General features: G+C 47.0%; 55 protein-coding genes (1 of these 55 only partly in view). 35 read left to right on the forward strand and 20 right to left on the reverse strand.

Features of this window, described 5'->3' with window-relative positions; all coding sequences use genetic code 11:
• Positions 1–65: 65 nt before the first annotated feature.
• Positions 66–437, reverse strand: a complete 372-nt coding sequence (locus DF182_RS28365; protein ID WP_113619127.1) for a hypothetical protein — start codon at positions 435–437, stop codon at positions 66–68.
• Positions 438–1,348: 911 nt separating this feature from the next.
• Between DF182_RS28365 and DF182_RS28370 the strand changes: the two genes are divergently transcribed.
• The 8 genes from DF182_RS28370 (at position 1,349) to DF182_RS28405 (ending at position 42,246) form a co-directional block, all read left to right on the forward strand.
• On the forward strand, positions 1,349–23,869 hold the full coding sequence (locus DF182_RS28370) for a non-ribosomal peptide synthetase/type I polyketide synthase (RefSeq protein WP_113619128.1): 22,521 nt from the start codon (positions 1,349–1,351) through the stop codon (positions 23,867–23,869).
• 13 nt (positions 23,870–23,882) lie between these two features.
• The gene (locus DF182_RS28375; protein ID WP_113619129.1) at positions 23,883–33,521 is read left to right on the forward strand and encodes a non-ribosomal peptide synthetase/type I polyketide synthase; all 9,639 of its coding nucleotides are present in this window, start codon (positions 23,883–23,885) and stop codon (positions 33,519–33,521) included.
• A gap of 81 nt (positions 33,522–33,602) precedes the next feature.
• Positions 33,603–34,763: an MDR/zinc-dependent alcohol dehydrogenase-like family protein gene (locus DF182_RS28380; RefSeq protein WP_113619130.1), complete on the forward strand. Its 1,161-nt coding sequence runs from the start codon at positions 33,603–33,605 to the stop codon at positions 34,761–34,763.
• A 54-nt stretch (positions 34,764–34,817) separates the two neighbouring features.
• Positions 34,818–35,546 (forward strand): thioesterase II family protein, encoded by a 729-nt coding sequence (locus DF182_RS28385; protein ID WP_113619131.1) that lies wholly within the window; start codon positions 34,818–34,820, stop codon positions 35,544–35,546.
• A 12-nt stretch (positions 35,547–35,558) separates the two neighbouring features.
• Positions 35,559–36,479: a CPBP family intramembrane glutamic endopeptidase gene (locus DF182_RS28390; protein ID WP_113619132.1), complete on the forward strand. Its 921-nt coding sequence runs from the start codon at positions 35,559–35,561 to the stop codon at positions 36,477–36,479.
• A gap of 154 nt (positions 36,480–36,633) precedes the next feature.
• Positions 36,634–37,692: a type VI immunity family protein gene (locus DF182_RS28395; RefSeq protein ID WP_113619133.1), complete on the forward strand. Its 1,059-nt coding sequence runs from the start codon at positions 36,634–36,636 to the stop codon at positions 37,690–37,692.
• 83 nt (positions 37,693–37,775) lie between these two features.
• A complete protein-coding gene (locus DF182_RS28400; RefSeq protein WP_113619134.1) occupies positions 37,776–38,879 on the forward strand; it encodes a site-2 protease family protein in 1,104 nt (367 codons plus the stop codon).
• Positions 38,880–39,195: 316 nt separating this feature from the next.
• Positions 39,196–42,246, forward strand: coding sequence for a sensor histidine kinase (locus tag DF182_RS28405; protein ID WP_113619135.1), 3,051 nt, complete (start codon positions 39,196–39,198; stop codon positions 42,244–42,246).
• Here DF182_RS28405 and DF182_RS28410 read toward each other — a convergent pair.
• Positions 42,215–42,874: a response regulator transcription factor gene (locus DF182_RS28410; RefSeq protein WP_113619136.1), complete on the reverse strand. Its 660-nt coding sequence runs from the start codon at positions 42,872–42,874 to the stop codon at positions 42,215–42,217. The genes DF182_RS28405 and DF182_RS28410 overlap by 32 nt on opposite strands.
• Positions 42,875–43,416: 542 nt before the next feature.
• Between DF182_RS28410 and DF182_RS28415 the strand changes: the two genes are divergently transcribed.
• The 3 genes from DF182_RS28415 to DF182_RS28425 are packed head-to-tail and all read left to right on the forward strand — an operon-like array spanning position 43,417 to position 71,027.
• On the forward strand, positions 43,417–68,151 hold the full coding sequence (locus DF182_RS28415) for a Calx-beta domain-containing protein (protein WP_161964301.1): 24,735 nt from the start codon (positions 43,417–43,419) through the stop codon (positions 68,149–68,151).
• 38 nt (positions 68,152–68,189) lie between these two features.
• Positions 68,190–69,191, forward strand: coding sequence for a PorP/SprF family type IX secretion system membrane protein (locus DF182_RS28420; protein WP_113619138.1), 1,002 nt, complete (start codon positions 68,190–68,192; stop codon positions 69,189–69,191).
• 18 nt (positions 69,192–69,209) lie between these two features.
• Positions 69,210–71,027: an OmpA family protein gene (locus tag DF182_RS28425; protein WP_113619139.1), complete on the forward strand. Its 1,818-nt coding sequence runs from the start codon at positions 69,210–69,212 to the stop codon at positions 71,025–71,027.
• A 79-nt stretch (positions 71,028–71,106) separates the two neighbouring features.
• Here the strand turns inward: DF182_RS28425 and DF182_RS28430 are convergent, their stop codons facing one another.
• The 6 genes from DF182_RS28430 to DF182_RS28455 form a co-directional block, all read right to left on the reverse strand.
• The gene (locus tag DF182_RS28430) at positions 71,107–72,747 is read right to left on the reverse strand and encodes a peptide MFS transporter (RefSeq protein ID WP_113619140.1); all 1,641 of its coding nucleotides are present in this window, start codon (positions 72,745–72,747) and stop codon (positions 71,107–71,109) included.
• A 254-nt stretch (positions 72,748–73,001) separates the two neighbouring features.
• The gene (locus tag DF182_RS28435) at positions 73,002–74,060 is read right to left on the reverse strand and encodes a hypothetical protein (RefSeq protein ID WP_147243572.1); all 1,059 of its coding nucleotides are present in this window, start codon (positions 74,058–74,060) and stop codon (positions 73,002–73,004) included.
• A gap of 171 nt (positions 74,061–74,231) precedes the next feature.
• Positions 74,232–74,588, reverse strand: a complete 357-nt coding sequence (locus DF182_RS28440; RefSeq protein WP_113619142.1) for a hypothetical protein — start codon at positions 74,586–74,588, stop codon at positions 74,232–74,234.
• Positions 74,589–74,660: 72 nt separating this feature from the next.
• On the reverse strand, positions 74,661–75,023 hold the full coding sequence (locus DF182_RS28445) for a hypothetical protein (RefSeq protein WP_113619143.1): 363 nt from the start codon (positions 75,021–75,023) through the stop codon (positions 74,661–74,663).
• Between the two features lie 103 nt (positions 75,024–75,126).
• Positions 75,127–76,293 (reverse strand): FAD-dependent oxidoreductase, encoded by a 1,167-nt coding sequence (locus tag DF182_RS28450; RefSeq protein WP_113619144.1) that lies wholly within the window; start codon positions 76,291–76,293, stop codon positions 75,127–75,129.
• Positions 76,294–76,367: 74 nt separating this feature from the next.
• Positions 76,368–77,228, reverse strand: a complete 861-nt coding sequence (locus DF182_RS28455) for an AraC family transcriptional regulator (protein ID WP_113619145.1) — start codon at positions 77,226–77,228, stop codon at positions 76,368–76,370.
• Between the two features lie 274 nt (positions 77,229–77,502).
• Between DF182_RS28455 and DF182_RS28460 the strand changes: the two genes are divergently transcribed.
• The gene (locus DF182_RS28460) at positions 77,503–78,459 is read left to right on the forward strand and encodes a terpene synthase family protein (protein ID WP_113619146.1); all 957 of its coding nucleotides are present in this window, start codon (positions 77,503–77,505) and stop codon (positions 78,457–78,459) included.
• A 54-nt stretch (positions 78,460–78,513) separates the two neighbouring features.
• On the opposite strand, the gene DF182_RS28465 is transcribed toward DF182_RS28460, so the two are convergent.
• A complete protein-coding gene (locus tag DF182_RS28465; protein WP_113619147.1) occupies positions 78,514–80,265 on the reverse strand; it encodes a hybrid sensor histidine kinase/response regulator in 1,752 nt (583 codons plus the stop codon).
• A gap of 367 nt (positions 80,266–80,632) precedes the next feature.
• On the opposite strand from DF182_RS28465, the gene DF182_RS28470 reads away from it, so the two are divergent.
• Positions 80,633–80,818: a hypothetical protein gene (locus tag DF182_RS28470; RefSeq protein ID WP_113619148.1), complete on the forward strand. Its 186-nt coding sequence runs from the start codon at positions 80,633–80,635 to the stop codon at positions 80,816–80,818.
• Here DF182_RS28470 and DF182_RS28475 read toward each other — a convergent pair.
• From DF182_RS28475 to DF182_RS28490, 4 genes are read right to left on the reverse strand one after another with little or no spacing between them, the layout of a single operon-like run.
• Complete coding sequence (locus DF182_RS28475) at positions 80,793–81,446, reverse strand: hypothetical protein (RefSeq protein ID WP_113619149.1); 654 nt, start codon at positions 81,444–81,446, stop codon at positions 80,793–80,795. The two genes, DF182_RS28470 and DF182_RS28475, sit on opposite strands and share 26 nt — an antisense overlap.
• Before the next feature lie 18 nt (positions 81,447–81,464).
• Positions 81,465–81,974, reverse strand: coding sequence for a GNAT family N-acetyltransferase (locus tag DF182_RS28480; protein ID WP_113619150.1), 510 nt, complete (start codon positions 81,972–81,974; stop codon positions 81,465–81,467).
• Between the two features lie 50 nt (positions 81,975–82,024).
• Complete coding sequence (locus DF182_RS28485) at positions 82,025–82,789, reverse strand: slipin family protein (protein ID WP_113619151.1); 765 nt, start codon at positions 82,787–82,789, stop codon at positions 82,025–82,027.
• 12 nt (positions 82,790–82,801) lie between these two features.
• The gene (locus DF182_RS28490) at positions 82,802–84,088 is read right to left on the reverse strand and encodes an NfeD family protein (RefSeq protein WP_113619152.1); all 1,287 of its coding nucleotides are present in this window, start codon (positions 84,086–84,088) and stop codon (positions 82,802–82,804) included.
• A 193-nt stretch (positions 84,089–84,281) separates the two neighbouring features.
• Between DF182_RS28490 and DF182_RS32400 the strand changes: the two genes are divergently transcribed.
• Together DF182_RS32400 and DF182_RS28495 are read left to right on the forward strand one after the other, a co-directional pair.
• A complete protein-coding gene (locus tag DF182_RS32400) occupies positions 84,282–84,443 on the forward strand; it encodes a hypothetical protein (protein WP_153260019.1) in 162 nt (53 codons plus the stop codon).
• 101 nt (positions 84,444–84,544) lie between these two features.
• Positions 84,545–85,441 carry a LysR substrate-binding domain-containing protein gene (locus DF182_RS28495; protein ID WP_113619153.1) on the forward strand — a complete coding sequence of 299 codons (897 nt, stop codon included), beginning with the start codon at positions 84,545–84,547 and terminating at the stop codon, positions 85,439–85,441.
• Between the two features lie 20 nt (positions 85,442–85,461).
• On the opposite strand, the gene DF182_RS28500 is transcribed toward DF182_RS28495, so the two are convergent.
• Positions 85,462–85,935, reverse strand: a complete 474-nt coding sequence (locus DF182_RS28500; protein ID WP_113619154.1) for an OsmC family protein — start codon at positions 85,933–85,935, stop codon at positions 85,462–85,464.
• 300 nt (positions 85,936–86,235) lie between these two features.
• Here DF182_RS28500 and DF182_RS28505 point away from each other — a divergent pair, with 300 nt between their 5' ends.
• Complete coding sequence (locus DF182_RS28505; protein WP_113619155.1) at positions 86,236–87,069, forward strand: M57 family metalloprotease; 834 nt, start codon at positions 86,236–86,238, stop codon at positions 87,067–87,069.
• A 393-nt stretch (positions 87,070–87,462) separates the two neighbouring features.
• Positions 87,463–88,296 (forward strand): M57 family metalloprotease, encoded by an 834-nt coding sequence (locus DF182_RS28510; RefSeq protein WP_113619156.1) that lies wholly within the window; start codon positions 87,463–87,465, stop codon positions 88,294–88,296.
• Between the two features lie 291 nt (positions 88,297–88,587).
• On the opposite strand, the gene DF182_RS28515 is transcribed toward DF182_RS28510, so the two are convergent.
• Positions 88,588–89,421: an oxidoreductase gene (locus DF182_RS28515; RefSeq protein WP_113619157.1), complete on the reverse strand. Its 834-nt coding sequence runs from the start codon at positions 89,419–89,421 to the stop codon at positions 88,588–88,590.
• A gap of 82 nt (positions 89,422–89,503) precedes the next feature.
• Complete coding sequence (locus DF182_RS28520) at positions 89,504–90,406, reverse strand: helix-turn-helix domain-containing protein (protein ID WP_113619158.1); 903 nt, start codon at positions 90,404–90,406, stop codon at positions 89,504–89,506.
• A gap of 74 nt (positions 90,407–90,480) precedes the next feature.
• On the opposite strand from DF182_RS28520, the gene DF182_RS28525 reads away from it, so the two are divergent.
• The 3 genes from DF182_RS28525 (at position 90,481) to DF182_RS28535 (ending at position 93,056) form a co-directional block, all read left to right on the forward strand.
• Complete coding sequence (locus DF182_RS28525) at positions 90,481–91,062, forward strand: Crp/Fnr family transcriptional regulator (protein WP_113619159.1); 582 nt, start codon at positions 90,481–90,483, stop codon at positions 91,060–91,062.
• A 74-nt stretch (positions 91,063–91,136) separates the two neighbouring features.
• On the forward strand, positions 91,137–91,760 hold the full coding sequence (locus DF182_RS28530) for a DsbA family protein (protein ID WP_161964302.1): 624 nt from the start codon (positions 91,137–91,139) through the stop codon (positions 91,758–91,760).
• Between the two features lie 15 nt (positions 91,761–91,775).
• Entirely contained in the window at positions 91,776–93,056 is a 1,281-nt protein-coding gene (locus DF182_RS28535) for a nuclear transport factor 2 family protein (protein ID WP_161964303.1), read from the forward strand.
• Between the two features lie 41 nt (positions 93,057–93,097).
• Here DF182_RS28535 and DF182_RS28540 read toward each other — a convergent pair whose 3' ends face one another.
• Positions 93,098–93,535: a nuclear transport factor 2 family protein gene (locus DF182_RS28540; RefSeq protein ID WP_113619161.1), complete on the reverse strand. Its 438-nt coding sequence runs from the start codon at positions 93,533–93,535 to the stop codon at positions 93,098–93,100.
• Between the two features lie 120 nt (positions 93,536–93,655).
• Here DF182_RS28540 and DF182_RS32405 point away from each other — a divergent pair, with 120 nt between their 5' ends.
• The 4 genes from DF182_RS32405 (at position 93,656) to DF182_RS28550 (ending at position 95,385) form a co-directional block, all read left to right on the forward strand.
• Positions 93,656–93,808: a Cif family virulence factor gene (locus DF182_RS32405; RefSeq protein ID WP_153260020.1), complete on the forward strand. Its 153-nt coding sequence runs from the start codon at positions 93,656–93,658 to the stop codon at positions 93,806–93,808.
• A gap of 108 nt (positions 93,809–93,916) precedes the next feature.
• Entirely contained in the window at positions 93,917–94,060 is a 144-nt protein-coding gene (locus DF182_RS32410; protein WP_153260021.1) for a hypothetical protein, read from the forward strand.
• Between the two features lie 155 nt (positions 94,061–94,215).
• Positions 94,216–94,848 (forward strand): type B chloramphenicol O-acetyltransferase, encoded by a 633-nt coding sequence (catB, locus tag DF182_RS28545; RefSeq protein WP_113619162.1) that lies wholly within the window; start codon positions 94,216–94,218, stop codon positions 94,846–94,848.
• Positions 94,849–94,878: 30 nt separating this feature from the next.
• Positions 94,879–95,385, forward strand: a complete 507-nt coding sequence (locus DF182_RS28550) for a DinB family protein (protein WP_113619163.1) — start codon at positions 94,879–94,881, stop codon at positions 95,383–95,385.
• A gap of 145 nt (positions 95,386–95,530) precedes the next feature.
• Here the strand turns inward: DF182_RS28550 and DF182_RS28555 are convergent, their stop codons facing one another.
• Positions 95,531–96,220 carry an alpha/beta hydrolase gene (locus DF182_RS28555; RefSeq protein WP_113619164.1) on the reverse strand — a complete coding sequence of 230 codons (690 nt, stop codon included), beginning with the start codon at positions 96,218–96,220 and terminating at the stop codon, positions 95,531–95,533.
• A gap of 172 nt (positions 96,221–96,392) precedes the next feature.
• Between DF182_RS28555 and DF182_RS28560 the strand changes: the two genes are divergently transcribed.
• From DF182_RS28560 to DF182_RS28580, 5 genes are all read left to right on the forward strand, one after another.
• Positions 96,393–97,694, forward strand: coding sequence for a hypothetical protein (locus DF182_RS28560; RefSeq protein ID WP_113619165.1), 1,302 nt, complete (start codon positions 96,393–96,395; stop codon positions 97,692–97,694).
• 34 nt (positions 97,695–97,728) lie between these two features.
• Positions 97,729–98,403, forward strand: coding sequence for a DUF6882 domain-containing protein (locus DF182_RS28565; protein WP_113619166.1), 675 nt, complete (start codon positions 97,729–97,731; stop codon positions 98,401–98,403).
• Between the two features lie 452 nt (positions 98,404–98,855).
• Positions 98,856–100,403: an NAD(P)/FAD-dependent oxidoreductase gene (locus DF182_RS28570; RefSeq protein WP_113619756.1), complete on the forward strand. Its 1,548-nt coding sequence runs from the start codon at positions 98,856–98,858 to the stop codon at positions 100,401–100,403.
• Positions 100,400–102,292 carry a hypothetical protein gene (locus DF182_RS28575; protein WP_113619167.1) on the forward strand — a complete coding sequence of 631 codons (1,893 nt, stop codon included), beginning with the start codon at positions 100,400–100,402 and terminating at the stop codon, positions 102,290–102,292. Before DF182_RS28570 ends, DF182_RS28575 begins: the two co-directional genes overlap by 4 nt.
• A 137-nt stretch (positions 102,293–102,429) precedes the next feature.
• Positions 102,430–103,173 (forward strand): GNAT family N-acetyltransferase, encoded by a 744-nt coding sequence (locus DF182_RS28580; protein WP_161964304.1) that lies wholly within the window; start codon positions 102,430–102,432, stop codon positions 103,171–103,173.
• A gap of 60 nt (positions 103,174–103,233) precedes the next feature.
• Here the strand turns inward: DF182_RS28580 and DF182_RS28585 are convergent, their stop codons facing one another.
• Complete coding sequence (locus DF182_RS28585; RefSeq protein ID WP_113619169.1) at positions 103,234–103,992, reverse strand: SDR family NAD(P)-dependent oxidoreductase; 759 nt, start codon at positions 103,990–103,992, stop codon at positions 103,234–103,236.
• A 225-nt stretch (positions 103,993–104,217) separates the two neighbouring features.
• Here DF182_RS28585 and DF182_RS28590 point away from each other — a divergent pair, with 225 nt between their 5' ends.
• Positions 104,218–104,697 carry a DUF4920 domain-containing protein gene (locus DF182_RS28590; protein ID WP_113619170.1) on the forward strand — a complete coding sequence of 160 codons (480 nt, stop codon included), beginning with the start codon at positions 104,218–104,220 and terminating at the stop codon, positions 104,695–104,697.
• Positions 104,698–104,706: 9 nt separating this feature from the next.
• Entirely contained in the window at positions 104,707–105,516 is an 810-nt protein-coding gene (locus tag DF182_RS28595; RefSeq protein WP_113619171.1) for a methyltransferase domain-containing protein, read from the forward strand.
• Between the two features lie 82 nt (positions 105,517–105,598).
• Here the strand turns inward: DF182_RS28595 and DF182_RS28600 are convergent, their stop codons facing one another.
• Positions 105,599–106,018, reverse strand: a complete 420-nt coding sequence (locus DF182_RS28600; protein ID WP_113619172.1) for a 3-hydroxyacyl-ACP dehydratase FabZ family protein — start codon at positions 106,016–106,018, stop codon at positions 105,599–105,601.
• A 280-nt stretch (positions 106,019–106,298) separates the two neighbouring features.
• Between DF182_RS28600 and DF182_RS28605 the strand changes: the two genes are divergently transcribed.
• The 4 genes from DF182_RS28605 to DF182_RS28620 form a co-directional block, all read left to right on the forward strand.
• Complete coding sequence (locus DF182_RS28605) at positions 106,299–108,302, forward strand: GDSL-type esterase/lipase family protein (protein WP_161964305.1); 2,004 nt, start codon at positions 106,299–106,301, stop codon at positions 108,300–108,302.
• 77 nt (positions 108,303–108,379) lie between these two features.
• Positions 108,380–109,111, forward strand: coding sequence for a DUF481 domain-containing protein (locus DF182_RS28610; protein WP_113619174.1), 732 nt, complete (start codon positions 108,380–108,382; stop codon positions 109,109–109,111).
• Between the two features lie 319 nt (positions 109,112–109,430).
• On the forward strand, positions 109,431–111,197 hold the full coding sequence (locus tag DF182_RS28615) for a hypothetical protein (RefSeq protein WP_113619175.1): 1,767 nt from the start codon (positions 109,431–109,433) through the stop codon (positions 111,195–111,197).
• A gap of 16 nt (positions 111,198–111,213) precedes the next feature.
• Positions 111,214–115,343: the 5' portion of a T9SS type A sorting domain-containing protein gene (locus DF182_RS28620; RefSeq protein ID WP_113619176.1), read on the forward strand. It continues 1,255 nt past the right edge of the window; the window shows 4,130 of its 5,385 coding nt (coding positions 1–4,130); its start codon is at positions 111,214–111,216; its stop codon lies off the right edge, out of view.

Here is a 115,343-nt window from a genome sequence, read left to right on the forward strand (position 1 = left end):
CAAAAGCAGCTCTGCAAGGGATTAAACAAAAAGTAAAGCCGCATGAATCGTATGATAAGTGATAATTATTTCACCACTTCATCTGCCACAACCCTGAAATCAACCGGAATGTCACCATTAGGCAGTGCTCCTACCAGTGCAGTACAGCCAATATATACTTCACCTCCTGCCGGAACAGTCACTGTAATAGTTTCAACATAAGGCTGAGGGTAGTTCGGGTTTTGTTCTGTACGTTCAACAGTGACTTTGTGGGCGCGGGTATCCTGGTTCTCTACATAGGCGCTTAGTGCATTCCAGCATTGACCTACTTTTTGCTGGATGAATACACCACTATTAGCGGCTGATAGCGTCTTCGCCGGACGTTTGCCTGTTGCATGGACCTGAAATAAACCTGAAAATACAAGACCAGTAGCGAAGCAAACAATGAATTTTCTCATAGTCATTTAGTTTTTCTGTTAACAAGAATTGAAGATGTTTACACTAAGCTAATCACGTAATGTGACTAAACTGTTAACTTAAAATAAATTTTTTTGAATAATTAAAAGTCACTTAGAGAGAAGGCCCTTAATATAGTAACTGATAAGCCAGGCAATTTTTTGCAGGCTGTTAAAATGCTGGTATTTTAGCCTGCAATAGGATTTCATAAAAATTATTTACGACAGTGTCTTTCTGCTGAGTCACCTGTAAGTATCGCAGTCTGTAATATAGCAGCAGTGCTGTTTTGACAGACAGTATTCCATTATAACAAGCCCGCGGAATATATCCGGAATGTTTTTGCAGTTAACTAAAAATAGTCTATTTTAGTAGTCTATGTCAATTTAGTGTAGACCAGAATCCCTACACTTTAAAAATGCGATTGACTTGTAACAACAAAATAACCTTGAACCCTTAATCCTTAACCCGGTTTAACTGCCAATGAAAATTTGTTTTACAAATTCAGTTTTGTCGTGAACCCAGTTTCAGTTTATATTAATGATATGCCCCTTCGGGTTATTCATTAATATGAAACTACATTTTTTGCTTCCGGATGAACTAAGCAATAGGCCCGGATAGCAAAAGTTTATGTTTTATATATATACCTTTTGGTTGTGAGAATAATGATTAAGCCCCTCTTAAGAACGCTTAATCCAATTGCACTATGCCAGTATATAAGATTCCCTCAAAATGTAAACCTAATAGTATGCGATTAATTACGAAAAGTCAATGGTGCCACTCCTGTCATAGGAAATTATTTTGCTGTTAGAACAGTACCGTTGTTAGTTATTGGGTATGCTGCTACGCTACCATTACGCCTTGAAAAAAGAGAATTGCATATAGTCTTTCACTTTTTATTTCAATTTAATCAGCGATGATCGGAAATATCAATATTTATAGACAATTACCAATTGCTAAATCTCAAAAAAGAATCTTCCAGGAGTGGACCAGTGCTTCTAAGAAAAATATTCATAATGTATTTCTGGTAAATAAGTTAGTCGGTAAAATTGACAGCAATGCATTAAGAAAATCCTGTGAGGTATTGGTTAATCAACATGAAGTAATGCATGCACAATATACGGAAGATGGAAGTACCTGTTATTATGTAGAATTTAGCATAGATGATTTTTATCAGGAGTTACCGCTTGATACAAAATATTCAGTTGAGTTACTTATCAATGAGAAGATAAATGTTTCATTTGACCTGACAAAAGGACCTTTGCTGAAATGTTTCCTGATAGAAAGCCATGAGCGGGAGTATTACTTTCTTTTCATAGCACATCGTATTATCTGTGATGCTGCTTCAATGCACTATTTCTTTAAAGAGATACAGAAAAGTTATAACGTTTTTTCCGATGGAGGAAACATCGAATTAAATATTGATAAAACTTTTTCGCAGGCTGTCGAAGCTGAGCGCAATAATTTAAGTGGTGATGCTGAAACAGCAGCTAAGGAATTCTGGCTGGATTTTACAGCAGATGTGCCGCTGCATCCCGCTCTTCCTTACCGTTCAGGCATGAACAACAGGTTGGATGACAGGTCTTGTGATGTTGTTGATTTTGGTTTGAGCAATACACAAACAGCCCAACTGATAGCTTATATAAAAAAGAAAGGATTCACTTCATTTGATGTTTTATTCGCATTGTATGGATTGGTATTGGCAAAATATACCAGTCAAAAGAGATTTTTGCTGGGTTATGTGATAGATACCCGTGTACAGGATTTTAGCAATGTTTTCGGGTGTTTTGAAAATACAGTGCACCTGAAATTTGAATTGGATACCATCAGCACATTTTCTGACCTGATAGCCGCCATAGGCGAACAACGTAAAAAGATTAAACAATACCAATACTATTCTTTAGCGGATGTCGCAGGTCAAACCAGTAATGGGTGCAATGCAGGATTCGGACAAATGTATTTAAATGCCTGCGCGCTGCAACTAAAAGAGCTGGAAGTTTTATCGGTTGATATTTCCCTGAACACCACGGTTGATGATGAAATCAGCTTGCTGTATGATGAAAATTGCCCGGATGGTATCAGGCTGAAATTGGTGTACAGGTCTGATCTTTTTGATAAAGATTTGATGAGGCGGTTTACAGATGCTTTCCTGGATGTAGTGGATGAACTCAATAATAAAGGCGAAATCGATATCAACAAATACACTGTTCTATCTCCGGAAACATTCCAGGAGATCGTTTATGGGTGGAACGCCACAGCGAAGACATATCTAAAGGATATGACCATTCACCAGCATTTTGAAAAGCAGGTGCTGAAGAATCCGGACAATATAGCATTGGTTTATGAAGACCAGCAGTTAAGTTATCATCAGCTCAATGAAAAAAGCAACCAGCTGGCCCGTCATATCAGAGAGCAATACCGGCAAAAAGCAGGGCAGGAGCTGAAACGGGATACCCTTATCGCCCTGTGCCTGGACAGAAGCCTGGAAATGGTGATAAGCATACTGGCTGTACTGAAGGCAGGTGGTGCTTACGTTCCCATGGACCCTTCCTATCCGCAGCAAAGGATAGACTTTATTTTGGAAGACACCGGTGCAGCGATGGTGCTCAGCCACCGGAGTATCAGCGGGGTAAGCCTTCCGGAGGAAAAGGTACTTTATACAGACCTGTCGGAAGGGTGCTATCTCAGTGAGGATACCACTAATCTGCCGGCATACAGTGCAGCGGAGGATCTGGCTTATATCATCTATACCTCCGGTACCACCGGCAAACCCAAAGGGGTAATGATAGAGCAGCATCAGGTATTATCATTCGCTGTTGACAACAATTTTATTGATTACAATAAATCGGTGACTGTGGCGGGTATATCCAATTATGCTTTTGATGGAAGCATATTTGATATATTCTTCTCCCTGTTAAACAACAAAAAGCTGGTCATCATCCCTAAACATAGTCTGCTGGATTTTCCCCAGCTGGATGATCAGTTTGTTAAACATAACATAGATACAGCCTTTGTCACCACGGCGCTGTTTAACTCCCTGACAATCCATCAGTCGCGATGCCTGGCAGTTCTGAAACAAATACTTTTCGGTGGGGAAACCTGCAGCATAGACATCGTCAATGATTTTAAAAAATATTTCCCGGAGACATCCCTGATCCATGTTTATGGGCCTACTGAAAATATCGTTTATTCCAGCTATTGCCATTTAACAGACTACAACACAGCAGAGGTAGTGCCGATCGGGTCCCATCTGTCTGATAAAAAACTGTACGTGCTGGACACCAATCTTCAGCCAGTACCAGTAGGCGTTACCGGGGAACTGTATATTGGAGGCGCAGGCGTGGCACGCGGTTATCTCAACAACGCAGAGCTGACAGCAGCACGATTTATTAATAATCCTTTTGCCACTGAAGATGATAACGCCAATGGATATACGCGGCTCTATAAAACAGGAGATCTTGTAAAATGGCTGCCAGATGGTAATATAGCCTACATCGGCAGAAACGATGAACAGGTAAAGATTCGCGGATTCAGGATAGAACTGGCGGAAATAGAACAGGCCCTCCTGCAGATTCGCGGCATAAAACAAAGCTGTGTCCTGGTGAAGGAAAGGCCGGCAGCATCCGGCGGTGCTAAATATCTGGTAGGATATTATGTACCCGATTCAGATTATATCCCGGAAAAAGATACCGTTGTATTGGATAACTGGGAGAATCTTTATAATTCTTCTGTCTACGGAAAAAATATAAAAGAGATAGAGATAAACGCTGACTTTTCCGGGTGGAAAAGTTATATCAGCGGGGAAGCGATTCCTCTATCTGAAATGCAGGCCTGGAGAAATGATCTGATAACGATTATTAAAAGCCTGCATCCGCGTAATGTGCTGGAGATAGGCGTAGGCTCCGGATTGCTGATGTACCCGCTATTGAACGATGTACAACGGTATACCGGACTTGATATATCCCAGACCGTTATCGACAGACACAAAAACCACCTTAAAGATCGGGATTATCAGGTGGATCTGTATCATTTGAAGGCACATGAGTTGGATCAGCTGCCTGATGATCTGAAGTATGACACCATTATTATCAATTCTGTTTGTCAGTATTTCCCAAGCATCCGGTATTTTGATGATATCCTGGAAAAAGCAATTGGCAGACTTTCAGCGTCAGGTTCTATTTTCCTGGGTGATATCAGAAATTATGATTTGCATAAAGAGCTGATCAAAGCGCAACTTGATTTCAGGGAAGAAGCCCGGTCCCGGCAGGATATTGACAGGATTGCTTTTAAGGAAAATGAATTACTGATTAGCCCATTCTACTTTGCTCACTTAAAACATAGATATGATAATATAAAGGTTAATGTCATTGAAAGAAATGGAAGCTATAACAATGAGCTGAGTAAATACAGATATGATGTAGTGATTACCCGCGATGCAGAAATGTCCATCCGGAACAACGCTGCTATAGAGGAGGAGATATTGAATGGATATTCGAATCATTACTATAATATTCCCTTTTTAAATCAATTGGGCAAAGAAGATATCCTTAAACAGCTGTCCCTTGTGCTGCCTGAGTATATGCTACCGGGTAGCCTGATAGCCATGGAATCTTTTCCGCTGACTATTAACGGTAAACTGGACAAAAGAGCTTTCCCTGACCCTGACTTTAGTTTGGCGGAAAACTATGTACCACCTGTTACAGACACAGAGGTTGCTGTATGTAATATCTGGGAGGAAACACTGGGACTGGAAAGAGTAGGCCTCACGGATGATTTCTTCCGAATAGGGGGCAACTCTATCCTGGCTATACACGTGTCCCACAAAATGAATAAGGTATTAGGGGGTGGGTTAGGCTTCACAGATGTGTTTAAGCACAGGACCATTGCGCAGCTCCTGCTCCATAGCCAGGGAGGAGCGCAGATCATTATCCCCCGGACCGATGAAAACCAGGTGGTGCTTTCCTTTGCACAGGAGCGTCTTTGGTTCATTGAAGAATACGAAAAAGGGACCAATGCCTATCATATACCGGCGGTGTATGAACTGGCAGCTACCACTAAGGTAGAAGGATTAAAATACGCGCTCAGGCAGATTGTTGCCAGACATGAAGTATTAAGGACCACTATACAAGGTAAAGACCAGCAGGGAGTGCAGATAGTACATCTGCGATCTTTGTCCGTTGAAGAACTGCTGCTGACAGTACATGACGATCTGGATGCGTTGCTTGCAGAAGATATCAACCGTCCCTTTGACCTGCGTAAAGAGTATCCGATACGCGCGAAGTTCTATAAGATCGAGGCAGATGATTCACCGGAGAGAATAATCCTGCTCATCAACATACATCACATTGCCAGCGATGGCTGGTCAACAGAAATATTCCAAAGAGAGCTATTTGCCTATTATCAGGCATACCTGCGGAAAGATAGTTCTTTCAGCCTGCCTGCTTTGGAAATCCAGTACAAGGATTATGCTTTATGGCAAAGGTCCTGGCTGACAGGTGAAACGCTGGACAGGCAGTTGAACTACTGGAAGAATAAACTCTCCGGTTATCAGCCTTTGGCCTTTCCTACCGATTATCCAAGGCCCGACCGGATAAATTACACTGGCTCCCATCAGATATTTACGCTCAACAAACAGATAAGTGACCGGTTAAGGTCACTGACCAGACAACACGGAGTGACATTGCACAGTGCACTGCTGGGCAGCATGAGCATTCTCCTGGGTAAATACACCGGGCAGGATGATATCCTGATAGGAAGCCCTATTGCCAACCGTCATTACAGACAGATACAGGACCTTATCGGTTTCTTCGTTAACACCCTGATCAACAGGACACAACTCAGCAATACCCAAAGTTATGAGGAGCTGGTACGGGAGGTCCATCAGCAGCAGATGGAGGCGCAGCAGCATCAGGACCTGCCTTTTGAAAAACTGGTCAGTGAACTGGGCGTAGAACGGGACCTTTCACGACATCCGCTCTTCCAGATTGCATTTGTTGTACAGCGCTTCGGCAGTAAAGTTCCTGATGAACAGCAGGACTATCTCAAACCTTTCAAGGGTATACTTTCCCACGAGGTGGAAAAATTTGATCTGACAGTGTTTATAGATGACAGCGATGAGGAGATTACAGGACAGATCAGTTATGCCACCAGTTTGTTCCGGGAAGAAACTATTGCCAGGCTGATACAGCACTATACCTACCTGCTGGATACGCTTACACAGGCGCCTGAAAAAGCGTATAGCCGTATTAGTTTGTTGTCGCCTGACGAGTATCAGGAGATTGTGTATGGGTGGAATGACACAGCAAAAGTATATCCTACAGGAAAAACCATTCATCAGTATTTCGAAGCACAGGCGGCGGCTTATCCGGACCATACAGCGCTGGTGTATGAAGACCGGCAGCTGAGCTACAAGGAACTCAATGAAAAGAGCAACCAGTTGGCCCGCCATATCAGGGAGCAGTTCCGGCAGAAAACGGGAACGGAACTACAACCGGATACACTGATTGCCTTGTGCATGGACAGAAGTCCGGAGATGATCGTGAGCATACTGGCCGTGCTGAAGGCAGGAGGGGCTTATGTTCCCCTGGACCCGGCCTACCCGCAGCAAAGGAAAGATTTTATACTGGAAGACACCAACGCCGTGCTGGTACTGGGTCTTCGCAGAGACAGCGGACTACAGTTGCCTGAAGAAAAAGTTCTTTATACAGACCTGACGGAAGACCTGTATCTCCATGAAGATACCGCCAATCTTCGGGCGTATAGCTCCGCCGGGGATCTCGCCTATATCATCTATACCTCCGGCACCACCGGTAAACCTAAAGGTGTTATGATAGCCCACGAGGGAGTGATGAACCTGGTGTTTGTACAAAAAGACAAGCTGGAGATAAGCCAGGCATCGAAGGTCCTGCAATATGCAGCGCTGGTGTTTGATGCATCGGTGTGGGAAATATTCAGCGCGTTGACTTTAGGCGCCCAACTCATCATCGTTCCTGGTAACGTAAGGCAGGACGCTCAATTGTTGAGTGAGTATATCAATAGACATAAAGCGACCACCGCGCTCTTACCACCTGTGTTATTAAGTGTAATGTCTGCTTCCGGTTTCCCTGGATTAAAAACCCTGGTAGTGGGAGGTGATGTAAGTACACCGAAACTGATGCAGGAATGGAGCCAGGGGCGGCAGCTGGTCAATGCATATGGCCCTACAGAGAATACCGTTATTGCCAGTATGCATGTGTATTCGGAAGGAGACCTGCATACGAACATAGGCCAACCCATTGAAAATGTTAAGTTGTATGTGCTGGATGCCAGCCTTCAGCCGGTGCCGGTGGGCATTACCGGAGAATTGCATATCGGTGGTGCAGGAGTAGCAAGAGGGTACCTCAACAACGCAGCGTTGACAGCAACCCGCTTTATTGAAAATCCTTTTGCCACTGAAGAAGATAACGCCAAAGGATATACGCGGTTATACAAAACAGGAGACCTTGTAAGATGGCTGGCTGATGGCCACCTGGAGTATATCGGTAGAAACGATGAGCAGATAAAGATCCGCGGTTTCAGGATAGAGCTGGCGGAGATAGAACAGGCACTCCTGCAGGTGCCCGGCATCCTGCAAAGCTGTGTGCTGGTAAAGGAGCGGGTGACCGCCACCGGCAATGCCAAATACCTCGTGGGGTATTATGTTCCGGAAGCGGCTTCCATTACGCAGAACTTTATAACAGAGCGGTTGTCTGCAGTATTACCCAGCTATATGGTGCCCGATAGCCTTGTCGCTATGGAATCATTCCCGCTGACTATTAACGGTAAGCTGGATAAACGCGCGTTGCCCGATCCGCGTTTTAATGTTTCGGAAACATATGTCGCCCCGGCCACCGATACAAAGATAGCCTTGTGCCGTATCTGGCAAGAATTGCTGGGATTGGAAATGGTAGGTATCACGGATGATTTCTTTAAGATAGGTGGTAACTCTATCCTGGCCATACAGGTTTCCCACAGGATGAATAAAGCATTGGGGGTTGAAATAAGCGTGGCAGATGTGTTTAAGCATAAGACCATTGAACAGCTCCTGCTTCATACCCTGGGCGAGGCACAGATTAATATTCCGCGGACCCATGACAATCAGGCGGTACTTTCTTTTGCCCAGGAACGTCTTTGGTTTGTCGAAGAATACGAAGAAGGAACCAATGCCTATCATATACCAGCAGTGTATGAACTGGCTGATACCACCCGGGTGGAAGGATTAAAACATGCACTCAGGCAGATTGTTGTCAGACATGAAGTACTAAGAACGACCATACAAGGCGGTGTTCAGACGGTTCATCCGAAACCGCTGGCCATTGAAGAGACAATACTCACCGTTCATGACGATCTGGATGCAGTGCTTGCGGAAGATATCAACAGCCCCTTTGAACTGCGTAGAGAGTATCCTATACGGGTGAAATTCTACAGGGTCCAGGCGGAAGATACAGCCACAGGTCCCTTCTCAGAGAGAATAGTCTTACTGATCAACATACATCACATTGCCAGTGATGGCTGGTCAACAGAAATATTTCAAAAGGAACTATTTGCCTATTATCAGGCATACATGCGGAAAGATACTTCTTTCAGCCTGCCTGCTTTGGAAATCCAGTACAAGGATTATGCCTTGTGGCAAAGGTCCTGGCTGACAGGCGAAACGCTGGACAGGCAGTTGAACTACTGGAAAAATAAACTCTCCGGTTATCGGACTTTAGCCTTGCCGACAGACTATCCAAGGCCGGACCGGATGAACTACAACGGCGCCCGCATGATGTTCACCCTCAACAAACAAATAAGTGACCGGTTAAGGTCACTGACCAGACAGCATGGGGTGACATTGCACAGTGCACTGCTGGGCAGCATGAGCATTCTCCTGGGTAAATACACCGGGCAGGATGATATTCTGATAGGAAGCCCTATTGCCAACCGCCATCACAGACAGACACAGGACCTTATCGGTTTCTTTGTCAATACGCTGATCAACAGAACACAACTAAACAATACCCAAAGCTATGAAGAGCTGGTAAGGGAGGTCCATCAGCAGCAGATGGAAGCGCAGCAGCACCAGGACCTGCCTTTTGAAAAGCTGGTCAACGAACTGGGCGTGGAACGGGACCTTTCACGGCACCCCCTTTTCCAGGTTGCATTTGCGGTACAACGGTTTGGTTCCAAAGTTCCTGATGAGCAGCAGGCTTATCTCAAACCTTTCACAGGTATAGTTTCGCATGAAATAGAAATATTTGACTTGTCTGTGTTTATGGATGATAGTGGTGAAGAGATCACAGGACAGTTCAATTATGCTACCAGTTTGTTCCGGGAAGAAACTATCGCCCGGTTGATACAGCACTATATCTACCTGCTGGATGCGCTTACACAGGCACCTGAAAAAGCGTATAGCCGTCTCAGTTTACTATCACCTGAGGAGTATCAGGAGATTGTCTACGGGTGGAATGATACAGAGAAGGTATATCCTACAGGAAAAACCATTCATCAGTATTTCGAAGCACAGGCGGCGGCTTATCCGGACCATGCGGCGTTGGTATATGAAGACTGGCAGCTGAGCTACAAGGAGCTCAATGAAAAGAGCAATCAGCTGGCCCGCCATATCAGGAAGCAGTTCCAGCAGAAAACGGGAACGGAACTACAAGCGGATACACTGATTGCCTTGTGCATGGACAGAAGTCCGGAGATGATCGTGAGCATACTGGCCGTGCTGAAGGCAGGAGGGGCTTATGTTCCCCTGGACCCGGCCTACCCGCAGCAAAGGAAAGATTTTATACTGGAAGACACCAGCGCCGTGCTGGTACTGGGTCTTCGCAGAGACAGCGAACTACAGTTGCCGGAAGAAAAAGTCCTTTATACAGACCTGACGGAAGACCTGTATCTCCATGAAGATACCGCCAATCTTCCGGCGTATAGCTCCGCCGGGGATCTCGCTTATATCATCTATACCTCCGGTACCACTGGTAAACCTAAAGGTGTTATGATAGCCCACGAGGGGGCGATGAACCTGGTGTTTGTACAAAAAGACAAGCTGGAGATAAGCCATGCATCAAAGGTCCTGCAATATGCTGCGTTGGTATTTGATGCATCGGTGTGGGAAATATTCAGTGCGTTGACTTTAGGCGCCCAACTCATCATCGTTCCTGGTAACATAAGGCAGGACGCTCAATTGTTGAGTGAGTATATCAATAAACATAATGCGACTACCGCGCTCTTACCACCTGTGTTGTTGAGTGTAATGTCTGCTTCCGGTTTCCCTGGATTAAAAACCCTGGTAGTGGGAGGTGATGTAAGTACTCCGAAACTGATGCAGGAATGGAGCCAGGGAAGGACGCTGGTCAATGCATACGGTCCTACAGAGAATACCGTTATTGCCAGCATGCATGTGTATTCGGAAGGCGACCTGCATACGAACATAGGCCAACCCATTGAAAATGTTAAGTTGTATGTGCTGGATGCCAGCCTTCAACCAGTGCCGGTGGGCATTACCGGTGAATTGCATATCGGTGGTGCAGGAGTAGCAAGGGGTTATCTCAACAATACGGAGCTGACAGCAGCCCGTTTTATTGAAAATCCTTTTGCCACTGAAGAAGATAACGCCAAAGGATATACGCGGTTATACAAAACAGGAGATCTTGTAAGATGGCTGGCTGATGGCCACCTGGAATATATCGGCAGAAACGATGAGCAGATAAAGATCCGCGGTTTCAGGATAGAGCTGGCGGAGATAGAACAGGCACTCCTGCAGGTGCCCGGCATCCTGCAAAGCTGTGTGCTGGTAAAGGAGCGGGTGACCGCCACCGGCAATGCCAAATACCTCGTGGGGTATTATGTTCCGGAAGCGGCTTCCATTACGCAGAACTTTATAACAGAGCGGTTGTCTGCAGTATTACCCAGCTATATGGTGCCCGATAGCCTTGTCGCTATGGAATCATTCCCGTTGACTATTAACGGAAAGCTGGATAAACGCGCCCTCCCGGATCCTGACTTTAATACAGCAGATGCATATGTGGCTCCTGCTACTGAGCTGGAAGATAAACTGTGCCGCATCTATGGGGAAGTATTGGGACTTTCCGGCGAACAAGTCGGCATTCATCAGAACTTTTTCAAAATAGGCGGTAACTCAATACTGAGTATTCAACTGAAGAACAAGCTTCATCAACTGGATGAATTCAAACATATCGGGGCCGCAGACCTGTTTAAATACAACACTATTCACAAGCTTATTGAGAGTGTCCGGGGCGATACCCAAACCGCCTATAAACTGCAGAACAATACGCGGGGAGAAAGCCATGAAATTGCCATTATCGCTGTTTCAGGGGCCTTTAGCGGAGTTGGCAGTGTGGATGAGCTCTGGAAAATTGTCTCCAGCCAGCAGGAAGGACTTCGGTTCTATAGTAAGGACGAATGCCGGGAGTTACAGCTGGACGACGCATTGGTAGAACATCCGGATTTTGTTCCGGTAGGAGGTCACGTGAAAGATATTGAGTTGTTTGATCCCACGTTCTGGGAGCTTTCACCCAACGAGGCCAGACAGCTCGACCCCCAAATTCGGAAGTTCATGGAACATTGCTGGTTTACACTGGAGTCTTCCGGCTATGCGTCTGAGCGCAGAAAACACAATATCGGCGTATTTGCAGGCAGCGGGGAAAGCCACTATCTGCGAGGCCGGGCACAGCACGATGATCTATCAGCGCAGGCTGCTGCATGGGAGTCTTTTGCCTCTAACAGCAAACATGCCCTGACCACTAAAACAGCTTATCTGTTGGACCTGTCAGGTCCCGCCACTTCCATCAGTACTGCCTGTTCTACGGGTCTGGTGGCAGTAGTAGAGGCCTGCCAGAAACTGCAACTAGGCGTATGTGATATGGCGCTTGCCGGCGGGGTGACACTGAATATGCCGGACCAGATAGGTTATCTGTACCAGGAAGGAATGATCGAGTCCATAGATGGTCATTGCCGGACTTTTGACCGGCACTCATCCGGTACTACCCCCGGGTCAGGCGTAGGCGTAGTGTTGCTGAAACGGCTGAAAGATGCAGTGAAGGATCAGGACCATATTCTCGGTGTCATCAAGGGATATGCCACCAATAATGATGGTGCCCGCAAAACCGGTTATACCGCTCCCTCTGTAATAGGTCAGACGGAATGTATCATCAACGCCCAACGCATGGCGGGAATAACATCTGACCAGATAGATTATGTGGAGTGCCATGGTACAGCTACACAATTAGGCGACCCTATAGAAGTGCAGGCATTAAGAGAAGCCTTTACCTATAATCAGCCCAGGAAAAAAGGCCCTGCCCGCAAAACGTTACTGGGGGCTGTTAAAGCTAATGTTGGCCATACAGACACCGCTGCTGGTACAGTAGGGTTGATTAAAGTATGCGCCATGCTTCAGCACAACATCCTACCCGGACAGGTTAATTTTAATACACCTAATCCGGACCTGAAACTGGAGGAGACCGATTTTGAGATTACTAAGGAAAACAGGCCATGGTTACCTGTTCCAGGCAGACAACGCCTCGCAGGGGTGAGCTCCTTCGGTATCGGCGGTACCAATGCGCATGTGATTATTGGAGACTATATTCCCGATACCCCCATGCAGGAAACAAATCCGGTTCCGGAAGAGACAGTTCATATTGTTCCTGTATCTGCCAAAAGCCAGCAGTCACTGGAAAATTACAAAAAGGCATTGATAAAAACCTGTGAAGACAATCCTTTATTAAAGATTAACGATATCGCCTATACGCTGCAGGAAAAACGAGAACATTTCCAGCACCGGAGTGCCTATTGTGTAAAAAACACTGCTGAACTGGCAGAAAGATTAAAGCAGGATACCGCTTATGGTCAGGCTGCATTGGCAAGTGAAAACAAATTGGTATGGATGTTTTCTGGTCAGGGTGTACAATATGTAAACATGGGCAAAGCCTTATACAGGCAGGTACCTTCTTTCAAAAATACCGTTGACTATTGTATATCCGTCGCTAATCATCATCTGGACATAGATCTTTACAAGGTTATCTATACCGAAAATGAATCTTCACCGCACGATATTAATGAAACCAGGTATACGCAGATATCCCTGTTCATTATTGAATATGCGCTGGCCTGGTATTTAGAGCAACTGGGCATCAAAGCAGATGCCTATATCGGGCATAGCATCGGAGAATATGTGGCAGCTACTTTGGCCGGGGTGTTCACACTGGAAGATGCTATCAGGCTGGTTATTGCCAGAGGCAGGTTAATGCAGGAAATGGAAGCCGGAAGTATGCTGGCCATCAGCGCCAGGGAAGAAGCCGTAAAAGCAACGATTGCACAGCATCATTGTGAGATAGCCGTTATTAATTCCAAAGAAGATATCGTTGCTTCCGGACATACAAAAGACATCGATAGCCTTCAGAAGACATTGGAGAATCAAGGGGTTTCAACGATCAGGTTAAATACCTCCCATGCTTTTCATTGTAAGCTGATGGATGGGGCGGTGACGGCATTTAAAGACGTATTCAGGGATGTAAGATTAAAGAAACCTGCCAGAACTTTCATCTCTAACCTGAGCGGAACCGTAGCTAAAGATGAAGTTACCCATCCGGAATATTGGTGCAAACAACTTAGAAATACAGTGCAGTTTGCAGGGGGCATAACGCACCTGATTGGGCTGTACAATCACCAGGTGAATTTTATTGAAATAGGCCCGGGTAAGGGGTTGTGTTATTTTGTAGGTAAGTACCAAAAAACTTATCCGGCCATCCATACCCTTTCTCTTTTACCTGCGGCAAAAGATGCCAGTGATATTTACCAGAATCCGGATTCTGGAGAGGCTATTATGGCTAAACTGTGGATGAATGGAATTATTCAGCATCCCAATGATAGTAAGCTCTTTAGACAGGCTACACTGCTGCGCAGTTTACCGGTCTATCAGTTTGGTTATCAGAAATGCTGGCTGGAGAAAATGAATGCGCAAAATGTTCAGCAGTTTAATTCGCTGGAAGAGCTTTTCTATGAACGAACATGGGAAAGAACGGATTTAAATGCAACCCCCGGCAGTGCTGCGGGAATCGCTGACAAGAATGTACTGGTGTTCATCAATGATCGTTCGATAGAAAAAAGCGGTAGCGCTGAGCTGCTTCAGCTGTTAATGAAACATAATAACGATATAAGTTATGTTGTTCATCAACAGGAAAATAATATTCATCCGGAAGTTATTTTCGATTTCAACAACAAGGCAGATGTAACAGCCATTCTTCATGAAAAAATAAAGAGCAAACCACTGGACCTGGTGATATATGTCTCTCCCGGTACAGACCTTGCTTTCCCTGCACTGGATATTATAGCTGTGCGGAATGTGTTTTCCTGGTCAATGGAATCCGGGAATAAAATTCCAATGTTTGTTTCTGTCTCCTTTGATAATTATGAAATCCTGGGAAATGAACGAAAACAGGAAAAACCATCCATTGTATATGGTGTTACAAAATCTCTTCGCGGTGAATTCCTGACATTGGAGACCCACGCTTTCCATCTGGACTTACCGGCTGCTGAAGGTAACTACGAAAGTAGTCTGCTGCTTGCCCTGGAAAAGAATGATGATAGAGATCTGGTCGTTGTAAGAGGCAAGTACTGCTGGAAGCCATTCTACAGACATGTACAGCTTTCCGGTAATCAGACGGCGTCTGAGGACAACACTGTAGAAAAAGAGCGGGTATATTTAATTACGGGAGGATTGGGTGCTGTTGGTAGTGCTTACGCTGCCCACCTTGCCCGGAACGAACAGAAAAGTACGATCATACTGATTGGCCGTAGTGCTGCATCAGATTTGAAAGAAACGTATAAGTCCAGACTGGATGATCTCAACAAAACGCATCACCGCGTTATCTATGCGTCTGTAGATATTGGTCAGACAAACGCATCTTCCCAATTGATAGCGATTTTAGAACAATATGAAATCACCACTATAGATGTGGTGCTGCATGCCGCTGGTGTTGCTGCGAAAAGCCTGCTGAAAGGGAAAACAGCGGAAGATATAGAACAGGTGGTGCATCCGAAAATTGTTGGATTTGAAAACCTGCTTCAAATCGCCGCTACTGTCCAAATAGGTAAACTGGTATGTTGTTCTTCATTGACCAGTATTCTGCCTTCTGTGGGGAATATGGAATATGCAGCAGCAAACATGTATCTGGATGAAGTCAGCTTCAGCAAACATCCAGGTGTCAATTCCATCCTGACGGTTAATCTGAATCAGATCTCTGACGCGGGCATGGCAATTGACTTCTTAAACGAAAATGCAACCACGCTGGGCAAAACGTCCAATTCAATTAAGAGCGATGAATTCCCTGGCATACTGGAAACGTTGATGCGCTTTAAGGACAAAAACAATATTCTCCTGTCGAGATATCACTTTGATGGCAACTATGTAGCTGGCCCTCAAACTGTAAATACGCCCGTTGACGTTAGCAAGGATAAAAGTGACATCAGACTGTTGGATGAAGACTATACGGATATACAATATCAGGTAGCGCAGATTTTTGGTGAAGTGCTTGGGGTGGAACAGGTTTCCATTCATGACGACTTCTTCAAAATAGGCGGTAACTCCTTACTGGTCATCCAGCTGAAGAACAGACTTAATCAGCTGAAAGAATTCAAACATATCGGGACAGCAGACCTGTTTAAGTATAACACTATTCAGAAGCTGGTAGAAAGCATCCGGCAGGATGCAACCACCAGCTATAATCTGCAAACAAATGCCAGTCAGGGTGACAGCCGGGAAATAGCTGTTATCGCAGTGTCAGGGGCCTTTAGTGGCGTGGCCAATGTGGACGAGCTATGGCAGATTATCTCCAGCCAGCAAGAGGGGATCCGGTTCTACAGCAAAGAAGAATGCCGTGAACTGCAATTGGATGAATCATTGCTGGAACATCCTGATTTTGTGCCGGTGTCGGGCCATGTGAAAGATATTGAGTTGTTTGATCCCCTGTTCTGGGACATTTCTCCCAATGAGGCCAAACAGCTGGATCCGCAGATCCGGAAGTTTATTGAACATTGCTGGTTTGCGCTGGAGTCTGCCGGCTATGCTGCTGAACGAAGAAAATGCAGTATCGGTGTATTTGCAGGAAGCGGTGAAAATACCTATTTGCAGGAACATATTCTGCCGGAACTGGCTTTAAGTGCGATCGGTTCGTGGGAGGCATTTGTGTCCAACAGCAAACATGCTTTGGCCACTAAAACCGCCTATCTGATGGATCTGTCGGGGCCTGCCAATTCCATCAATACCGCCTGCTCTACCAGTCTGGTTACTATAGCAGAGGCTTGTAAAAGCCTGCAGGTGGGCGCCTGCGATATGGCGCTGGCAGGTGGAGTAACACTCGATCTGCCAGACCAGGTGGGCTATTTATACCAGGAAGGAATGACACATTCCAGGGATGGCCACTGTCGTACCTTTGACCGCCTGGGCGGTGGTACTACCACTGGTTCCGGTGTAGGCGTGGTATTACTGAAACGACTAAACGATGCGATTAAAGACCAGGACCAGATTCTGGCGGTCATCAAAGGATATGCAACCAATAATGATGGTTCCCGGAAAACCAGCTATACTGCGCCATCTGTAATAGGCCAGACAGAGTGTATCATCAACGCTCAGAAGATGGCCGGCATCACATCAGACCAGATAGATTATGTAGAGTGTCATGGTACGGCCACCCATTTAGGCGATCCTATTGAAGTGCAGGCATTAAGAGAGGCCTTTGCGTTTAGCAGGTCCGAACATAGAGACCCGGCAAAGAAAACGGTACTGGGGGCTGTTAAAGCCAATATCGGGCATCCTGATGCCGGCGCTGGTGTTGCGGGATTGATTAAGCTATGCGCCATGTTGCAGCATAACATCATGCCCGGGCAGGTGAATTTTAGTACGCCTAACCCCGAGCTGAAGCTGGAGGAGAGCACTTTTGAAGTACTCAGCGCAAATAGGCCATGGTTAACCGTTTCGGGCAGACAACGTTTGGCCGCAGTGAGCTCCTTCGGTGTTGGTGGTACCAATGCGCATATGATTGTAGGAGAATATGTTTCCGATATATCAATACCGTGCACAGATTGCGCCACTGACAATGAATCAATATATATTGTTCCTGTTTCCGCTAAAAGCCGGCAGTCGCTGGAGAACTATAAACAGGCACTGATAAAAGCCTGTGAGGCCAATCCTTTATTAAAGGCTAACGATATCGCCTATACGCTGCAGGAGAAACGGGAGCATTTCCAGCACCGCAGTGCCTACTGTGTCAAAAATACCGCTGAACTGCTGGACCGGTTAAAACAAGATACTTCCTATGGACAGGCCGGTTCTGCAGATGAAAACAGGATAGTGCTGATGTTCCCTGGTCAGGGAGTGCAATATGTAAACATGGCCAGGGCCCTGTATCAGAATGTACCCGCTTTCAGGGGAATCATAGACCACTGTATATCCCTGGCTAACCGGCACCTGGATGTTGATCTTTATAAAATCATCTATACTGAGGATGAATCTTCCCGGTATGATATCAATGATATGCGATGGGCGCCTATATCCCTGTTTATCGTTGAATACGCACTGGCCAGGTACCTGGAGCAACTGGGTATCAGCGCAGATGCCTATATCGGGCACAGTTTGGGAGAATATATAGCCGCTACTTTAGCTGGTGTGTTCGCGCTGGAAGATGCTATCAGACTGGTGGTGGCCAGAGGCAGCCTGATGTCGGCCATGAAGGCCGGTGGAATGCTGGCCATTAATGCCAGAGAAGAGAAGGTGAAAGCCATCGTTGCACAACATCATTGTGATATAGCGGTGGTTAATACCATGGATGATGTGATTGCTTCCGGAGAAGAGAAGGATGTGGACCGTCTGCAAAAAGCCCTGGAACAGCTTGAAATTCCTGTGATAAGGATTAGCATTAATGTAGCAGGTCATTCCAGGATGATGGATGAAATGGTGGCGAAATTCAAAACATTATTCAGTGATATAAAATTAAATAAGCCTGCGAAACCCTTTATCTCCAACCTGAGTGGTGAGATCGCTACAGATGAAGTAGCTACTCCGGAATACTGGTGCAAACAACTTAGAAACACAGTACGGTTTGCAAAAGGCATTGATAGCTTAAGCAAACAGTATGGTCATAAGGTGAGTTTTATTGAAATAGGTCCGGGTAAAGGATTGAGCTACTTTGTAGGTAAATATAGGGATGCAGGTAACTACCAGTCACTGAATACCCTGCATTTGCTGCCTTCTGCCAAAGAGTCCAATGATGCTTATCTGAACATGGATTCCAGGGAAAACATTATTGCAAAACTCTGGATGAATGGCATCATTCAACAGCCCAATGAAAGCGATGTGTTCGCACAGGCAACATTGCTGCGTAGCTTACCGGTCTATCAGTTTAATCACCAGAGATGCTGGATAGAGAAAACAAAAAGAAAAGAAACGGACGGTACTTCCACAGATGTGTTGAAAATGCTTCCGAAAGAAAAATGGCTAAGTACGCCGGTATGGTCTGCGGTGTCGAATCTGAATAAAGCCGCCGTAAAGGATGGAAAAAAATTCGATAAAACGCTTGTAGTGCTGAGAGAAGATCAGCAGGGCTTATACGATTTTACGTTGCTGTCACAGGATGTGCAGCTGGTAGTGCTGAGTAAAAAGAATGCTGATGCGGATAATATCGAAGCCGGCAAACCGATAACGCTTAACCCTGAAGAGGAGCGGCATTTTGAAAAACTGGCTGCCTACATCAAATCCAAACGGATCGTATTCGACGCTATTATTCATACAGCGTCTATCGATAACGATACCGACATCGATCAGGCGCTTTATAACAGCTATTATTCACTGTTCCTGGTCCGTCATCACTTATTGAGAGTGATGGATACTGAAAATCTGATTGTCCTGACCAATGGGATGGCGCAGATCACCGGCGAAGACAGGATCTGTCCTGCTAATGGAACCATGATGGGCGCTATCAGAAATATTAACCATGAGTTTCTGAGTATGGATGCCAGGATAATCGATATCGGGGATGCCGGACATGTGACAGCTGCCGTGGCTCAGATCTGGAACAATAGTAAATACCATAAATCCGATGAGCTGCTGGCAGTCCGTTTCGGAAAGCTGTGGACCGAGGGCCTTGAAAGCATCAGTAACACTTTTGTTGAAGAAAATCTTATCGCGGATGGGGATATAATTCTCATTACGGGTGGTCTGGGAAATGTAGGGTTGGCAGTTGCTGAACATATATCCGGGCATCACCGTGTGACGTTCATTCTCGTCAGCAGAACCAATATCTATCAGCAAAACCCATCTGAAACGACTAAACGAAAGATAGCGGCCATAGAAAGGATCAGGAATAATGGTTCTGTTGTAGAAGTACAGCCTGCGGATATTTCCAGCCCTGAACAGATAAAGATCATGCAGGATGCTGTGAGTCAGCGATATGGTAATATAACAGGTATCATTCATACCGCATCAGGAACCATTGTGGACCTGGATGATTACAGCCTGGCAGCCATGAAAGGAGCCTTTAACGCAAAAGTTTATGGTATCGACAACGTGCTGAATGTCCTGGAACTGAGCCAGGTTAAGTTTGTTGCTTCTACTTCTTCTCTGGCAAGTTTGCTGGGTGATGTGAACAGAATTGAATATTGTGCCGCCAATGCTTACCTGGATTATCTGTCAGTAGATAAAAAACGATTCCCTGGTATTAAATTCATCGCAGCGAACTGGAATGCCTGGCAGGTGGATGGTTTTGAAACAGGAGTATTACAAGGTCTGGAGAAACTCATGTATTCAAACGGCGCCAGCCACGAAGAAAATGCGGCGCTGTTTTACCGGTTGATAAATCAGACCAGTTACGAACAGGTGGCGGTATCCGGATTGGACCTGCAACAATTAAAAAGAGAGTTGTTCAAACCAGTCAGTCCACAGGTTGCTATCAGTGAGATAGACATCCTCGAAAAAGAGTATTCAGAAGAGGAATATCAGGTGGCTCTGGTATTTGCTGAATTGCTCGGCATGGAACAGATCTCTTTGCATGATGACTTCTTTAAGATCGGCGGTAACTCGATTCTGGCTATACAGGCTTCCCACAAAATAAACAAGGTATTAGGAGTTGAAATAAAGGTGGCGGATGTATTTAAGCACAGGACCGTTGCATTGCTTTTGCGGAATAGCAAAGGTCAGGCGCGGATCAGTATCCCCCGGACCAATGACAGTCAGGTGGTGCTTTCTTTTGCTCAGGAACGCCTTTGGTTTATTGAGGAATATGAAGGCGGAACCAATGCTTACCATATACCAACCGTGTATGAGTTAGTGGATGTCACTGCGTTGGAAGGATTCAAATATGCACTCAGCGAGATCGTTGCCAGGCATGAAGTGTTAAGAAGTACTATAGAAGGCAGGGAACATCAGGCCGTTCAGATCGTGCATGAGGAACCATTGGTGATGGAGGAAGTAGTGCTGTCTCTTCAGGATAACCTGGACGCAATGCTGGTAGCAGATATCAATCGTCCTTTTGATCTGCGGCATGTTTACCCGATACGTGTGAAGTTTTACAGGATCCAGGCGGAAGGCATCGATGAAAGAATAGTGATGCTCATTAATATGCATCATATTGCCAGCGATGGCTGGTCAATGGATGTATTCCAGAAAGAGCTGCTGGCTTATTGCCAGGCGTATATGCAGAAAGATGCTTCTTTCAGTCTGCCTGCTTTGGAAATCCAGTATAAGGACTATGCCCAATGGCAAAGATCATGGCTGACAGGAGAAACACTGGACCGGCAGCTGGGCTACTGGAAAGACAGGCTGGCCGGTTATCAGACGTTAGTGCTGCCTACCGACAATCCAAGACCCGACCGCATAGATTACCGGGGTGGGCATCAGGTATTTACGCTCAATAAGGAGATCAGTAACAGGTTAAGGGCCCTGGTCAAACAACATGGAGTGACATTGTACAGTGCGTTGCTGGGCGGTATTAATATTCTCCTGGGCAAGTACTCCGGACAAAACGATATTCTGGTGGGAGGTCCGATCGCCAACCGCCATTACAGGCAAACACAGGACCTTATCGGTTTCTTTGTCAATACCCTGGTCAGCAGAACGCTGTTAGACAATACCCAAAGTTATGAAGCGCTGATCCGGCAGGTACATCAGCAGCAGATGGATGCACAACAGCACCAGGACCTGCCGTTTGAAAAACTCGTCAATGAATTGGGTGTGGAAAGAGATCTTACCCGACACCCACTCTTCCAGGTGGCATTCTCGGTCCAGAGCTTTGGCAGTAAAGCGTTCGAGGGGCAGCATGACTATCTCAAACCCTACGAGGGCGTGTTTTTGCACGAGGTGGAAAAATTTGACCTGTCCATTTTTATGGATGACAGCCATGAAGAGATCACAGGTCAGATCTGTTATGCCATCAGCTTGTTCAGGAAAGAAACCATATCCAGACTGATTCAGCATTATATCTACCTGCTGGATGTGCTTACGCAGGCACCTGAAAAGATATATAGCACCTGTTGTTTATTGTCGCCGGAAGAATACCAGCAAATTGTTTACGAGCGGAATGTTGCTACCAGAGCCTATGCTGGCGATACAACCATTCATCAGTATTTTGAAGAGCAGGTGCTGAAAAATCCGGACAATATAGCATTGGTTTATGAAGACCAGCAGTTAAGCTACCGCCAGCTCAATGAAAAAAGCAACCAGCTGGCCCGCCATATCAGGGAGCAATACAAACAAAAAACAGGGGAGGAGCTACAAAGGGATACACTTATCGCCCTGTACCTGGACAGAAGCCTGGAAATGGTGATAAGTATACTGGCAGTGCTGAAAGCAGGCGGGGCTTATGTTCCCATGGACCCTTCCTACCCGCAGCAAAGAACAGACTTTATACTGGAAGACACCGGCGCAGCAATAGTGCTCAGTCACCGCGGTATCAGCGGGGTACAACTTCCGGCGGAAAAGGTCCTCTATACAGATCTCACAGAAGCGTGTTATCTCAGCGGAGATACCACTAATCTGCCTGTATATAACACCGCACGGGACCTGGCTTATATCATCTATACTTCCGGTACCACCGGCAAACCCAAAGGGGTAATGATAGAACAGCATCACGTATTATCATTCGCTGTTGAAAATAATTTTATTGATTACAATAAAGCAGCCACCGTGGCGGGTTTATCCAATTATGCTTTTGATGGAAGCATATTTGATATCTTCTTCTCCCTGTTAAACAACAAAAAGCTGGTCATCATCCCCAGACATTATCTACTGGATTTGCCGCTGTTGGATGATCAGTTTGTTAAACACAATATAGATACGTCCTTTTTCACCACCTCGCTGTTTAACTCTCTGGCTACGCATCAGTCGCGCTGCCTCTCTGTTTTGAAACAAATATTTTTCGGAGGAGAGGCCTGCAGCATAGAAGTTGTCAATGATTTTAAAAAGCATTTCCCGGAGACTTCGCTGACCAATGGTTACGGCCCTACTGAAAACATTGTTTTTTCTGCCTATTGCAACTTGACAGATTACGACACAGCAACTGTAGCGCCGATTGGGTCCCATCTGTCTGATAAGAAACTGTATATACTGGACAGCGGTCTTCAGCCGGTACCGGTAAACGTTATCGGAGAATTGTATATAGGAGGCGCTGGCGTTGCACGTGGTTATCTCAACAATCCGGAATTAACAGCGGAGCGCTTTATTGACAATCCTTTTGCCACTGAAGAAGATAACGCCAAAGGACATACGCGGCTTTACAAAACGGGAGATCTGGTAAGATGGCTGCCAGATGGTAATATCGCCTACATGGGCAGAAACGATGAACAGGTAAAGATCCGCGGATTCAGGATAGAGCTGGCGGAAATAGAACAGGCGCTTCTGCAGGTGCCGGGTATCCTGCAAAGTTGTGTCCTGGTGAAAGAAAGACCCACAGTATCCGGCACTGCCAAATATATCGTGGGGTATTATGTTCCGGACAGATCAGCTTCACTTACGCAGGACTTCATATTGGATAAACTGTCGGAAACATTACCGGAATACATGCTGCCTGGTAGCCTCATGGCTATGGAATCCTTCCCGCTGACGGTGAACGGTAAACTGGATAAACGCGCCCTTCCTGATGCTGAATTTAATGTGACGGAGGAATATGTTCCACCCGTTACAGATAATGAGATAGCATCATGTGGGATCTGGCAGGAAGTACTGGGACTGGAAAAAGTAGGAACCACAGATGATTTCTTTAGGATCGGCGGCAACTCTATTCTGGCCATACAGGTTTCTCACAGGATGAGCCGTGTATTGGGGGCTGAGATAAGCGTTGCGGATGTGTTTGTGGCAAGGAGTATCGGTAGTTTGTTGAAGAACGTCATCATGTTGACAGTCGGTGAGAAAAATATTGAAAAAGAATTTTAAAATATCATAGTCGATGGAGAATATTCATTCATTTTTTTACAGGCTAAGACTGAATGCCGGTGCTATTTGGCTTGATAATGGGAAAATCAAACTTTCGGCCCCTGAGAAATTTCAGGATGCAGAGACGGACAACTTTATCGTCCAGCATAAACCTGAAATATTGTCTGTTCTCCGGGAGAATGAGATTTTCTCAAAAGAAAAATTTCTGGGTACCATTATTCTCCGGGATAATGTAACGGCTGAATATCCATTGAGTTCAGGCCAGGAACGGCTTTGGTTTATTGAAGAATATGAAGATGGAACCAATGCCTATCATGTACCGGCAGTGTATGAACTGGGCGATGCCACAGATGTGGAAGGGCTTAAATACGCATTCCGGAAGATTGTGGCCAGACATGAAATATTAAGAACAACCATAGAAGGCGGGGACCGCCAGGCAGTGCAGGTAGTGCACAAAAAACCATTGGCTATTCAGGAGTTTCTGCTGTCGGTCAACGATGATCTGGAGGAATTTCTGCTGGAAGATATCAACCGTCCCTTTGATCTGCGGAAAGAGTACCCGATACGGGTGAAATTTTACAGGATAGAGGCGGAAGATGCTGGTGCTGATAAGCCATACGCTAAAACGATACTGCTTATCAATATGCATCACATCGCCAGTGATGGCTGGTCTGCCGAAGTATTCGAAAGGGAACTCTCTGCTTATTATCAGGCATATATCCGGAGAGATATGGCCTTTAACCTGCCTGCACTGGAGATCCAGTACAAGGACTACGCCCTGTGGCAAAGGTCTTGTCTGACAGGAGAAACACTGGACAGGCAATTAAGCTACTGGAAGGACAGGCTTTCCGGTTACCAGACTTTGAACCTGCCTACCGATTATCCAAGGCCGGAGAAGATAAGCTACAGTGGTGCCCATCAAAAATTCACGCTTAGTAAAGAGGTCAGTGACAGGTTAAAAGCACTGGTCAGGAAATATGGAGTAACCATGCACAGTGTACTGCTGAGCAGTATTAATATTCTCCTGGGTAAATATACCGGGCAGGACGACATTCTGATTGGTAGTCCGATTGCCAACCGCCACTACAGGCAAACACAGGACCTTATCGGTTTCTTTGTCAATACCGTGATCAACAGAACCCAGCTTAACATTACCCAAAGTTACGGAGAGCTGATCCGGGAAGTGCATCGCCAGCAGATGGAAGCACAGCAGCATCAGGACCTTCCTTTTGAGAAACTGGTCAGTGAAATGGGCGTGGAGCAGGACCTCACACGGCATCCACTTTTCCAGATCATATTTGTGGTTCAGAGTTTCGGTAGTAATCCGCCGGCGGAGCAACAGGTGTTTTTCAAATCATACGAAGGCACACTCTCTTACGAGGTGGAAAAATTTGATATGTCAATCATGGTCAATGATAGTGGCGAAGAGATTACAGGACAGATCAGTTATGCCACCAGCCTGTTCCGGGAAGAAACCATAGCAAGACTGATACAACACTATATCTACCTGCTGGATGCGCTTACACAGGCGCCGGAAAAAGCTTACAGCAGCTTCAGTTTACTGTCACCCGAAGAGTATCGCGAAAATATTTATAGCCGGAATGCTACCGGTAAAGCATATCCGAAAGGGAAAACGATTCATCAGCTTTTTGAAGAACAGACCGCGGAACATCCGGATAACATAGCACTTGTTTATCTGGACCAGCAGTTGAGCTACAGCGCACTCAATGAAAAGAGCAATCAGCTGGCCCGTTACATCCGGGAACAATACCGGCAAAGAACAGGGCAGGAGCTGAAGCCCGATGCATTGATCGCGCTGTGTATGGACAGAGGGCCGGAGATGATAGTGAGTATACTGGCTGTGTTGAAGGCAGGAGGGGCTTATGTTCCCATGGACCCTTCCTATCCGCAGCAACGGATAGATTTTATTTTGGAAGATACGGGAGCAGCGTTGGTGCTGGGTCTCCGCAGAGACAACGGATTACAGCTGCCTGCAGAGAAAGTGCTTTATACCGACCTGACGGAAGAGTTGTACCGTCATGAAGATACCACCAATCTGCCGGCTAACAGTTCCGCCCGGGACCTCGCCTATATCATCTATACTTCGGGTACCACTGGTAAACCTAAGGGGGTGATGATAGAACATGAGAGTGTGATGAACCTGGTGTTTGTACAAAAGGAAAAATTTGCCATAAACACTACATCGGGCGTATTACAGTATGCTTCTCTGGTGTTTGATGCGTCCGTGTGGGAGATATTCAGCGCTTTGACTTTAGGCGCCCGGCTGATCATCGTTCCGGGTAATATAAGACAGGATGCACAACTGCTGACGGAGTATATGAATAAAAACGGTACCACAACAGCACTGCTGCCACCTGTGCTGTTAAGTGTGATGTCTTCTTCCGGTTTGCAGGGATTAAAAACACTCGTTGCCGGCGGTGATGTGACCGCTTTAAAATTAATGCAGGAATGGAGCCAGGGAAGGAAGCTGGTGAATGCATACGGTCCTACAGAGAACACGGTCATCGCCAGTATGCATGTTTATGCAGCTGGTGACCTGAACACCAATATAGGAAAACCTATCGATAACGCTAAGTTATACATCTTGGACTCAGGCCTTCAGCCGGTGCCGGTAGGCGTTATCGGGGAATTGCATATAGGAGGCGCCGGGCTGGCAAGAGGCTACCTCAATAACAGCGAATTAACAGCTGTGCGTTTTATTGCCGATCCTTTTGCTACGGAAGAAGATAACGCCAAAGGATATACGCGTCTTTACAAGACGGGAGACCTGGCGAGGAGGCTGGCAGATGGAAGTATCGAGTACATGGGCAGAAACGATGAACAGGTGAAGGTCCGCGGATTCAGGATAGAGCTGGCGGAAATTGAACAGGCACTGCTGCATGTACCTGGTATCCGGCAAAGCTGTGTCCTGGTAAAGGAGCGGGTTACTGCATCCGGTAGTGATAAATACCTTGCAGGATATTATGTTCCGGCTACAGCTCCGGTTGCGCAGGATTTTGTATTGGACAGATTATCTGAAGTACTACCCGATTATATGGTGCCCGATAGTCTCATGTCCATGGAGTCTTTCCCGCTGACCATTAATGGTAAACTGGATAAACGCGCCCTTCCTGATCCGGAGTTTAATACGACAGATACACATGTTCCGCCCGCCACTGAGCTGGAAAATAAGCTATGCCAACTCTATGCAGAGGTATTGGGGCTTGCAGTGGAGCAAATCAGTATCCATCAGAACTTTTTCAGAATAGGTGGCAGCTCTATCAAAGGTATTCAGCTGAAGAAAAAGCTCAATCAGCTCGATGAATTCAGGCATATCGGCGCGGCAGATCTGTTTAAGTATAACACTATTCAGAAGCTGGTAGAAAGTATCCGTCAGGATGCTGCAACCACCTATAAGCTGCAGAAAAACATACAGGGAGAAAGCCATGAAATAGCCATTGTGGCTGTTTCGGGGGCATTCAGTGGAGTAGACAATGTGGATGAGCTCTGGCAAATTATCTCCAGCCAGCAGGAAGGGCTCCGGTTCTACAGCAAAGACGAATGCCGGGAGCTGCAAATGGATGAGGCATTGGTGGAACATCCTGATTTTGTACCGGTAGCAGGTAAGGTGAAAGGTGTTGAGCTGTTTGATCCTATGTTCTGGGAGCTTTCGCCCAATGAGGCCAGGCAGCTGGACCCGCAAATCCGTAAGTTCATAGAACATTGCTGGTTTGCATTGGAATCTTCCGGTTATGTGACTGAGCGGGGAAAGTACAATATCGGCGTATTTGCAGGCAGTGGTGAAAATTTTTACCTGCATGACCGTGTTCTGCGGGGAGAGATGTCGGGGCAGGTGGATGCATGGGAGGCATTTGTGTCCAACAGTAAACATGCCTTAGCTACTCAAACAGCCTACCTGCTGGACTTGACAGGCCCTGCCAATTCCATCAATACGGCCTGCTCTACAGGCCTGGTGGCGGTGGTAGAAGCATGTAAAAACCTGCAGCTGGGCGTATGTGATATGGCCATCGCCGGTGGGGTGTCTCTGGGCATGCCAGAACAGGTAGGTTATCTGTACAAGGAAGGAATGACGCATTCCAAAGACGGGCATTGCCGCACCTTTGACCAGGACTCATCCGGTACTACCTCCGGATCAGGCGTAGGCGTGGTATTGCTAAAGCGACTGAAAGATGCTGTTGAAGATCGTGATCATATTCTGGGAGTGATCAAGGGTTACGCCACTAATAATGATGGCGCCCGGAAAACCGGTTATACAGCTCCCTCTGTAACAGGTCAGACGGAATGTATCATCAATGCCCAGCGGATGGCGGGCATCACATCAGATCAGATAGATTATGTAGAGTGCCACGGTACGGCTACTCAACTGGGCGACCCCATCGAAGTACAGGCATTAAGGGATGCCTTTGCGTATAGCCGTCCCAGTAAGAACGACCCCACCCGTAAAACATTGCTGGGAGCTGTTAAAGCCAATATAGGCCATACAGATACAGCTGCCGGTGTTGCAGGGTTGATTAAAGTATGCGCCATGCTGCAGCATAACATCATGCCTGGCCAGGTTAACTTCAACACACCTAATGATGAACTGAAACTGGAAGATACCAGCTTCGGAATTATTAAAGAGAATAGGCCATGGCAGCCGGTTCCCGGCAAACAACGTCTGGCAGGAGTGAGTTCCTTCGGTATCGGTGGCACCAATGCGCATGTAATTGTAGGAGACTATATTCCCGATACACCAGCAACGCAGGAAACAGATCCGGCCCAGGACGAGGATGTACTGTATATTGTTCCCGTATCTGCCAAAAGCCGGCAGTCGCTGGAGAACTACAAACAGGCACTGATAAAAACCTGTGAAGCCAGTCCTTCATTAAAAATTAACGATATCGCCTATACGCTGCAGGAAAAACGAGCGCATTTCCAGCACCGGAGCGCCTATTGCGTTAAAAACATCACTGAACTGGCAGACCGGTTAAAGCACGATACTTCCTACGGACAGGCCGGTTCCGCAGATGAAAACAGGATGGTGCTGATGTTCCCCGGTCAGGGCGTACAATATGTAAACATGACCCGGGACTTATACAACAATATACCTTCTTTCAAAAATACCATAGACCACTGTATATCCCTGGCCAACCAACACCTGCATACTGATCTCTACAAGGTCATCTATGCTGATGGGGAAGACCTACTGCATAACATCAATGATATGCAATGGGCACCCATATCCCTGTTTATCATTGAATATTCACTGGCCAGGTACCTGGAAGAACTGAGCATCAAAGCAGATGCTTACATCGGGCATAGCCTGGGTGAATACGTAACTGCGACCTTAGCCGGTGTCTTCGCGCTGGAAGATGCTATCAGACTTGTTATTGCCAGAGGTCAACTCATGCTGGAGATGGAGCCGGGAGGTATGCTGGCCATTAACGCCAGGGAAGAAACAATAAAGGAAATAATAACACAGCACAACTGTGATATAGCGGTTATTAACTCAATAGAAGATATCATTGCTTCCGGAGAAGTGAAGGCTGTAGACAACCTTCAATCTGCATTGGAGCAACTCGAAATTCCGGTAGTAAGAATCAGTGTCCCTGTAGCAGGGCATTCCAGAATGATGGATGACATCGCAAGGAAATATTATGCGTTGTTCAGGGATATAAAATTAAATAAACCTGCCAAACCCTTTATCTCCAACCTGAGCGGTGAGATCGCTAAGGATGAAGTAGCAACCCCGGAATACTGGTGCAAGCAACTTCGGGATACGGTGCAGTTTGCGAAAGGCATAGACCGCCTGAGCAGGATGTATAACCATAAAGTTGACTTTGTTGAAATAGGTCCTGGAAAAGGGTTGTGCTATTTTGTGGGTAAATACAGGGACACAAACAGCCATTATTCGATTGGCTCCCTGCATCTGTTGCCTTCTGCCAAAGAAGCCAATGACGCCTGGCTGAATATGGATTCCAGGGAACGTATTATTGCGAAACTGTGGATGAATGGAATCATTCAGCAACCCAATGAAAGCAAGTTGTTCAGGCAGGCAGTACTACTCCGCTCTTTACCGGTCTACCAGTTTAATCACCGGAGATACTGGCTGGAGAAAGGAAAAGAACAAGTGTCAGCATACGGGCCGGTAGATCGTCCGAAAGCAGAAAATCCAATAGAGATATTGGAGAATAAATATTCAGAAACAGAGTACCAGGTAGCACAGATATTTGCTGAGTTGCTTGGCATGGAGCAGATCTCCCTGCATGATGATTTCTTTAAGATCGGCGGCAACTCTATTCTCGCTATACGTGCTTCCCACAAAATAAGTAAACTGTTAGGGAAGGAGATACAAGTGACGGATGTGTTCAAACACAGAACTATCGCACAGCTCCTGCTTCATAATCCGGAGCAGGCGCAGGTCATTATTTCCCGGACCGATGATAGTCAGGTCATCCTCTCCTTTGCTCAGGAGCGTCTTTGGTTTATTGAACAGTACGAAGAAGGAACCAATGCTTATCATATACCGGCGGTGTATGAACTGGACGATGCCACAGACCCGGAAGGCTTAAAGTATGCACTTCAGCAGATTGTTGCCAGACACGAGGTGTTAAGAACTACGATAGAAGGCCGTAACCAGCAGGGCATTCAGGTGGTCCATCAGGAACCGCTGTCTGTGGAAGAGGTGCTGCTGACTAACGCGGACGATCTGGAAGCGTTGCTGACAGAAGATATCAACCGTCCTTTTGACTTGCAGCATGATTATCCGATACGGGTGAAATTCTACGAAATCCGCACGGAAGGTGCGGAAAAAAGGATATTGCTCATCAATGTACATCATATTGCTACTGATGGCTGGTCCATCGAAATATTCCAAAAGGAACTACTGGCTTACTACCATGCATATACGCAGCAGGACACTTCCTTTAGCTTGCCTGCCTTGGAAATCCAGTACAAGGATTTTGCGCTGTGGCAAAGGACCTGGCTGGCAGGAGAGATGCTCAACAAACAGCTCAGCTACTGGAAGGATAAGCTTTCCGGTTATCAGACGCTGGTCTTGCCTACTGATTATCCAAGGCCGGCCAGAATAGACTACAACGGAGCAAGAGAAGCGTTCCTGCTCAATAAAGCGCTCAGTGACAGGTTACGGGCGCTGGTACGGCAGCATGGGGTGACCATACACAGTACATTGCTGAGCAGCCTTTATATTCTATTTGGTAAATACACCGGACAGGATGATATCCTGATAGGGAGTCCTATTGCGAACCGTCATCATAGACAGACCCAGGACCTTATCGGATTCTTTGTTAACACCCTCGCCAACAGGGCCCTGTTAAGCAATACCCAGACCTTTGAAGAGCTGGTGCGGGATGTTCATCAGCAACAGATAGAGGCACAACAGTATCAGGACCTGCCTTTTGAAAAACTGGTCAGTGAACTGGGTGTAGAGCAGGACCCTTCACGGCATCCGCTCTTCCAGGTGGCATTTGCAGTACAGAACTTTGGCAATGAAACAGGCAAGCAGCAAAAAGCATTTATAAAGCCCTACGAAGGTTCGGTTTCATTTGAAGTAGAAAAATTTGATCTGTCTATTTTTATTGATGACAGCGGCGAAGAGATCATAGGACAGATCAGCTATGCTACCAGTCTGTTCCGGGCAGAAACGATTTCCCGGCTGATCAGGCATTTTGTTCAACTGCTGGAAACGCTGACAAAGGCGCCTGAAAAAGAATATGGCAGCATCTGTTTATTGTCCCCCGAAGAGTACAGGCAGATTGTTTACGAATGGACTGCTACTGATAAGACCTATCCCAAGGGAAAAACCTTTCATCAGGTTTTTGAAGAACAGGCCGTTGAAAGTCAGGACAGTATCGCACTTGTTTGCGAAGACCAGCAGCTGAGTTATCAGGAGCTGAATGAAAAGAGTAATCAGCTGGCTCGTCAAATCAGGACACAATATCAGCAAAGGACCGGCGAAGCGTTAAAACCGGATACGCTGATAGCCCTGTGTCTGAACAGAGGGCTGGAGATGATTGTGAGCATACTGGCTGTGCTGAAGGCTGGTGGAGCTTATGTCCCCCTGGATCCTTCCTACCCTCAGCAAAGGATTGATTATATATTGGAAGACACCGGTGCTGTGCTCATACTATGCCAGCGTAAAAGAAGAGAGGTACAGCTTCCTGAAGAGAAGGTACTTTATGCAGACCTGACGGAAGAATTTTACCTCCATGAAGATACTGCCAATCTGCCTGCACACAGTTCGTCCCGGGATCTCGCCTATATCATCTATACCTCCGGTACCACCGGTAAACCCAAAGGTGTGATGATAGAACACGAAAGCCTGATGAACCTGGTGTATGCACAAAGAGACAGATTTAATATCAATCGTGAATCGAAGGTAGTGCAATATGCGTCCCTGGTATTTGATGCGTCGGCGTGGGATATATTCAGCACGTTTGCCTTCGGTGCCCGGCTCTTTGTGGTAACCGGCGCTATCAGACAGGATGGCCAGCTATTGACCGAGTACATGGATAAATGTAAAATAACAAATGCCTCATTGCCTCCTGTTTTGTTAAATGTAATGTCGTCGTCTGGTTTGCCGGCATTGAAGACACTGGTGGTTTCAGGTGAGGTAACAGCCTTGAAATTAATGCAGCAATGGAGTGAGGGCCGGGAAATGGTTAATGGTTACGGCCCCACAGAGAATACAGTTGGTTCAAGTCTGCATTCCTATGCAGAAGGAGATCTGCATACCAATATAGGTAAGGCGCTTGAAAATGTTAAATTCTACATCCTCGATCCCAGCTTGCAGCCGGTACCGGTGGGCGTTACCGGAGAATTGTATATAGGAGGCACCGGTCTGGCAAGAGGGTATTTCCACAACGAAGAATTAACAGCAGCGCGTTTTATTGCTAATCCATTTGCAACAGAAGCAGATAACGCCAAAGGATATACGCGGCTTTACAAAACAGGAGATCTGGTAAGATGGATGGCAGACGGCAATATAGATTACATCGGCAGAAATGATGAGCAGGTAAAGATCCGCGGGTTCAGAATAGAGTTGCCGGAAATAGAACAGGCGCTCCTGCAGATTCCCGGCATCCGGCAAAGCTGTGTGCTGGCAAAGGAAAGACAGACAGCATCCGGTAGTACTAAATATCTCGTGGGATATTATGTCCCGGATAAATCACACCCCGATGCGGCTTCACTGACTCCCGAATCTATATTGGACAGGCTGTCCAAAGTATTGCCTGAATACATGATGCCCGCCGGTCTGGTTTCCATGGAATCTTTCCCGCTGACGATTAACAGAAAACTGGATAAACGGGCTTTCCCTGATCCGGGCTTTAATGTGATGAAGGAGGCGCATGTTCCTCCTGCTACTGAACTGGAAAATAAACTGTGCCAGATCTATGCAGAAGTACTGGGACTTGCCAGCGAACAAATCAGCACCCAGCATAATTTCTTTAGAATAGGCGGCAATTCAGTACTGAGTATCCAGCTGAAAAAAAAGCTGAACGAACTGGATGGATTTGAACATATCAGCCCGGCAGACCTGTTTAAATACAATACCATTCAAAAACTGGTTCAATTTTACAGCCTTGAAAGGGCTGTATCGCTTGCTCAGGATGAAATGAAAACAAATAGCTAAAAGAATCGCTTGCCAACATGTTTAGGCCGATCAAACATTCACCACTTCTTTTTTTTTAAAAAAAACTAAATTAAAAACACAATGGCAGAAATTATTACTGAGGCATGGATTCTTAACAGTGGTTATGGAAATACTGAACCCGGATTGTTGATGCGTGAGGAAATGAATTTAGGAGTCCTGCTGCCGGATGAGGTCTTGATTCATCCCATCTATGGCTGTTGGGAAGGAAATATGCATCATGCTATCATGCGGGACCCGGTTGATATATGTATGCAAAGAAAGGAGGATAAAATTGTCCTGGGCAATGCAGGTGTGGTAAAGGTAATCGATACCGGGAAAAATGTAAAGGATTTAAAACCGGGTGATGTCTGTATGCTTTTCTGTAATGCTATTTCCGATAAGTATGGTTATCCGGAGAAAATTTTGGCCTACGATGCTCCGAATACCTATGGGCTGCTTTCAAGGCAATCTAAGGTAAGCAGGCATACCCTGATCCCAATCCCGCCGCACTCGGGCTTTTCCTTGAAACAATGGGCCGCTTTTTCGCTGCGGTATGTTACTGCATGGGCAAACTGGAAAGTAGCCCTGAAGTGTTGGCAATCCCAGATGGGAGATGTTCCCGTTGAAAATGAATTTGTGATATCATGGGGTGGAGGCGTATGTTTGGCTGAGTTGGAGCTGGCCAAAAACTATGGATTTAATGTGGCTATGATAACATCGCTCAATGAGAGAAAGGAAAGCCTTGAACAGGCTGGTATTATTACTGTAGACAGAAGGGGATTCCCGCATCTGCACTATGATCAGGAGCGTTATACAAATGATGAAGCATATAAGAAAAATTACAGGACGTCCGAAAAACTGTTCCTGGAGAAAATCAATGAGATCACAGGTGGAGCCGGGGCTGCAATATTTATCGATAACATAGGATTGTCGGTATACAGAGCGACCTTAAAAGCATTGTCAAGACAAGGTGTTATTGCTACATCCGGATGGAAATGGGGAATGGAATTATCCCATCTCAGGGCAATAGAGAGCATCAACAGGCATATTCATGTTCACACCCATTATGCCAAACATACAGAAGCAATAGAGGCCATGGAATACGCACTGCGTAATAACTGGATGCCGCAGGTAGATGTGGATTATGTGTATGAATGGGATGAAATTCCCCGGCTTTGCAGTGATTACGCTACCGGCAACCTGATCAGCTATTTCCCTTTATATAAGATCAATGATGAATGATGAAGAAAAAATCAAAATTAGACAATGCACTTTAAAAGGATAATAGTTTAAATTATGAGAAAAATAAATCTGGTTTGTTTTCCATTTGCAGGTGGGAATATCTACTCCTACGATGAATTTACCAAGTTTTTGCCCGACTATATTAACTTAATTACGATAGAATACCCGGGCAGGGGTTCCAGAATAGGGGAAGATCTGATTAATGACATGGAGGTGCTCATTGAAGATCTCCTGGTCCAGTTTAAAGCATTGACTATTGAAGGGCCTTATGTGATTTATGGCCACAGTATGGGGGCTGTTGTAAGTTATCTGATGGTGAGAAAGATACTGGAAAATCAATTGGAGGCGCCGTTGGCGGTGTTTTTAACAGGAGCTGGCTCTATTGTAAACGGATGGCAGGCGCCGATCAGATATAATCTGTCCAGGGAAGATTTTATTAAAAGTCTGGCTCTTCTCGGAGGACTCCCGGAAGAAATTTTAGGGAACTCCGATTTTATGGAGTTCTATGTCCCCATTTTCCGGGCTGATATCGAAGCGCTGGAAAAGTGCAGATATAAAGAAACAACACCTTTTAACATACCGATGTATGTGGTGACCGGCAAAGAAGAAAATGTTTCTCCTCAACAGGCTTTATTGTGGAAAAATGAGACCACAGCTGATTTTGAGTACACACAATTGCCAGGACAACATTTTTTTATATTTTCGCAGATGCAGCCGTTGTTGGCTTATATCAGGCGCAAAATTGACAGTTTGTGCGAAGTGGCTGGGTTCAATCAAATATAATTTGTTGTAGGCATGAAAAGCATAATGGATAGATTCCGGACTTTTTATACGGCGATTCTTGTAATTATTTGCCCACTGCTAGGGCAACTGATAACCCTGTTATTAACCAGTCTGGTTTTTGCTGTGGATGCCTTTCAAATGGAGGTGCCGGCAAAGGATATAGGAAGCCTGGATAAGTCCCTTGTTTTGTTTCAGGCAGTTTCCTATTCTTTGTTTAGTTTCTTAATAATACCGGCTGTTTTTTTGTTGTTACTCAATAAACCTTTGCTGCGTACATTGTGGTCAAATAATAAAGTCAGGCCATTACCCTTTATATTATCAATACTGCCGATTGTTACAATGGTACCTTTTGTAACCATTCTGATTGATTTTAACCATAGTATTGAGTTGCCTGCTTCATTTGCTGCATTGGAAAAATTGTTAAAAGAGAGTGAAGCACAAGCCGGGAATATGACCAATGCACTGTTTTATCTGAATGATACCAGAGGATTTATAGTCAGTACCATTGTTATGGCCGTTATTCCAGGCATTGTCGAAGAATTTTTTTTCCGGGGTATGATTCAGTTGCAGCTTCAGCATGATTTTAAGAACCCGCATTATGCAGTATGGGTTACTGCCTTTTTGTTTAGTTTATTTCATTTTCAGTTCTATAGCTTTATTCCCATCATGATATCGGGGGCTTTGTTAGGGTATATTTTTGTGTGGTCAAAAAATATCTGGTATGCGATCATTGCTCATATCACGAATAACTTAATTGTAATTCTGTTGCATTATGCTCCGATACCGGCAATACAGGGTTCTGCATTGGCCGGTCTGGCGTTTTGCGCTGTAATTGTTACTGTTGCTGTTGCCTTGCTCTTCCGGAAAGTGGTGAAAAGCCAACGGTTAGAGTCTGGAAACATCACCTTGGCGATAAAAGATAGTGTATTGTAAACTTATGTAGTGCCCAATAATGTTGAAGCCTTCCGTATTTTCGGAAGGCTTTTTTGTTGATGAAATCAAAATATCATTGTTCCTGCTGAATCAAGCTATGGCTGACAAAAAAAGAGTAGCTTTAATTTCTCAATGAAAATCAATTATAACCCGCATGGAACAACGCAATTGGGATACCTTTAGGTTCAGAGATGATAAAGAAACCAGCCATACACCACCTGTTCGTTATTCACAGGAATACCTGCAGCCTTGCCTGTATCTGACTGTTTATTTCCAGTATACAGATGATGAACAGATGCACGATTTTTACGACCGGGCGCTGGAACTTCTTGAACCGTTGTTTACCTATCACAATGGTGGTACCACTACAGATGAAACGCCTATACGAAACAAGGATAAAGCACTGCGGCAGTTCCCCGATTTCCTGGGAGGAAAGCAGACCAGCCTGTGGAGAAGGCTGGCCAACCGCGGTGGGGTAGGGCTCAAAGACGATAAAGGTGGTATCGGTGATGCTTCATTTGAATGTCTGATACGTAAACATCCGGCCACATCACGGAACCTGGGTGCTGAGACAATGCTGGCTGCAAAGTACCGGGCCGACCTGGAGGCTGCTGGTAGTGAACTGCCTTACAGGGGCGTCACCATGAGTGAAATGCAGATCTGCCTGCCAGTAGACAGTTTTGTTGATGCTTCGGCGTTCCTCAATTGGGTATCTGGTTTCAGGATGATACAAAGCAGCAGTTTTTTTTCAGCATCCGCGGGTTATGCCATGGTGAAATGGGAGGGTTACAGCAATAGTCAGGCGCAAGCTAAACTGAAGCAGCTGCTGGCAGAACACCCTGGCTTCGACTACCGCATCTCTGGTATTACTGTAGCGCTGGGCCGGCATTTCTCGCTGGAAAAAAACTGTTTTGTTCCGCAGCTCAAACGGATCAACTGGCTGAATATGATCAATGACCAGGCGCTGGTATTTCTTGGTGGAGAAGAAGGTTTCCTGAAACAAGCCGCCCTTTATCCTTCCATATCCCTGCACCGGTTGAATAAAGGATATATTGTTCAGGCCGGCAATGCACCTGGTATTGGTGACGATGGAAAAGCTCCTGCCGCCTACTATGATGCAGCACAGTTATTGCAGCCTTTATTACTGCGGCCAAGGAAGGAGGATTATTTTGATGCAGATGGTTGGGAACTTCATTTTCATAACAAACACTAAAGCTGATAACAAGGTACACGCCGATACATCTTTCTTCCGGATATATTGATTAACTAATAGTTGATCACCGAAAAATTTATACCATGAAAAGGAAGAAGTTGTCATTATATCTTGGGAAATTTTCTGGTATTGAAATATATATCCACTGGACTTTTTTAATACTCATTGCCTGGATATTCCTGCTTCATGCGGAAATGGGTCACGACTGGAGAGCAGGCTTGTGGGGAGTGGTGTTTATACTGGCTTTATTTGCATGTGTGGTATTGCATGAGTTCAGTCATGCACTGACTGCTCAGCGATACGGGATTCGTACAAGAGATATTACGCTTTACCCGATTGGTGGTATTGCCAGTCTGGAAAGTATGCCGGAAAAGCCGGGACAGGAACTGCTGGTGGCCCTGGCTGGCCCGGCCATGAATGTGGTAATAGCCGCGATACTATGGATATATCTGCGGGCGACAGGAAAAATGCCGGAGCTGGGTATATTGAAAAATGCAAAACATTTGCAGGACCTGCCTTTTGGATTTAATCTGATGCTTGCAAATATTGCATTGGCGGTATTTAACCTGATTCCGGCATTCCCAATGGATGGCGGAAGAGTGTTGCGGGCTGCTCTCTCCTTCAGAATGGACCGGATTAAAGCTACACGTATAGCTGCCGGCATTGGCCAGATACTGGCGATGGTCTTTGTTTTCTTCGGTTTCTTCTATAACTTCTGGCTGGTGTTTATCGGTCTCTTCATATACCTGGGAGCCGGAAGTGAAGCTGCATTTGAAACCACCAAAAGTGTACTGGCTGGTTTTAAAGTGCGGGACGTGCTGATGAGACGGTTTACGCCCTTATCTCCCGGTGATAACATTGAAAAGGCTGTACAGATACTGCTGGATGGACAGGAACATGATTTTCTGGTGACTGCCAATGAAGAAGTGAAAGGTGTACTTACCCGGAAGGAACTGATACATGGACTAGCTTCCCTGGGGCAATCAACGCCTATATTCAGGATTATGAGAACAGATTTTACCATACTTACACCAGAGATGAATTTGCAGGAAGTTTATATGAAAATGTTAGCGAATGATGCTACCGTTTGTCCCGTGCTGGAAAACGGAAGACTGGTAGGAATGGTGGATAAAGACAATATAAGCGAATTGATATTGGTGCAACAGGCTATGCATAGTAATGACTGAACACAAATATGGCCGGGTTTAGTACGTGTTTTAGATAGGTGAATAATTTTTAATGTGATTCAGATTCACGACAGTGGGTTTTACGAAAAAACGTAGATTCGTTACGTTTATAATCCCAAAGTCATTGAATTTATATTATTTGCAGATACTCACCGCCACTGCTTTAACTTTGAAATGATCGATGGCCAGGATAAGGATTGTCTGGTCTGTTTTGTAAGATTCCTGAAAGGCCGCCGCCTATACTTATCGTGCAAATAATATTTTATATCTTTACCGCGTAAAAAATCAGACCGCAGTATTACCATATCCTCCTGTGATGAACCTTATTTTCTGTTTCCAGCTATGTTTACTGCCTTTTATCCCAGTGGAGCACAGTGCTCCGATAGATACAACTACACATTATTTTGTCAGGAATTTTACAGATGAAGATGGTTTGCCGCAAAACAGTATAAAGGGTATTGTACCGGATAAGAATGGCTTTTTATGGCTGGCCACTGAAAACGGATTAACCAGGTTTGATGGCAACTACTTCCTCAATTTCAGCAGTGATAACGTGCCGGGTTTGAAAAGCAGCAGGATGTCCCTGATCTATCCCAATGATACCGCTATCGCCGTAGAAACAGACATCGGGGAGATATTAACGGTTACGCAAAGTAAGGTAAAGCATATAGGAAAAGAGCTGTCAGGATATCAATACCTGCAATACCTGGAAGGCAGCAAGGGTTATTATCCCATCAGGGGATGGCCTGATGATTATGCGGAACGTCTTGCAAAAAGGTGTCCTGTGGTAATGCCTCAGGGTACAGATAGTTATTTTGCTGCGTGGCATGATACGATCTCCTTTGTAAAGCAGGGAAAAGTGGAGTACCGCATCATACAGCCACAGCTCGACGTGCACCGCCTGTTTGTTTGCAGTAACAAACTTTTTTATCTGAACAGAGACGGGCATATGATAGGGTGGGAGAAAGAACGGCCAATAAAAATCTCACTTACCGGAGATATATTGTCTGATCCCGCGTACAGTAAATGCAAAATGGAATTGTTCTGGAACCTGGCGGCACACCAGGTTTTTATCTATACAGATGACAACTGCTATCAGCTACAGCTGAGAAAAGACGGATGTATACAAAGTTTGATGGTGCTGCGAAATTTCGACTTTCATCAGGCCTTCATTACTTCGGTTTATTATGATCCGCTTAATAGCAGGGTGTTCCTGGGAAGTTCCGCCAGGGGGCTCTATGTTTGTACAAGACAACAATTTACCGTACGTAAATCGGATACCTCTACAGCAGAAGTATTTTATGCGCAGGCGCCTTTCCCCGGAAACGCTGTGGTAACGGCTTCCGGGCTCTCCTTTAACCGGAATGGAAAGTCCACCTGGCTACCATTGTCATTCAATAGGGAAAACGCACTCGAGAAATATACACTGGCCCGTGATAAGCAGGGACGATACTGGGGAAGACAGGGAATGACGCTGGTCTGTGTATCACCGGATTTCAGCCGGGTATTGTACAAAACCGGATTGCCCTACCTTATTGGCCAGGTATACGCAGACACTCAAGGGAAGCTATGGGTGGGCGGGGAATATCCAGGATTATTCTATATCAGAACAGATGATCCAAACCCGGTATTACAGTTTCTTCCCGCCACAGTTGAAGACGTTACCTGCATCAAAGAAGATCAGACCCTTGGAGTTTTATGGATAGGCACAGTCAAAGGGCTGTACAGGGTTCATTCTCCATCAGGGCGTACCGATACGATCAAAGGTATGGAACAGGGGAATATAAGAAGTATCTACATCCCCAAACAGGGAGAAGTATGGATTACTACTTATAACCAGGGCGTTTTTCTTTACCGGAATAAACGGTTGGTATCCCTGCCTCAGGACCGCCAGCGGTATATGGCTACCACTCATTGTATTACAGAAGACGACCATGGTTATTGCTGGCTGACGACAAACAAAGGTTTATTCAGGGTCAGGAAGCAGGATGTACTTGATTTTGCGGACAGGAAACAACGCGACTTGTTCTACTATTATTTTGGAAAAGACCAGGGCTTTAATACGAATGAATTTAATGGCGGTTGTGAACCCTGTGCCTTTAAATATGACGACGGAGATATTTCTTTGCCATCGCTGGATGGTCTGGTTCAATTTATACCGTCGGCCATTCGGATGGAGCTGCCGGATAAGGGAATATTTGTCGATTGGATGGAACATAACCTGAAGGTCACGGAAGGAGGGGATCATTTTGAACTACCGAATAATTTTAAAACCTTCCGCTTACATGTCAGCTCTCCTTATTTTGGGGACCCCAGGAACCTGTATTTCTATTATTGTCTGGAGAAAGATGAGGGCCAGGAAGAACAGATATGGTTGCCTATCAACAGCGAGAGAACGATCACTTTATCTTCTTTATCATCGGGGGATTATCGTATCCGTGTCAGGAAGCTGAAGGGATTCGGAAGAGATCAGTATATTGAAAAGGTAGTCATCATCCGCGTACAAAAAGCTTTTTACGAAAAAGCCTGGTTCATATTGTTGGTATTGATCGCTTTGATCTGTCTGATAATAGTGCTGTATAAAATACGCATCAGACGTATCCGGCAACTGAATAAACTACTTGCATTAAAGGTATACAACCGTACCCGGAAGCTGGAAGAAACGATGGTCATACTCCAGGAATCGGATGAACAGTTGCGTAAACAGGGTTTGATGTATAAGCGTCTGCTCACCGCCATTACCCATGATATTAAAACGCCGTTGAAATTTTTACTTCGTGTCAATAAAAATGAACCGGTATCCAATAGATTACAAGAGGAGGAAATAAAAGCAGTCACTTATGAGAGCCTCTATCGTATGCATCACCTGGTGGACAACCTGATTCATTACATGCGCACCTCTTTCCTGACGGGCGAGTTCCCCAAAGAAACCGTAGATCTGTTTCAGTTAGTAGAAGAAAAGACAGCGATTTTCAAACCGGTATCCGATTCAAAGGGGATACAGATGACTAATAATGTTCCGCAGGGGATGACGGTAGTGGTGAATAAGTTGTTACTGGCTGTAGTGTTGCATAACCTGTTGGATAATGCCGTAAAATACACAGTCAGGGGAGGGGTGAATATAACCGCAGAAAGCGATGGAAATGTATTGACAATACACTTGTCAGACACTGGCAGCGGTATGCCACCTGCTGTAAGAGACTGGCTCAATCATACCGAAAATGATGGCACTGGTCATTTAAACGGCACCGGAATAGGGCTGATCCTCGTAAAGGAATTGCTCACTGTAATAAATGCAGGATTGTTTGCCAGTCCGGGTCTTAACGGAGGCACTATTATTTCACTGCAACTTCAACTGCATGATTAGTGACATGGTGCATCTGTGCTTTTTCGATTAAAGAAACCACATTTTTTACACCCGTCTTTTCAAAGATGCGTGCTTTGTAGGTGCTAACAGTTGTCAGTTGCAGATGAAGTATTTCTGCAATTTTTACCAGTGGAAGTCCTTTCATCAACAGGTTCATGACTTCAATTTCCCGGGCAGAAAGAACAGAGAAAGGGTTTTGATGCTCAGGCTGCCCTGTATATTTTCTGATCAGCTGATCCCGGACTGCCTTACTGATATACTTTTCACCCATAAGAACAGCATGGATGGCTGTTTTGATCTCCTCATCCGGAGAATTTTTTTCGATATAACCATCTGCACCTGACTGGACATAGCTAAGGGCATACAGTGATTCTTCATACGCTGAAAAAATCAGTATCCTGATGCCGGGCTGACGGAGCCTCGCTGCATGTATCATCTGCAGGTTGTTGCCGCCAGGCATGTTAATGTCCAATACTGCCAGGTCAAAGTGTTGGCTTTCAATAAGAGCAATGGCTTCATCAAATGTTTTCGCTTCGGTAACAAGCATGCCACCAGGCAGCGAGCAGATAATTTGTTTCATACCAAGTCTTACTATCGAATGGTCATCTGCTATCAATACATGTATCATTTCCGTTCCAGGTTAGGGCCCGTGGGTTGCATAGATTTTTATCGTCGCTAAAGTAATATATTTTTCTTCGGATGTATATGATTATTTGTATTTTTTTTATCGTATAAATTACTACAATGTAGTATAACTACTACGTATATATACAACTACAGCTACAGTCGTATAAGGTTACTTTGTTTACTTTCGTTAAGCGATTTGTTCCGTAGAGTCATGTGAACAATTTGAGACTTAGGACAAACCCAATGATGCCCGTATCCTTTTTTTGTAATCTTAATATTTTCCTATGGGGAACTTTACACAATTGTCATTACATGTGGAATTTACCGTTATACGCCGGTATAAACCCTCATAATACCAATATTTCCTGTGTTTGATCGATACTGGCAGAGAAGAGTTATTTGCCGGGTTTAACAATCAACCATATCCCCGCTGAGCACGCAAGGATTCCTGAAAGAATCTTACTGGCCCGCTATGCATAACATAGTGGTCCCGGACCCTTATTACCCAAAGTTTACTGCATGATGTCCCTCTTAAATAATGTTATGAACTCCGATTCAAGGTCTTTCAGCAAAAGCTGTAAATGGCTGTTGCTGACATTGTCAGGCATACTGATGACTGTTGCCGCCACCGCCGGCATCTTTCCCGTCACTAATACTAACGACGCGGGGCCCGGATCATTAAGACAGGCTATCCTGGATGCGAACCTGGCAGGCGTAGGTCCGCACCAGATCGTGTTTAGTGTGCACGGGCAGATTACGCTGGCCACTTCCTTGCCTACCATTACGGCAAAGAAGCTGACCATGGACGGGCAGAACAAGATCACGCTATATTCCACCGGCACCAATTCCATCATCAATCCATTTGTGATTAACGCGGACAGCGTGACCATCCGGAATTTTACCGTGCAGAATAACGGGGACATCGATGTAGACATTCTTCCGAATACAACAGGTGTAACGATAGAGAATATACGCTCTTTCAGCACAGTAGGTAACAACATGAATTCATTTATGAGAGTACAGGGAGCTTCTACGGGACTGACGGTAAGAAATATTTCTTCCACCGATGTGGAACCTATCAGCACTGCTGCAAACGCCGCACCGCACATCGGGCGGGCTTTTTATTTTACAAACGGTACGCAGACCAACCTCGTGATGGACAATATCCAGCTCAGCACGGACGGCAATGTGCGTGGTGGTGAAGGCCTTGTGTTCAGAGATGCAGGAGTAAACGGATTTACACTGACCAACAGTAATATCAGTGGTTTCCAGAATGCGGTGATGTTTGATAATACCACCGGTCCTGTAGAAACAGCGAATAATGTGCTGTTCAGAAATGTGACTATAGATAGTTTATGGAGCGGTGTATCACTGGGGATTTATTGCGATTATCCTGCTACCAATTTTAAGTTTGCCAGAACTGTTGTGGATATGAATGTGATAGGGCAGGATGATGATGGCGACTATGCTGTCCGCTTTGACAATACTACCAACAACATTACCCTGGACACCATTAATATAAATGAAAACGATATTCATGCTATCTGGTTCAACGGTGCAGCCAGCAATATAACTATTAATAAAGCAGTGGTGGAGAACCGGATACCCGGACTTTACGGGGGAAATGCTGCTATCAGGTTTGAAAGTACAATTAATGGTTTTACCTGTACTAATTCCGTGTTGAACGGCGATAAGCCCGCCAACACGGATGATGCCGATGTAGGTATCGCATTTATGACAACTGCTACCGGGGTAACAATTGACAATGTTACTTTTAATGAATTTGATGTAGATGGTATTTCTGTACCAGCAGCGGCTACCAATTTCCAGCTGAGCAATTCTACCTTCACCAGAAACTTTGACGGCATTGAATTCTACAGTAATGCCGCCAGAAGTAACGTGGATATCATCAATTCGGCTTTTTATAATCATGAACGGTCGGGCATAGTGGTAAACGGCGCCAATGCGGTAACAGATGTGGACCTGAAAGGGGATACGCTGGCGAACAATACCAACCATGCCGTCTGGTTTTATGGCGGCGCGGGCGTCACGGACTCACAGGTGGACGGTTGTGTGATATATAATAATGGTGGCGCGGGTATATATAATGATTCTCCCAACAAAGTCATCATCACCAATAACTCCATATATAATAATACCAGTCCGGGTATCTCATTGCTAAATGGTAACTGTACCTACACTGCTGCCGGCGGCAAGACACCGGTACTGGTGTCTTCGGTCGCGCTGGGAGGTGGGCAGTACCAGCTACAGCTCACGATACCGAATATAGCCGCCGGTGCACAATATACAGTAGACATTTATGCTAATGATCCCGCTACGAATAAAACGAGCGGGCAATATTATGTTACGTCTTTAACAGGATTGTCTGCCGGTACTTCTACGCAGACGATCACCTACAATACAGGGCCCGGCGCTACCGGCCTCGGTTTCTGGACAGCTACACTTCGTATACCCGCCAACACCTGCGGTACCTCTGAGTTTGGTAACAACATCCCGATGGCCCTCAAAGGACCTGCCTGTGTGAACAACGGCGTGGTGGCATGGTACCGGGCAGATCAGGCAGTGAATGGTGTGAACTGGGGTGATATTTCCGGTAAAGCCAACCACATGACCGTAGTCGGTGACCCGGACAATACCACCGGTATGGTCAACTTCAACCCTGCTATTTACTATGATGGTAATGACGCCCACCAGGTGCCTGCTTCGGCAGGCGTCTCCGGGGCATACTCCATGATGGGTATGGGCTTGCTGGAAGGCTCACAGACCGGTCGTATATTCACCAGTACCACCGGCAACAAATTAATGGGATGGCATGGCGGACTGGAAAACCGGATGTTTGAAGAAGCCTGGATAGATGCCGGTAATGCGGTAACAGCAAAGGGCAAACTCTATTCTTTTGAAAGAGCGGCCAGCGGCGCCTATGAATTTAAAAGTAATGGTGTCCTGCGGAAAAACGGCCCCACTTCAGATGGCACCGTATGGACACTGGATGTGGGCGGCGCAACGTTTTCAGAATTTTCAAAAGTACTGATCCCGGAAGTCTTCATCTACAACCGTGATCTTACACCAGCAGAAATGCAACGCATTGAATCCTATATGGCGCTCAAATACGGCGTCACACTCAATGCCGGTGCAACAGATTATATCAACAGCGACGGCACTGTACAAATATGGACGGCTGCCACTAACGCAGGTTATGGCGCACGCATTACCGGCATCGGCCGCGAGGATTGCAGTATACTGAATCAGAAACAATCCCTGAGTCAGGATAGTGGTCTGGTGACCATCGCACTGGGAAATGCCATCGCTGTTTCCAATGCTACCAATACAAACACTATCACACAGGATAAATCATTCCTGGTCTTCGGTGACAATAGTGGTACCACTGGCTACTTTACAGCAGTTGCCAGCGCTAACGCTACCCGCCGCATGGGCCGTGTTTGGAAGATACAGAAAACTGCTTCCTGGGATAATGGCCAGCAGATAACACTGCAACTGGCCGGCGGCACGGGAAGTAACTATCTGCTCATCAGTACAGACGCTGGCTTCGGCACTGTTACCAAAGAGCTGAAACTGAGCAGCACCGGAACAGTCACCGTTTCCAGTGCAGACCTGGCCAATGGCGCTTACTTTACTTTCGGCCAGCAACAACGATTCCCGGGCGGCGTAGCCACCAGTCTGCAGACATGGGTGAAAGCAGACGCTGGTACATCCGTAGTAGACGGCAACATCCTCAAATGGCAGGACCAGGCCGTACAGCGGGAATGGCCGGTTGCCAACACCATACCACTTAGCTGGACGAAGAACGCTATTAACTATAACCCGGCTATCAATTTCCAGGGAGATAACTATTTTACCGTACCGAAGTTTACCGAGAGCTATACCGCCGGTGATGTATTCTCTGTGCAATATTCCAACTTGCCAGCTACTTCCACCGCGGCTAGTTTCCCATATGAATTTGGGGGCGACGCTACCACAAATTTACTGCAACACTACCCATATAACGGGGCTGTATATACGCACTTTGGTATCAACGCGAGGCCGGGTTATGCGTTAGGAAGTATTAACATACAAAAGGCACATATATTAAATAACTGGAGTGCTCCCGGCGACTGGGCCATGAACTTCGACGGTAAAACGCTCGGCAGCAGCACTACCTTCCCGGTTTCTTTCAGCAGAGGAACAGGGCTGAACTCCGCTATCGGTGCCGGACATGGCTCCATCTTCAACGGCCGCATCTCTGAAGTGATTCTCTACAACAGGCAGTTAAACGCCACTGAGCGCGCGCAGGTGAACAGCTACCTGGCCCTGAAATACGCCCTCACATTGAAGACAGCCGCAGGAGCTTCCACCGATTACCTCGCCAGCGATGGTAGTACCAAAATGTGGACTGCCACTAAAAACACCGGCTACGGAGAACGCATCACCGGCATTGGCAGGGATGATAATGGTACGCTGCTCCAGAAACAAAGCCAGTCCCAGCTGGATGGCGCCAATGTAACTATTGGTGCAGGTAATGGTCTGGTAGCATCCAATGCAGAGAATACTGCTGATATTACCAATGACCTTTCTTTCTTCACCTTCAGTGATAACGGTCAACTGGCTACCTATAACCAGGCTGTTACCGGTTTGAGCAATCTTACTGTACGTATGGCGCGGATCTATAAAACAGACCGCAGCAACTGGGCTAAAAGTCCCATCACGTTATCACTCAACGGCGGAAACAATACCACCTACCTGTTGGTTAGCAACGATGAAACTTTCGGTGCAGGTGATAAAACATATTTGCTGGATGCCAATGGAAGCATCACACTCGATAGTGATCAGCTGCCCGACGGCGCCTTCTTTACTTTCGCCAATGCGCAGGCAGCTCCGGCAGGTGTGGCTGCAGGACTGGAAGTATGGGCAAGGGCCGACAGCGCAGTAGTTATAAGTGGCAGCAATGCTACCCAATGGAAAGAGCTGAGCGCTTCCCGCCGCACATGGCTACCGCTTAATGCAGCAGGTATCCCCTGGAAGGAAGCATCCTTTAACTTTAACCCGGGTATTGCCTTCAATGGCACTGGCGCCACCGGCAACTTTTTCATACTACAGCCGGAGATCGCGAATACCTTTACCGCCGGTGAAGTATTCAGCGTACAAACATCCAACGTTGACAACACAGGTAATGCGATGTATCCCTTTGAATTTGGGGGTACCTATGCCGGCGGTGCAGCGTTTTTTAACTACACCAACAACAATCAATTTACTTATTTCGGTACTAACACCGGTCGTATGAACTTCGCTTATCCTGCCGGTGTAAGCATACGCAATGCGCATATGCTGAACATCCGGAGCGTTGCGAACGACTGGGCGGCAGGTATTGACGGTAAAGTATTACTGACAGTCAATTCAAACGCAGTGAATTTCCTCTCTCCAGCCGGCAACAAGGATTATATCGGCGCCGGTCACAACGCCGTATTCAATGGCGATATACCCGAAGTAATATTATATTCCCGTAAGCTCAGCACCGTAGAACGCCAGCAGGTACAATCCTATATGGCGCTGCGTTATGGCCTTACGCTTGGCATAGACACACCGATGGATTATCTCGCCAGCGATGGCACTACCACCATGTGGAAAGCGGCTACCGGCGGCGCTTACGCCAAACATATCACCGGCATAGGCCGTGACGACAGAGGCATGTTGCTACAGAAACAGTCCGTAGCAGCAGACACTGGTATCGTAACCATCGCTGCGGGTGCAGCAGTGGCTACTTCCAACAAAGCCAATACCACCAATATCACCAACGATCTTTCTTTCTTCACTTTTGGAGATGATGGTGCTGCTACGACTTACATGACACCGGTTGCCGGTATCAATAAGGTGAACAGCCGTATGACCCGCATCTTCAAAGCACAGAAAAATAACTGGGCCAACCAGGATATCACCTTTAGATTATCCGGCGGTAACGCACGCACTTACCTGCTTGTTAGCCCCGATAACATTTTCGGTGCAGGAGATGCTGCTTATGCGCTGAATGACGATGGTACTGTTACCATTAACAGCAGCCTGTTACCTGATGGAGCACACTTTACTTTCGCAAAGAATATCACCGGTCCGAATGGCGTCAACAATGGTGTTTCTTTCTGGCTGCGTGCAGATGATGGTATATCCGGCGGCAATAACTGGAGCGATTACAGCAACCTCGGTAATGACGCATTACAGGGTGTAATTGGCAGTCAGCCTATAACGGATGCGAAGGCCTTCAACTTCAACTATGGCCTTGTGTTCGATGGTACAGACGACTTCCTCGATATCAACACTACCCGTATCAACCCATCAACCGCCACCATTTTTGCAGTGGCCAGCGGCTCCGGCTTTGCAGCGGTGAGAGAACTGATAGGCAGCGGCGGGCTGGGAGATGCGCATGGCATGGAATTCAGGGTTGTCAACTCAGGGCAACAGCAATACCTGGAAAACGCCGCATCTGTTTCGGCGATAGGAGGCCTTGCCACCTTCCAGGCTAACAAACCATATATTTTCAGCGTTACCCAGGCGAGCAACACGCCCAATGGCATACGCATGTTTGGGAACTATAAGCTCGACAACCAGGGGACGCTCAACTTAACACCGCTCACACAGAACCTGGTTTCTATCGGTTCCCGCACCATGGCCGCCAGAGCCTATTACTGGCAGGGCGGTATGGGAGAAGTAGTGGCTTACAACCGTATACTGTCAGACGCAGAACGTCAGTCAGTGGAATCTTACCTGAGCCTGAAGTATGGTATCACCATGAACGAAGGCGCTACCGATTATCTGGCCACCGACGGTTCCAAATACTGGACTGCTGATGCCATCTATAAATCCCGTATCACTGGTATCGGCAGAGATGATGCTACTGCGCTGAACACCAGACAGTCCCTCAGCGTGGATACCGGCTTTGTGACCCTCTCACTGGGCAGCAATATTCCGTTGACCAACGAACAGAATACGAATACGATTACCAGCGATAAGTCTTTCTTTGTATTTGGCGATAACGGCCAGTCGGCCACCTCTTACACCACTATTGTAAGCGGTACTAACGCTACCCGCCGCCTGCCCCGTGTATGGAAAGTGGGTAAAACGAACTGGACAGATCAGAACATCACCCTGAAAGCCAATGCAACCGGCACCAAGGTATACATGCTGATCAGCACTGATCCTACTTTTGCGACCATCACGCAGGAGCTGCCGCTGAATGCAGATAAAACCATTACTCTCAGCAGCAGCCAGCTGCCTAACGGCATATACTTCACTTTCGGCGCATCGGTGAAATACCCCGGCGGTGTGGCCAGCAGCAGTATGTTATGGTTGCGTGCGGACATCGCTACTTCCGCTACAGCAGATAATACGCCGATCAGCAGCTGGAATGACTATAGCTCTAACGGTAACAACGTGACGCAGGCCACAGCAGCCAATCAGCCGATCTACATGGACAATGCCGCCGACAACCTGAACTTCAACCCTGTAGTGAGGTTTAATGGCGCTCCTCATACAATGAATGGCGCTTCTTTCCTGAAAACCGGCACCTATACCGGAGCAGCTGCGTTTTATGCAGGCAACCAGACAGTTAACGTGAGCACCGTTATTTTTACCGAACCTGCGCCTACCCTTGGCGTTAACCAGTTTACGTTACATGCCACCTGGGGAGATAATAACGTTTATTGGGATGCTCCTTATTACAATAACCGTATCAACTACAATGCGGGCAATATCAACAACCAGACTATTCTCTGGACAGCGACCAGCAACATCAGCCTGGCTGCCAACAAACAGTCCATCTATAAGAACGGGTTGAATGTGCTCAATGGTAATAATACCAGCACCTTTACCGGGGGCAACAGCGCCTTCCAACTGGGCGCGAATAATGGCGCCTCTTATAACGGCCGCATGGGCGACCTGATCGTATATGCCAATGCGCTTACACCTGTTGAACAACAGAAGGTGAACAGCTACATGGCCATCAAATATGGTATCACGCTGAACAACGGCGCTACCGACTACCTGGCCACTAACGGCAGCGCGATATGGAATGCTGCCACTAACACTGGCTACGGTAATTATATTACCGGTATCGGTCGTGATGACGCAGAAGACCTGAACCAGAAACAATCCCGCAATACCATGAGCGGTATGCAGCTGGCGATCGGTCTGAATAGCCTCTCAGAAACAAACAACAGCAACGCCAATGCGTTCACTGCTGATAAATCCTACATGATATGGGGTGACAATGCCGGCAGCGGTCTCTTTAAAACCCCGCTGACAGGGCATCCGGTGGCCAACTACCGCATGGGTAGAATATGGCGTGTACAGGAATCCGGTACCGTTGGCAGCGTACAGGTGGCCGTACCATATGACGCGTTACCCAATGCTGCACAAACCTATCTCATCATCAGTAATGATGCTACTTTCGACGGAACGGACCAGTTTATTCCATTGAGAGCAACAACGCTCAACGGCGTGAAGCACTATGCTGCTAATGTGGATCTGACCAATGGTCAATATTTCACCTATGGCGCATCTATCAAAACGCCTGGTGGGGTAGTGGGAACTTCCCTGTGGCTGCGTGCAGACGCAGGTACTTCCAGTACTTCAGATAACACCGCTATCAGCGGCTGGACAGACTATGCTTCAGAGTTGAACAACGCAACACAAGCAACTGCGGCTGCTCAACCGCTGTACCTGAATAATCTAACCAGCAACACCAACTTTAACCCGGTAGTGAAATTTGACGGTGCAGATTATCTGGACATGGATATCACCAAACTGCCGATGGGCACCAGCGCCAGAACATTCTTCGGAACCGGTAGCCTGGCAACCACCAGCGGCGGCAATAAGTTTATACTGGGATACGGTGGCGCAACTGCCAGCACTGGTGTTGGTTTGGCTGTTGTAGCAGGCAACGGAACTGCCGATTTTGTGGGTTGGTCCAATGATGTTACCAGCCCTGCTGGCAACTGGCAACCAGGCGTGTTCAATGAAATGACTGGTGTATGGGCCGGCAATGGCGGCAATGCTACACTGTACAGCAAGATGAAGGTATTAGGCGGGCCATTGGCCAAAGCCTGGAATACCGCCAGTGGCGGAGCGAGGATCGGTAATGCACCCTGGGATAATGCCCAGTCATGGAATGGAACCGTTGGTGATGTAATCGTGTATCCGACAGCGTTAACAGCCACCGAGCTGCAACGTGTGACCACTTACCTGGCTATCAAGTACGGCTATACGATAGATCAAACCACTGCTACCGATTACCTGGCTACGGATGGCACTACCAAAGTATGGGATGCCACCGTTAACGCCACTTATAAAAATAATATTACCGGTATCGGCCGCGATGACGTGGAAGGCCTTGCGCAGAAACAAAGCCAGAGCATCAACACCGGCTTCCAGCCCATAGTGGGTCTTGGTAGCATCGCGACAGACAACCTTAGCAATACTAATACCTTCTCTGCAGATAAATCATATATGGTCTGGGGTGATGATGGTGCCAGCACTTCCTTCACCACGGCTGTTACTGGCAACCCTGCTGTAACCCCCCGTATGGCAAGAACATGGAAAGTGCAGGAATCCGGTACTGTAGGTCCGGTGGCCATCTCTATCCGTAAAGACCAGTTACCACGCAGTGCTAACAGACCTTACCTGATCATCAGCAACGATGCTACTTTTGACGGTACAGACCAGTTTATACAGTTGGCCGACGGCGATGTGAACGGCGTACCTAGTTATTCCGCCACACTGGATATGACTAGCGGCCAATATTTCACTTTCGCTAGTTTCGTGACTTCACCGGGCGGTGTGTCTGGTGACATGCTGTGGGTGAAGGCAGATGCTGACCTGCAGGTGAATGGCGCCAATCAGGTAGAGCAATGGCTGAACCAAAGCAACGCTATGCCTACTGAACTGCGTGCGACACTTGCTTCTCATACAGATCCCATCGCTGCTTCGGCAGACATTATTCGTGTCGCCAATGGCATCAACTTCAACCCGACCCTTAATTTCACTGGAGCCCTGGGCAAATCCCTGAAAGGAGATGCCGGTATCAACTGGAATACGTCGGCCAACCTGTCCATCTTCTCTGTCAACACGCCTGGAGGGGCTCCGGCAAATAGCCCTGGTGCTATTTTTAGTACCAACGGAAGCTGGCTGGCAAGTGCATCAGGCAGGGGGCTGCTGTATACAGGTACCGGCAATTTTGGACTTGATGGCAGCGGATGTGTGGTGGCACAATCCACACCTCCTTACGCAGGCCCGATCATTGCCAGAGGCGTTTATGTAAATGCTGCCAACTCACTGGGCGGAAGCACCTGGCTGAATGGCAAACAAAGTGTCCTCGGTACCAACTGTACACCGCAAACGGACGGTTCTTTCTTTGAAGTGGCCGGCCGCACTACGGGCGATGTTACCTTCGACAACCGGATCTTCAATGGTAAGATCCCGGAAGTGATCGTATATAAATCTGCCATCACACCTACACAATCACAGCAGATAGAATCATACCTCGGTATCAAATATGGCATCACCCTCGACCAAAGCACTGCACAAAATTATCTGGCTACAGATGGCTCTGTGATCTGGAATGCTACCGCCAATAACATCTATAAAAACAACATCTTCGGTATTGGTCGGGATGACCGGGAAGCCCTGGTGCAGAAACAATCCCGCAGCGTACATACCGGCTCGATCCTGACTGTCGGCATGCGCGCCATCGCCGCTACCAATGCAGATAATACCAATACCTTCGGTGCAGATAAAAGTTATCTCCTGCTGGGCAGCAACAGCAACGCCCTGACCGTTAGCGGAACAAACCTGCCAGTGGGCAGCTGTATTCCCGAACGTCTCACGCAGGCATGGAAAACACAATTCACTAACTACGATATCAGCACACAGCCACTCAGTATGCAGTTCAACCTGAACGGCATCACTGTAAAAGGCAATGCAGCAGCGGATTTTACCATCATGATTGATGAAGATGGTGATGGTAATTTCGCTACCGGAACGGTAACTGAAATCCCCGCTACCAGCTTCAACGGCGGCATTGTGAGCTTCGACAACATCAGCACCCTGAAAGACGGGGTGGTGTTTACCCTTATCACCAGTCACCTCCAGCGTACTGCTAACCTGGTACCCGATGCTACGGTGAGTACAGTAGCAGCTACCTGTATCGACAAAGGCACCCTGTATTTCATTGATCCATCCGACGCGAACAAATACATTGCCTCCATTGCCCTGAACGGCAACACCATGGACGTAAGCAAACTATCTGCTGTGGTAGATGTGAACAGGAATATGAATACAGCACTGGGCAAGAACATTGGCACCGACTACGGTACACAATTAATGCGCAGATTGGTACAAATCAGCTACACCGGTGCAGACATGACCCAGAACGGCGGCGTTACACTCCGTCTCTTCTGGAATCCTGCTGAAAGAACCAATGCAGAGAACATGCTCTCCGGTACCCGCGGCGTAACAGGTGTACAACACTGGACATGGTTCAAACATACCGGTGATATCACCGCTACACTGGCCGATCTGGCTCCTGAAGGGCTGGCTAATATTAACGAGCTTATTCCTTCAGCTGCTGGTCAGCAGGACGGCGTAGATTACGTTGAATTCAGCGGCATACAGAATTTCTCCACCTTCGGTGGCGTGACCGCTGCCAATCAGACGTTGGCCATCACTAAAGGCCAGGACGGCAAAGAAGGAGCACAGAACGGTTCCTTCAATATTAGTCTGCCTGGCACTGTGACTGCTACGGAAGATATCACGGTAAACTATACCGTGACAGGTACCGCCACTAACGGCACCGACTATACGGCGCTCAGCGGCACCCTGACCTTCCCGGCAGGCAGCAACAGTATAGCCCTGCCCGTTATAGTGACCGATGATAATATCATCGAAATAACAGAAAATGTAACCGTTACCCTGAACGCCGCCACCGGCACCAGCGGTAGCGCTTATAATATCAGCAGCACACAGCCGGCAGCTACGCTGAACATTGCTGACAACGACAGCAATGACCCTGCTAAAACCACAGTAGGCGTAACCTGGGCCAAAGATGCAAAAGAACCGACTACCAATGGTGCATTTAACATCAGCCTGCCAGCAGGTGTGACGGCATCGGAAGATATTACGGTGAACTATGCAGTTGCCGGTACAGCCACACCGGGTGCGGATTACAATGTACTGAGCGGGTCTGTGGTGATTCCTGCAGGCCAGGAAGGTGTGGTATTACCGGTTGTAGTAATGGATGACCAGCTCCTGGAAAGTCCTGAAACAGTCGTGGTAACGATAACAGGTGCCAGCTCTGCCAACTTTACGCTGACTCCGCGCAGCGGCGCTACTACCGCCACTGTGAACATTATCGATGATGAAAACACACCGGCTAATCTCGTACTGAGCGTGGCCAAAACTGCCGACGCAGCTGAACCGGCCACCAATGGTAGCTTTACCATCAGTCTGCCTTCTAATGTCAAGCCTACGGAAGACATCACCATCAACTATACCATTGGTGGTACAGCCACAAGTGGGTCTGATTATACCGCCCTTACTGGTACTGTTACAATGCCGGCTGGCCAGCGGACTGTGTCCCTGCCTGTTAATGTGATCGATGATCAGATCATTGAAAACACGGAATCGGTGATAGTAACACTCACCGGGGGCACCAGTACCAACTTTACTTACACCGTCAGCGCTACCAATGGCAACGCAACTGTGACCATTGCGGACGATGACAACACTGTTGCCAACCGCGTAATAAGTATCAAAAAGACAATTGATGCAGCGGAACCAGGCACCAACGGGGAGTTTACGTTTAGCCTCCCTGCTAATGTTACTTCTTCTGAAGATATAACCATAGCCTATACATCCTCCGGTACCGCTACCAGCGGCGCAGACTACACCGCCCTGGGAACATCGATAGTGCTGCCTGCAAGACAGAACAGCATTACGCTGCCAATCACCGTTGTCGATGACAAAATCATCGAGAACACTGAAACCGTTATCGCAACGGTGACTGGTGGTACCAGCACCAGCTTTACTTTCACCGCCAGCAGCACCAATGGCAGCGCTACTGCCAACATCGCTGACGACGATAATACAGCTGCCAACCGTGTGCTCAGCGTGAGCAACGATGGGGGAGACGCTTCTGAACCAGCTACCAATAGCAAGTTCAAAATCATTCTGCCTAAAGGCGCCACCGCTGCGGATGATATTACCGCTGCTGAGCCTATTACCGTGACTTATACCATCAGTGGCACTGCTACTAACGGTACCGATTATACGACGCTGACCGGCACCGCGGTTATCCCAGCTGGCCAGAACAGTGTATACGTTCCCGTAACAGTGATCGATGATCAGCTGATGGAAACCACCGAAACAGTTATTTTGACGCTCACCGGCGGAACCAGCACCAGCTTTGCGTTTACTGCCAGCGCTACCAATGGTAATGCTACTGTGAATATTCTGGATGATGACAATACCGCGGCTAATCGTGTATTGAGCGTCACTAAAATCAATGATGGTGCGGAACCTGCTACTAATGCGCTGTTTAAGATCAGTCTGCCGGCAGGTGTGTTCCCTTCTGAGAATATCACCGTGAATTATACCGTGGGAGGAACTGCTACCAGCGGCAAGGACTATACTGCCTTAAGCGGTACTGTAACCATCCCTGCGGGACAAGATGGCATTTCACTGCCTGTCGCTGTGATCAACGACCTGGAGATAGAAGGTACAGAAACCGTAGTGGTAACGCTCACTGGCGGCAGCTCTGCTAATTTCAGCTATACAGCCAGTACGACCAATGGTAATGCGTCTGCGGATATTGCCGATGATGATAACACTACGACCAACCGCGTTATCAGTGTTAAAAACAAGGCCAATGCAGCAGAACCGGCTACCAACGGCGCCTTTACTATCGGTTTGCCAACAGGTGTAACTGCTTCCGAAGACATCACTGTAAATTATACAGTAGCCGGTACAGCTACCGCGGGTGCTGACTATACCGCACTCGCCGGCACGGTGGTAATACCTGCGGGCCAGAACAACATTGATATACCGGTAGCTGTGATTGACGATAAGATCATCGAAACAACAGAAACCGTATCACTCGATGTTACCGGCGGTTCCAGCATTAGCTTTACCTTCACCGCCAGTACTGTCAACGCTTCGGCAATTGTCAATATCACTGATAATGACAACACCGCTGCTAATCGTGTGTTTACAGTGACCAACATCAGCAACGCAGCAGAACCGTCGACCAATGGTCGCTTCAGTATCAGTCTGCCGGCAGGTGTTACCTCATCAGAGCCGGTGACCATCCAATACACCATCGGTGGTACCGCCATTAACGGTACAGACTACGCAATGCTGAGCGGCACTGTTGTACTGCCGGCCGGACAAGACACTGTGTTCGTTCCCGTTACCGTGATAGATGACCCGCTCATCGAACCGACAGAAACCGTCGTGCTGACTGTTACTGGTGGCACCAGCACCAACTTCATCTTCACTGCCAGCACTACTGCCGGCAGCGCAACAGTGAATATTGCCGATGATGACGATATACCAGCGAACCGTGTGCTTAGCATCAGTAAGAAGGCCGATGCTGCAGAACCGAATACCAGCGGGGCTTATACCATCAGTCTGCCAACCGGTATCAAGGCTTCTGAAAATATTACGGTCAACTATACCATTGCCGGTACCGCTACCAGCGGTACGGATTACGTTGCCCTGACCGGCACAGCTACCATCCCTGCAGGCGCCAGTACAGTGGACGTATCTGTCAACCCGATCGATGATCAACTCATTGAAAATACAGAAACAGTCATCGCTACTGTTACAGGTGGTACTTCGGCTAACTTCACTTATACAGCCAGCACGACCAGCGCCATCGCTACCGTTAACATCGCGGATGATGATAACACAGCAGCGAATCGTGTACTCAGTATCGTGAAAGTGTCAGACCTCGCAGAGCCTTCCACCAACGGAAGCTTCAAGGTTAGTCTGCCTGGAACGATCAGCTCATCAGAAGCGGTGACTGTCAATTATACCGTTAGCGGTACCGCTATTAACGGTACCGACTATACGACCCTGACCGGAAGCATAGTACTGCCAGCAGGCGACAACAGCGTGCTGATTCCGGTGAATGTAACGGACGACAAGATCATAGAAGGTACAGAAACCGTGATCCTCACCCTTACAGGTGGCACCAGCACCAGCTTCGCCTTCACCGCCAGCACTACCAATGGCAGCGCTTCTGCGGATATTGCAGACGATGATAACGTAACCGCCAACCTGGTACTGAGTGTGGCTAACGGCGGCGATGCTGCTGAACCTACTACCAATGGAGCCTTTACGATCAGCCTGCCTGCCGGTTACAAGGCTGCTGCGCCGATTACGATCACCTATACCATAGCCGGTACAGCCACTAGTGGGTCTGATTATACTGCGCTGACCGGTACAGTGACCCTGCCTGCAATGCAACCCAGTGTAACCGTCCCCGTTAATGTGATCGACGATCAGCTCGTGGAAAACACCGAGACTGTGATCATGACAATTACCGGTGGTACTGGTGCAGGTCTGACTTACACGGCCAGCCCTACCAATGGTACAGCTACTGTCAATATTCTTGATGATGAAAATTCTCCGGCCAACCGTATCCTGAGCGTAACCAACGACGGCAACGCCGCAGAACCGGGCACTCACGGCGGATTTAAAATAAGTCTGCCTGTCGGTATCAAACCGTCAGAAGACATTACTGTTACCTATACTATCGGTGGAACAGCCACCGGTGGCAAAGATTACAACGCACTGACAGGTACTGTTACCATTCCTGCCGGTCAATCCAGTGTAGCCATTCCTGTTACTGTTATCGACGACAATATCATCGAAGGAACAGAGACAGTAATTCTTACTATCACCAGCGGCACCAGCACCAGCTTTGCTTATACCGCCAGCACCACCAATGGTAGCGCTACCGTGGATGTGGCAGATGATGATAATACCGCTGCCAATCAGGTATTGACAGTTATCAAAACAGCCGATGCTGCAGAACCGTCCACCAACGGCGGCTTCCTCATAAGCCTGCCTGCAGGTGTCACCTCAGCGCGGGATATCCAGGTAACTTATACCGTAGCTGGTACCGCTACGCCTGGCTCAGACTATCAGCCTATTACCGGCACCATCACCATCCCTGCAGGTAAAAACGGTGTAGCCGTTCCCGTGAATGTCATAGACAATAAAGTGATAGAGCCGGATGAAACGGTGATCCTGACCATCACCGGTGGTAATGACGGACAGTTCACCTATACCGTAGCCAGCGGGGGAGGTTCTGCTACTGTAACCATCGCTGACGATGATTTCGCAGGTAACAGCAATATCGTGCTGCTCACCAAAGTATCCGATGCGGTAGAAGGTAGTGTTCACGGCCAGTACAGAATTTCACTGCCTCCGGGTATTACCAGCTCGCAGGATGTGGTAGTTAGCTTTACCCTGGGAGGAACAGCTATCAACGTAACTGACTACAATTTACTGGGCCTGAATTCCGGTAATATTGTGATACCGGCAGGAGCCAACGATGTGTTAATAGATGTAGATGCCATTAATGATGGTATCATCGAAGGACCTGAAACAGTAGTACTGACGCTCACTAACGCTGTCTCCGGTAGTTATCCGTTCACCATAGACCCATCCGGTAATGGCGCAGTGGTGAACATCATAGATGCCAATGCTGCCAGCAGTACACCTATACAGGTAATTGCCGGTACCAATGCCGCAGAACCTGCCACCAAAGGCACTTTCAGGGTGCAGCTGGCGGGTGGTGCTACTTCCGCATGGCCTGTTACCATAGGGTATAGCATATCCGGTACTGCCACATCCGGTGTAGACTACCAGGCATTGGGCTCTATCGTAATCCCGGCCGGTGTCGACGGCGTAACAGTAGATCTCAATGTACTGGACGACAAGATCATCGAGCCTACTGAAACGATGAAATTCAAACTCCTGTCAGGTAGCGCTACAGATGGCGGCACACAAGCCTTTATCTTCCCGCCGGACCCGGCTAAGGATAATGTTACCGTCAACATAGTAGACGATGACGCCGTTGCTGCCAACCAGGTATTGAAAGTGGAGAAGACTACAGATGCAGCAGAACCGTCTACTAACGGTGCTTATACCATCAGTCTGCCAGCGAATTATACTTCCGCAGCCGATATCACACTGACGTATGCCATGAGTGGTACCGCTCTTAATAATACCGACTACACTATCAGCACCGTCATCTTGCCGGCTAATAAGAATAGCGTCATCATACCGCTGTCCGTTAAAGATGATAAGATCATTGAGAACACGGAAACGGCTATACTGACTCTTACCAGCGGTACTGATGCTAACTCGTTCGCCTATACGGCAGATCCGGCCGGCAACAATGCTACTGTGAACATCGCCGACGATGATAATACAGCCGCCAACCGCGTACTGTCTGTTAAGAAAACGGCCGATGGCGCTGAACCAAACACTCCTGGCGAGTTTACCATCAGTCTGCCTGCAGGTTATACAGCGTCAGAAGATATCGATGTAACTTATACTATAGGTGGCACTGCTACTCCGGGGGTAGGTTTTGACTATACAATCCTCCCTGTGGTGAAGATACCTGCCAATCAGCCTGGCGTTACCGTACCGGTAATTGTGAACGACGACAAGATTATAGAAGGTACAGAGACAGTGGTGATGACCCTTACCAGTGGAACCAGCTCCAGCTTTAACTTCACGCCGGAAACCGGTAATGGCACCGCTACCGTGGATATCACAGATAATGACAATACAGCAGCTAATCAGGTGATCAGCATCACGAAGAAAACAGATGCCGCAGAACCTGGCACCAACGGTGCATTCACTTTCAGCCTGCCTGCTAATGTCACATCGGCTCTGCCAATAACCGTGAACTATACCATTGCAGGTACTGCTGAGAATGGAAAGGATTACGCTACCCTCAGCGGTTCTGTAGTAATACCTGCCAATCAGAATAGTGTAGACCTACCCGTTACTGTGGTAGATGATAAGATCATAGAAGGTACAGAAACCGTGATCCTCACCGTTACTGGTGGCACCTCTCCGGACTTTACCTTCACCGCCAGCACCACCAATGGCAACGCTACGCTGAACATCACGGATGATGATGACATTGCCGCCAACCGAGTGCTGAGTGTTACCAACGACGGCAACGCCGCAGAACCAGGTACCAACGGTAAGTTCCTTATCAGCCTGCCTGCTGGTTATTCCACAGCAGCGCCTATCACGGTGACTTACAACGTAGCAGGTACCGCCACCGCCGGCGAAGATTATAACACCCTTACCAATACGGTGGTGATACCAGCCGGAGATTCCAGTGTGTCCGTAGCCGTTAATGTGATAGATGACAAGATCATTGAGAACACTGAAACGGTGATCATGACTATCACCGGTGGCACTGGCGCTGCGACATACACCGCCAGCACCACCAACAACAGCGCTACTGTAAACATTGCCGATGACGATAACAAACCGGAAAACCTGGTGCTGAGCGTAATCAGGAAGTCCGATGCAGCAGAACCGTCTACTAACGGAGCGTTCACTATCAGTCTGCCTGCGGGTGTGACCGTAGCAGAAGCCCTGACGGTTCAATATACGATCACCGGTACCGCAACGAATGGCACTGACTATGCGACACTCAACGGCACCGTCGTGATCCCGGCTAACCAACCTGATGTGATTGTACCGGTAAATGTGACCGATGATAAGATCATCGAAACCACCGAAACCGTGATCATGACACTGAACAGCGGCGCGAGTACTAATTTCAACTTTACCGCCAGCACTACCAATGGCAGTGCATCCCTGGATATCGTAGACAATGACAACATACCGGCAGCACTTGTGCTGAACATCGATAAAAAGAAAGATGGTGCAGAACCATCCACCAATGGTGTCTTCAGTATCAGCCTGCCTGCAGGTTATACAGCATCTCAGGATATCATTATCAACTATATCGTAGCTGGTACTGCTACCAGTGGTGTTGACTACGGAACTATCGGCAACTCCATCGTGTTGCCTGCAGGCAAGGATAGCATAGACCTGCCGGTAGTAGTTATAGATGACAAGATCATCGAACCGACAGAAACCGTGATCGTTACCTTAACAGGCGGCAGCAGCACAAACTTCAATCTTGTGGCCAGCAGCAGCAAAGGCAACGCTACCGTTAATATCGCTGATGACGAGAGCGCTAATGCAGCCAACCTTGTACTGGGTATCGCGCGGGATAAAGATGCAGCAGAACCATCTTCCCATGGCGCCTTTAAAGTAGGTCTGCCTACTGGTATCACTGCTTCAGAAGATATCACGGTGAAATATACCGTGGCGGGCACCGCTACCGCAGGCGCTGACTACACCACTTTAAGCGGAACAGTAGTCATCCCGGCTGGTAAGGATAGTGTGCCTATTCCGGTCCTGGTAGCAGACGATAAGATCATTGAGCCAACAGAAACTGTCATCACCACACTTGCAGGCGGTACATCCAACAGCTTTACCTTCACTGGCAATGGCAATGCTACTGTAAACATCGCTGATGATGATAATGTAGCCGCCAACCTCGTGCTGACTGTGGCCAAAGGCAGCGATGCCGCAGAACCAAACGTCAATGGGTCCTTCATTATCAGTCTGCCTACAGGTTATACAGCATCAGAAGACATCACCGTAAACTATAACATCACCGGTACAGCCACCAGTGGCACAGATTATACCGCCATCGCCGCTACCGCAGTGATTAAGGCAGGTGATCCCAGTGTTACTGTACCAGTGCTGGTGATCGATGATCAGCTGATAGAGCCAACAGAAACCGTGATCATGACGCTCAACGGCGGCAGCTCTACCAACTTCACCTTAACCGGTAATGGCAGCGTTACCGTGAATATTGCGGACGATGACGACATCGCGGCCAACCGCATACTCTCTGTCAGGAAAACCGCCGATGCTGCAGAACCAACTACCAATGGTGAGTTCACCATCAGTCTGCCTGCAAATATTTATGCATCAGAAGATATCACTGTGAAATACACCATCGGCGGTACTGCTACAGCGGGTGCTGACTACATAGCCCTGAGCGGCACTGTGACCATCCCGGCAGGTAAAAACGAGGTAACGCTAACGGTGCCTGTTAGCGATGACAAGGTGATTGAAACCACCGAAACAGTGGTGATGACCCTCACCGGCGGTACCAGCACCAACTTCAGCTACACTGCCAGCGCTACCAACAGTAATGCTACCGTGAACATAGCAGACGATGACAATGTAGCGGCCAACCTGATCATCATTGTGAAAGATCCCGTTGACGCAGCAGAACCATCCACTAACGGTTCCTTTACCGTTAGTCTGCCTACAGGATATACCGCATCAGAAGACATCAAGGTGAACTATACCGTAGGCGGCACAGCCACAGCGGGTGGTGACTACACAGCCCTGAGTGGTACCGTGGTAATCCCTGCAGGACAACCTGGCAGCGTTGTGGTACCGATAACAGTCATCGACGACAAGATCATAGAAAATACAGAAACAGTAATATTGACGGCGACAGGGGCGACTTCCACCAGCTTTACGCTCGTGGCAAGCAGCACCAGCGGAAGCACCACTGTGAATATCGCAGACGACGATAACACGGCAGTTAACCGGGTGCTGAGCGTAACTAATAAAGGCAATGCAGCAGAGCCGGGTACTAACGGCAGCTTCGCTATCAGCCTGCCTGGGGGAGTAACCTCGGCCGAAGATATTACCGTCAACTATACCATCAGTGGTACCGCCACCAGCGGAGCCGACTATGATGCTCTCAGCGGTACAGTAGTCATCCCGGCTGGAAAAGACACTGTATTCGTACCCGTGAATGTGATCAATGATCAGATCATTGAAAACAGCGAAACAGTGATACTTACCCTCACAAATGGCGTCAGCACCAGCTTTAACTTCACTGCCAGCACTATCAACGGTAATGCTACCGTAACGATTGCTGATGATGATAATGTTGATGCCAACCGTGTGCTGCAGGTAACGAAAAAAGCAGATGCAGCAGAACCAGGCACCAATGGCAGCTTCACTGTCAGCCTGCCTGCCGGTATCACCGCATCGGAAAATATCACGGTGAACTATACCATCAGCGGCAGTGCTCAAAATGGTACTGACTACGCTAACCTGACCGGCACCGTCGTAATCCCTGCGGGACAACCCGGCAGCGTTGATATACCGGTAACAGTCATCGATGATAAGATCATTGAAGGCACCGAAACCGTTGTCATGACACTCACCGGTGGCAACTCCACCAGCTTTGCGTTCACCGCCAGCACCACCAATGGTACTGCCAGCCTGGATATTGCAGATGACGATGACATCAGCGCCAACCGCGTACTGACAGTGACTAACAATGGTGATGCAGCAGAACCAGGCACCAATGGCGGTTTCAAAGTCGGCCTCCCGCTGAATGTTACTGCTGCCCAGGACATCACCGTGAACTATACCATCACCGGTACAGCCACAGCAGGTACAGATTACACCGCTATCACAGGAGTAATCACCATTCCGGCCAATCAACCCAGTGTAACCATCCCCGTTATTGTACAGGATGATCAGGTGATTGAAACAACAGAAACCGTGATCATGACGCTGAACGGCGGAACATCCACCAGCTTCACCTTCACCGGTAACAACAACGCTACCGTGAATATTGCTGATAACGATGACATCGCGGCCAACCGCGTACTGACGGTGACAAAAACAACGGATGCAGCAGAACCATCTACAAATGGTGTGTTCACGATTCGTCTTCCTAAGGGTATCACCGTAGCTGAGAACGTAACCGTCAGCTACACTATCGGCGGCACCGCCACTGCAAGTACCGATTACATGACACTGGGCGGCACTGTGGTAATCCCTGCCGGTCAGGACAGCGTAAACGTACCGGTATTGGTGATCGATGATCAACTGATAGAAAATACAGAAACAGTGGTGATGACACTGACTGGCGGCTCTTCGGCCAACTTTACCTTCACTGGTAACACCAGCGCCACTGTGAATATTGCTGATAATGACGACATCGCAGCTAACCGTGTACTGACAGTAACAGCTACCAAAGATGCCGCAGAACCGGGCACCAATGGTGAGTTTACCATCAGTCTGCCTGCAGGCATTGCTTCTTCTGAAACGATTACCGTCAACTATACCATCAGCGGTACCGCCACCAGCGGAGTAGATTACACCGCCCTCAGTGGTACAGTGGTCATCCCTGCGGGTCAGAATAACATAACCGTTCCTGTATTGGTGATCGATGACAAGATCCTCGAAAACACAGAAACAGTTGGAATGACAATAACAAGTGGCACTTCAACAAGCTTCACCTTTACCGGTGGCAGCATGGCCACTGTGAACATCATAGATGATGAGAACATAGTAAGTAACCGCGTGCTGAGCATTGTAAAAACAGCAGATGCTGCAGAACCGTCCACTAATGGTTCCTTCAGCATCAGTCTGCCAGCAGGTATCACCGCAGCTGAAGACATTACGGTGAACTATACCGTAGGTGGCACCGCCACCAGTGGTGCTGACTATACTGCCATCACAGGAACAATCACTATCCCTGCAGGCCAGAACAGCGTACCGGTGCCGGTTATCGTAAAAGACGATCAGATCATTGAAACTACTGAAACTGTGATCATGACGTTGAGCGGTGGAACCTCCACCAGCTTCACTTTTACAGGAAACGGCAATGCTACTGTCAATATCGCCGATGACGAAAGTATCACGCCGGCAAGCATGGTACTGAGCATCGCCAAAGGTGCTGATGGTGCAGAACCGTCCACTAATGGTAGCTTTAACGTAAGCCTGCCTGCAGGTATCACGTCCTCCGAAGATATCACCGTGAGCTACACGGTAGGAGGTACGGCCACCGCCGGTGCAGACTATACTGCCCTCACCGGCACCGTAGTCATTCCTGCCGGCCAGAATAGTGTACCCATAACCGTTAATGTGATAGATGATCAGATCATAGAAGTAACGGAAACCGTGATCGCTACCCTCAGCGGCGGTACATCAGCCAACTTCACCTTCACTGGCAATGGTAGTGCGACTGTGAATATCGCTGATGATGAAACTATCACTCCGGCCAAGCTGGTGCTGACAGCCGCCAAAGGCGCAGATGGTGCGGAACCGTCCACTAACGGCAACTTTATCATCAGTCTGCCTGCAGGTGTTACTTCATCAGAAGATATCACGCTGAACTATACCGTAACAGGTACCGCTACTGCGGGTGCAGATTACACGGCCCTCACAGGTACCGTGATCATCCCGGCAGGTCAGAACAGTATAAGCATACCGGTTACTGTACAGGATGATAAAATAATAGAAGGCACTGAAACGGTGATCCTGACACAAACCAGCGCCAGCTCGGTCAACTTCACCTTCACTGCTGCAGGCAGTGCCACTGTGGACATCCTCGATGATGAAACCATCGACGCCAACCTGGTGCTGAACGTTACCAGGGACAAAGATGGCGCAGAACCGTCTACCAACGGGGGCTTCAGTATCAGTCTCCCGACCGGCGTAACCGCCGCGATGGATATCACCGCCACCTACACCGTGGCAGGTACTGCTACCGGCGGTGCGGACTACACAGCCCTTACCGGCACCGTAGTCATCCCGGCAGGTCAGAACAGTGTAGCCGTACCGGTTACCGTTGCCGATGACCAGCTGATTGAAGGCGATGAAACTGTGATCATCACCAGTACCGGTGGTACCGCAGGTGGCCTTGTTCTCAAACCTGGTACCAGCATTACTGCTACCGTAATCATCGCTGATGATGATAATACCAACCTTGACCTGGTGGTTACTGCGAGCAAACCCAATGCAGCAGAGCCGTCTACCGCAGGGGAATTCACCATCAGCCTCGCCAGTGGTAAAATACCGGCAACAGATATCACAGTTACCTATACAGTGGCAGGTACTGCCACCAGCGGCAGCGACTATACGGCCCTCACCGGCATGGTAGTCATCCCGGCAGGTCAAAGTAGTGTAACCGTACCCGTTAATGTAATAAACGACGATCTGATAGAACCGGTGGAAACAGTGGTACTCACAATCACCAATGGTAAATCGGCTACTATTAACTATACCGTAGGCGCTAACAACACCGCTACTGTCAACATTGTGGATGATGATAACACCGATCTGAGTCTGGTGGTTATTGCCAGCAAACCGGATGCTATTGAACCGAATGTCAACGGTGAGTTTACCATCAGCCTGGCCAGCGGTAAGCGTACAGCAGAAGCGATCACCATACAATACATGATCAGCGGCAGTGCCACACCGGATGCTGACTACACAGCCATCAGCGGTACGATCACCATCCCGGCAGGGGCCAGCAGTGTAACCGTTCCCGTGAATGTGCTGGATGATACTGAAATAGAATCTCCGGAAACAGTGGTGTTCATGCTCAACGGCGGAACATCTGCCAGCTATACCTTCACCGTGGGTGCTGCCAAGGATGCTACCGTAACGATCACCGACACAGATAAAATGGCCGGTGACCTGATTATCACCAAAGAGATCATCGCACCGGCAGCAGGTCCTTACCGCATGGGTCAGAACCTGACTTACCGCATCACCGTACGGAATGCCGGCAACATACCAGTGACCAGCGTAAGAGCAGAAGACCGTCTGCCAGTACAACTGGATGTGCCCACCAACACTTCCGCAGAAAAGGGAGAAGTAGTGGTAACAGCAGCCACCAAACTGGTAGAATGGAATATCGGTGACCTGGCAGTGGGTGCTACCGTACAGATGACACTGACATCCCGCGTAATAGAAGGCGGAAAGCTGAGCAACGAAGCTTCTGCCTACAGCACAAACATGCCGGATGCCGATAGTACCAATAACGTAGCGGTATCCACAGTAGAAATAGAAGGATCTGACCTCTCATTCCCGAACGTGATCACACCGAATGGTGATGGTAAAAACGAAAGGTTCATCATCGGTGGACTGGAGAAATATCCTGGCTCAGCGATCTATATCTATAACAGATGGGGCAGTATGGTATATCAGTCTAAAGATTACAAAAACGACTGGGATGGTTCAGGCCTGAACGAAGCCACCTACTACTATATCCTGGAGGTCAGAAAACCAGAGGGTATCAAAAAGTATAAAGGCTGGGTAACAATATTACGGTAAGAGACAACAATATTATCTGCTACAAAAAAGTGTAAAAGATGCAAACAGTACTCAGAGCGGGAATAATGGTCTTGCTGCTGGCAATAGGTATGCACAGCGTGGCACAACAGAACATACAGTTCAGCCAGTACATCTTCAACGGGTTGAGTATTAACCCTGCGTATGCTGGTTATAAGGAAGACTTGTATGCGAATGCCATTTATCGTCATCAGTGGGCCGGATTCCCCGGAGCACCCCGTACGGGCGGCATATCGCTCGACGGGGTGACGCCTGCCAGCGACAACAAGGTAGGTTTGGGCGTGCAAATGTTGTTTGATAAATCGGGGCCGCAGGATGCATTATCGCTCTACGGTTCTTATTCGTACCGCATTCCGCTGGATGATGAAAATACACGCCGGCTTTGTTTTGGTATAGGCGCTGGCGTTACCCAGTATTCCATTGATGGTAACGCCCTGCGATACACCGATAATGAGGATGTAGCCATACCCCTGGGTAAAAAGAGCGTGTGGGTACCGGATGCCCGTTTTGGAATTTATTATTATACACCCCGCTTTTATGCCGGTGCTTCCGTTATGGACCTGTTTTCGCTGTATACCGATGCTTCGCGCTACAACTGGAAGGGGAATAACTATTCCACTATCCGCAAAACACAGCACCTGTATATTACTACCGGTGCTATGTTCCCGCTGGGAGACAATCTGCAGCTGAAACCATCCATCCTGATAAAAGAAGATTTTAAAGGGCCTACCAACGTAGACATTAACGCCTTCCTGTTGATTGGAGAGAAGTTGTGGGTAGGGGCGTCTTATCGTACCGGTGTCGGTATATGGAGAAAAACCAATCTGCAGAAAGACCTGAGTGAACTGGATGCAGCCAGCGTGATGGTGGAATTTTATGCCACAGAGAAGTTGCGTATCGGTTATGCTTATGATCTGACCATCAATAAAATGGCCGGTTATCAGGGAGGATCGCATGAAATATCACTTGGCTTTTTGATTCCTTCAAAAAATTATACTGTAAAGAACCCACGGTATTTTTAAATCTTAGTTACTACCCGTATGATACGTTGTACCAGAATGATCATTCCGCTGATGTTTTTGTCTGCCGCCAATCTGTATGGCCAGGAACAGAAAAGCGTATTGCAGTTGGCAGAAGCAGCTTATGCAAGACAGGAGTATGCAATGGCTGGGGCGCTCTACAACCGGATTGCCCGCCAGAAAGGGGACAAAATGCCGGTAGAGCAGCTGATGAAAATGGCCCGTAGTTTTCAGGAGATCGGTTATTATAAGGAAGCCACTGATATATACAAAGAGATTACCAGTCGCCCTGACCGCCCTGCTGGCGCTTATTTTGTATATGGAGAAGCGCTCCGTCAACTGGAGCAGTACGAGGCGGCCAAAGCGCAATATGTTTTGTTCACCACATCCAATGCAGATAGTCTTCAGTTAAAGGCTGCTGCGTTGCGGGGCTGCGACAGTGCTATGGTATGGATCGGAAAAGGAGCTCCGGTGCAATTAAAGCCGGTGAAAGAATTGAATACCCCCGGCTCTGATGTGGTGAGTGGAGTGGTAAAGAAAGGTTTATTGCTGATGTCAAACGGTTACCGCTCGATGGCACTGACCAGTGGCTCGCAGGCCAAACCACCGATCGATAAACGTACGGAACAGCCTTATTACAAAGCATATGTTTATCAGCAATATGCCGGCGATAACTCCAACGCCTATCTCGAAGAGCTGGTACCGTCACTGTTGGGCAAATATGACTACAATATCGGGCCTGTATGTCTGAATAGCACGGAAGACACCCTTTATGCTACCATCAACATACAGGGCAAAGAAGTGCCTTATACCGGTAAAGGTCTTGTGAATGGTGTTCGCCAGCTCCAGATTTATCAGTCTGTAAAAAAGAACGGCAAATGGGAAACCCCGGTACTATTGCCCGGCATCAATGTAGAAGGATACTCTTCCAGTCATGCGGTGCTGAGCTCCGGTGGTGACATACTGTATTTTGTATCTGACCGTCCGGGAGGACAAGGCCAGACAGATATCTGGTACTCAGAAAAGCAGGCAGATGGCACCTGGGGCATGCCGGTTAATTGTGGCAATCAGATAAATACGGTGGCTGCAGAAACCTTCCCCACTGTCAACGAGGAGGGTATTCTTTACTTCTCCAGCAGGGGACATGCGGGGATGGGTGGTTATGATATCTACCGTGTAAGAGGGGCGAAGTCGGCCTGGGAAGCACCGGAGAACATGAAGTTGCCGTTCAACTCCGGCGCGGATGATCTGGGGCTGATATTGAAACGCAACGGTTATGAAGGTTACCTGGCATCCAACAGACAGGGGGGCTTAGGCAGGGATGATGTCTATTACTTCTCAGATCCCAATTATTTCACCAGGGTAGATCGTAATCAGGAACCACAGCCAGCCACGGACAATAACCATACCGTACCATCGGTAAAACCTGAGCAGCCAGCTCCGGTTGTTGTAAAAACACATACTCCGGAAGAGATAGAAGATAAAAAGAAACTGGAGGAACTGAAGTTCCTGTATGATTATAATAGTACAGCACTACTCACTGAATCCCGCAGGATACTGGACCAGGTGGCGGCGGTACTGAAACGTCACCCTGACTGGAAGGTGGTGATCTCTTCCTTTACGGATAACCGTGGCAGTGATCAGTATAACACTGACCTGTCGGCATTACGTTGTTATGCGGTCATCGATTACCTCGCTAATAAAGGTATCGATCCGAAACGGCTCTATTACAGCAATAAAGGAGAAAGCAATCCTGTGAATGGCTGTAAGGACGGTGTGCCATGTAAGGAAGCAGATTACAGGCAGAACAGACGTTCTGAGCTGCGGATAAAATGGTGATGATATCAATAATTTTTTCAATAAAAAAAGCAAAGCGACTCAACGTCGCTTTGCTTTTTTTTATTGAAAAACATCGTGATTATTTCACATACTCGTTGAAAATCCTGTTCAGCCAGCGCAGCATCAGGAATATCACCGCAGCTGCACCTCCCAGCAACAGGAAGTTGACCAGAAAATAATTGGCCTTGTGGTCATAGGTATCCCATAAAGTGGCGAGGATACCAGATAGTTTGTTGCCTATAGATGTGGCGAGGAACCAGCCGCCCATCATCAGGGAGGTAAGACGGGCAGGGCTCAGTTTGGACACCAGGGATAATCCCATAGGGCTCAGGAATAATTCTCCCACCGTTATAATACCGTAACAGCCAATCAGCCACCAGGGTGATGCCTTTATCGCGCCATTGCTGCATACATATACCGCGCCCACCATCATCAGGGTGGATAAGGCCGATATCAGCAGGCCCCACGCTATTTTTGACGGGGTGGAAGGTTCCCTGTTCCGTTTGCGCAATAATGCGAAGAAGAGGACCACCAGCGGTGTGAGGGTGATTACAAAGAAAGGATTGATGGACTGAAATAACTCCGTATTATACAAACCAATACTTTGTCCTTCAGCTGGCATTTTCTCTGGCGCCACGTTCTTGAAGTAGACTACTTTGTCCCATACTTTCGTGGGTTTGCCAGCTGCGTCACGTACCACCCTGAATTCATCATCATAGGCAGTTACGGAATCGGGTTTGTTCGCTACTGTTTCTACCAGGTAAAGGCGCTGGGCCGGTTGCTGGATGGCGGCAGGGATCTCCCTGTTAGTATAGTATTGGGCCCAGGTTGTCAGCGCGGTGCCATTCTGTTTGAATACAGCCCAGAATACAATGGATACCGCAAAAATAGCGAGCAGGGCAGACATCGGCTTACGATCTTTTGCATCAGCCTTTACCAGCAGTGATACAAAAAACAGTAATATCGGGATACAGGCAAAAATGAAGGCATCAGTGGAATCAGACCCGAAGATGTTGCCGGGAATAAACCAGGCGCCCAGTCCTACTACAATTGCGGGCAGAAATACAACAGAGAAAATCCTGCTTAACGGCATGTCGCCCTCCTGCACAGGTTTGCGTACATCAGCATGGCGGTAGTGTTTCATCCCGATAATGAAAATTAACACTCCGAGGAACATACCTATACCGGCGGCAATGAATGCAGCACCCCAACCGACAGTATTCCGCAGGAAGGCTGCAAAAAAGTTGCATATAAAGGCGCCGATATTAATCCCCATGTAAAAAATATTATATCCTACATCCTTACGGCTGCGGTATTTGTCATCACTATATACATTCCCCAGCAACGTGGAGATATTGGGTTTAAAGAAGCCATTACCAATACAGATCAGTGCAAGGGACAGGTAAAAAACGGTGAGGTTGTGTACCGACAGGCCTATATAGCCGATGCCCATCAGTATCCCGCCGATGATAATTGACTTGCTGTAGCCGAGTTTACGGTCGGCTATCAGCCCTCCAAGAAAAGGGGTCAGGTATACAAAAGCGATGAAAGTGCCGAAGATATCCGCAGCAGTGGCCCGGTCCATGCCCCAGCCACCTTTTGCCGTGTCAGTCAGATACAACTGGAAAATGCCCAGGATCAGATAAAATCCAAAACGTTCCCACATTTCGGATAGAAAGAGGAATGGCAATGCTGCCGGATGATTACGTGTTTTTTCCATGTAATAAAATGATCTAAATACGTGATATAGGTTATGATGCTACAGTAAAAGGGGATTACCCGTCACTGCCAAACCGCTAAAATAAGGGAAAGATGGGAATATAAGCTCAATGGGGTGGTGTTTGCGGTATTTCAGCACGGAAGGGATACAAAAAAGGATACACCAGCATTCCTTGTTAGTGTATCCTTGGGCGTATCTTAGCGCCGGTATATCAAAAAGCGGAAGACTTCCGCTGCATTTACGTCTGAGTTATATTAATATTTTCTTAGTTCCATACTGTGTCTTTTAAAAATTTCAAAGGCCTCAGTAAAGATGCGAAGCATGGTCAGACTTTGTTCTTCATCTAAGTGAAGAAGCGTCGTTATATTATACATTTTTGTATTCCATTCCGGGTCCTTGTAATTTTTTTCCAGTTTCTTATAGGTTTCCCATAGTTCGGCTGCTTTAATATACAGGTGGTCGATGTGTATATCCCACGTTTTACCTTCTGGTGTTTTTATAGTGTTGTATCCGGATTGGGCTACAGAGAATAAAAAATCATATAGATAAGGGACATCAACGAGCTGGTTGTTCCAAAGGTGACCATTTAAATATTTGTTGGTAAAATCCAGTAACGCTTGTTCATCCAGGCCCAGGGGCTGCTGATATACATCCTCCGGTAGGAGCAGATAGCGTTGATCAAACAGCCATTTTATGAGCAGGAGATAGGGTTGCAGTCTTCGGAGTTCCAGTTCCATACCTCTCCAGTTCGAAAGTTTGCTTTTCCAATCGAGGCTCAGTTGCCGGTATCCAAAAATTTCAGTGCACTCACTAATGAATATCTCTATCCATCTGATCCTGCGATTGTCACTGGTAAAACTTACGATCAGTTCAACGGTTTCATTCAGTTTTTTGTGAAACGTGTAACAATGAAAAGCTCCGTCCTTCCCATAATTCCCATCAAAAAATTCAATACATTCTTCGAGGGTACTACCGGGATGAATGAAATCCTGCCAGAATGTTGCAGGCTTCCTGTCCTGGTATTCATCCTCATTAGCACCATAACTGATTTGGAATACTTCTATCCGGGAACAGTAACAATCATAATTAAAATCTTCATCTGAGATCACAGGTGGGTAAAATCTATCATTTATGATCCCATAATCAAAACCAATCTGTAACTGGTGCTGCTTGTCCTGGAAAAGTTTGCCGCCATCTTTGAGGGCTGAGGGAGGTGCCCCTATTCCCAGGCTAGTATACCATTGAACGAATTCGGGATCTGTACTCTTACGTCCGATCATCTGGATGAGATCATGTACTGTTATATTTTCCATGCGAAAATCCGGGTGGGTAAACATTATATCTTACGTTTAAGAGGGCTGTAAGTTAACCAATACAGCCAAATAGACCAACAGTGGCTATCAGAAAAAAAGTAAGGCGGAATACTGATTCCGCCTTACTTTATTTTCTGACAGTAGCACCAATAGTAGATAGATATCGGTTGATTACTGTTCAATAATCAAATCAATCGCGCCTGCTCCTATCATATCTGCGGTTACAACAAGAGGGTCGCTGGTGACATAATTTGTAAAATTCAGCCAGACACTGGCCGTAAGTGTTTGCCCTTCGGTGACATTCGCCACAATAAAGCTGGATGGACAGTTGATATTAACTGTTTCAACACCCCATATGGCCACCGTGGGCCAGAAAACCGGCACGTCACAGATACCGACAACGACACCTTGATGGAAATACCAGACGTGTATGGTAACATTGCCTTGAGCGTTTGCTTTTTTTTCTACAGAAGCGGGAGTGGCACTCAGTAGCAATAGGGATATGAGTATATAGGTAAGTGTTTTCATATCACAAATATTTTGAGGTTGTGAATAGTATTTTCTGACGGACAACATGAATAGTGAATAGGTACCGACGGATTATATGTCAATAATCAAATCAATCGCGCCTGCTCCTATCATATCAGCAGTTACAACAAGAGGATAGCTGGCGACGACATATGTCGGAATAGACATTGATGCAGCGGCAGAAATTGTTTGACCTTCGGCGACATCCACCACAATGGAGTAGGATGGACAGTTCATATCAATTGTTCTCACCCCCCATATGTAGACCCGAGGCCAGAATACCGGCAGGTTACAAAGCGGAATAACATCACCTTGATGGAAAAACCAGACGCGTACAGTGACATTGCTTCGGCGAGTTGTTACTTTTTTTTCTACAGATGCAGGAGTGGCACTCAGTAGCAATATCGCTATGAGTATACAGGAAAGTGCTTTCATACAACAAAGGTTTTGAAGTAATGAATTGTCCGGACTCCAATCTGTATGTAAAGCTACGAAGTGTGAGCGGAGTGCCACTGCAGCCATGGCGGCTTTGGTTGCCTCACTCTCCGGCGTTGTACAGTAATTTGCTTCCCCGTTCAGAAGCCGCTATGGCAGCGGCGCTATATTCCAGCATCTGATTTTCATAGTGGGTTATTGCTTCTGTTAGCTGTAAATTCCCGTTGGCGGCCTGTTGCAGGCTGTGCGTCAATAATGCTGCATCACGCAGGGCTGTATTGGCTCCCAGGCCTGCTGCGGGACTCATGGTATGAATGGCATCTCCCATAACAGTAACAGGGGACAGGCTGAATCGTTTCCCCTGTACAGAATGCCGTACCGGAACAATAGACATGGCAGTGATTTCTGTTTGGGCAAATAGTGGATTTAGTTTTGGTGAGAATCGTTTAGTGCCTTCCCGGACACAGTCTCCCAGTATTTCCGGTGCAAGCCTTAGGGATTGATCATTCTCTAATCCAAAGCTGCTCCGTTTACCGATCAACGCCCAATAGATATAGTCTTCCGGCAGGGCGGCATTTTTATAAGCACGGTCAAACTGCATCACGTCTATAATGGCTGCCATATCCCCGTCAAAGATAACGTTGGTCCCTTGCCGTATGATGTCTCCTATCAACAGCTGCTGTTTCTCCCGCAAGGCCACTCTGCCATAAATGCAAACACCACCGGTGTCCCGCAGCATGGTACCCGGGAAACAGCCAGCAATCAATGAAGACGAAGCACCATTCGCAATCACCAGCACATCGGCTTCACGGGCATCACCGTTGGCGAACAGGCACTTTACCCTGTTATCAGGAAGAACAGTATAACCGGTGATATCACTATCGAAAAATACATAGTCTTCTATTCCTTTGATCAGCACCTTTCGCATAGTATGCCGATCTGCTTTCAGATCGGCAGGTATTTCCCGTTCATCCATGATCCATTGATCTACCCATTTGTCTGTAAGGGGCTGCATGCCTGTATCCAGCGTGTATACGCCGGCGGGTTGGGCAGCACTCTTTTCAAACGTAGTATATAATGCAGGAGAGAGGCAGGAGGAGAGCGCCTTTTGTCCTGTTTCGTCTATGCGTATCCGGTAGCCTTGTGTTCTGCTGTCGAAAGCAGCATCTCTTTCATACACGTAACAGTCAATACCGCTTTTTCTTAGTCCCTGTGCCAGGCAAAGGCCACTCAGACCAGCCCCGGCAATTATTACCTTCAGTTGTTCCATCGTTTCATGATTTACCCGCAAAGCTCGGGTATCATGCCCTCAGGGGAAATGGACAAAACCAGGGATGCTTAGGACTATTTTCGGCATTCGATACGGAACTGCTGTGGCGTCAGTCCTGTTTTTTTCCTGAACAGACGGGAGAAATAGGCGTGATCCTCAAAGCCCAGCTCATGTGCAATTTCTTTAATGGTACGGTCGGTATGGTATAACTGCCGCTTAGCCTCTAGTATCAGTTGCTGATGTATCCAGTGATTAACAGTAAAGCCGGATTGCTGTTTTACTGTTTCGCTGAGATAAGAAACAGAGATATGCATGGCTGCAGCATAGCCGGAAGGTGTTCTGACAGACAGGTAGTTATTTACCAATAGTGTCCTGAACTGGCGCATGATGGCCTCTGGCCGGCTGCTGCCGGTGGCTTCGTGCCGGCTGTCTTTGAAGGCCGCTGCAAAAATCCCGATACATATATCTGTCCCGCCGCTTAATGCCTGTTGCCGGAATGGTGTATGGGCGGGTTGCTCCAGTAGTTGTTCCAGCAGCAGCAAGCCTTTCCTGAGTATGCCGGCAGCAGCCGTATCCAGCAGGAGAGGGCGCTGTATTCCATTTACCGCTTCCAGAGTGCTTCTATAGATAGTATGTATCAGCTGTGGGGTAACAGATAAAGCCGTCACCTGCGCATGATCGGCCTCAATACAAGCATGTACCTGTCCCGGATATACGTAAATGATCTCTCCGGCTTTCAGCGGCAATGTCTCAAAGTCAATCATGAAAAGACAGCTGCCTCTCTCTACCCATAAAAAAAGATAGTGATCGTCGCGGTGGGCTTGTTGCTGGTAAATGTCGGCCGAGCTGGGGGCAAGCAGATGCCGGATAGCGATGTCAGCTCCGGGAGCCGCTTCCAGTGTATTGATAGGGATTGATGATCGCTCCCGGCTCATGGATGGTGGGTTTGAAATGGTAAATCATGAAAAATATCCTTGAGGGCCAAGGTTTGTTTCCGGGTGCAAAAATGCTGGAAATGTCTGATACTATGAATTATTTGCCTGAATCCCTCGTCAGATCATGGTCCTGATACCTTTCCTGAAATAATATCCAGATTAAAAAATAGCTAAAATGGACAAAAAAATGAGGTAATGGGTATAACAGATTGCAATTTTTAATATGTTAATAGTGTAATAATACATTTCTTAATCTGTTAAAAATCAATTTTTTATGAAAAAGTCACCTTTGGGAGGTATTAAATTACCCTCTCTCAGCTACCCATTTCCGGATTTAAAGAGCACTTATGCCGGCAGAGTAGAGACGTTGGCCAAACAATGGCTGCTCAATGATTACGTAAACATGCCGGATGAATTTAAGAAGAAGTCGGAGAAGTATAAGTACTGGGATACCAATGTTGGTCACATGGCAGCCCGCATGTATCCTTATGCCAGTTTTCATCGTTTGATTCCTATAAGCCGCTTCCTGTTATGGGGATTAAGCAATGACGACATGTACGAAGATGCCAGCATCAGTGAATTGCAATGCATCCGCGAACGTGCAGTCAGTATTCTCAGAGGACATGCCGTCCGGGAAAATGAGAACGAGCTTTTTAATCAGCTCAGATTACAACGGGAGGAAATGCTGGAGTTCATGCCGCTGTACTGGATGACCAGGTACACCAACAGTATCAGTGCCGGGTTTGAAGGTATGCAGCTGGAATACTATTACAAAGCCAAAATGATTTTCCCGGGAGTGGATGACTATCTGGCCATTCGGGAAAAGGCGGTCCTGGTATTTCCATTGATAGATTTAATTGAAATACAGAGTGGACATGCACTTCCTGATAAGATTTTTTATCATCCGGATATCCAGCGAATTGCGAGTCTTACCTGTAGGATTGTAGCCATAGCGAATGATTATTTTTCAACCTGGAAGGAGAGAGGAAAAGATGTGATGAATCTTATCCTTGTATTGGAACATCAGGAAGGGCTGACAACAACGGATGCATATCTCCGGGCCATAAAAATTCATGATGATTATGTAACTGAATTCTGTGATTTAAGCAACAACCTCCCCGATTTCGGTATTTATCAGAAGACTGTCACAAAATTTATTGATCAGCTAGGGACATTAATCAGCGGACATTACAGCTGGTATGTCAACGATACTAAAAGGTACCTTGTTTAAGCAAACAACCAGCATTATTAATCTATCATGAGAGTGCCTGCAGGAGTAAACGATCTATGCTTCCTGATATCTTTCTGTGAATGTGTATAGAATGCGTTCGAGATCTTTGTGAGATATTGGTTTCGGGCAGCAGGCGTTTGCTCCTGCAATTAATAAACTGTTTATATCCGGTTCAAATGCATTTCCCGGAACACCTATAATCATTGTTTTATCAAATGCGGGATTACTGCGGAGTGCTCTAATCGTATTTTCCCCATCACCAGCTTTGGGCATGCAGCCGTCTACCAGAATAATGTGAGGCTTATATTTATTAGCACTCATGATACCTTCGGAGGTATTACTGGCAGTATATACATCGGCTCCTGAACCGCCAAGGAAGTATTTGAGCAACATGGTTGATAGTGGATCATCCTCTACTATCAGGGCACGATATCCATACAGGTTAAGTACAACAGGCTTTATTTCGTTTGAAGCTTGTTTGCTGGTTGGTATACTCAATGGAAAGAATATTGTAAAATTGGTACCCCAACCCGGACGGCTCTCAATTTTATAACTGCCATTCAGCAGACGGATTAGTTTCCTGGCAATGAATAATCCAAGCCCGGTACCCTCAATTTTGAGATCAGAGGCAGTTGTATTAAAGGGTTGTTCCTGTTCTATTGCTGCTACTTGTTCTGGCGTCATACCCGGACCATTGTCCCATACGGAAAGCATCCATTGTCCCTCTGTCTGTTTTATGCTAACCTTAATAGTGGTTTTGGGATGGGTGTATTTTATGGCATTTATCAGTACATTATTAAACACCTGGGTAATTTTTAATTCATCACCCAGAATCACCTCAGGCATATTGTCATCATATAGTTGCTTAACATTTACTCTCTTGGCGGATGTGGCATTGTGATTCATATCAATGACATTCTCCAGTGTCCGTTTGAGATTAAATTCCCTGTTGTCGATAGAATGCAATTTGCCTTCCTCTATGGCTGCCAGACTGAGTACATTATTTACAATACTCTTCGTAAGAAAAGCAGAAGAGTAAAGAGTCTTAATAAAAGGATACAGATGCTCCAGTTCAGGGTTGTTTTTTACCTCCCGCTCCAGGATGGTACTAGCCTGTAGGATGGAGTTGAGCGGCACACGGATCTCATGACTGATTGTTCTGACAAACTCCGTTTTAGCCTCGTTTGCCAAGGCCAGTTTCTGCTGGGATTCTGTGTTACGTTTGTCGTAGAACCGGATAACCATCATGATCAGGGTAAGGATACCGAATATGGCTGACCAGCGAAACATAAAGCTCTGGTCCCTGGTTAATTCCAATGAGGGAATGATGTTATAGTAGTAATTGGTCTCCATGGCTACCAGGGCACCGATGGAGCAGCTGATATAAATTATTCTGTCAGTGCGCTCCTGCGTAAAAAGGTATGCTGCCATAATGAAGAAAACGATCAGCAGTTGTATTTCGACAACAATTCCGAGAATACAACCAAAGTAACAGGCGCAAATACAATGCAGGTAGTAGGTGATATTATTGGCCAGTCTGACAGACCAAAATTTATTTACCAAAGGCATCGAGCAGAAAAGTATCCCTTCTATAATAACCGGAATGATTACATATGACTTACTGGCAATGGTGTAATAGCCAAATCCAATAGTCAGTACCAGAATACCCGTGATAACATTGAGGAGGTTAATGTTGTAAATACTTCCCTTTTCTTCAGAAGTCGCGGCTTTTCCGATACCAGTTTGAATATAGCTTTTAAAAGCTTCAGAGATTCTTAAAAAAATATTAGTCGTAGGGCTCATCATAAGGTTTATTTTGAAGGATTATAACAACGGTTCATTCAATAATGCCAACTTATCAACTGCTGGGTTAGCTTTAGATTATTTATCAAATATGCGGAAAAAATTTAAAGAGAATGAAGGCTCATTTGTTAATGGAAGGATATTTACATTTTGTTGATACGTGGATAGTAGTTTATACTCAGTATAATACTTGTTAGTTTTTTTGTACATATAACAATGAGTGTGATTTTGATCTCTTAGTTTTGGTGAAGCAAAAAATTCTATTAAGCATCACGAACAATTCTTAATCACTAATATAATAAATTATAAATAAAAGTAACAGTAATGAGACAGCAGTAGGATCATTACATCAGCACCACGATAAGATGAGATGTTGGAAGATATTATCTTCAACTACGATCCATCTAAAAAAGGAAAAAGGTCAAGCGGTTTTTTGGGAATGTTCCAATCACGGCAATATTCGGGACTGAAACCTGCGATGGGATACGCCTATGGTTATGCACTGCTGGTGATCTGTGATTACCTGGGTATTACTCCGCCGCATATCGCTCTGTAATTATCTCCCCGAACTCATTATACTCATAAAAATAGCGGCCTACAAACTCTCCGGCAGCGGTAAATTCTATTTCTTCTTTTATTAAACCTTCTTCATTATAAATAAAGACCATTCTGCTGCTTGTTATCATGAAGTTACCGGGATCACCTTTTTCTTCTATACACTGGTTAAGTTCATTGTAGGTATAGGTGGTGATATCTGTTTTTTTATGAACGCCCCAGGTCCATTTTTCCAGTATCATATTTCCGTTGTCATCGTATACCCGTTCGCGTATGTAGTTAAGAGAGCCGTCTGGCAGATAAAGACAGAATTTAACCTCGCGGCCCTGTCCATCATAGGCGGTGGTTTGCCGGCGATCGCGGCCTATGAATTCCGTTTGCTGGCGAGCCTCATTGTAGGTAGCGGTTTCCTGGTAGTTTAGCTTGCCATCAGGGTGGTGGTAGTTCCATTCGATAATGTAGTTGTGCTCATTGAACTGCCAGCTCCACCATTGATCAACAGTGCCATCGGGATGATAGTTGATTCTTTCCAGGAACTTGCCTCTGTTGTTGTAAGACGTGGTTTCTTTGGCACTCACGATGCCATTGTTGTATTCGAAAACAGAACCTTCATTGATGTGGGGTATCATACACTTGATAGACGGTGGTTACAGATCGGGGTTTAATTTTGCATATTTATGCTCGTTCCAGTATTGTCCGTTTTTATAAATAGATTGTTGGGCGATCCCTTCTTTTTCATAGCCGTTTTTCTCCAATGCTCTCATGGAGGCAGGGTTGTATTCAAATATCCCTGTAAATATCCGTTTGAGCTGTAAGGATTTAAAACCATAATCGGTTATCAATGCTATTGCCTGGGTCATAATTTGTTTACCCCAGAATTCCTGTCCTATCCAGTAGCCGATTTCCGCATTCCGGCGGTAAACATCTTCCTGCGGCATGAGGGTGATAACGCCCGCCAGCTTACCATTGTATTCTATGGCAAAGTTGTAGCAGGGCTCTTCATCTTTTACCAGATTGATAAAAAAATCTGCATCTTCCAGAGAATAGGGATGTGGAAACCTGTCGCGGAGGTTGTTCCATATCAGTTTGTTATTGGCCATCCTGGCCAGTTCGGTGTTATCTGTTGCTGTTAACTTCCTTAATTTAATCTCGTTCATTCGAAAAGTGATCTGTTCCGCTAATATAATAAATTTGTCAGGATCACCTATCAGTCCTTATTTAAAAAGGGTTTGAGCAGGTCTATGGGTACAGGGAAGATGGTGGTAGAATTTTTCTCTGTAGAGATTTCCCGGAGTGTTTGCAGATAACGAAGCGTAATGGCGCTGGGTTGTTCGCTCAGTACTTTGGCGGCATCAGACAGCCGTTGGGAGGCCTGGAACTCACCTTCCGCTGCTATGATTTTGGAACGGCGTTCTCTTTCAGCTTCGGCTTGTTTAGCCATGGCACGCTGCATTTCCTGTGGCAGGTCTATCTGCTTTACTTCTACATTAGACACCTTGATACCCCATGGCTCTGTATTGTTGTCGATGATCTGCTGTAGTTTCATGTTGATCTTTTCCCTTTGTGAGAGCAGATCGTCGAGATCCGACTGCCCCAGTACACTACGCAGGGTAGTCTGTGAAAGCTGGGAAGTGGCCACCAGGTGGTTTTCCACTTCTACAACGGCTTTGTTGGGCTGTATCACGCGAAAGTATACTACTGCATTGACTTTAACAGATACGTTGTCCTGCGTGATGATATCCTGGGAGGGCACATCCATCACCACCGTCCGCAGGCTGATCTTTACCATCTTATCAATAATAGGGATCAGCAGTATCAGACCGGGTCCCCGGACACCATCGGGTGGTACCAGCCGCCCGAGACGGAATACAACACCACGCTCATATTCGCGCAGAATCCGGATTGCATTGGCCAGCAGGATGACCACAAAGAGGACCACCACGATCATCCACACAGAATAAGTTGTTACCATAGCTTTGTTTTTTTATGGTGAGGTAATAAGATGTCCTACCAGTAATTTGAGATTGTTCACTGCTATGACCCGTATCTTTTCGCCACGATCTATCAGCCCTTCCACTGATTCTGCTTTCCATATTTCCCCGCGTACAAATACTTTGCCGGATGGGTTCAGCATATCCAGTGCTTCTCCTGTCTGGCCTACCATACCTTCAACTCCGGTAGCCGGTTTGGGCCGCTGGGCCCTTATTCCGGCGCCTATTACAAACAGGAAAAACAGGGTGGTGACGGTCACCGCGGCAATGATCACACTGATAGAAATCCTGACGGATTCCAGCGTGTTGTCTGAGCGTATCAGCATGATAGAGCCCAGCAATAGGGAAACGATACCGCCGATCGTGAGCATACCATGACTCATGATTTTCAGGTCCAGTACAAAAAGGATGATAGCGAATATGATCAGCGCCAGACCGGCGTAATTGATAGGCAGGGCCTGTAATGAGTAGAAGGCGATAATAAGAGCAATGACTCCTACGATGCCAGGTAGTATGGCGCCGGGATTGTACAGTTCAAACAATATTCCGTAGAATCCGAGCAACAGCAATATATAAGCCAGGTTGGGGTCGGTGAGGGCTGCCAGTAATTTCTCCAGCATCCCCATCTCCAGTGTTTGTGTTTGCGCCTGCCTGGTATGCAGTACTTTCACACCATCCGCTGTGGTAATACTTTTGCCGTCGATACGGTCCAGCAGGTCTTGCTGGTTGTCGGCCACGAGGTCTATCACTTTTTTGTCCAGCGCTTCCGTTTCTGTGATGGCCAGGCTCTTTCGTACAGACTCTTCCGCCCATTGCAGGTTTCGGCTCCGTTTGGTAGCGATGGACCGGATGAATGCTGCAGCATCATTGGTAGCTTTTTCACTCATCACGGAATCCATCTGGCCTTGCAGCGTCACAGGGTGAGCAGCCCCGATATTGGTTCCCGGCGCCATCGCGGCTATATGGGCGGCCATGGTCACAAAAACGCCGGCAGAACCGGCATGTGCTCCACTGGGCGCAACATATACTACAATAGGTACCGGCGCTTCCAGCATATCACGTACAATATGTCGTGTGGACTCCAGCAGACCACCCGGAGTATTCAGGTAGATAACAAGACAGGTGGCCTTTTCAGCACTGGCTTTGCTGATACTGTGATGGATAAAATCAGCAGATACAGGATTGATACTACCGTCAATTTTTATGATAAAAACCTTTTGGGCCGCAAGTATTGACGGGATCAGGAGTAAGAAAATGAGATGGATGACAAGCTGCTTCATAAAAGAAAAGTATCACCCTGAAGCGGAATAGATTACTGCTAAGTTACGCAATTTCCTCACAACGGAAGGTTGGGATTGCTTGCTGGCAGCGGCATGTATCCGATTAAAAGACAAGGCTTTTGAAGAGCCTTGTCCGGTTATGTTACCGATAATATCGGGCTATCACCTGTTCTGCGTCGTTGTTAAAATTAAGATGCCGCTTAAGTCTGAATGCGCCAGGAAAATATTCGGAAACCCACTCTGGCGGGCAGCCTGCCGTTCGGGGGCTGAAAAAGCTGTCACCATTTATTATCTGGTGACCATCGCTGAGGAAGAAGAGCTCCATGTCGCCTGGTGGAAACAGCTGATAAGATAAGTGTTGCATGGTGTTATATTTTATGATGATGCAAACATACCCTTATTTCATACTTTTGTATAATTGAAAGATTTAACCTGATACTTTAATAAAACTCAAGTATGATTACAGACCTGTTAGACCTGGACCTGCTCCGTACTTTTGTGCTGGCAGTAGATCTGGGGAGTTTTGCAAAAGCCGCCGACCAGGTATCCCGTTCACAATCGGCTGTGAGTTTACAGATGCAGCGGCTGGAGGAGATCGTTGGCCGGCAGCTGATTGTAAAACAGGGGCGTAGCTGGCAGCTGACGGCCAGTGGTGACCTGCTGCTGGGGTATGCCAGGCAACTATTGGAAATAAACGATCAGGCTATACAGGCGTTGTCGGGGAAACAAATTTCAGGCCCTGTCAGGCTGGGGATGCTGACGGATTTTTCGGAGGGTGGCTTGCCGCGGGTACTGGCGCGCTTCGCAGAGCAGCATCCGCAGGTACAGATAGAAGTCACTATTGATAAACAGGTAGTGCTGCAACAAAAACTCCAGTCCGGCAAACTGGATGTGCTAGTAGGCTTTGGGACACAGGTTCCCGAAGGGGCCATCAGTATAGGAAAAGTGCCACTCCGCTGGATTGGCGGGCATAACAGATCTATTGCCCAACAATCTCCTTTACCCTTATTATTGTTTGAACCGCCTTGCCTGTTCAGGGCTGCGGGCCTTGCTGCTTTGGAGCAGGCGGGCAGGTCCTGGCGTCCGGTGCTTACAGCCAGTAGTGTGGCTGGTATGTGGGCGGCCGCCCGTGCAGGGCTGGGCATCACCGTCCGCACGGAAATAGGACTGCCAGCTGACTGCAAACCACTGCCTGCATCAAGCGGGCTGCCTGTATTACCGGAAATAACTGTTTACCTGCTGATACACCGGAAAAAGCCTTCTGCAGCGGTTGTCCGTTTAACAGAAATTTTGCAGGACACCCTGGCAGCATTGCTGAAAACGCCCGGCCGTCAAACAAAAAAGAAGAGATAACGCGTCAAACTAATACCTGTTTATTGTGCCTCAATCCTCAATTCCGGTTCATGTGTTACCGGAAAGTTACAGGACCTGGCAATAAAGCAGTATTTATGTGCTTCTTCATGCAGTGCCCGGGCACTCTCAGCCAGCGCCGGATCAGTAATGGTAACAACGGGTTTCAGAATTACCTGTTTAAACTGACCACTTCCTTCCGCCGTTTCGGTCATCACTCCCTCTGCATGATCAATATAAGATGTAACAATAATGCCGCCTACTGCACAGAGATGCAGATACCAGAGCATATGACAGGAAGAAAGAGAGGCCACCAGCAGTTCTTCAGGATTATAGCGTGTTTTGTCTCCTCTGAAAGAAGGATCTGAAGAGCCGGGAATGACTGGCTTTCCAGCCGCCTGTATCATATGATTCCGTCCATAGGCCGCATAGGCGGAGGTGCCTGTGCCTTCGTTACCGGTCCACTCAACGGTTGTATGGTAATGATGCTGCCGCATATTTTTTTTAGGCAAAAGTACGTAGTATCCTTTTTCTTATTGTATAAAATATATGTCAGAAGTTATCGTGCAAAAATTTTTAGAGGAGGGGAAGGAATGAAACTTTGGGAAAAATAATGCATTGCAAATTTAATGCAGTGACACTTTTTAATTTCATTTTAATGAGAGCCTTATAAAAGAATCTGTCGCTGAAAAAATCAATAGCCAAAATCTACGAATAGCTACCAAAATCTGTCAACCTGCTTCAGACTTTTTGAAACATTTAAGCGTTTACCCAAACCCTTTAAACCCTGACAACAAATGAAAATCACAATTAAACAGGCTGCAAGCCTTTCATTGTTGGTTGCCTTTCTCTCTGTAGTAGCATACTCCTGCAAAAGAGATAATGACCAGACCGTTGTTAAAGAAGAACAACAAGGTCTTCCTGATGCGGTGAAAAACCAGATCGCTAGTCTGGGATACGATACCCGGAATGTTAGAACTGTCGAAGGCGGTTACGTAGTAGAAGGTGATATCTTTCTGACTCACGAATCTTTAAATTACAAGAGCACATCACCAGTTTTACGTGTTGCTAATTCTGAGCAATACAGAACTACTTGTTTGATTACACCGTTGCCTAAAACAATTACTGTTTCTGTAACAGGTCTGCCTGCAGTTTATAGTACAGCTACAGATATTGCCATTGCCCGTTACAATGCACTGGGTCTGCGGTTGAAATTCCAACGCGTAAGCAGCGGTGGTCAGGTAGATATCAGATATGCCAGCCTGGGCTCCGGCGTATTGGGTCAATCTGCCGGATTCCCTAACTGCTCTACTGGAAATCCTCCAAGCCCGATTTTGCTCAACTCTGATGCTAATGCATTGGGCAGCAACCCTAACCAGAACTATCTGGCTACCGTTATTGCTCACGAGATCGGCCACACTATTGGCTTCAGACATACCGACTACTTCAACCGCGCCTATAGCTGCGGTATCGGCGGTAATGAAGGAACTGCCGGTGTGGGTGCTATCAATATCCCTGGTACTCCTACAGCTGCAGATCCTAACAGCTGGATGCTGGCTTGTATCGGTAACGGTGTAAACCGTCCGTTCAATGCTAATGATATCACAGCACTGAGATACTTGTATCAATAATATCAGGCGAATGCAGGCATGATAGGGTAACTGTCATGTATACACGGCATTTCATCAGTTACAGTATAATAATGGGCCTTCTCATTACTAGTACTGCCGTGGCTAATCACAACAGTGATGACAGTACGAAATAAGCAACAAACCCGCTTTATGAGCGGGTTTGTTGTTTTATGACCGGAACAGGAACGCATGATAACAGAAATCAAAGTTACACATTGCAGGTTTAATACAGTGATACTGTTTAGTTTCATTTTACGAGAGCCCTTATAAAATTATCTGAAGTCGCAAATCAAGAGCCAAAATCAACGAATAGCAACCCAAATCTGTCAGCCAGTTTCGTACTTTTTATGACATTTAAGTTTTATCTAAACCTTCTAAAACCCCTGACAACAAATGAAAATCACTATTAAACAGGCCGCAAGCCTATCATTATTGATTGCCTTTCTCTGCATAGTTGCATATTCCTGCAAAAGAGATAATAACCAGACTATTAAAGAAGCACAACAAGGTGTTCCGGATGCGGTAAAAAACCAGATTGCCAGTCTGGGATATGATACCCGGAATATTAGAACTGTCGATGGCGGCTATGTAGTAGAAGGTGACATATTCTTGTCTCACAATTCACTAAATCAAAAGAGCACTTCACCTGTTTTACGGGTGGCTAATTCTGAGCAATTCCAAACTACTTGTCTGATTACCGGATTGCCACGGACGCTCACTGTTTCAGTAACTGGTTTGCCTTCTGGTTATGAAAGCGCTACTGATATAGCGATTGCCCGTTACAATGCATTGGGTCTGCGAATTAGTTTCGTACGCGTGAGCAGCGGTGGTATGATAGATATCCAGTATGCCAGCCTGGGTGCCGGCGCATTGGGTCAATCTGCCGGATTCCCTGATTGCAGCACCGGAAATCCTCCAAGCCCTATTAAACTCAATTCTGATGCTAATGCACTGGGAAGTAGCCCCGACCAGAATTATCTGGCTACTGTTATTGCGCATGAAATCGGCCACACTATCGGTTTCAGACATACCGACTACTTTAATCGTGCCTATAGCTGCGGTGGTTTTCCTTACAACGAAGGACAAGCCGGTGTTGGTGCAATTAATATCCCCGGTACTCCTACAACGGCTGATCCTAATAGCTGGATGCTGTCTTGTATCGGCAATGGTGTAAACCGTCCATTTAATGCCAATGATATTATAGCACTGAGATATTTATATCAATAACATCAGCTGCGTACAGGTATGATAGATGGTAACTTGGACGTATAAACGAAATAAGATCACTTACGGATAAATAAAAAGCGCTTCTCCTTAATCACAACAAATCCGCTTCACAAGCGGGTTTGTTGTGATTGTTTTTTGTTAAAGAAGGACTATGGTTTCTGAAACAGATTGCTATGCCGGTGTGCATCCTTCTTCAAATGTGTGGGGGGATGATCTCATTGTGATCAATAAGGCAGATTAAATATAAAAAGCTTACGTGGTATCTCACCACGTAAGCTTTTAAGGCTACTGTTAGTATGCTGTAGCAATGGTGGTAGCCTTCCAGGCTTCCAGGTCTTCTTTTATAGCATCTATTTTGCCATATGCCAGCTGATAGGCATCTTCTCCCAGGAACAGGTTCAGTGGCGGTTGTGCGGCTTCGCTGGCCTGAATAAACGCAGCAGCTGCTTTGGCCGGATCACCTGCCTGGTTGTGATGAATTTCATGCTGGTGCTGCGCCTGTATTTTCCTCACTTCTTCATAATCTGCAATCGGCTGTGCAGGCACCGCCAGAGAGCCGGATGACAGGAATTCGGTCCGGAAATAACCAGGAGAAACGATGGTCACGTGTACGCCGAAGGGTTTTACTTCTGCAGCCAGTGACTCGGAAAGACCGTTCACGGCGAATTTGGTGCCGGTGTAAATACCAAAGCCCGGGAAATTGCCAAAGAAACCTGCGATGGAAGACACGTTGAAGATATGCCCTGACTTTTGTTCGCGGAAGTAAGGCATTACTTTCCGGATCACGTTGAGTGTACCGAAAACATTGATTTCAAAACTGGCCCTGGCTTCAGCATCTGTTGTTTCTTCCAGCGTGCCTATCTGGCCATAGCCGGCATTGTTTACTACCACATCGATGCGGCCAAAGCGCAATACCGTATCGGCGATTGCTTTGGCGACATTTGCTTCATCACCCAGTTGAACAGTGAGAGGAAGGAAGTTATTATCATCACTTATTTTACGGAGTTCATCAGCGTTGCGGGAGGTGGCGGCCACCTGATAACCTGCGGCCAGCAGTTTTTCTACCAGTACACGGCCCAGTCCTTTGGAGGCGCCTGTTACAAACCATACTTTTTTGTTGCTCATAAGATTTCCATTTTTACGAACACAAAATTAATGGCCCTATACACACCGGCTATTACGCTAAACAAACCAATTATTGCGAAAATCAAACAGCCCTGAAAGCGGTAGGGGTCATGTTAGTGTGTTTTTTAAAGAAGTTATTGAAATGGGAGGCCTCTTCAAATCCCAGACTGTAGCTGATTTCGGCCACGTTCCAGTTGGTATGCCTCAGCAGGGCTTTGGCTTCGGAAGCGATACGCTCGGAGATGTGGGCAGTGGTCGTTTTACCGGTAGTGTCTCTTACGGCTCGGTTGAGATGGTTGACATGCACCGATAGTTCCCCTGCGAAATCACTGGCAGAGCGTAAGCGGAACTGCTGCTGGGGTGTTTCGATAGGAAACTGCCGTTCCAGCAACTCGGTGAAAACCGCCGTGATACGTGATTTGGCATCGTGATGCTGATACAGTTTCTCTGAGGGCTCCATTTTTAAGGCAATATGTATCAGTTCCATCAGATAGTTGCGCAGCAGATCGTATTTATAACGATAATCACTATTGATTTCAGCCAGCATTTTATTGAAAAGCGCTGCCACCTGGGCCACCAGGGCACGGTCCAGATTGTAGGAAGGTATGCCTGCGGCTGTAAACATAGGCAGGTCCCGCAGCGGATGCCGGCCTATGTCCATTAAAAAGGATTCCCGGAAGATGCAGAAAAAACCGCTTTTGTCGTCTGATAGCCCTTCCCAGGCGTAAGGTACCTGTGGGTTAAAGAACATCAGCGTGTTCCCTTCGGTGACAATTGTCCTGTCTGCATAGTGATAAAGGTTTTTACCACGTATCAGGCTTACTTTATAGAAGTCACGGCGGCTATAGGACATGGTAGGTCGTCCGTTGACCATACAGTTAGCCATATTGAATACGTTGAAATGCCCGAGGTCATGCTGCAGGTTGTCGGGTGCCGGGATCTTTTTCTGCCGGTAAAAGTCGGTAAGTGATTCTGTTTTGGGCATGTTTGCAAATTACAAAAATCAAACAATAGTCATCTTCCAAAAATTAGTACATTTATCCATCAGTATCATAAAATATGTATAAAACCCTCCGCAGTGCAGTAGAAAAACATATTCATCTCACGGATCAGGAGTTTGAGATCTTCAGCGCCCCTTTTTATCAGAAAACGGTAAAGAAAAAGGAGCTGCTGTTAAGAGCAGGTGAGATCTGCAAATTTGAAGGGTTCGTCAACAAGGGCTGCTTCCGGGTTTATTATCAGGATGACAACGGTAACGAGAGCATTCTCTATTTTGCAGCAGAAGGCTGGTGGGTGACGGACATCGACAGCTTTACCAACCAGGTGCCCGCTATCCTGTCTATCGAGGCATTGGAAGACTCGGAAGTGTTATTGATCACCTATCCCTATAAACAGGCTTTATATGAAGAACTGCCGAAAGTAGAGAAGTTGTTCAGGATCATGACACAGAAAACCCATGTGGCCCTGCAACGCCGTATGATCTCCAACCTCAGTAAGACAGCGGATCAGCGTTACCTGGAGTTTATGGAAAGTTACCCCGACCTGGAACAGCGGCTTTCGCAGCAACAGGTAGCTTCCTACCTGGGCATTACCCATGAATTCCTGAGCAAAATCAGGCGCAAACTGGCGCATAAGGGCTGATACCCCGATTTTGAACTAGTTCAATTTTTAAGGATTTTTCCCGTATTAGATTTGTTCCATCAAAAACAATCATGATGGAAACAAAGTTAATATACATTATGGACCCGCTCTGTGGTTGGTGCTACGGGAGTGCTGACAATCTCCTTAAACTGACACAACAGTATGCCGGCCGTCTTGCGGTGGAAATAATTCCCGCAGGCATGTGGGCCGGTATCAACGTGCGGACGCAGTCACGCGCCATGGCCCAGTATTTTATCCGGCACGACCGGCAAATTGAAGCCCTCACCGGAACCACATTTGGGGCTGATTATTTCGCCTTTCTTGGAAAAGAGGTCATCCTTGATAGTGAAGTCCCCTCACGGGCCATTATGGCTGTTCAGCAGCTGGCTCCCGAAAAGGCGGTGGTTTTTATGGTAAAGGTGCAGCAGGCACGTTACCTGCACGGAAAAGACTTTAATAATACACAAGTATACCTGGATATCTGTCAGGAGCTTGGAATAGATACCGGTGTTTTTCAGGAGTGCTTTACTGCGGCATCATTGCAAACGCTCACCCTGCATGCGTTTGAAAAGGCTACATCTTATGCATCAGCATATCCCTCCCTGTTTATCGAACACAATGGACGCCGTATACTACTGGAACAGGGGTATGCGTCTTATGCTGAACTGGATGAAAGTGTAGCTTCTGTTTTAAACTGACGAAATCATCAAAACATGAAAAAGTTATTGTTCATCTTATTTAGCATGACAGCTATGGCTACTCAGGCACAGGAATTAAAATCACAGGGAACCTCGCCACTGGAGCTGACCTACTACAACGCGCCGGAGTCTTCTATGAGGGTGACATCTGTATTGGTCAGTGGTAAAAAGGATGCCGTGCTGGTAGACGCCCAATTTACATTGCCGGACGCCGAAAAGGTGGCGCAGGCCATTAAAGCTTCGGGTAAACAACTGAAAGCGATCTTTATCAGCTATGGAGATCCGGATTTTTATTTCGGGCTGGAGGTCTTCAAAAAATATTATCCGCAGGTGACGGTGTACGCTACCGGGCCGGTGATCGATCATATCCAGCAGACGGCTCAGGGTAAACTGGACGTATGGGGACCGCAACTCAAAGAAGCTGCACCACATAATGTTGTACTGCCGCAACTGTTAAAAGACAGTGTGCTGAAGCTGGAAGGCCAGTCGCTGGAAGTGATGAATGCAGACAATGAACGGTCTTTTATATGGATACCAGCGATCAAGGCGGTCATCGGTGGTGGTAGTGTGTTTGGAGATAACCTCCATCTGTGGATGGCAGATGATGCTACTTCTGCCAAACGTGGAGAATGGTTGGCAGCGCTGGACCGTATTCAGGCGCTTTCCCCGCAATGGGTGATCCCGGCTCACTTTGCCAGCGGGGCTCATCTAGACTTAAGATCTGTTGAGCACACCCGGGACTATATCCGGAAATATGCTGAACTGCTCCATAAGCATACTACTTCAACAGCACTGATCAATGCGTTAAAAGCAAAATATCCCACACTCCTGGGCGGTGTAAGCCTGGAGTTGAGTGCTAAAGTCAACACCGGCGAAATGCAATGGGGTGCCCCGCAGGATGAAACAGCTCAAAACCTGGCCGTGATAAAAGCCACCTATGAAGGAGGTAGTACGGCAAAAAATGCTGAAAACCTCGCCAATGCGCTGACTAGCAAAACTGTATGGACGGAAGCGGCCGGATTCCCTTATGGAGGCACTTATATCGGTAAAGACAATATTCTGAAACAGGTATTCGCAAGGATCACGGCAGACTGGGACGACTATAAAATTACAATAGATCATTACACTGTTACCGGAGATGAGGTAGTGGCTTTCGGCACGTATTCCGGCACTAACAGGAAAACCGGCAAATCCTTTAAGGCCCGTGTGGCCCACCATTATGAACTGAAGAACAGAAAGATTGTCCGGTTTGAACAGTTTGTAGACAGCCAACAGGCGATAGATGCTATGAAATAAATAAAGTAGAAGTCAGCCACACGGAGGCTGACTTCAGCTTTTTATCCGGCAACCCTGGCCATGGCTTTTTGTGGCAGTTGCAGATCGCCACCCTGGTTTCGAAGAATAAATTTGAAAGCGGTGATTTGCCAGACAGCAGTATTCTTTTTTAACGCTACTTCGTAGTTGCCTTCTACAATCCATTCTGCATCTGCAATCAGATGGCTGGCATGGCCGGTAAACCGCGCAGTGGCGGTATCTCCCTGTATAGCAATGTCGAAATCAGCAATATGATGCGCTGTTTTGTCAAATCCGGGCAGTAGCTGTTTCCACATGTGGATGATCTCCTGTGGAGGTAGCACCAGCGGCTGTCCACCTGCCATCGAGGTGTAGTCATATACTACCTCAGCCGCAAAGGCTCTTTGTACCTGCTCCCAATCTCTGCTGTCTGCTCCGCCGAACACGGAATGTAATACCAACGCGATTTTTTCAGTTTCCATAATTGATAGTTTGTGGATAATGCGGGCCGAAGTTATAAAATTTAGTAACAGGTGCTGTCCCGTTTTGTACAATGATAAAAACCTGCTACCGGTTAATGTTGCATTATTGTTCCAGGAGATGTGGCGGTAGGACGTTCAGAATGGAGCATCACCAACGGCAATGAAGTGAAGGTAAGCGCCAAAGGTATTGAAGTGATGAAACAGCAGGCAGATGGCACCTGGAAGATTATCATAGACCATGCTTTCGGAGCGCTGGAAGATATGCAGGCATAGGTTTTTTACGCGGTAGGTCTGCAGGGGAAATCACGTAAAAGCGGGATTTCATGTCTGTTTGTTTTATTATAAATTGTTAGTATTTCTAATCACTCAAACCTGTAAAGTATGAAAAAGAAACCCGCTGCCAAGTTGAAACTGGCTAAAATCAAGATTGTAGCCCTCGGTAAAACTGTTGCGATGGAAGATCACAACCGTACCCTGCCGATTACACAACACAAAACCTGTCCTCCGACCAATTGGGTTTGTTAGTACTGTAGGCAAGCTATTCCTAGTAATGACAACCGGCGTATGGGATATCCTATACGCCGGTTGTTTTTTCTGAAGCCGGCTCATCTTCGTACGTCTTTGGCCGTTATATAAGGTTACTTCTTCGTAAATTGCTCCCGTAACCCATATATAGTCAAATGAAGAATTATTTTGAAAGCCCCTTCCGGGGAAAATTATTATCGGAGCAGGTTACCAATCCTAATATTGTTGTCGGTGAATACAGCTATTATTCCGGTTATTACCACGGGCATTCCTTTGATGACTGCGCCCGTTATCTGCCTCCTGATCGTAACGATGTAGACAAACTGATTATCGGTAGTTATTGTTCTATCGGCAGCGGAGCTGCTTTTATTATGTGTGGCAATCAGGGCCATCGGCACGACTGGATTTCGAGTTTCCCTTTCTTTTATATGCAGGAAGAACCGGCTTTTCATGGAAGTATCAATGCTTATGAAGCTGCAGGGGACACGGTAGTGGGTAATGATGTGTGGATAGGTGCTGAAGCGATGGTGATGCCGGGTGTGAAAATAGGCCACGGTGCTGTAATTGGGAGTAGGGCCCTTGTTACAAAAGACGTGGCGCCGTATACGATAGTGGGCGGTAACCCGGCTAAAGAAATCCGTAAGCGTTTTCCCGGAGAGGAGATACAGCTGCTCCTGGAAATGGAATGGTGGAACTGGCCTAAGTCATTGCTGGAACAGGCTATGCCGCTGTTGTGCGATGGTAATGTCAAAGCACTGTATGATTTTTTTCTGAAACATCATTCCTGAAAAATAAGGCTATAAAATTCCTGTATAGTTATGAAAAGAACAGCATGGTTTGACCGGGTGTTTCCGGTCATTACAGACAATGGAACAATGCCCTCCATTATTGAGCGCCTGAGTGGTACATCTGCGAGGGTGGAAGAAATGACCCGCGGTCTCGAAGAAAGTTTATTGATCCGTAAGGTAGATGGACAGTGGTCTGTTAAAGAAGAGGTAGGTCATCTGTCTGATATGGAACCACTCTGGCTGGGACGTTTGGGTGATTTTGTAAAAGGCCTGCCAGAGCTAACAGTGGCAGATCTTACCAATCAGCGGACACATAATGCTAACCACAATGCTGTTAGCCTGGACGAGTTATTACAACGATTCCGGGAACAAAGGGCTTTGATGGTGGCCAGGCTGTGGCAGCTGGAGGAAACGCAGCTGGAGAAAACAGCCCTGCACCCGCGTTTAAAAACACCGATGCGTATCATTGACCTGGCTTATTTTGTTGCCGAACATGATGACCACCATCTGGCCGGTATCCGTGAAAAGATGCTGTAATATCAGCCCAGTAATGTTTTTACGGTATCAGCCGTAAACGTTAGCTTAAGCTCCATCTCATCGTCATGGTTTCTTTTAAATGCTACAGCTACTAAATTACGAAGTATTCCGGGAGCCGCACGCAGAGTGGCTCCCGGAGTATGAATTAAATTCCTTCGGCGGCTTTGCTGATAAAGCTGGCGATCTCTTTAGGGTGAGTGGCCAGGGAAGCGTGGCTGGCAGCCAGTGAGATAGTTTGAGCCTTCATACGGTCAGCCATAAAACGTTGTGTGTCGGGTGGTATCATCCGGTCGTTTTCAGATACCTGGTACCATACCGGAAAATTCTTCCAGCCAACACCACTGGGTTTGTCTTCAAAACATCTGCCGGCAATTGGTTTCTGGGTAGCGGCCATCACGGTGGCATCGTCCGGTGAAGCATCCTGACAAAAACTCTCTCCGAATTTGTCCCGTTTGATCCATAGAAAACCATACTGGTCAGGGTAGATATTGGCCCCGCCAGGTGCCGGTTGCCCTCTTTGTAATAGTGCCGCCAGGTTTTCAGATTCATCAGGAGCGAAGGCGGCGATGTACACCAATCCTGCTGTGCCAGGTGTCTTTCCGGCTGCTTCAGTGATGATGGCGCCACCATAGGAATGACCTACCAGTAAGGATTTGCCTTCCAGTTGTCCGGCCATTCTGCGGACAGACTCTGCATCATCGGCCAGGGATGTCAGCGGACATTGGGGCGCTACTACTGTATAGCCCTGGGCGGTCAACAAGGGAATAACCTTGTTCCAATGCATACTTTCGCCCCAGGCACCATGTACCAGGACGATATTCACTTTGTTTGCCATCTTGATAGCTTTTTTTGGGTACAAAAAAACTGCGGGTTATAATCACATGACGATCTAATGCCAGTCTGGAGGAATGCTGTTAAAAGTTACTGTAATCTTTCCATGCCTGGAAATTTATTTTACCATGACGGAATAAATAAATGTTGATCTTTATTTTTTAATCCTTATTCCCATGAAATTGTTTTTAACGCTCTCAGCGTTCTGCTGTACTGTTGGGTATCAAACCCATGCCCAGGATACTTCATTCCCAGGTAACGTTGGTGTTGGTACCACTACCCCCAACGCCTATACGCATGGAGGCACCAATCGTGTACTGGAAATCATGAATCCTGGTACCCTTACCAATAGCCAGGCCCACCTTATACTCAGCAGCGGGGCTACTGCCAACAAAGGATCTGTAGGTTCTGTTTCCTGGGTTACCCCCAACTCCACCGGAATGAAACTGATGGCTTTCATTGGCGGGCATATCAGCGGTGATGCGACTACCAATACACAGGGTAACCTGGTGTTTGCAACTTCCGCCGGAAACGGTCCGCTCCAGCGTGCTGTAATCACTTCCAACGGATACCTGGGCCTGGGTACGGATAACCCCATCCGCTTGTTTACCCTGGCTGCAGATAATAATCCTGAACTGGTATTTCAGAATAACGGCCGCCTGCCAGACCAGCGGTATTATCGTATATACACCGGCGGTAGTAAAACACTGTTTGGCACACTTAAAGATGATGGCTCTTCCGGTAATGATCAACTCAGTATCGATCATCTTACTGGTAATGTGGGCATCGGTAAAACAGATGCACAGGCTTACTTCCATGGCGGCAATAATCGGGTACTGGAAATCCATAATCCAGGAACAGTGGCGAACAGCCAATCTCATCTGATATTGAGCACCGGTGCCACGGCCAATGCAGGCAGTATCGGTTCTGTTACATGGACTGTGCCCAATGCTCCCGGCGCTAAAGGAGTGGCATACATCGGCGCCATCATGGACAAGGCAGCTACTACAGACGCTTCCGGTTTCCTGGTTTTTGCTACAGCGGATAAAGGCCTTCCGCTGGAAAGAATGCGGATCAGCCCGGACGGGAACATCGGCATCGGGGCTCAACCACAACAGGATTATAAACTGGCGGTCAACGGTACTATCGGATCCCGAAAGGTAAAAGTTACGCAGGAAACCTGGGCGGATATGGTATTTGATCCGGCTTACCAACTGCCATCACTAAACGAAGTTGCAGCGCACATTGAGCAGAATAAACACCTTCCTGGCATCCCTTCTGCTGCGGAAGTAACTACCCGGGGACTGGACCTCGGCGAAATGCAAAAACTGCAGATGCAGAAAATAGAAGAACTTACACTTTATATCATCGAACTCAATAGAAAACTCGGAAGCCAGCAGGAACAGATAATACGGCAGGAGGCCGTTATCAATGCCTTAAAAAATAAGGACAGCAAAACAACAGTTCCCACTGAATAACTTATCTTGCCCAAAATTTTAAAAACGGAATATCATGTCAACTTCCGCAGCATTAACAGCCCCCGACCTGATCGCACAGTACGGCGGCATTGCACTGGATAAACAGAATGACCTCGCCGCTGTAATCGGCAATAACGACTGGAATGCAGACCTGACAGAAGGTACCCTCAGCTTCGGCGATGAGCTGGTATTTCCGATCCAGGTGCTGGGTACGCTCTCTCATGTGTCCAATACCTTTCTGTGGGGATGGGCCAATGTCCAGTCTGATATCCCTGAAAATCTGTTACAGGAAGCTTTACAGCTGAAACAATACGGAGAACAGCATCAGGTGGCGCTTTTTACCAACAGCCAGTTTGAGGCTTCGCTCAACGAAGTACATTATATAGGTATGATCGCCTCCGGTATGTTTGGCTCCAGTGCCTACTATGTGGCCGACTACGGACAGGGCGCTTTATTGGTTACCATCAAAAGTGATATCATTGATGCCGCCCGCACGGACACGCCTCAACGTATTCTTACCGTGTTCCCTCAGCTGATATCACTGTTTGAAATGGACCACCGCCAGGCACTTACCAGTTACCTGAAAGCCAGGGACTTTACCATCACTGTTTCCGGTAATGAGTTAACTGCCACCCACAATGATAACAGTATTGTAGCCGCTTTCGATGAACAGAACCGCCTTGCCAGCCTCAATGGCAAGCTATTATAGGTCCCAGGGCTGAAGCCCTGGGCTAATATAGGCTGAAGCCTTGGGCTAATAAGCTAAAGCCCTGGGCTAGTATGCTAAAACGCTGAGTTAATTGCTAAAGTCCAGGGCTAATATGTTTAAGTCCTGGACTCATTTTTATCCCCCGTCTTCTCTCCCCGAAAATATTTTTTTCTCCGACATAAGGGTTTTATTTCATCATCGTGTATTAGTAGCAGTTATCACTACTGATTGTCTTGCGTTAGCGCTGCGTATGCCAGTCAACCATGCTAATTTTTTATGATGATGGAACGTGCTTTTTACTATGCCATACTATGCTGGAAAGCAGCTGTCAGGATTCTGTTTTTCCCTTTATACCTGCTGGTTTTTTTTGGGGATTTATTATGGAGATGCCTGCCTTTTGTCAACAAGGATAGTGCTGAAAGAAAGAAATGATTCCCAAAGACTATTTTGTTATGACAAATAAAAAAACGGCTGTTATTATCGGCGCTGGTCCTGCGGGATTGACTGCAGCTTATGAATTGCTCAAGAGAACGGATATTAAACCCATCATACTTGAAATGTCGGGAGATATTGGCGGGATTTCGAAAACAGTCCGCTATAAGGGCAACAGAATAGACATTGGAGGCCATCGTTTTTTTTCCAAGTCAGACCGTGTGATGGAATGGTGGCTTGATATCATGCCTATCGCCTCAGGAGAGGAAGAAGTTAATATCACCTATCAGCAGAAAACCAGAACAGTAAAGAACGAACAAAAAACAACGGATGGTAATCTGGTGATGCTGGTACGTGACAGGTTGTCGAGGATTTATTACCAGCGGAAGCTGTTTCTTTATCCGCTTACCATGTCGGTCAGCACTATTTCCAAACTGGGACTGTTCCGGCTTTTCCGGATCATGATCTCTTACGGATATGCCCGGCTTTTCTTCCGTAAAAAGGAAAAAACGCTCGAAGACTTTTTTATCAAACGTTTCGGGCGCGTACTATATGAAACTTTCTTTAAAGACTATACAGAAAAGGTTTGGGGAAAGCCCTGCCACGAAATCGATGCAGAGTGGGGACATCAGCGTATCAAAAAACTATCGGTGTCTAAAACAATACTGCACGCATTACAAAAACTTTTTGCCAAAACAGGAGAAGATATTGCGCAAAAGAAAACGGAAACCAGTCTTATAGAAAGATTCCTGTATCCAAAATTTGGGCCGGGTCAGCTTTGGGAAGAGGTTGCAGCCCGCATTACCGCGATGGGAGGGGAGATACGGCTCCACCAACCGGTAACGGGTGTGCAACTGGCGCACGGTACTGTACAAAGTGTAAGTACCCCCGATGGTTGCTACAGTGGAGACTATTTTTTCTCCACCATGCCAGTGAAAGACCTGGCGGCAGCCATGAAAGAAGCGGTGCCCGGCCCGATACAGGAAATTGCCCGCGGATTGGAATACCGCGATTTTGTCACCGTTGGGCTTCTGGTAGACAAACTGGTGCTTTCGCCAGACCATGCGCTCGTAAAGGACAACTGGATCTATATTCAGGAAAATGATGTCCGCGTCGGCCGCCTCCAGATCTTTAATAACTGGAGCCCATTTATGGTCAGTGATCCATCCAAAGTATGGATAGGCCTGGAATATTTTTGTAATGAAGGTGATGAGTTATGGAGTATGGAAAATCAACAGTTTATTAACTTTGGCATCGCCGAACTGGAAAAGATCGGTGTTATCCGCCAGGAAGATGTACTGGACAGCACTTTGGTGAGGATGCAAAAAACATATCCGGCTTATTTCGGCACCTATCACCGGTTCGATGAACTCAGAAATTATATGGACACGATCAGCAACCTGTTTCTCATCGGTCGAAACGGTATGCATAAATACAATAACGCCGATCACTCTATGCTCACCGCTATGACTGCCGTAGATAATATCATCGGAGGCATTACAGACCGGCGTAATATCTGGGAGATCAATACCGAACAGGAATATCACGAAGAAAAACAGACCGTATGAAATCACTGAAGCGTTACGACTACCTGATCTATACTTTTATTTTTGTGGTCATTTCGGTGATCTGGTCGCAGCTGTCGAATTTTACCTGGGATGATGATGCTATCACCCGTCTGATGAATGTGCAGGATGCCCGTCATAATAGCCTGCAGTGGCTGTCTGCATGGAACCGGCCATTGTTTGTGGTATTGTTTTATCTGCCGATACAGGCTTTCGGTAAAACAGGCGCCATGTTGCTCATGGTGGCGCTGACAGCAATATCCGGCATATTGTTGTACAAAGGTCTCCGTCATAAAGGAGTACCGCATGCTTCGGTGGCGGTGGTGTTCCTGTTGTTTCAGACTTTCCTCTTTGGCATCGCCAGAGATGCCATGACAGAACCACTGGCTTCTTTCCTGATATGTTTAGGTCTTTATTGTTTTTATACAGAGAAGTTTCAATGGTTTGCACTCATAGGCGGATTGTTGCCCCTGGCCCGCTCAGAAGGAATTCTGCTGATGCCTTTCTGGTTGTATCCGTTGCTGCAGCGTCGCCTGTACCATTATATTCCTTTGATGGCCGCAGGTATGTTAGCTTGGGCGCTGGGCTGGTATGCGTATTCCGGCAGGCCCCTGGCGCTAATGCAGGAGCTGCTGTCGAGCGGCAACAGTAAAAACCGGTATGCGCATGTTAGTCTTACTCATCATTCCGGTAAATATGTTTACGTACTGGGACCGGTAGCCTTTTTCTTTTTTCTATGGGGCTACCTGGGCAGTCTCAGAAAAATGTTGTCTGATTATTTTGTCTTGTTGCAGTTTACGGTGGGATTCCTGGTATATGTCATCTTTGCGGTGTATATGGACCTGGGGCAGTCTGGTGGCGCGTTGCGCAATCTCATTACTTTGTCGCCGCTGGCGGCGGTCATCTGTCTGTATGGGTTTAACTACTGGATGGCCCTTTGGCCACTACCAGCTGCTGATACTAAAACGGCTAAACGAAAATCTACGCAGCCGGTAACGCCTGTAAAAAGGGATGAACTGTGGGTGTATGTGGTTTTTATCATTCTGCTGGCCTGGATTTCTTTTACCAATGAACTGGTATACCGGCAAAATTATGATCCCAACAAAAAGGACTATACGATTTTATGGTTTCTGATAGTATGCTGCCTGCTGGCTATTCTGCCGGTATTCAGTTTTGCACGGAAAAGGGTATACGTAGTAGCAGGAATGTTGTTGGTATGGCAGCTTACCTTTACACTCTGGTACGAAAATCCCCAAAGCCATGGCAATGAAGAAAGAAAAGGTATCAACGATATGACTGCGTTTATCCATAACAGTAGTCTGAAAGACCGTAAGATATTCTGTGGTCATCCCTGGTATTTCTGGGCTACGGGCCGCCATCCAAACGATACTATTACCACAGGGGAGGTGTCTGTCAGAAGCAAACCAGGTATGCAACCCGGCCAGCTGGTCATATGGGAGGGCCACTATACCGGTGAGCACTATACGAATACGCCGCTGCCTGTTTTTCTGAATGATACAACTTTTGCACCAGTATATGTTTCACAGAACAAGGATAAGGAGGCTGTTGCAGTGCTGTTTGTAAAACTATACCCCCAAACGCAGTATAACGACCGCTTCTTCACTAACCTGGTGAAGGAGTTCCCTCAGAATGACCGGATACCTTATTTCAAGGGCATTTATGAGCGGGACCGGAAAAAAGCCGCGGCTGTTTCCATACAGGACTTTAATGCAGCGTTGGCACTGAATCCCGGCGGAGCGGACATTTACCTGGCCCGTGGTATCAGTTATCTGTTGATGAAGGATAAAGCCAACGGTTGCCGGGATCTGAATCAGGCGGCATTAATGGGCTCCCAACAGGCACTGCCCCTGTTACAGTCTTATTGTAAGTAACATTTTCAGGAAGATGAGTACGAAGGTTGAAACGGTTTCAGGTTACGCCAACTGGACTACCTTGTCCTTCCACACTGGACTACTTTACTGCTCCAGGAGACTATTACTTTTGTGATCAGATGAAATCTAAGAACAGTATGACACAAGAGGAAAGACATATCATTGAAAATTTATTTGAACACTGGACCTATGTAGGAGAAAAAGCAGGACTGATCACTATGGCTCCCCGTTATAAAGCGGTAATACCGGATGGATCAGACTGGCCTAAAAGGGTATTTGAAGTAGCGGGTCCGGAAGAGCTGGCGCCCATCGCTGCACAGATAAAAGCAGGAGTGTTGCCGGATGCAGTAACGTTTACAGAATCACAGGCGATGGAATATGAGCATACATTATCATCAGCAGGTTTCGGGGCAAAGATGCGCCTGCAGGGTATGATTATTTACCTGAGAGAAAATCCGCCCGCTGAAGAGTCCGGAGATGTGCAATTCAGTCTGGTAACGAATGCTGCCGAAGCAGCTGTATTTGCTGACATCGCTGCGCAGTCGTTTAACTACCGCGTAGATGGCGCCATAGTAGCCAGGTTGCTGCATCAGGAAGATAAGATAAAGGTATTCACCGGAACTTATAAAGGAGCTGCTGCCTGTAGCGGGGTAATTTATTATGACAACAATGGCAATGCCGGTCTGCATTTTATCGGCACCTTGCCGGATTTCAGGGGTAAGGGCCTGGCGGCAGCCATGACTACCCGTTTGCTCCGGGAATGTGTGGCGGATGGCAAACGTTATTGTGTATTGCATGCCTCTAAAGCAGGCTTGCCGATATATAGCCGGTTGGGTTTTGAACCGGTGAAAGAAGTGATCACTTATGCACTCTCTCTGTAATCCAATAATAAACAGGCTTCCCGCTTTTGCGGGAAGCCTTAATCTAACAGGTAAGTATAATTATTTAGCGTTGGAACCGCCGTCGATCACATATTGTGCGCCGGTGATAAACTGACTGTCATCTGATCCGAGGAAAAGCACCAGCTTGGCGATTTCCAGCGGTGCAGCATATCTTCCCAACGGAATACCTGCTGCAAATATTTTCTGCATCTCTTCAGCTTTCCCTGGTTCGTAACCTTCTTCTATAGAACGCATCATTCTGTTATCTACCGGTGACGGATGTATGGTATTGACCCGTATCTTTCTCGGTGCGGCTTCCAGGGCCGCTGTTTTCATGATGCCAAGGGTCGCATGTTTACTGGTCGTATAGGCGACAAAGTTAGGAGAAGCCCCCAAACCTGCTACAGAAGAGGTAATGATCATGCTACCACCATCATTCATCTGCGGTAGCACATATTTACAACCCAGAAAAACACCTTTTACGTTAACGGCCATTACTTTATCAAATACATCTTCAGGGAATTCTGTAATGGGCTTCACTACGCCTTCGATACCGGCGTTGTTAAAGAAGATATCGATCTTTCCGAATTTTTTTACAGCCTCCTGCGCATAACGTTCCACATCTTTGGCCAACGTAACGTCTGCTGCTACATAAGCTGCATCGTTGCCCAGCTCAGCTGTCGCTTTCTTTAAAGCGTCTTCGTTGAGGTCAATCAGTACTACTTTGGCGCCTTCATCAATAAATAACTTTGCAGTGGTTTGTCCGATGCTTCCTGCGCCGCCCGTGATAAGCGCTACCTTGTTCTCCAGTCTTTTCATAATAGTATATTTTAAACGTCATCTAATCAAAACAAGAACGGTAACAGTGGCAGTGGTAGGCAGAAGGTAAACAGGCCAGGGAGATTTTTTCAATACGGCAAATATACAACTTAAGTGTCAGGGGCGTGCGCTGCAAATAAACAGCAGCGGTAGTTTTAACGTTTTGGTAAGATATGTTAATTATAATAAATGGTTCCTTAACTTAGCGTAAAACCTATCTAAACCATGATGTATAAAGCGTTGCTATCAGCTGTACTGCTGGCTGTGTCTCTGACTGTTGCTGCCCAACCGCCTAAAGGTCAGGCTAAACCTAATTCTGTTTACGGTGTCGCCCCTACGGCTTCAGGTGCCATGGATGCGCTGGAACTTCCCAGGATGCTCCAGAATGACAGTGGTAAACTATCTCTGAAGATCAAAGCAAAAGTGTTGGATGTTTGTCCTAAAAAAGGTTGCTGGATGAAATTGCAGGTCAATGACAGCACTACGGCCTTTGTAAAAATGAAGGACTATGCCTTCTTTGTTCCCCTCGACATTAAAGGTAAAACTGTTGTACTCGACGGTGTTGCCTATTTGCACGAGACTTCTGTGGCAGAGTTAAAACACTATGCAGAAGATGCCCACAAACCACAGGTGGAAATTGATGCCATCCAACAACCGAAAAAAGAAATCAGGTATACTGCCAATGGTATACGGGTCGTAGAATAATGATTGTTTATGAACAGAGATAAAGCTACCGAAAGAGCTGCCATGCCGAAGGGAACTTCGGTTGTACTCGATAGCAGAACATTACAAAGCAGCTATGCTACGCTGATACCATTGCTGAAGGAAGGGATGCATGTGCTGGACCTGGGTTGCGGTACGGGCGCTATTTCCGCTGGTATTGCAGTGGCTGTAGGTCCTTCAGGTACAGTTACCGGTATCGATAACAGCGGACATCTGATAGACAAAGGCCAGGTAGATTATCAGGGTGTTTCTAATCTGACACTGCTAACGGCTGATATCTTCACGTGGCAGCCTATACGAAAATTTGAGCTGGTTGTATCTGCCCGTGTTTTTCAATGGCTCAGTAACCCGGCAGACGCACTGAAGAAATGTGCAGCAATGCTGGTGCCGGGAGGTAAACTGTCTGTCCTGGATTACAACCATGCCAGACTGGAATGGGAACCTGCTCCACCGCCCGCTATGCAGCGTTTTTACCGCGCATTTCTCGACTGGCGTGCCGATGCAGGTATGGACAATGAAATGGCAGATCATCTGCCGGCATTATTCCAACAGGCTGGTTTTTCTCAGATAAAGGTGCAGGAAGCCAACGAATCCTGCAGGAGGGGAGAAGCTGGTTTTGCGGATAAGGCTGCCATCTGGTCTGCAGTAGCCAGACTGAGAGGCCCGCAGATGGTGCAGAGCGGCTTCATTACAGAAACAGAACGATTACAGGCTATCGATGATTATGATGCCTGGTTGAAGGAAGGAGCTTTGTCCATGACCATGAAACTGAAGGATATCCAGGCAGTGCTTTCATCCTGAACATTATTGCGATCACCATTGGTATGAAAAGAAGCAGGCCCGTAGTAATCCCTACGGGCCTGCTTCTTTTAACTAATCAGGATCACCCTATTTTTACACAGGTCCAGGTGGCTTCCATCACTGGCTCTTCGTTCATATAGGCAATACCGGACTGCTTGATAATTTTTTCGCTTACGCGGATGTTTTTAATAGCATAACGGATAGGCACCCCATAGTGTGCACCTTTCATAAACCGGGCTGTTTCTATACCCGCGAGCCCGAAAAGTCCGTCGGCCAGGCCCAGCAACTTAATGCCCGCACCGCCGCACTGGGCCATTGATTCTATCAGGATAACACCTGGAACAAACCCGTGGGCAGGGAAGCTGCCTTTCAGTAATTCACTGTCTTCACTGAAAGTTTTGTAGCCAATAATCTCTTCATTGGAAACAGCAGTCACCCGATCAGCAAATAAAAAAGGTGCTCTGTGAGGAATCAACGTTTCTACAGCATCTGAGCTTCGCATAACTGAATTTTTTTTCTACTTTGTATCGGCCGGAAAAATTCCCCGTCCGTCTAAAAATATGAATATTCATCTGATTGTCCTGAAACGGAAACAGTGGTGGCTTTATTGTTTATTGTTTTGTATTCCTGTTATGTCAATGGCGCAGGCGCCACGGAACGCCCGCACAGCATGGGTGTCTTTGGAGGGGGACATACGGTCCAAGGGTAACCCCAGAAAAGCTGGCGAAGTTTATCTTATCCAGTCTCCGGTTCTACAGGTAATTCGGACTAATAACAAAGAGGTGAAGGGAACGGTACTGATATTTCCCGGTGGTGGTTACAAGGTGGTGGAGGTAACAACAGAAGGCAGCCTGGTAGCTGCTTTCCTGAATAAGTTAGGGTATGATGTGGCCCTGCTGGAGTATCATGTGTCAGCTGGTGCGAATACAAGGGCGCTGGCGTTGGCGGATGCGAAGACTGCCTGGCAACTGTTGCAGACAAAAGCGGCCGCACTGGGGCTGCGTGGGAAAGAGCGGAATATCATGGGCTTTTCTGCCGGCGGGCATCTGGCGGCCAGCCTGATACAGGAGCTGGCGCCTGCAGCACAGCCTGACAACCTGATGCTGATTTATCCTGCCTTTCTGAATGAAACCCGTCCCGGTTCCGTATATCCGTCTGTGTTGCCTCCCGCCGAAATCAGGTCCAGGCTTTTTACCCTGGTCGCTGCAGACGACACGCCTGAATTGGTCAGCAGCTGCACGCAATATGGCAAGATATGGAAAGGATATGATGGCCGCGGTACTTTTAAGGTGCTACCCGATGGAGGACATGGCTTCGGAATGGTAACACCACTCCGGGGTGCTACTGCACAATGGCCTTCCATGCTGCAAACGTTTCTGGAAAATAAAGACAGCATTGCTCTTACCAGCATTAATCCTACAGCCATAGCAACAGAAGGTTATAGTCATGCACGGCATGAACAAAAGGTGGCAGCGGTGGCCAGTCAGCAATTTGATCTTATCATGATTGGCAACTCTATCACCAACAACTTCGAGAAGGCTGCCTATCAGCCGGTATGGGAGCAGTTTTATGCGCCACGCCATGCACTCAACCTGGGCTTTAGCGGTTACCGCACAGAAAACATCCTCTGGAACCTCGAACATGGAGAACTGAAAGGTCAGTCACCGAAAGTGGTGACGCTGGAAATAGGGACCAACAACATCGACGAAAAAAATTATCCTACGCGGCATACTGCCGGGCAGCTCGCAGGAGGCATCGCCACCATTGTGCAGCTGCTACTGGAGAAACTGCCCAATACCAAAATCCTGTTGTTACGTAGTTTCCCTGGTAGTTACGATGGGCCCAATCCTACATCCCATCGTATGATCCTGGACAGGGCATCCGATATAGTGGCGAAACTGGCGGATAACAAACACGTGTTTTATTGTGATGTCAATCATGTGTTCCTGAACCTCGATGGCAGCATCCGGCAGGATATGATGCCGGACTGGCTGCATCCCAGCCCGGAAGGAGCAATGGCATGGGCACAGGCTATGGAGCCGCTGTTGTCGCAGCTGATGGGAGATAAAAGCAGAGACACTGTTAAACCTGCCAATACGGCCATTATTCCGGTGTCCCGGCTGGAGAAGGATAACTACGACTGGTGGGCGCGCCACGCGGAAGTGTTAAATATAAAAGACTCCATCAACCCGGAAATTGTGATGATAGGTAATTCCATTACTCATTTCTGGGGAGGTTATCCTTTGATGAGAAACGCGCTTGGCTATCTGGGTAAAGCCAATGGGGCAGAAGCCTGGGCTAGCCTCTTTGGCACACACCGGGTGCTGAACCTGGGCTTTGGCTGGGACCGCACCCAGAATGTGCTCTGGCGCCTGGACCATGGAGAGCTGGATGGCTTGCATCCCCGTACGGTGGTCATCGAAATAGGCACCAACAATACCAGCGAAACAGCTAACGCCCGCGCCAACACGCCGGCTGAAATAGTGGAAGGCATCAAAGCTATCTGTAGCCGGGTACGTTCCAAAGTACCCCGGGCCAGGATCATACTGATGGCTGTTTTTCCAAGAGAACAGCAGCCCGACAATCCCAGAAGAAAAGTAATCAGTGAAACGAACCGGCTGCTGGCCGATTTCGCTGCCAGTGAGCATATACGGTTGATTGATATCGGTGCGCAATTCCTCACACCGGATGGTGTTTTACTGAAAGAAATCACCTATGATTTCTGCCACCCTACGGAAAAGGGTTACCGGATATGGGCCGAAGCATTGAAGCCGGAATTGTTTTAAAGGAACTGTCAGGATAACTTCGGGCACGTTAATTGTTGCGGCTTACCACCGACAACATATTAAGAAATTGATTGATTATGAAGAGAATAGTTACCCTGACGGTTGCCATGCTTTATTGCCTTTGTTCCTTTGCTCAGTTCAGTGACTCTACGCACTATCTTATAAAATATGCTTCTACAGGTTCTATCAACCATACCCAGGATGGTAATTCCTATCTGCTTAATAATAACTTCGGTTTTAAAGTAAGCAAAAGAAAAGTGAGTCTGAATGCGGGTGCCAGCTATATATATGGAAAACAGAATACATCCCTTACTAACAATGACGTGTCGGCAGCGGTGGATTTTAATCTGTATACGGATACAGCAAAGATCTACTACTGGGGCCTGGCCAACTATGACAGGAGTTATTCCCTCAAGATAAACAGTCGTTTTCAGGGAGGTCTGGGTATCGGTTATGATCTTATTCGTTTACCCAATGCCGTGCTGAATGTTACAGATGGATTATTATTTGAGAACAGCAACCTGTTTCTGCATGATACGATACAGGATATTTACAGCACTGTCAGAAACTCTTTCCGCCTGCAGTATAAGTGGACAATCAGAAATATTGTTGTGCTGGAAGGCGGCAATTACTTCCAGCAATCGCTAACACATGGAGATGACTACATCATCCGCTGTGTCAACAGTATGTCTGTAAAGCTGCGCAGCTGGCTGAGTGTAACGGCATCGTTGACATACAATAAACTAAACCGTACCGAACGTGAGAACCTGCTAGTGAACTATGGTGTGACGTTGGAAAAGTTTTTTTAACCGAAGAAATACAATAGCGTTTCAATGTTAACAAAGAAAGACAGGTTTGAGGCTTGTATTTTAGCAGGTGCAATTGGTGATGCCTGGGGGAGTAGTTATGAAAATGAACCATTGGCTCCATCTGCTACTCTTTCTCCCAACGTAAAGTTGAGTACTCCCTCTTTTCCCCCTTTTTTTAAATTAAAAAATTGACTGTTAACACATTACTGTTTTTAATAAATAAATAATATTGATAAATTAAAATAAAATATATATTTGATTCAAAATATATTTAAGCCCTATCCCTATACTCATGTGTAAAAAGCACTGTTGCCACGTTATGCTGTTGGCTCTGCTGTTGTCGTTAGCCTCTACTGTCATATATGCCCAGGCGCTGGACCAGCTTGGTATCAAAAAAGGTGTAAGCATGAGCGGCTCTATCAGTGCCAGCACAACAGCTTATAGTGCCAGCGGCATCGACAGCCGCCGGGATCCTCTTGCCTGGTATCTCAACGGTAATCTTAATATCAACTTGTTTGGCTATGACATGCCTTTCTCCTTCAGTTATAGTAATCAGGGGAGAAACTATTCCCAGCCGTTCAATCAGTTTCGTTTTGCACCTTCCTACAAATGGGCCAGGGCCTATATTGGTACTACCAGTATGAACTTCAGCAACTATACGTTGGCCGGGCATATGTTTGATGGATTAGGTGTAGAACTGACACCTGGTAAATGGCGATTGTCTGCCATGTATGGTAAACTGCTGAAAGCAGTGCCTTTTGATGTGCTGAACCCTGAAAGTTACAACCGTGCTGCCTTTGAGCGTATTGGTTATGGTGTGAAGATGGGATATGAAAATGAAGGTAACGCTTATAGTATTTCCTTATTCAAAGCGAAAGACAATGCGGGTTCTATTCCTTATATCCCGGATGATGCTACCATTACGCCCCGGGAGAATGTAGCTATGGCCTTCAATGTACGGCAGACCATTCTAAAGCGTGTATTCGTGGACGTAGAATATTCCGTATCAGCCCTCAACCGGGATACCCGTTCTGAAAAAAATGCCTTCGACAGCAGTCGGGGTACCTCCAACTTACTAGGTAAGTTTCTTGCGCCTACCGGCAGTACCCGTTATTTTGATGCCATACAGGCCGGCCTGGGCTATACCGGCAGTTTTTATACGATACAGTTGCGTTATGAAAGAGTAGCCCCCGATTATGTAACGCTGGGTGCCTACAACGTGGTCAATGATATGCGTAACATCACTATCGCGCCGGCTTTTCAGTTATTCGGTGGTCGGGTGAATATCGCTGCCAACGCCGGTATGCAGGTCAATAACCTGGACAATAGCAAAAACAGTGATGCCAAAAGACTGGTGGCCAACATTAACATGAATGTGGTGCCCAACGATCACTGGGCCATCAACGGCGGTTATTCCAACTTCAGCAACTATACCCGCATCCGCCCGCTGGTAGATCCTTATTTTACCAACCCACTGGATACACTGGATTTTTATCAGGTCAACAACAACTACAATGGGATGATCATGTATCGCACCGGTAACAAAAAGGTGCAGCATTCCATCTCCCTCAATACTTCCTATCAGTTTGCCAGCGATAAAAGCAGCGCCAAAGACGCAACAGAAAATCTCAACAAATTTTTTACGTCTAACCTGAGTTATTCCTACAGTCTGCAACCACAGGCCTTGTCGCTGGGTGGTGCGGTGAACTACTATCGCAATACAGCTGCAGGACTGAACACCTCTTTCATGGGGCCGAGTGTAAACATCAATAAACAGTATTTCGATAAAACACTGCGCACTGGCCTCACAGCTACTTACAACATGACGCAGGCTACTTCACAACAGGCGGGCGTTGCCACCACGACTAACAGTACGCTTTTTAATACTGGTTTCAACATCAATTATTCTCCCAAAACAAAACAGAAAAATGAAAGCATGGGAGGAGAGGGGAAGAAGAAATTATTCAACAACAAACAATCACATAACATCGGTGCTACCGTGATGTGGCTGTTGCGCAGTGCCAGCGGCACACAGCCGGGGTACAATGAGTTGACCAGCACCCTGAACTATACTTATTCATTTTAACAGAAAATAATTCTGGATGAGAAAATTTTACAAGTGCCTGTTCTTCATCGGAGTGTTTAGCCTGGGTATATTGTACCAGGATATTGTAATAGGGCAGGTGAATGAAAATGTGCTGTTGCCTGAACCGGTAACCTATTACCTGAATTGTAAAAACCCTCCCGGAGGTCTGCTGGAACTGGGCTTTCCCCAGATTCCAGGAAGAACGATCGTATCTGGTAATTCGCAAATTGGAGTAGGATATACTTTTCGGGGCCAGACGAACTACACGCCTGAACTGTATTTTTATATCAATGATACGGAGGTCTTTTCTGAGGACTATTGTTATCCGGTAGATCAGGCCTGGATTCAGTCGGGAAAAGATTTTCCACAGCCGTATACCACCAAGGGCAATAACCAGATAAAGATCATGTATGTCATGATAGCTCCTAATCCGGTGCAAACGGACGCCAATAACTACTGCGGTGATACAAAGGTAACTCTCAGGTCCCCCCTTAACTGGGACCTGTTTCCGCTCGGTTATGGCACCGTATCGGTAGAGTGGCAGTATAGTATCGGTTCGCCCGATCAATGGATAAATATGCCTCCTTCAGAATTCGGATGGGAAGGGTATTACAATTATTCGTTTATACCTGTAAAGCTGTTCCCGCAGATAGCTTCGGGCACTACCAATATTAAGTTCCGTTGCCGCGCTAAAGCGGCATATAGTACAGCTACCTGTTATTCTCCCTATTCTGCAGGAACCAATGTGACTACTTTTTTACCACCCGGGCCTGCAGTAGATGCCAGCAAGAAAGTGATTGTCCCGGCTTGCCCCGGCCAGCCTACAGGTACGCTCACCATTCCTTCCAGTGCTATTACCAGCGGTTTTGCTGGTATGCGCTGGATTTTGCGTAAAGGCAATGATCCTGCGCCCTGTGATCCGGGCCTGTCGGGTACTACGTCTGCCTGTGGAGATCAGCAGGACTGGAGTCAGGGAGTAGTGCCTGTTTCCGGTGGTATATTCTCTAAAAATATTCCCAAAGGTGATTATACCTTATGGGTGATCAATCCTTCGCAGAATGCAGGCAACTGTTTTACGCCTATTCCTGTCACCATGCCGGAGCTGAATGAGCTTACCATCAGTCTGGGTGCTACCAGTAATATCAGCTGTTTCGGTGGCAACGATGGCTCCATCAGTGTTACTGCGGCCGAAGGCAATGGTGCCAACAGCGGTTATTTCTTTACTCTGAAAAAAGACGGGGTTGTCTATCGTCCGGAACAACGCGCTGCCGCTAATACCATGACCTGGACAGGATTGCCGGCAGGCGTGTATACCGCCGAAGTACGCGATGGTACCTGTGCTCCGGTTAAGTCGGTAGGCACTACACTTACTCAGCCTGACCAGGTGAAAGGCGAGCTGTTTCCTACAGCTCCTACCTGTGCAAGCCCGGGTAACGGCAGTATCGCAGTGGTGGCCGATCCTGGCATTACCAACTATAAATACAATCTGTACAAAGATGGGGTACTCGTGCAGCAAACCGGTGGAATCCCTTCCGCCAACTATACTTTCAGCGGATTGATCGGAGGAAACTATACCGTGGAGATATTAAATAATGACAAACCTTCCTGTCCGGGCTGGAGTGCGGCGACCACACTGAATGTAGTACCAACGCTGACGCTTTCCATGGATAAGCGAAGTATGGTGACCTGTGCCGGTGGCAACGATGGTTCCTTACAATACTCCGCTACCGGTGGCTCCGGTGGTTTTATCTTCACCCTCACAAAATCCGGCGGCAGCCCGGTTAGCAATAACAACGGTACTTTCAGTGCATTAACTGCCGGTAGTTATACTATCAAGGTACAAAACAGTGTGCCCGGTTGTAGTGATGTACTCACACAAACGGTCAGCATCACAGAACCATTGCCGCTGCAGGTAAGTCTTCAGAAAACAGATATCACGTGCAATGGCGCCCGGGACGGTATCGTGAAAGCCACTGTTTCCGGCGGTTCTGGTTTCTTTCAATACAAGTGGGAGCAGCTGAAAGGAGGTGTGTGGGTAACCGATCCCTTCTGGTATGATACCGATACTCAGATTGATGCACTGGCTTCTGGTACTTATCGTGTAACCGTTTCCGATAGTAAATCCACTAACTGCTCCGTGCTTTCAAATACAGTTGCGATCACCGAGCTGCCGGCCCTGCAATCCGGCGGGGTAACCATCAAAGATGCAGTCTGCCTGGCAGATGGCGCTACGGTCACGATCACTGCTACCGGTGGCGACAACACCTATAATTATGCCTGGACACTGGATGGTACCAATTACACCACGTTTACTTCCGGCACGGCCTTGCATACCTCTGGGACCTACTATTTCAGAATCAAAGACGGTAAAGGTTGTACATTAGATCTGCCAGATCCTGCTGTAATCAGCCTTCCTGCTACAGCGCTGGCATTTACAACACAGCTCTCTTCCTTCAATGGCTTTAATATCTCCTGTAATGGCGCAGCAGATGGCAAGATCACTGTACTGGCAACAGGAGGTAACGGCGGCGCCTACACGGGATATCAATATAAACTCGATAATGGAGCTTATCAATCGGGGAATGTATTTGCTAATCTCGGTTCCGGTACTTATACATTGAGTGTAAAAGATGCCCGTGGTTGTGTAGCTACTGGTAGCGTAACCCTGGTACAACCTAACCTCAGTATCAGTGCCACGCATCAGGATATTGACTGCTATGGCCTTGCTACGGGTAGCATTACCGCCAGTATTCAGGGTGGAGCTACACCGTATAAACTATATGTCAATGGTGTGCTGGCGGCAGGCACAACTGTCAATAACCTGGCGCAAGGTAACTATGCACTGCATCTGACAGATGCCAATGGTTGCTCCAAAGACACCACAATTGTTGTTAACTACCGGTACCCGGCATTAAGTATCACGACTGCTACGGTAACGGATATCCGTTGTTTTGGTACGCAAGGCAGCATTGCGCTTGGTGCAGCAGGAGGTGATGCTGTTTACCAGTACAGTCTGAGCAACGACAACTGGGCCACATCCCGTATTTATAGCAGCGGCGCTGGTATCGACGCCGGCGTATATGCATTGAAGGTAGTCGATGGACATGGTTGCAGTCTTGTCTATAATAACAAACTGACCCTGACAGCTCCGCCTGCAGCGATCAGTTTTTCTGCCACCCTGTCCGATTACAATGGTCATAATATCTCTTGTGCAGGAGGTAACAACGGAACCGCACAAATAGCTGCCACTGGCGGAAACGGTGGTACTTACAGTGGTTACACCTATGCACTCGATAACGGTACTTTCGCCGCTAATCCGATGTTTACCGGTATCAAAGCCGGCCAGCATACCCTGAAGGTACAGGATGGTCGCGGTTGTATGGTATCTCAGAACTATACCTTTACAGAATCTGCCCAGGCACTGAGCGTACAGCTGGTGAGCAAGCAGGATGTGCCCTGTGCAGCTGTTCCTGCCGGTAGTATTACCGTCGCCGGCAGTGGCGGCACTGGCAGCCTCCAGTACAGTATAGACAACACAAACTGGAATGTCAGTCCGGCGTTTACCGGACTGATGGCCGGTGATTATATGATTACGGTCAGGGATGCCAATACCTGCGGTATCAGCTTACCGGTGACGGTAGCTTCTTTGAACGTACCTATTGTGATTGATAATGTTACCCGTCAGGATATTGTTTGTTTTGGTATGGCAGGGGCCATCCAGGTGCAGGCCCATGGCGGTACCGGCGGGCTGACATATGAATATGCGCTGAACGGTGGCGCCTATACGTCTTTTAATAACAATACCCCGCTGGGGGCGGGTAGTTATACTGTCCGGGTGAAAGATGCTGCAGGTTGTTATTCTCCGGAAAGTAGCGTGCAGGGCATCACTGCGCCGGCAGCGCCTTTGAATGCCACTGTCAGTACTTCCGATTATCATGGGATGCAGGTGTCTTGTTACAGCCTGACCGATGGGGAGATCAATCTGACCACCAGCGGTGGTAACGGCGGTAGCTACCAGGGTTATCAGTACAGTGTTAACGGTGGTACCTACACGAATAATGCTCAATATAAAAACATAGGAGCCGGCAATTATACCATCAAAGTCCGGGATGGACGTGGTTGCGAAATCACTAAAAATATTGTTTT

Origin of the sequence: Chitinophaga flava, assembly GCF_003308995.1 — a bacterium.
Taxonomy (GTDB): Bacteria; Bacteroidota; Bacteroidia; order Chitinophagales; family Chitinophagaceae; genus Chitinophaga; species Chitinophaga flava.

Bases quoted from the DNA above. Each gene is read 5' to 3' on its own strand.
- DF182_RS28365 (WP_113619127.1), bottom strand. From the start codon at position 437: ATGAGAAAATTCATTGTTTGCTTCGCTACTGGTCTTGTATTTTCAGGT.
- DF182_RS28370 (WP_113619128.1), top strand. From the start codon at position 1,349: ATGATCGGAAATATCAATATTTATAGACAATTACCAATTGCTAAATCT.
- DF182_RS28375 (WP_113619129.1), top strand. From the start codon at position 23,883: ATGGAGAATATTCATTCATTTTTTTACAGGCTAAGACTGAATGCCGGT.
- DF182_RS28380 (WP_113619130.1), top strand. From the start codon at position 33,603: ATGGCAGAAATTATTACTGAGGCATGGATTCTTAACAGTGGTTATGGA.
- DF182_RS28385 (WP_113619131.1), top strand. From the start codon at position 34,818: ATGAGAAAAATAAATCTGGTTTGTTTTCCATTTGCAGGTGGGAATATC.
- DF182_RS28390 (WP_113619132.1), top strand. From the start codon at position 35,559: ATGAAAAGCATAATGGATAGATTCCGGACTTTTTATACGGCGATTCTT.
- DF182_RS28395 (WP_113619133.1), top strand. From the start codon at position 36,634: ATGGAACAACGCAATTGGGATACCTTTAGGTTCAGAGATGATAAAGAA.
- DF182_RS28400 (WP_113619134.1), top strand. From the start codon at position 37,776: ATGAAAAGGAAGAAGTTGTCATTATATCTTGGGAAATTTTCTGGTATT.
- DF182_RS28405 (WP_113619135.1), top strand. From the start codon at position 39,196: ATGAACCTTATTTTCTGTTTCCAGCTATGTTTACTGCCTTTTATCCCA.
- DF182_RS28410 (WP_113619136.1), bottom strand. From the start codon at position 42,874: ATGATACATGTATTGATAGCAGATGACCATTCGATAGTAAGACTTGGT.
- DF182_RS28415 (WP_161964301.1), top strand. From the start codon at position 43,417: ATGAACTCCGATTCAAGGTCTTTCAGCAAAAGCTGTAAATGGCTGTTG.
- DF182_RS28420 (WP_113619138.1), top strand. From the start codon at position 68,190: ATGCAAACAGTACTCAGAGCGGGAATAATGGTCTTGCTGCTGGCAATA.
- DF182_RS28425 (WP_113619139.1), top strand. From the start codon at position 69,210: ATGATACGTTGTACCAGAATGATCATTCCGCTGATGTTTTTGTCTGCC.
- DF182_RS28430 (WP_113619140.1), bottom strand. From the start codon at position 72,747: ATGGAAAAAACACGTAATCATCCGGCAGCATTGCCATTCCTCTTTCTA.
- DF182_RS28435 (WP_147243572.1), bottom strand. From the start codon at position 74,060: ATGGAAAATATAACAGTACATGATCTCATCCAGATGATCGGACGTAAG.
- DF182_RS28440 (WP_113619142.1), bottom strand. From the start codon at position 74,588: ATGAAAACACTTACCTATATACTCATATCCCTATTGCTACTGAGTGCC.
- DF182_RS28445 (WP_113619143.1), bottom strand. From the start codon at position 75,023: ATGAAAGCACTTTCCTGTATACTCATAGCGATATTGCTACTGAGTGCC.
- DF182_RS28450 (WP_113619144.1), bottom strand. From the start codon at position 76,293: ATGGAACAACTGAAGGTAATAATTGCCGGGGCTGGTCTGAGTGGCCTT.
- DF182_RS28455 (WP_113619145.1), bottom strand. From the start codon at position 77,228: ATGAGCCGGGAGCGATCATCAATCCCTATCAATACACTGGAAGCGGCT.
- DF182_RS28460 (WP_113619146.1), top strand. From the start codon at position 77,503: ATGAAAAAGTCACCTTTGGGAGGTATTAAATTACCCTCTCTCAGCTAC.
- DF182_RS28465 (WP_113619147.1), bottom strand. From the start codon at position 80,265: ATGATGAGCCCTACGACTAATATTTTTTTAAGAATCTCTGAAGCTTTT.
- DF182_RS28470 (WP_113619148.1), top strand. From the start codon at position 80,633: ATGTTGGAAGATATTATCTTCAACTACGATCCATCTAAAAAAGGAAAA.
- DF182_RS28475 (WP_113619149.1), bottom strand. From the start codon at position 81,446: ATGATACCCCACATCAATGAAGGTTCTGTTTTCGAATACAACAATGGC.
- DF182_RS28480 (WP_113619150.1), bottom strand. From the start codon at position 81,974: ATGAACGAGATTAAATTAAGGAAGTTAACAGCAACAGATAACACCGAA.
- DF182_RS28485 (WP_113619151.1), bottom strand. From the start codon at position 82,789: ATGGTAACAACTTATTCTGTGTGGATGATCGTGGTGGTCCTCTTTGTG.
- DF182_RS28490 (WP_113619152.1), bottom strand. From the start codon at position 84,088: ATGAAGCAGCTTGTCATCCATCTCATTTTCTTACTCCTGATCCCGTCA.
- DF182_RS32400 (WP_153260019.1), top strand. From the start codon at position 84,282: ATGCCGCTTAAGTCTGAATGCGCCAGGAAAATATTCGGAAACCCACTC.
- DF182_RS28495 (WP_113619153.1), top strand. From the start codon at position 84,545: ATGATTACAGACCTGTTAGACCTGGACCTGCTCCGTACTTTTGTGCTG.
- DF182_RS28500 (WP_113619154.1), bottom strand. From the start codon at position 85,935: ATGCGGCAGCATCATTACCATACAACCGTTGAGTGGACCGGTAACGAA.
- DF182_RS28505 (WP_113619155.1), top strand. From the start codon at position 86,236: ATGAAAATCACAATTAAACAGGCTGCAAGCCTTTCATTGTTGGTTGCC.
- DF182_RS28510 (WP_113619156.1), top strand. From the start codon at position 87,463: ATGAAAATCACTATTAAACAGGCCGCAAGCCTATCATTATTGATTGCC.
- DF182_RS28515 (WP_113619157.1), bottom strand. From the start codon at position 89,421: ATGAGCAACAAAAAAGTATGGTTTGTAACAGGCGCCTCCAAAGGACTG.
- DF182_RS28520 (WP_113619158.1), bottom strand. From the start codon at position 90,406: ATGCCCAAAACAGAATCACTTACCGACTTTTACCGGCAGAAAAAGATC.
- DF182_RS28525 (WP_113619159.1), top strand. From the start codon at position 90,481: ATGTATAAAACCCTCCGCAGTGCAGTAGAAAAACATATTCATCTCACG.
- DF182_RS28530 (WP_161964302.1), top strand. From the start codon at position 91,137: ATGGAAACAAAGTTAATATACATTATGGACCCGCTCTGTGGTTGGTGC.
- DF182_RS28535 (WP_161964303.1), top strand. From the start codon at position 91,776: ATGAAAAAGTTATTGTTCATCTTATTTAGCATGACAGCTATGGCTACT.
- DF182_RS28540 (WP_113619161.1), bottom strand. From the start codon at position 93,535: ATGGAAACTGAAAAAATCGCGTTGGTATTACATTCCGTGTTCGGCGGA.
- DF182_RS32410 (WP_153260021.1), top strand. From the start codon at position 93,917: ATGAAAAAGAAACCCGCTGCCAAGTTGAAACTGGCTAAAATCAAGATT.
- catB (WP_113619162.1), top strand. From the start codon at position 94,216: ATGAAGAATTATTTTGAAAGCCCCTTCCGGGGAAAATTATTATCGGAG.
- DF182_RS28550 (WP_113619163.1), top strand. From the start codon at position 94,879: ATGAAAAGAACAGCATGGTTTGACCGGGTGTTTCCGGTCATTACAGAC.
- DF182_RS28555 (WP_113619164.1), bottom strand. From the start codon at position 96,220: ATGGCAAACAAAGTGAATATCGTCCTGGTACATGGTGCCTGGGGCGAA.
- DF182_RS28560 (WP_113619165.1), top strand. From the start codon at position 96,393: ATGAAATTGTTTTTAACGCTCTCAGCGTTCTGCTGTACTGTTGGGTAT.
- DF182_RS28565 (WP_113619166.1), top strand. From the start codon at position 97,729: ATGTCAACTTCCGCAGCATTAACAGCCCCCGACCTGATCGCACAGTAC.
- DF182_RS28570 (WP_113619756.1), top strand. From the start codon at position 98,856: ATGACAAATAAAAAAACGGCTGTTATTATCGGCGCTGGTCCTGCGGGA.
- DF182_RS28575 (WP_113619167.1), top strand. From the start codon at position 100,400: ATGAAATCACTGAAGCGTTACGACTACCTGATCTATACTTTTATTTTT.
- DF182_RS28580 (WP_161964304.1), top strand. From the start codon at position 102,430: ATGACACAAGAGGAAAGACATATCATTGAAAATTTATTTGAACACTGG.
- DF182_RS28585 (WP_113619169.1), bottom strand. From the start codon at position 103,992: ATGAAAAGACTGGAGAACAAGGTAGCGCTTATCACGGGCGGCGCAGGA.
- DF182_RS28590 (WP_113619170.1), top strand. From the start codon at position 104,218: ATGATGTATAAAGCGTTGCTATCAGCTGTACTGCTGGCTGTGTCTCTG.
- DF182_RS28595 (WP_113619171.1), top strand. From the start codon at position 104,707: ATGAACAGAGATAAAGCTACCGAAAGAGCTGCCATGCCGAAGGGAACT.
- DF182_RS28600 (WP_113619172.1), bottom strand. From the start codon at position 106,018: ATGCGAAGCTCAGATGCTGTAGAAACGTTGATTCCTCACAGAGCACCT.
- DF182_RS28610 (WP_113619174.1), top strand. From the start codon at position 108,380: ATGAAGAGAATAGTTACCCTGACGGTTGCCATGCTTTATTGCCTTTGT.
- DF182_RS28615 (WP_113619175.1), top strand. From the start codon at position 109,431: ATGCTGTTGGCTCTGCTGTTGTCGTTAGCCTCTACTGTCATATATGCC.